Source organism: Shewanella sp. Koi 1, assembly GCF_052907445.1.
Genome location: NZ_JBREJM010000001.1, coordinates 4,377,619 through 4,492,961 on the forward strand (window position 1 = coordinate 4,377,619; position 115,343 = coordinate 4,492,961).

The 115,343-nt window shown below is 49.4% G+C and carries 90 protein-coding genes, 4 tRNA genes and 3 pseudogenes (2 of these 97 only partly in view); 61 read left to right on the plus strand and 36 right to left on the minus strand.

Going from position 1 to position 115,343, the window contains the following annotated elements; translation table 11 throughout:
- The 9 genes from ACUZ8J_RS19270 to ACUZ8J_RS19310 form a co-directional block, all read left to right on the plus strand.
- Positions 1 to 1,167: the 3' portion of a uroporphyrinogen-III C-methyltransferase gene (locus ACUZ8J_RS19270; protein ID WP_446694672.1), read on the plus strand. 75 nt of this gene lie to the left of the window's left edge; only the last 1,167 of its 1,242 coding nucleotides appear in the window; the start codon falls outside the window, past its left edge; it ends in the stop codon at positions 1,165 to 1,167.
- Complete coding sequence (locus tag ACUZ8J_RS19275; RefSeq protein ID WP_446694673.1) at positions 1,164 to 2,330, plus strand: heme biosynthesis HemY N-terminal domain-containing protein; 1,167 nt, start codon at positions 1,164 to 1,166, stop codon at positions 2,328 to 2,330. Before ACUZ8J_RS19270 ends, ACUZ8J_RS19275 begins: the two co-directional genes overlap by 4 nt.
- A 400-nt stretch (positions 2,331 to 2,730) precedes the next feature.
- Positions 2,731 to 15,699 (plus strand): Ig-like domain-containing protein, encoded by a 12,969-nt coding sequence (locus ACUZ8J_RS19280; protein ID WP_446694674.1) that lies wholly within the window; start codon positions 2,731 to 2,733, stop codon positions 15,697 to 15,699.
- Positions 15,700 to 15,791: 92 nt separating this feature from the next.
- Positions 15,792 to 17,969, plus strand: a complete 2,178-nt coding sequence (locus ACUZ8J_RS19285; RefSeq protein ID WP_047535309.1) for a type I secretion system permease/ATPase — start codon at positions 15,792 to 15,794, stop codon at positions 17,967 to 17,969.
- The gene (locus ACUZ8J_RS19290; RefSeq protein WP_037423406.1) at positions 17,966 to 19,348 is read left to right on the plus strand and encodes an HlyD family type I secretion periplasmic adaptor subunit; all 1,383 of its coding nucleotides are present in this window, start codon (positions 17,966 to 17,968) and stop codon (positions 19,346 to 19,348) included. The genes ACUZ8J_RS19285 and ACUZ8J_RS19290 overlap by 4 nt, the downstream gene beginning before the upstream one ends.
- 26 nt (positions 19,349 to 19,374) lie before the next feature.
- On the plus strand, positions 19,375 to 20,790 hold the full coding sequence (aggA, locus tag ACUZ8J_RS19295; RefSeq protein WP_446694675.1) for a type I protein secretion system protein AggA: 1,416 nt from the start codon (positions 19,375 to 19,377) through the stop codon (positions 20,788 to 20,790).
- Entirely contained in the window at positions 20,787 to 21,395 is a 609-nt protein-coding gene (locus ACUZ8J_RS19300) for an OmpA family protein (RefSeq protein ID WP_086904751.1), read from the plus strand. The genes aggA and ACUZ8J_RS19300 overlap by 4 nt, the downstream gene beginning before the upstream one ends.
- An 18-nt stretch (positions 21,396 to 21,413) precedes the next feature.
- Complete coding sequence (locus ACUZ8J_RS19305) at positions 21,414 to 22,121, plus strand: transglutaminase-like cysteine peptidase (protein WP_011621185.1); 708 nt, start codon at positions 21,414 to 21,416, stop codon at positions 22,119 to 22,121.
- 8 nt (positions 22,122 to 22,129) lie between these two features.
- Positions 22,130 to 24,049 (plus strand): bifunctional diguanylate cyclase/phosphodiesterase, encoded by a 1,920-nt coding sequence (locus ACUZ8J_RS19310; RefSeq protein WP_374919846.1) that lies wholly within the window; start codon positions 22,130 to 22,132, stop codon positions 24,047 to 24,049.
- Between the two features lie 189 nt (positions 24,050 to 24,238).
- On the opposite strand, the gene ACUZ8J_RS19315 is transcribed toward ACUZ8J_RS19310, so the two are convergent.
- The 4 genes from ACUZ8J_RS19315 to ACUZ8J_RS19330 all read right to left on the minus strand — a co-directional run bounded on the left by ACUZ8J_RS19315 (position 24,239) and on the right by ACUZ8J_RS19330 (position 24,665).
- Positions 24,239 to 24,315, minus strand: a tRNA-Pro gene (locus tag ACUZ8J_RS19315).
- A gap of 53 nt (positions 24,316 to 24,368) precedes the next feature.
- Positions 24,369 to 24,445, minus strand: a tRNA-Pro gene (locus ACUZ8J_RS19320).
- A gap of 15 nt (positions 24,446 to 24,460) precedes the next feature.
- Positions 24,461 to 24,536 (minus strand) — tRNA-His (locus tag ACUZ8J_RS19325).
- A gap of 52 nt (positions 24,537 to 24,588) precedes the next feature.
- Positions 24,589 to 24,665: transfer RNA gene (locus tag ACUZ8J_RS19330), tRNA-Arg, on the minus strand.
- 207 nt (positions 24,666 to 24,872) lie between these two features.
- Here ACUZ8J_RS19330 and ACUZ8J_RS19335 point away from each other — a divergent pair.
- Positions 24,873 to 27,503, plus strand: a complete 2,631-nt coding sequence (locus ACUZ8J_RS19335; RefSeq protein ID WP_282633559.1) for a sensor domain-containing diguanylate cyclase — start codon at positions 24,873 to 24,875, stop codon at positions 27,501 to 27,503.
- 20 nt (positions 27,504 to 27,523) lie between these two features.
- Here the strand turns inward: ACUZ8J_RS19335 and rep are convergent.
- Positions 27,524 to 29,538 (minus strand): annotated as a pseudogene (gene rep, locus ACUZ8J_RS19340) (DNA helicase Rep).
- Positions 29,539 to 29,753: 215 nt separating this feature from the next.
- Between rep and ubiK the strand changes: the two are divergent.
- The 3 genes from ubiK (at position 29,754) to ACUZ8J_RS19355 (ending at position 30,860) form a co-directional block, all read left to right on the plus strand.
- A complete protein-coding gene (gene ubiK / locus ACUZ8J_RS19345) occupies positions 29,754 to 30,008 on the plus strand; it encodes a ubiquinone biosynthesis accessory factor UbiK (RefSeq protein WP_011621181.1) in 255 nt (84 codons plus the stop codon).
- Between the two features lie 94 nt (positions 30,009 to 30,102).
- Positions 30,103 to 30,435: a hypothetical protein gene (locus ACUZ8J_RS19350; RefSeq protein ID WP_446694676.1), complete on the plus strand. Its 333-nt coding sequence runs from the start codon at positions 30,103 to 30,105 to the stop codon at positions 30,433 to 30,435.
- A gap of 59 nt (positions 30,436 to 30,494) precedes the next feature.
- Positions 30,495 to 30,860 carry a hypothetical protein gene (locus tag ACUZ8J_RS19355; protein ID WP_446694677.1) on the plus strand — a complete coding sequence of 122 codons (366 nt, stop codon included), beginning with the start codon at positions 30,495 to 30,497 and terminating at the stop codon, positions 30,858 to 30,860.
- Here ACUZ8J_RS19355 and ACUZ8J_RS19360 read toward each other — a convergent pair.
- Positions 30,857 to 32,023, minus strand: a complete 1,167-nt coding sequence (locus tag ACUZ8J_RS19360; RefSeq protein WP_446694678.1) for a winged helix-turn-helix domain-containing protein — start codon at positions 32,021 to 32,023, stop codon at positions 30,857 to 30,859. The genes ACUZ8J_RS19355 and ACUZ8J_RS19360 overlap by 4 nt on opposite strands.
- Positions 32,024 to 32,257: 234 nt before the next feature.
- Here ACUZ8J_RS19360 and ACUZ8J_RS19365 point away from each other — a divergent pair, with 234 nt between their 5' ends.
- From ACUZ8J_RS19365 to ACUZ8J_RS19375, 3 genes are all read left to right on the plus strand, one after another.
- The gene (locus tag ACUZ8J_RS19365; protein WP_446694679.1) at positions 32,258 to 32,785 is read left to right on the plus strand and encodes a hypothetical protein; all 528 of its coding nucleotides are present in this window, start codon (positions 32,258 to 32,260) and stop codon (positions 32,783 to 32,785) included.
- A 162-nt stretch (positions 32,786 to 32,947) separates the two neighbouring features.
- Positions 32,948 to 34,420 (plus strand): cell envelope integrity protein CreD, encoded by a 1,473-nt coding sequence (gene creD / locus ACUZ8J_RS19370; protein ID WP_446694680.1) that lies wholly within the window; start codon positions 32,948 to 32,950, stop codon positions 34,418 to 34,420.
- A 117-nt stretch (positions 34,421 to 34,537) separates the two neighbouring features.
- Positions 34,538 to 35,320, plus strand: coding sequence for a phosphatase PAP2 family protein (locus ACUZ8J_RS19375; RefSeq protein ID WP_446694681.1), 783 nt, complete (start codon positions 34,538 to 34,540; stop codon positions 35,318 to 35,320).
- 93 nt (positions 35,321 to 35,413) lie between these two features.
- On the opposite strand, the gene ACUZ8J_RS19380 is transcribed toward ACUZ8J_RS19375, so the two are convergent.
- Both ACUZ8J_RS19380 and ACUZ8J_RS19385 read right to left on the minus strand, forming a co-directional pair.
- Positions 35,414 to 35,935, minus strand: a complete 522-nt coding sequence (locus ACUZ8J_RS19380; RefSeq protein ID WP_446694682.1) for a hypothetical protein — start codon at positions 35,933 to 35,935, stop codon at positions 35,414 to 35,416.
- A gap of 406 nt (positions 35,936 to 36,341) precedes the next feature.
- Entirely contained in the window at positions 36,342 to 36,530 is a 189-nt protein-coding gene (locus ACUZ8J_RS19385; RefSeq protein ID WP_446694683.1) for a hypothetical protein, read from the minus strand.
- Positions 36,531 to 36,807: 277 nt separating this feature from the next.
- Here ACUZ8J_RS19385 and ACUZ8J_RS19390 point away from each other — a divergent pair, with 277 nt between their 5' ends.
- Complete coding sequence (locus tag ACUZ8J_RS19390) at positions 36,808 to 37,878, plus strand: RNA-directed DNA polymerase (protein WP_446694684.1); 1,071 nt, start codon at positions 36,808 to 36,810, stop codon at positions 37,876 to 37,878.
- 741 nt (positions 37,879 to 38,619) lie between these two features.
- Here the strand turns inward: ACUZ8J_RS19390 and ACUZ8J_RS19395 are convergent.
- The 7 genes from ACUZ8J_RS19395 to ilvC form a co-directional block, all read right to left on the minus strand.
- Positions 38,620 to 38,880, minus strand: a complete 261-nt coding sequence (locus ACUZ8J_RS19395; RefSeq protein ID WP_239000481.1) for a hypothetical protein — start codon at positions 38,878 to 38,880, stop codon at positions 38,620 to 38,622.
- 34 nt (positions 38,881 to 38,914) lie between these two features.
- Positions 38,915 to 40,048, minus strand: coding sequence for a pyridoxal-phosphate-dependent aminotransferase family protein (locus tag ACUZ8J_RS19400; protein WP_086903194.1), 1,134 nt, complete (start codon positions 40,046 to 40,048; stop codon positions 38,915 to 38,917).
- Between the two features lie 142 nt (positions 40,049 to 40,190).
- Positions 40,191 to 41,834: a threonine ammonia-lyase, biosynthetic gene (gene ilvA, locus ACUZ8J_RS19405; RefSeq protein ID WP_446694685.1), complete on the minus strand. Its 1,644-nt coding sequence runs from the start codon at positions 41,832 to 41,834 to the stop codon at positions 40,191 to 40,193.
- A gap of 1 nt (position 41,835) precedes the next feature.
- A complete protein-coding gene (gene ilvD, locus ACUZ8J_RS19410; protein WP_446694686.1) occupies positions 41,836 to 43,695 on the minus strand; it encodes a dihydroxy-acid dehydratase in 1,860 nt (619 codons plus the stop codon).
- 80 nt (positions 43,696 to 43,775) lie between these two features.
- Positions 43,776 to 44,036, minus strand: a complete 261-nt coding sequence (ilvM, locus tag ACUZ8J_RS19415) for an acetolactate synthase 2 small subunit (protein WP_011621169.1) — start codon at positions 44,034 to 44,036, stop codon at positions 43,776 to 43,778.
- On the minus strand, positions 44,033 to 45,706 hold the full coding sequence (ilvG, locus tag ACUZ8J_RS19420) for an acetolactate synthase 2 catalytic subunit (RefSeq protein ID WP_446694687.1): 1,674 nt from the start codon (positions 45,704 to 45,706) through the stop codon (positions 44,033 to 44,035). Before ilvG ends, ilvM begins: the two co-directional genes overlap by 4 nt.
- Before the next feature lie 590 nt (positions 45,707 to 46,296).
- On the minus strand, positions 46,297 to 47,775 hold the full coding sequence (gene ilvC, locus ACUZ8J_RS19425) for a ketol-acid reductoisomerase (protein ID WP_446694688.1): 1,479 nt from the start codon (positions 47,773 to 47,775) through the stop codon (positions 46,297 to 46,299).
- Between the two features lie 196 nt (positions 47,776 to 47,971).
- Between ilvC and ilvY the strand changes: the two genes are divergently transcribed.
- Positions 47,972 to 48,844, plus strand: coding sequence for an HTH-type transcriptional activator IlvY (gene ilvY / locus ACUZ8J_RS19430; protein WP_446694689.1), 873 nt, complete (start codon positions 47,972 to 47,974; stop codon positions 48,842 to 48,844).
- A 58-nt stretch (positions 48,845 to 48,902) separates the two neighbouring features.
- Here the strand turns inward: ilvY and ACUZ8J_RS19435 are convergent, their stop codons facing one another.
- On the minus strand, positions 48,903 to 50,219 hold the full coding sequence (locus ACUZ8J_RS19435) for a hemolysin family protein (RefSeq protein WP_446694690.1): 1,317 nt from the start codon (positions 50,217 to 50,219) through the stop codon (positions 48,903 to 48,905).
- A 171-nt stretch (positions 50,220 to 50,390) separates the two neighbouring features.
- Between ACUZ8J_RS19435 and ACUZ8J_RS19440 the strand changes: the two genes are divergently transcribed.
- Positions 50,391 to 51,230 (plus strand): substrate-binding periplasmic protein, encoded by an 840-nt coding sequence (locus ACUZ8J_RS19440; protein WP_446694691.1) that lies wholly within the window; start codon positions 50,391 to 50,393, stop codon positions 51,228 to 51,230.
- Here the strand turns inward: ACUZ8J_RS19440 and ACUZ8J_RS19445 are convergent.
- From ACUZ8J_RS19445 to ACUZ8J_RS19455, 3 genes are all read right to left on the minus strand, one after another.
- Positions 51,193 to 51,606, minus strand: a complete 414-nt coding sequence (locus ACUZ8J_RS19445; protein WP_011621163.1) for a YkgJ family cysteine cluster protein — start codon at positions 51,604 to 51,606, stop codon at positions 51,193 to 51,195. The two genes, ACUZ8J_RS19440 and ACUZ8J_RS19445, sit on opposite strands and share 38 nt — an antisense overlap.
- Positions 51,607 to 51,691: 85 nt before the next feature.
- Entirely contained in the window at positions 51,692 to 53,515 is a 1,824-nt protein-coding gene (locus ACUZ8J_RS19450; RefSeq protein WP_446694692.1) for a GGDEF domain-containing protein, read from the minus strand.
- Between the two features lie 10 nt (positions 53,516 to 53,525).
- On the minus strand, positions 53,526 to 54,551 hold the full coding sequence (locus tag ACUZ8J_RS19455; RefSeq protein WP_089068665.1) for an ABC transporter substrate-binding protein: 1,026 nt from the start codon (positions 54,549 to 54,551) through the stop codon (positions 53,526 to 53,528).
- Between the two features lie 392 nt (positions 54,552 to 54,943).
- Between ACUZ8J_RS19455 and recG the strand changes: the two genes are divergently transcribed.
- From recG to ACUZ8J_RS19575, 24 genes and pseudogenes are all read left to right on the plus strand, one after another.
- On the plus strand, positions 54,944 to 57,019 hold the full coding sequence (gene recG, locus ACUZ8J_RS19460; RefSeq protein WP_446694963.1) for an ATP-dependent DNA helicase RecG: 2,076 nt from the start codon (positions 54,944 to 54,946) through the stop codon (positions 57,017 to 57,019).
- A gap of 178 nt (positions 57,020 to 57,197) precedes the next feature.
- Entirely contained in the window at positions 57,198 to 58,094 is an 897-nt protein-coding gene (locus ACUZ8J_RS19465; RefSeq protein ID WP_279774953.1) for a DUF3014 domain-containing protein, read from the plus strand.
- Positions 58,095 to 58,454: 360 nt separating this feature from the next.
- Positions 58,455 to 59,192, plus strand: coding sequence for a beta-ketoacyl synthase chain length factor (locus ACUZ8J_RS19470; RefSeq protein WP_446694693.1), 738 nt, complete (start codon positions 58,455 to 58,457; stop codon positions 59,190 to 59,192).
- Entirely contained in the window at positions 59,185 to 60,033 is an 849-nt protein-coding gene (locus tag ACUZ8J_RS19475; RefSeq protein WP_011715575.1) for a lysophospholipid acyltransferase family protein, read from the plus strand. Before ACUZ8J_RS19470 ends, ACUZ8J_RS19475 begins: the two co-directional genes overlap by 8 nt.
- Positions 60,020 to 60,274 carry a phosphopantetheine-binding protein gene (locus ACUZ8J_RS19480; protein ID WP_011621156.1) on the plus strand — a complete coding sequence of 85 codons (255 nt, stop codon included), beginning with the start codon at positions 60,020 to 60,022 and terminating at the stop codon, positions 60,272 to 60,274. Before ACUZ8J_RS19475 ends, ACUZ8J_RS19480 begins: the two co-directional genes overlap by 14 nt.
- A gap of 9 nt (positions 60,275 to 60,283) precedes the next feature.
- Complete coding sequence (locus ACUZ8J_RS19485; protein ID WP_011621155.1) at positions 60,284 to 60,532, plus strand: acyl carrier protein; 249 nt, start codon at positions 60,284 to 60,286, stop codon at positions 60,530 to 60,532.
- Positions 60,532 to 61,080, plus strand: coding sequence for a COG4648 family protein (locus ACUZ8J_RS19490; RefSeq protein ID WP_011627439.1), 549 nt, complete (start codon positions 60,532 to 60,534; stop codon positions 61,078 to 61,080). The genes ACUZ8J_RS19485 and ACUZ8J_RS19490 overlap by 1 nt, the downstream gene beginning before the upstream one ends.
- A complete protein-coding gene (locus ACUZ8J_RS19495) occupies positions 61,077 to 62,441 on the plus strand; it encodes an AMP-binding protein (protein ID WP_011621153.1) in 1,365 nt (454 codons plus the stop codon). The genes ACUZ8J_RS19490 and ACUZ8J_RS19495 overlap by 4 nt, the downstream gene beginning before the upstream one ends.
- Positions 62,434 to 62,808: an ApeI family dehydratase gene (locus ACUZ8J_RS19500; protein WP_446694694.1), complete on the plus strand. Its 375-nt coding sequence runs from the start codon at positions 62,434 to 62,436 to the stop codon at positions 62,806 to 62,808. The genes ACUZ8J_RS19495 and ACUZ8J_RS19500 overlap by 8 nt, the downstream gene beginning before the upstream one ends.
- Positions 62,809 to 62,828: 20 nt before the next feature.
- On the plus strand, positions 62,829 to 64,637 hold the full coding sequence (locus ACUZ8J_RS19505; RefSeq protein ID WP_446694964.1) for a glycosyltransferase family 2 protein: 1,809 nt from the start codon (positions 62,829 to 62,831) through the stop codon (positions 64,635 to 64,637).
- Positions 64,634 to 66,199, plus strand: a complete 1,566-nt coding sequence (locus ACUZ8J_RS19510) for an HAL/PAL/TAL family ammonia-lyase (protein WP_446694695.1) — start codon at positions 64,634 to 64,636, stop codon at positions 66,197 to 66,199. Before ACUZ8J_RS19505 ends, ACUZ8J_RS19510 begins: the two co-directional genes overlap by 4 nt.
- On the plus strand, positions 66,196 to 66,630 hold the full coding sequence (locus tag ACUZ8J_RS19515) for an acyl-CoA thioesterase (protein ID WP_011621149.1): 435 nt from the start codon (positions 66,196 to 66,198) through the stop codon (positions 66,628 to 66,630). The genes ACUZ8J_RS19510 and ACUZ8J_RS19515 overlap by 4 nt, the downstream gene beginning before the upstream one ends.
- Complete coding sequence (locus tag ACUZ8J_RS19520; protein WP_446694696.1) at positions 66,627 to 67,445, plus strand: outer membrane lipoprotein carrier protein LolA; 819 nt, start codon at positions 66,627 to 66,629, stop codon at positions 67,443 to 67,445. The genes ACUZ8J_RS19515 and ACUZ8J_RS19520 overlap by 4 nt, the downstream gene beginning before the upstream one ends.
- Positions 67,446 to 67,453: 8 nt before the next feature.
- Complete coding sequence (locus ACUZ8J_RS19525) at positions 67,454 to 69,976, plus strand: MMPL family transporter (RefSeq protein WP_446694697.1); 2,523 nt, start codon at positions 67,454 to 67,456, stop codon at positions 69,974 to 69,976.
- A complete protein-coding gene (locus ACUZ8J_RS19530) occupies positions 69,977 to 71,284 on the plus strand; it encodes an NAD(P)/FAD-dependent oxidoreductase (protein WP_446694698.1) in 1,308 nt (435 codons plus the stop codon). It begins immediately after the preceding gene.
- A 4-nt stretch (positions 71,285 to 71,288) separates the two neighbouring features.
- Positions 71,289 to 72,029 (plus strand): DUF3261 domain-containing protein, encoded by a 741-nt coding sequence (locus tag ACUZ8J_RS19535; protein ID WP_446694700.1) that lies wholly within the window; start codon positions 71,289 to 71,291, stop codon positions 72,027 to 72,029.
- A 96-nt stretch (positions 72,030 to 72,125) separates the two neighbouring features.
- Entirely contained in the window at positions 72,126 to 73,349 is a 1,224-nt protein-coding gene (locus ACUZ8J_RS19540; protein WP_446694701.1) for a beta-ketoacyl-[acyl-carrier-protein] synthase family protein, read from the plus strand.
- Between the two features lie 5 nt (positions 73,350 to 73,354).
- Positions 73,355 to 73,894 carry a hotdog family protein gene (locus ACUZ8J_RS19545; RefSeq protein ID WP_446694702.1) on the plus strand — a complete coding sequence of 180 codons (540 nt, stop codon included), beginning with the start codon at positions 73,355 to 73,357 and terminating at the stop codon, positions 73,892 to 73,894.
- Between the two features lie 125 nt (positions 73,895 to 74,019).
- Positions 74,020 to 74,745 carry a 3-ketoacyl-ACP reductase FabG2 gene (locus ACUZ8J_RS19550; protein ID WP_446694703.1) on the plus strand — a complete coding sequence of 242 codons (726 nt, stop codon included), beginning with the start codon at positions 74,020 to 74,022 and terminating at the stop codon, positions 74,743 to 74,745.
- The gene (locus tag ACUZ8J_RS19555; RefSeq protein WP_446694704.1) at positions 74,746 to 75,999 is read left to right on the plus strand and encodes a beta-ketoacyl-ACP synthase; all 1,254 of its coding nucleotides are present in this window, start codon (positions 74,746 to 74,748) and stop codon (positions 75,997 to 75,999) included. It abuts the gene before it with no gap.
- A 10-nt stretch (positions 76,000 to 76,009) separates the two neighbouring features.
- The gene (locus ACUZ8J_RS19560) at positions 76,010 to 76,753 is read left to right on the plus strand and encodes a hypothetical protein (protein ID WP_446694705.1); all 744 of its coding nucleotides are present in this window, start codon (positions 76,010 to 76,012) and stop codon (positions 76,751 to 76,753) included.
- A 324-nt stretch (positions 76,754 to 77,077) separates the two neighbouring features.
- The gene (locus ACUZ8J_RS19565; RefSeq protein ID WP_446694707.1) at positions 77,078 to 77,374 is read left to right on the plus strand and encodes a hypothetical protein; all 297 of its coding nucleotides are present in this window, start codon (positions 77,078 to 77,080) and stop codon (positions 77,372 to 77,374) included.
- Between the two features lie 91 nt (positions 77,375 to 77,465).
- Positions 77,466 to 78,672: pseudogene (locus ACUZ8J_RS19570) on the plus strand (IS4-like element ISVsa5 family transposase).
- Between the two features lie 562 nt (positions 78,673 to 79,234).
- Entirely contained in the window at positions 79,235 to 79,690 is a 456-nt protein-coding gene (locus ACUZ8J_RS19575) for a GNAT family N-acetyltransferase (RefSeq protein ID WP_446694708.1), read from the plus strand.
- A gap of 57 nt (positions 79,691 to 79,747) precedes the next feature.
- Here the strand turns inward: ACUZ8J_RS19575 and ACUZ8J_RS19580 are convergent, their stop codons facing one another.
- Complete coding sequence (locus tag ACUZ8J_RS19580) at positions 79,748 to 80,935, minus strand: benzoate/H(+) symporter BenE family transporter (RefSeq protein WP_446694965.1); 1,188 nt, start codon at positions 80,933 to 80,935, stop codon at positions 79,748 to 79,750.
- Positions 80,936 to 81,069: 134 nt separating this feature from the next.
- Between ACUZ8J_RS19580 and ACUZ8J_RS19585 the strand changes: the two genes are divergently transcribed.
- The 3 genes from ACUZ8J_RS19585 to ACUZ8J_RS19595 all read left to right on the plus strand — a co-directional run bounded on the left by ACUZ8J_RS19585 (position 81,070) and on the right by ACUZ8J_RS19595 (position 82,269).
- Positions 81,070 to 81,645, plus strand: a complete 576-nt coding sequence (locus ACUZ8J_RS19585) for a helix-turn-helix domain-containing protein (protein ID WP_446694709.1) — start codon at positions 81,070 to 81,072, stop codon at positions 81,643 to 81,645.
- 94 nt (positions 81,646 to 81,739) lie between these two features.
- Entirely contained in the window at positions 81,740 to 82,063 is a 324-nt protein-coding gene (locus tag ACUZ8J_RS19590; RefSeq protein WP_208661162.1) for a rhodanese-like domain-containing protein, read from the plus strand.
- Positions 82,064 to 82,104: 41 nt separating this feature from the next.
- Positions 82,105 to 82,269 carry a hypothetical protein gene (locus ACUZ8J_RS19595; protein WP_446694710.1) on the plus strand — a complete coding sequence of 55 codons (165 nt, stop codon included), beginning with the start codon at positions 82,105 to 82,107 and terminating at the stop codon, positions 82,267 to 82,269.
- A 61-nt stretch (positions 82,270 to 82,330) separates the two neighbouring features.
- Here ACUZ8J_RS19595 and azoR read toward each other — a convergent pair whose 3' ends face one another.
- The 6 genes from azoR to ACUZ8J_RS19625 form a co-directional block, all read right to left on the minus strand.
- A complete protein-coding gene (gene azoR / locus ACUZ8J_RS19600) occupies positions 82,331 to 82,927 on the minus strand; it encodes an FMN-dependent NADH-azoreductase (RefSeq protein ID WP_109287123.1) in 597 nt (198 codons plus the stop codon).
- Positions 82,928 to 83,060: 133 nt separating this feature from the next.
- Positions 83,061 to 83,498, minus strand: a complete 438-nt coding sequence (locus ACUZ8J_RS19605; protein WP_039978581.1) for a thioesterase domain-containing protein — start codon at positions 83,496 to 83,498, stop codon at positions 83,061 to 83,063.
- Positions 83,499 to 83,537: 39 nt separating this feature from the next.
- Positions 83,538 to 83,975 carry a D-aminoacyl-tRNA deacylase gene (dtd, locus tag ACUZ8J_RS19610; protein ID WP_023268221.1) on the minus strand — a complete coding sequence of 146 codons (438 nt, stop codon included), beginning with the start codon at positions 83,973 to 83,975 and terminating at the stop codon, positions 83,538 to 83,540.
- Positions 83,976 to 83,990: 15 nt separating this feature from the next.
- Positions 83,991 to 84,593 carry a hypothetical protein gene (locus tag ACUZ8J_RS19615; protein ID WP_023268220.1) on the minus strand — a complete coding sequence of 201 codons (603 nt, stop codon included), beginning with the start codon at positions 84,591 to 84,593 and terminating at the stop codon, positions 83,991 to 83,993.
- Positions 84,590 to 85,546: an alpha/beta fold hydrolase gene (locus tag ACUZ8J_RS19620; RefSeq protein ID WP_446694711.1), complete on the minus strand. Its 957-nt coding sequence runs from the start codon at positions 85,544 to 85,546 to the stop codon at positions 84,590 to 84,592. Before ACUZ8J_RS19620 ends, ACUZ8J_RS19615 begins: the two co-directional genes overlap by 4 nt.
- A gap of 62 nt (positions 85,547 to 85,608) precedes the next feature.
- Entirely contained in the window at positions 85,609 to 86,622 is a 1,014-nt protein-coding gene (locus ACUZ8J_RS19625) for a virulence factor BrkB family protein (RefSeq protein WP_446694712.1), read from the minus strand.
- An 81-nt stretch (positions 86,623 to 86,703) separates the two neighbouring features.
- Here ACUZ8J_RS19625 and ACUZ8J_RS19630 point away from each other — a divergent pair, with 81 nt between their 5' ends.
- From ACUZ8J_RS19630 to ACUZ8J_RS19645, 4 genes are all read left to right on the plus strand, one after another.
- On the plus strand, positions 86,704 to 86,925 hold the full coding sequence (locus ACUZ8J_RS19630; protein WP_446694713.1) for a hypothetical protein: 222 nt from the start codon (positions 86,704 to 86,706) through the stop codon (positions 86,923 to 86,925).
- Positions 86,926 to 86,954: 29 nt separating this feature from the next.
- The gene (locus ACUZ8J_RS19635; RefSeq protein ID WP_011627465.1) at positions 86,955 to 87,608 is read left to right on the plus strand and encodes a DUF2959 domain-containing protein; all 654 of its coding nucleotides are present in this window, start codon (positions 86,955 to 86,957) and stop codon (positions 87,606 to 87,608) included.
- Positions 87,609 to 87,852: 244 nt separating this feature from the next.
- On the plus strand, positions 87,853 to 89,586 hold the full coding sequence (locus ACUZ8J_RS19640; RefSeq protein ID WP_446694714.1) for a sensor domain-containing diguanylate cyclase: 1,734 nt from the start codon (positions 87,853 to 87,855) through the stop codon (positions 89,584 to 89,586).
- Between the two features lie 208 nt (positions 89,587 to 89,794).
- Positions 89,795 to 91,009: a 4Fe-4S binding protein gene (locus ACUZ8J_RS19645; protein ID WP_446694715.1), complete on the plus strand. Its 1,215-nt coding sequence runs from the start codon at positions 89,795 to 89,797 to the stop codon at positions 91,007 to 91,009.
- Between the two features lie 85 nt (positions 91,010 to 91,094).
- Here ACUZ8J_RS19645 and katG read toward each other — a convergent pair whose 3' ends face one another.
- The 4 genes from katG to ACUZ8J_RS19665 form a co-directional block, all read right to left on the minus strand.
- Entirely contained in the window at positions 91,095 to 93,281 is a 2,187-nt protein-coding gene (gene katG, locus ACUZ8J_RS19650) for a catalase/peroxidase HPI (protein ID WP_446694716.1), read from the minus strand.
- 350 nt (positions 93,282 to 93,631) lie between these two features.
- The gene (locus ACUZ8J_RS19655; protein ID WP_446694717.1) at positions 93,632 to 94,693 is read right to left on the minus strand and encodes a zinc-binding dehydrogenase; all 1,062 of its coding nucleotides are present in this window, start codon (positions 94,691 to 94,693) and stop codon (positions 93,632 to 93,634) included.
- Between the two features lie 9 nt (positions 94,694 to 94,702).
- A complete protein-coding gene (locus tag ACUZ8J_RS19660) occupies positions 94,703 to 95,209 on the minus strand; it encodes a 2,4'-dihydroxyacetophenone dioxygenase family protein (RefSeq protein WP_342202768.1) in 507 nt (168 codons plus the stop codon).
- Positions 95,210 to 95,256: 47 nt separating this feature from the next.
- The gene (locus ACUZ8J_RS19665; protein ID WP_446694966.1) at positions 95,257 to 95,970 is read right to left on the minus strand and encodes an SDR family NAD(P)-dependent oxidoreductase; all 714 of its coding nucleotides are present in this window, start codon (positions 95,968 to 95,970) and stop codon (positions 95,257 to 95,259) included.
- 176 nt (positions 95,971 to 96,146) lie between these two features.
- On the opposite strand from ACUZ8J_RS19665, the gene ACUZ8J_RS19670 reads away from it, so the two are divergent.
- Positions 96,147 to 97,154, plus strand: a complete 1,008-nt coding sequence (locus tag ACUZ8J_RS19670) for a helix-turn-helix domain-containing protein (protein ID WP_446694718.1) — start codon at positions 96,147 to 96,149, stop codon at positions 97,152 to 97,154.
- Positions 97,155 to 97,244: 90 nt separating this feature from the next.
- Here the strand turns inward: ACUZ8J_RS19670 and typA are convergent.
- Positions 97,245 to 99,055 (minus strand): annotated as a pseudogene (typA, locus tag ACUZ8J_RS19675) (translational GTPase TypA).
- Positions 99,056 to 100,041: 986 nt separating this feature from the next.
- Here typA and glnA point away from each other — a divergent pair.
- Both glnA and ACUZ8J_RS19685 read left to right on the plus strand, forming a co-directional pair.
- A complete protein-coding gene (glnA, locus tag ACUZ8J_RS19680) occupies positions 100,042 to 101,451 on the plus strand; it encodes a glutamate--ammonia ligase (RefSeq protein ID WP_011715534.1) in 1,410 nt (469 codons plus the stop codon).
- Positions 101,452 to 101,856: 405 nt separating this feature from the next.
- The gene (locus ACUZ8J_RS19685) at positions 101,857 to 104,094 is read left to right on the plus strand and encodes a TonB-dependent receptor (protein WP_446694719.1); all 2,238 of its coding nucleotides are present in this window, start codon (positions 101,857 to 101,859) and stop codon (positions 104,092 to 104,094) included.
- 129 nt (positions 104,095 to 104,223) lie between these two features.
- On the opposite strand, the gene ACUZ8J_RS19690 is transcribed toward ACUZ8J_RS19685, so the two are convergent.
- Complete coding sequence (locus ACUZ8J_RS19690) at positions 104,224 to 104,403, minus strand: hypothetical protein (RefSeq protein WP_446694720.1); 180 nt, start codon at positions 104,401 to 104,403, stop codon at positions 104,224 to 104,226.
- Between the two features lie 404 nt (positions 104,404 to 104,807).
- Between ACUZ8J_RS19690 and ACUZ8J_RS19695 the strand changes: the two genes are divergently transcribed.
- Together ACUZ8J_RS19695 and ACUZ8J_RS19700 are read left to right on the plus strand one after the other, a co-directional pair.
- Positions 104,808 to 106,010 carry a dicarboxylate/amino acid:cation symporter gene (locus ACUZ8J_RS19695; RefSeq protein WP_446694721.1) on the plus strand — a complete coding sequence of 401 codons (1,203 nt, stop codon included), beginning with the start codon at positions 104,808 to 104,810 and terminating at the stop codon, positions 106,008 to 106,010.
- Between the two features lie 250 nt (positions 106,011 to 106,260).
- Positions 106,261 to 106,518: a YceK/YidQ family lipoprotein gene (locus ACUZ8J_RS19700; protein ID WP_227499224.1), complete on the plus strand. Its 258-nt coding sequence runs from the start codon at positions 106,261 to 106,263 to the stop codon at positions 106,516 to 106,518.
- Positions 106,519 to 106,590: 72 nt separating this feature from the next.
- On the opposite strand, the gene ACUZ8J_RS19705 is transcribed toward ACUZ8J_RS19700, so the two are convergent.
- Together ACUZ8J_RS19705 and ACUZ8J_RS19710 are read right to left on the minus strand one after the other, a co-directional pair.
- The gene (locus tag ACUZ8J_RS19705) at positions 106,591 to 107,715 is read right to left on the minus strand and encodes an aminotransferase class V-fold PLP-dependent enzyme (protein ID WP_446694722.1); all 1,125 of its coding nucleotides are present in this window, start codon (positions 107,713 to 107,715) and stop codon (positions 106,591 to 106,593) included.
- Positions 107,716 to 107,719: 4 nt separating this feature from the next.
- The gene (locus ACUZ8J_RS19710; RefSeq protein WP_446694723.1) at positions 107,720 to 108,898 is read right to left on the minus strand and encodes a PrnB family protein; all 1,179 of its coding nucleotides are present in this window, start codon (positions 108,896 to 108,898) and stop codon (positions 107,720 to 107,722) included.
- Between the two features lie 283 nt (positions 108,899 to 109,181).
- Here ACUZ8J_RS19710 and ACUZ8J_RS19715 point away from each other — a divergent pair, with 283 nt between their 5' ends.
- Positions 109,182 to 110,525, plus strand: coding sequence for an anaerobic C4-dicarboxylate transporter (locus tag ACUZ8J_RS19715; protein ID WP_011621099.1), 1,344 nt, complete (start codon positions 109,182 to 109,184; stop codon positions 110,523 to 110,525).
- 78 nt (positions 110,526 to 110,603) lie between these two features.
- Here the strand turns inward: ACUZ8J_RS19715 and ACUZ8J_RS19720 are convergent, their stop codons facing one another.
- Positions 110,604 to 111,215, minus strand: a complete 612-nt coding sequence (locus ACUZ8J_RS19720) for a TetR/AcrR family transcriptional regulator (RefSeq protein ID WP_446694725.1) — start codon at positions 111,213 to 111,215, stop codon at positions 110,604 to 110,606.
- Between the two features lie 153 nt (positions 111,216 to 111,368).
- On the opposite strand from ACUZ8J_RS19720, the gene ACUZ8J_RS19725 reads away from it, so the two are divergent.
- The 4 genes from ACUZ8J_RS19725 to ACUZ8J_RS19740 all read left to right on the plus strand — a co-directional run bounded on the left by ACUZ8J_RS19725 (position 111,369) and on the right by ACUZ8J_RS19740 (position 114,471).
- Positions 111,369 to 112,439, plus strand: a complete 1,071-nt coding sequence (locus tag ACUZ8J_RS19725; RefSeq protein WP_446694726.1) for an MBL fold metallo-hydrolase — start codon at positions 111,369 to 111,371, stop codon at positions 112,437 to 112,439.
- Between the two features lie 189 nt (positions 112,440 to 112,628).
- A complete protein-coding gene (locus ACUZ8J_RS19730; RefSeq protein ID WP_446694727.1) occupies positions 112,629 to 113,342 on the plus strand; it encodes a CHAP domain-containing protein in 714 nt (237 codons plus the stop codon).
- 16 nt (positions 113,343 to 113,358) lie between these two features.
- Positions 113,359 to 113,937, plus strand: coding sequence for a hypothetical protein (locus ACUZ8J_RS19735; protein ID WP_446694728.1), 579 nt, complete (start codon positions 113,359 to 113,361; stop codon positions 113,935 to 113,937).
- 21 nt (positions 113,938 to 113,958) lie between these two features.
- Complete coding sequence (locus tag ACUZ8J_RS19740) at positions 113,959 to 114,471, plus strand: M23 family metallopeptidase (protein WP_109287103.1); 513 nt, start codon at positions 113,959 to 113,961, stop codon at positions 114,469 to 114,471.
- A gap of 12 nt (positions 114,472 to 114,483) precedes the next feature.
- Here ACUZ8J_RS19740 and ACUZ8J_RS19745 read toward each other — a convergent pair whose 3' ends face one another.
- Entirely contained in the window at positions 114,484 to 114,675 is a 192-nt protein-coding gene (locus ACUZ8J_RS19745; RefSeq protein WP_011627483.1) for a DUF2986 domain-containing protein, read from the minus strand.
- 304 nt (positions 114,676 to 114,979) lie between these two features.
- Between ACUZ8J_RS19745 and ACUZ8J_RS19750 the strand changes: the two genes are divergently transcribed.
- Positions 114,980 to 115,343, plus strand: partial view of a TonB-dependent receptor gene (locus ACUZ8J_RS19750; RefSeq protein ID WP_248968471.1) — the start only. The gene runs 1,808 nt beyond the window's last position; only the first 364 of its 2,172 coding nucleotides appear in the window; the start codon lies at positions 114,980 to 114,982; its stop codon lies beyond the right edge, outside the window.

Below are 115,343 nucleotides of genomic sequence, written 5' to 3' on the forward strand. Positions count from 1 at the left end.
GATGACGCTGCAGCAAAGACCGAAGCGACTGAACCGCAAGTCAATCAGCTCGAAGATAAAGCCGTCAAACCTGCCGACACTAAGCCGCAAGCCAGCAAACCCGAATCGACCCAAGCAACTCGCCAAGTGGTGCAAGTGAATCGCAGCTCATGGGCCATTCGTTTCGGTGTGCTGTTAGCATTAGGTTTAACTGCATGTACCCTCGGTGGTGGCTACTTGCTGTATCAACAAATGCAGCAACAGCTTCAAGCGCAAATCCAAGTGCAAACCAACAAAAATCAGGCCTTGCAGGATCAATTACAACAAGCCTTACTCGCCCCGAATCAGCGCATTGCGCAGCTTGAGCAACAACAACTGTCAAATACCAAAACCTTCCAAGAGCTCGCCAAACTCGCCACAGACCAAAGCCAGTTGCAGGACAGATTAAATAAGCTGGCCCAACGTAGCCCAACCCACTGGATGGCCTCGGAAGCCGAATACTTAGTGAATATGGCGGGGCGTAAGCTTTGGCTCGAAAAAGATCCACGCACGGCAGCTGACTTACTAAAGTCAGCCGACGAAACCATTGCCGCAATGAATAACCCTGCTTTACTGCCAATCCGTAAGGCGCTGGCCAAGGATATTGCCGCGACCACCAATATTAAGAGTGCAGATATTGAAGGCAGCGTATTAGCTCTCGATACCTTAATCGACCAACTCGACAAGTTGCCCCTCAGCCGTGCGGATGCTGACGCAAGCGCCCCTGAAGATACTACTATTTCTGGCGATCTGAATGATTGGCAAAGTAACCTAAGTAAAACCTGGAAGGCGTTAACCCAAGATTTTGTTACCATTCGCCACAGAACCGCCGATGCGCCTGCCCTGCTCGCGCCGGAGCAACAATGGTATTTAGTCGAGAATATTCGCCATAAGCTGCTGCAATCCCAACTGGCACTCTATCGCTATGATAGAGCGGCTTATCATCAATCACTGATGATGGCGCGCCAGTGGATCCAAACCTATTTTGATGTTCAAGCCCACCCAACCAGTGAAGCCATTGCCGAGATAGACAAACTGGCGACATTAGAGCTTGACCCTATTACGCTGAAATCCTTTGCCGCTAAACCACTGTTATTACAGTTAACCAGCTATGGTGAACTCACCTCTTCAGAGGAACCACAGCTATGATTAAGGCATTGATATTTCTTGGGATCATATTAATAGGCCTGTGTATCAGCCCTTGGATTGTCGGCAATACTGGCTATGTGTATATTGCCGCTGGCGATTATCAGCTTGAGACCAGTTTAGTCTTTGGGATCATCATGTTAATCGTATTCTATGCCCTGTTCCAAGTGTTGGAATGGCTAGTGATCACTGTGATTAATTTGCTGCTTCGCAGCCGTTTTATCCCGCAGCATTGGCGTCGCCGCTCCGCCAAGAAACACACCCTAATCGGCGCACTCGCCATTGCCGAAGAGGATTGGCCAGCGGCTGAACGCGCCATGATTAAAGGGGCTGACAACGGTGAACTGCCAGCATTGAATTTGTTAGCCGCCGCACGTGCTGCTCAACATCAAAATAAAATCGCCGAGCGAGATCAATATCTTGCCCGCGCAGAAGCCCAACCTATGACGGCCAATGCGGTAGCGACTACTCGTACACGTTACTTGCTCAAGCAAGGGGAACTCGCCTTAGCCAGAGCGGAACTTGATAAGTTAGCCCCAACCAGCAAGAGTAAAGCACCTGTGCTAAAACTCGCCCTAGAGTTATACCGGGCGCAACAAGACTGGGAGGCGCTTAAGCTGTTGCTCCCAATACTGAAGAAACGGCAGATCTTAGAGGATGCCAAGCTAAATGCACTAAGCGTTGAAACCCATTGCGCCCTGTTAAAAGCAGCGAGTCTTAAAGGGGAAGATGCCCTAGAGCAATGCTGGCAATGGCTTTCACGTGATGAACGTAATCAGTCTGAGTTTTTAGCGATTTACGCCATGGGCTTATGCCGCTTTAATCGTAAAGACCAAGCGCTTAAATTACTCTCGAAAAAGCTGCGTAGTTCGCCTGAGTCGGCACTGTTAGAAGTGATACCACAAATAGTCACCGCCCATGACGAAGAGATCCGCAAGCAATTACTCAAGCATGAAATCACCCATGAGAATAATGCTGATTACCAAAAGTGCTTAGCGCTGTTGTATCAACAAACCCGCGATATGAAAGAAGCTAAAACCTGCTGGCAGAATGTTTGTCGTCTCGCCCCAAGCCAAGCGTCTTGGTTATCGCTTGCCCGTATTCAAGAACAACTCGGCGAACAAGGTAACGCAAATCAAAGCTATCGCCAGGCGGTTAACCTGTAATTTGCTATAGCCGCAGCTCCTCTATCGGAGTTGCGGCCCCTCAAAACTAACCAATCACTTCCTTTTTAGCTCGCCTAAACGCCGTTTTAGCAGAATTCATAAAATTTTAATCTCTATACACAGACCAATTTGTTATAAATATGTTTCTATATATAAAACAAAGGTACTAGATGCAGCGTCTATTCTGCTTTAAGATACCACATCTAGTTAAGGCAGATTTAAACGCCAATTTTTCGCACCACTCTCCGTAAAACCCAGTCATAGCAAGTTATCGCGTCGCGTCAAAAAATTGACTTCCCATTAGTACCAAGCTAAAATTTCATCACTTGTATCACTATCCAACACATTTGTTGGATTTGTGCATCTTTGGATTAACACAATCAGGTGTTGGGAGCTTATTATGGGATCGATCATTACAACAAAGAAAGGTTTGCTCAAACTGGTCAAAGGGCAGATCGAAGTCGAGGTTAATGGTTCAAATCAACCCGCTAAGGATGGCGAGCAACTCCCCAAAGGTGCTGTGCTTCATATCGGTGAAAATGCGACCTACGAAATCACCTTTGATGATGGTACTAAGTTATCCAATGAGGTTGAGCCTAGCATTGCTGCCACCCCCAACGCCGGCGGCCAAGCAACCCAAGACGAAATCCAAGCATTACAAGATCTGATTGCATCGGGTGAGGACCCAACCCAAAACTTACCAGAAACCGCCGCTGGTAATGCGCCAGCTGGCCGTGACGGTAACTCAGGCTATGTCACCTTAGCCCGTGATGGCACAGAAGCCTTGGCGACATCTGGTTATTCAACCTCTGGACAAACGCTCACCGCAGCCACAACAGCCGCACCAGAGCAAACCCTAGCAACCGACTCTCCTTCGGTATTAGTTAACGACAGTATTACGGTCGATGAGGATACTGTTGCTTCTGGCAATGTGCTCGATAACGACAGCGATGCCGACAATGTGTTAAGTGTGGTTGGATTTAATATCAACGGAACCGACTTTGCGGCGGGCACAGTTGTTACGCTCGAAGGTGGCAGCTTTATACTCAATGCCGATGGTTCTTACAGCTTTACCCCGAATGAAAACTGGAACGGCCAAGTTCCTGTTATTACCTACACTACCGATACAGGTTCGACTGCAACCTTAACCATTAATGTCACCCCAGTTGATGACCCATCGGTATTAGCCAACGACACAAATACCGTCGCTGAAGATACCGTCGCCACAGGCAATGTGCTCGACAACGACACCGATGTCGATTCCAGCTTAAGTGTGGTGAGCTTTACAGTATCGGGCAGCACCTTTGCTGCAGGCACAACCGTCGCTCTCGAAGGCGGCAGCTTACTACTCAATGCCGATGGCTCTTACAGCTTTACCCCAAATGAAAACTGGAACGGCCAAGTTCCAGTAATTACCTACACCACCAATACTGGCTCAACTGCAACCTTAACCATTAATGTCACCCCAGTTGATGACCCATCGGTATTAGCCAACGACACCAATACCGTCGATGAAGATACCGTCGCCACAGGCAATGTGCTCGACAACGACACCGATGTCGATTCCAGCTTAAGTGTGGTGAGCTTTACAGTATCGGGCAGCACCTTTGCTGCAGGCACAACTGTCGCTCTCGAAGGCGGCAGCTTAGTACTCAATGCCGATGGCTCTTACAGCTTTACCCCAAATGAAAACTGGAACGGCCAAGTTCCAGTGATTACCTACACCACTAATACCGGCTCAACTGCAACTTTAACCATTAATGTCACCCCAGTTGATGATCCATCGGTATTAGCCAACGACACTAATACTGTTGCTGAAGATACCGTCGCCACAGGCAATGTGCTCGACAACGACACCGATGTCGATTCCAGCTTAAGTGTGGTGAGCTTTACAGTATCGGGCAGCACTTTTGCTGCAGGCACAACTGTCGCTCTCGAAGGTGGCAGCTTAGTACTCAATGCCGATGGCTCTTACAGCTTTACCCCTAATGCAGATTGGAACGGCCAAGTTCCAGTAATTACCTACACCACCAATACTGGCTCAACTGCAACCTTAACCATTAATGTCACTCCTGTGGCCGATGGTGCACCAAGCGTTACCATTACCACTGATACAAACGATGATGGTTTTATCAGTAATGCAGAGCTCGGCGGGGCAACAGACGTCAGTGTGACCATTGGCTTAGACGGCACAGGTGCGAATGCAGGCGATACCCTGACAGTGAATGGTGTTGACTATGTGTTGACACAAGAAGATATCAATAATGGTTATGTAAACTTAACACTTCCTGCGCCAGCTGAAGGTGAAACTATCACTGTAGTTGCAACCATTACCGATCCAGCGGGTAATACTTCGCCTGAAGGCAGTGATTCCGCGCTACTCGACACGACGGCCCCCACTATTACCGTCAGCGCGCCTGATGATACCCGAGATACCACGCCAACCATCACAGGTACAACAGATGCCGCCCCTGGTAGCGTCATCACTATTGTTGTTACTGACAGCAATGGTGTGCAGCAAACTCTTACCACCACGGTGAATCCTGACGGTACATATGCTGTTGATGTCATTAATCCAATTCCTCATGGTGGTTATACTGCAACCGCAACAGTGACAGATCCAGCTGGCAATACGGGCAATGCCACTGATAATGGTAATGTCGATATCAAGATCGATGAGGACGGCGACGGTAACACCGTGGCCATCACCGCCATCACTCAAGACACCGGCAGTTCCAGCAGTGACTTTATCACCAACGACAACACTCTGATTTTCAAAGGTACCGTCGATTTAGGTGACAACAGCACCTTAGCCGTCACCATCAATGGTGTGGTTTACACCACCGCCAACGGCTTAGTGATTGATGCGCAAGGTAACTGGAGTGTCGACCTGACCGGTACTGTGCTGCCTGACGGCACTTACCCTGTCAGCGCCACCGTCACCGACGTGGCCGGCAATAGCAAAACTGTTACCCAAGATGTGGTGATTGACACCAAGATTGACCAAGACGGCGACGGTAACACCGTGGCCATCACCGCCATCACTCAAGACACCGGCAGTTCCAGCAGTGACTTTATCACCAACGACAACACTCTGATTTTCAAAGGTACCGTCGATTTAGGTGACAACAGCACCTTAGCCGTCACCATTAATGGTGTGGTTTACACCACCGCCAACGGCTTAGTGATTGATGCGCAAGGTAACTGGAGTGTCGACCTGACCGGTACTGTGCTGCCTGACGGCACTTACCCTGTCAGCGCCACCGTCACCGACGTGGCCGGCAACAGCAAAACTGTTACCCAAGATGTGGTGATTGACACCAAGATTGACCAAGACGGCGACGGTAACACCGTGGCCATCACCGCCATCACTCAAGACACCGGCAGTTCCAGCAGTGACTTTATCACCAACGACAACACTCTGATTTTCAAAGGTACCGTCGATTTAGGTGACAACAGCACCTTAGCCGTCACCATCAATGGTGTGGTTTACACCACCGCCAACGGCTTAGTGATTGATGCGCAAGGTAACTGGAGTGTCGACCTGACCGGTACTGTGCTGCCTGACGGCACTTACCCTGTCAGCGCCACCGTCACCGACGTGGCCGGCAACAGCAAAACTGTTACCCAAGATGTGGTGATTGACACCAAGATTGACCAAGACGGCGACGGTAACACCGTGGCCATCACCGCCATCACTCAAGACACCGGCAGTTCCAGCAGTGACTTTATCACCAACGACAACACTCTGATTTTCAAAGGTACCGTCGATTTAGGTGACAACAGCACCTTAGCCGTCACCATCAATGGTGTGGTTTACACCACCGCCAACGGCTTAGTGATTGATGCGCAAGGTAACTGGAGTGTCGACCTGACCGGTACTGTGCTGCCTGACGGCACTTACCCTGTCAGCGCCACCGTCACCGACGTGGCCGGCAACAGCAAAACTGTTACCCAAGATGTGGTGATTGACACCAAGATTGACCAAGACGGCGACGGTAACACCGTGGCCATCACCGCCATCACTCAAGACACCGGCAGTTCCAGCAGTGACTTTATCACCAACGACAACACTCTGATTTTCAAAGGTACCGTCGATTTAGGTGACAACAGCACCTTAGCCGTCACCATCAATGGTGTGGTTTACACCACCGCCAACGGCTTAGTGATTGATGCGCAAGGTAACTGGAGTGTCGACCTGACCGGTACTGTGCTGCCTGACGGCACTTACCCTGTCAGCGCCACCGTCACCGACGTGGCCGGCAACAGCAAAACTGTTACCCAAGATGTGGTGATTGACACCAAGATTGACCAAGACGGCGACGGTAACACCGTGGCCATCACCGCCATCACTCAAGACACCGGCAGTTCCAGCAGTGACTTTATCACCAACGACAACACTCTGATTTTCAAAGGTACCGTCGATTTAGGTGACAACAGCACCTTAGCCGTCACCATCAATGGTGTGGTTTACACCACCGCCAACGGCTTAGTGATTGATGCGCAAGGTAACTGGAGTGTCGACCTGACCGGTACTGTGCTGCCTGACGGCACTTACCCTGTCAGCGCCACCGTCACCGACGTGGCCGGCAACAGCAAAACTGTTACCCAAGATGTGGTGATTGACACTAAGATTGACCAAGACGGCGACGGTAACACCGTGGCCATCACCGCCATCACTCAAGACACCGGCAGTTCCAGCAGTGACTTTATCACCAACGACAACACTCTGATTTTCAAAGGTACCGTCGATTTAGGTGACAACAGCACCTTAGCCGTCACCATCAATGGTGTGGTTTACACCACCGCCAACGGCTTAGTGATTGATGCGCAAGGTAACTGGAGTGTCGACCTGACCGGTACTGTGCTGCCTGACGGCACTTACCCTGTCAGCGCCACCGTCACCGACGTGGCCGGCAACAGCAAAACTGTTACCCAAGATGTGGTGATTGACACCAAGATTGACCAAGACGGCGACGGTAACACCGTGGCCATCACCGCCATCACTCAAGACACCGGCAGTTCCAGCAGTGACTTTATCACCAACGACAACACTCTGATTTTCAAAGGTACCGTCGATTTAGGTGACAACAGCACCTTAGCCGTCACCATCAATGGTGTGGTTTACACCACCGCCAACGGCTTAGTGATTGATGCGCAAGGTAACTGGAGTGTCGACCTGACCGGTACTGTGCTGCCTGACGGCACTTACCCTGTCAGCGCCACCGTCACCGACGTGGCCGGCAATAGCAAAACTGTTACCCAAGATGTGGTGATTGACACCAAGATTGACCAAGACGGCGACGGTAACACCGTGGCCATCACCGCCATCACTCAAGACACCGGCAGTTCCAGCAGTGACTTTATCACCAACGACAACACTCTGATTTTCAAAGGTACCGTCGATTTAGGTGACAACAGCACCTTAGCCGTCACCATTAATGGTGTGGTTTACACCACCGCCAACGGCTTAGTGATTGATGCGCAAGGTAACTGGAGTGTCGACCTGACCGGTACTGTGCTGCCTGACGGCACTTACCCTGTCAGCGCCACCGTCACCGACGTGGCCGGCAACAGCAAAACTGTTACCCAAGATGTGGTGATTGACACCAAGATTGACCAAGACGGCGACGGTAACACCGTGGCCATCACCGCCATCACTCAAGACACCGGCAGTTCCAGCAGTGACTTTATCACCAACGACAACACTCTGATTTTCAAAGGTACCGTCGATTTAGGTGACAACAGCACCTTAGCCGTCACCATCAATGGTGTGGTTTACACCACCGCCAACGGCTTAGTGATTGATGCGCAAGGTAACTGGAGTGTCGACCTGACCGGTACTGTGCTGCCTGACGGCACTTACCCTGTCAGCGCCACCGTCACCGACGTGGCCGGCAATAGCAAAACTGTTACCCAAGATGTGGTGATTGACACCAAGATTGACCAAGACGGCGACGGTAACACCGTGGCCATCACCGCCATCACTCAAGACACCGGCAGTTCCAGCAGTGACTTTATCACCAACGACAACACTCTGATTTTCAAAGGTACCGTCGATTTAGGTGACAACAGCACCTTAGCCGTCACCATTAATGGTGTGGTTTACACCACCGCCAACGGCTTAGTGATTGATGCGCAAGGTAACTGGAGTGTCGACCTGACCGGTACTGTGCTGCCTGACGGCACTTACCCTGTCAGCGCCACCGTCACCGACGTGGCCGGCAACAGCAAAACTGTTACCCAAGATGTGGTGATTGACACCAAGATTGACCAAGACGGCGACGGTAACACCGTGGCCATCACCGCCATCACTCAAGACACCGGCAGTTCCAGCAGTGACTTTATCACCAACGACAACACTCTGATTTTCAAAGGTACCGTCGATTTAGGTGACAACAGCACCTTAGCCGTCACCATCAATGGTGTGGTTTACACCACCGCCAACGGCTTAGTGATTGATGCGCAAGGTAACTGGAGTGTCGACCTGACCGGTACTGTGCTGCCTGACGGCACTTACCCTGTCAGCGCCACCGTCACCGACGTGGCCGGCAACAGCAAAACTGTTACCCAAGATGTGGTGATTGACACCAAGATTGACCAAGACGGCGACGGTAACACCGTGGCCATCACCGCCATCACTCAAGACACCGGCAGTTCCAGCAGTGACTTTATCACCAACGACAACACTCTGATTTTCAAAGGTACCGTCGATTTAGGTGACAACAGCACCTTAGCCGTCACCATCAATGGTGTGGTTTACACCACCGCCAACGGCTTAGTGATTGATGCGCAAGGTAACTGGAGTGTCGACCTGACCGGTACTGTGCTGCCTGACGGCACTTACCCTGTCAGCGCCACCGTCACCGACGTGGCCGGCAACAGCAAAACTGTTACCCAAGATGTGGTGATTGACACCAAGATTGACCAAGACGGCGACGGTAACACCGTGGCCATCACCGCCATCACTCAAGACACCGGCAGTTCCAGCAGTGACTTTATCACCAACGACAACACTCTGATTTTCAAAGGTACCGTCGATTTAGGTGACAACAGCACCTTAGCCGTCACCATCAATGGTGTGGTTTACACCACCGCCAACGGCTTAGTGATTGATGCGCAAGGTAACTGGAGTGTCGACCTGACCGGTACTGTGCTGCCTGACGGCACTTACCCTGTCAGCGCCACCGTCACCGACGTGGCCGGCAACAGCAAAACTGTTACCCAAGATGTGGTGATTGACACCAAGATTGACCAAGACGGCGACGGTAACACCGTGGCCATCACCGCCATCACTCAAGACACCGGCAGTTCCAGCAGTGACTTTATCACCAACGACAACACTCTGATTTTCAAAGGTACCGTCGATTTAGGTGACAACAGCACCTTAGCCGTCACCATCAATGGTGTGGTTTACACCACCGCCAACGGCTTAGTGATTGATGCGCAAGGTAACTGGAGTGTCGACCTGACCGGTACTGTGCTGCCTGACGGCACTTACCCTGTCAGCGCCACCGTCACCGACGTGGCCGGCAACAGCAAAACTGTTACCCAAGATGTGGTGATTGACACTAAGATTGACCAAGACGGCGACGGTAACACCGTGGCCATCACCGCCATCACTCAAGACACCGGCAGTTCCAGCAGTGACTTTATCACCAACGACAACACTCTGATTTTCAAAGGTACCGTCGATTTAGGTGACAACAGCACCTTAGCCGTCACCATCAATGGTGTGGTTTACACCACCGCCAACGGCTTAGTGATTGATGCGCAAGGTAACTGGAGTGTCGACCTGACCGGTACTGTGCTGCCTGACGGCACTTACCCTGTCAGCGCCACCGTCACCGACGTGGCCGGCAACAGCAAAACTGTTACCCAAGATGTGGTGATTGACACCAAGATTGACCAAGACGGCGACGGTAACACCGTGGCCATCACCGCCATCACTCAAGACACCGGCAGTTCCAGCAGTGACTTTATCACCAACGACAACACTCTGATTTTCAAAGGTACCGTCGATTTAGGTGACAACAGCACCTTAGCCGTCACCATCAATGGTGTGGTTTACACCACCGCCAACGGCTTAGTGATTGATGCGCAAGGTAACTGGAGTGTCGACCTGACCGGTACTGTGCTGCCTGACGGCACTTACCCTGTCAGCGCCACCGTCACCGACGTGGCCGGCAATAGCAAAACTGTTACCCAAGATGTGGTGATTGACACCAAGATTGACCAAGACGGCGACGGTAACACCGTGGCCATCACCGCCATCACTCAAGACACCGGCAGTTCCAGCAGTGACTTTATCACCAACGACAACACTCTGATTTTCAAAGGTACCGTCGATTTAGGTGACAACAGCACCTTAGCCGTCACCATTAATGGTGTGGTTTACACCACCGCCAACGGCTTAGTGATTGATGCGCAAGGTAACTGGAGTGTCGACCTGACCGGTACTGTGCTGCCTGACGGCACTTACCCTGTCAGCGCCACCGTCACCGACGTGGCCGGCAACAGCAAAACTGTTACCCAAGATGTGGTGATTGACACCAAGATTGACCAAGACGGCGACGGTAACACCGTGGCCATCACCGCCATCACTCAAGACACCGGCAGTTCCAGCAGTGACTTTATCACCAACGACAACACTCTGATTTTCAAAGGTACCGTCGATTTAGGTGACAACAGCACCTTAGCCGTCACCATCAATGGTGTGGTTTACACCACCGCCAACGGCTTAGTGATTGATGCGCAAGGTAACTGGAGTGTCGACCTGACCGGTACTGTGCTGCCTGACGGCACTTACCCTGTCAGCGCCACCGTCACCGACGTGGCCGGCAACAGCAAAACTGTTACCCAAGATGTGGTGATTGACACCAAGATTGACCAAGACGGCGACGGTAACACCGTGGCCATCACCGCCATCACTCAAGACACCGGCAGTTCCAGCAGTGACTTTATCACCAACGACAACACTCTGATTTTCAAAGGTACCGTCGATTTAGGTGACAACAGCACCTTAGCCGTCACCATCAATGGTGTGGTTTACACCACCGCCAACGGCTTAGTGATTGATGCGCAAGGTAACTGGAGTGTCGACCTGACCGGTACTGTGCTGCCTGACGGCACTTACCCTGTCAGCGCCACCGTCACCGACGTGGCCGGCAACAGCAAAACTGTTACCCAAGATGTGGTGATTGATACTCAATCTGCCGCTGCACCGACAGTTACTATTGATGAAGACTTAAATAACGATGGCTTCATTAATCCTACTGAATTAACAGGACCGGTAAATATCACCGTTACTGTGGGGCTTGGCACCTCGATCGGTGATCTATTAATAGTTACAGATCAAGCGGGTAACACCCTATTTTATGGGCTAGTCACTCAAGAAATTTTAAATAATGGCTTACAACTCGGAATCATCGCTCCAGCCATCGGTACTAATCTAGTAATCACGGCTGTTGTTACAGATCAAGCAGGAAATAGCACTTCTGGGCAAGATCAGGCCAGACTGACAGATTCAGCAGATGACAGCAAAACTGTCGTTGAGGACACCGTCGCCAGCGGCAACGTGTTAACTAACGATGAAGCGGGCAATACCAGCGTGGTCAGCTTCACCGTCGCCGGCAGCAGTGTGGTGCATAACGCCGGCAGCAGCGTCGTGCTGACAGGCGGCACCTTAGTGCTCAATAGCAACGGTAGCTACAGCTTTACACCTAATGCCAACTGGAACGGTGCAGTTCCAGTCATTACGTACACCACCAACACCGGTGCCATAGCGACCCTGACCATCACGGTCACACCAGACAACACCGATGCGGCCAATGACAGCAAAACTGTCGTTGAGGACACCGTCGCCAGCGGCAACGTGTTAACCAACGATGAAGCGGGCAATACCAGCGTGGTCAGCTTCACCGTCGCCGGCAGCAGTGTGGTGCATAACGCCGGCAGCAGCGTCGTGCTGACAGGCGGCACCTTAGTGCTCAATAGCAACGGTAGCTACAGCTTTACACCTAATGCCAACTGGAACGGTGCAGTTCCAGTCATTACGTACACCACCAACACCGGTGCCATAGCGACCCTGACCATCACGGTCACACCAGACAACACCGATGCGGCCAATGACAGCAAAACTGTTGTTGAGGACACCGTCGCCAGCGGCAACGTGTTAACCAACGATGAAGCGGGCAATACCAGCGTGGTCAGCTTCACCGTCGCAGGCAGCAGTGTGGTGCATAACGCCGGCAGCAGCGTCGTGCTGACAGGCGGCACCTTAGTGCTCAATAGCAACGGTAGCTACAGCTTTACACCTAATGCCAACTGGAACGGTGCAGTTCCAGTCATTACGTACACCACCAACACCGGTGCCATAGCGACCCTGACCATCACGGTCACACCAGACAACACCGATGCGGCCAATGACAGCAAAACTGTCGTTGAGGACACCGTCGCCAGCGGCAACGTGTTAACCAACGATGAAGCGGGCAATACCAGCGTGGTCAGCTTCACCGTCGCCGGCAGCAGTGTGGTGCATAACGCCGGCAGCAGCGTCGTGCTGACAGGCGGCACCTTAGTGCTCAATAGCAACGGTAGCTACAGCTTTACACCTAATGCCAACTGGAACGGTGCAGTTCCAGTCATTACGTACACCACCAACACCGGTGCCATAGCGACCCTGACCATCACGGTCACACCAGACAACACCGATGCGGCCAATGACAGCAAAACTGTCGTTGAGGACACCGTCGCCAGCGGCAACGTGTTAACCAACGATGAAGCGGGCAATACCAGCGTGGTCAGCTTCACCGTCGCCGGCAGCAGTGTGGTGCATAACGCCGGCAGCAGCGTCGTGCTGACAGGCGGCACCTTAGTGCTCAATAGCAACGGTAGCTACAGCTTTACACCTAATGCCAACTGGAACGGTGCAGTTCCAGTCATTACGTACACCACCAACACTGGTGCCATAGCGACCCTGACTATCACGGTCACCCCCGCAGATGATCCAGTGACGATCATTAATACGGTTGGACCATTAAATGTTTATGAGTCGGCTTTAGCAAATGGCACCGGTAATCCGAGTACAGGACAAACATCTGCTCAAGGCAGCATGAGTATTACGGCTAATGATGGGTTAAATAGAATAGAAGTTACAAACTCTGTTGGCATAACCTCAACTTTAACATTAGCAACACTACTAAGTGCATCATTAACATCCCCAATTGTTATTGCTGGTGCTAATGGAACGCTTTACATTACTGGTTATAGCAATGGTCAGTTGCAATACACCTATACTCTTACCCATGCTCAAACTCATTCTACGCAAGGAAGTGATACGCTTAATGATAATTTCCAAGTTAAGGCTATCGACACCGATGGCGATTTTGCGACAACGACAATAACAACGACCGTCCATGATGATGTTGCTACTGCGCATAATGATACTGACCAACTAGAAGTAGTTTTAGACTCCTTTAACTTCTCCGGTATTGTGGCAAATTGGACAACTATCAACGGCGGCTCAGATGTCAGGAAGTTTGATGGTCCTGACAATGATAGCGGCAAAGATCAAGTCCGCTGGGGTGATCCTGCGAGCTATAATGGAAGTCAATCGGGATATGGTTTTGCTGACAATGATGCCGCTCTAAATGGCTCATTATCACTAAACCAAGATATAGTACTTGGTACTTTCACTCACTATAACTACCCGATTGATTCAGGCACATCTATCACATCTGCAACAATGCAAATCACTTTTAATGTGACTGATGCCTATGGTGTTACAACACCTGTAACTTTAACACTCAACTTTAGCCATAATGAAACGCCGAACGATGGTCCAGATCCTAGGGATATAGTGACTGTAGGGCAAACAAGTGTAACCTTTAATTACGAAGGTCAAGTTTACACAATGCAAGTCATTGGTTTTAAAGATAGTAATGGCAATATAGTTACTTCGATTTATACCAATGAAAATGATGCAACTAGCTATCAACTAGTGGTTCGTATGGTGGCGGGTAATGGATATACGTTGCCGCATACCGATGGCAATGTACTAACCAATGATACAACTGGTGCAGATACTGCTGTTACAGTCATTGGAGTTGCTAATGGTGACCATACAAATACGGGCGTATCGGGCCATGTAGGTACAACTATTAATGGTCTTTACGGCACATTGATACTTTATGCTGATGGAACCTATCACTATCAATTGACTGCGAGTGCAGATCTAATTCCAGCCTCTGGTGCAACAGAAACCTTTACCTACACTATGCAAGATGGTGATGGAGATAGATCAAGTGCAACACTAAAAATTAATGTGAGCCCCGTAAATGCTGATGGCGTCAACCTTGTCGATGCCAATGCGTTTACAACTCAAGGTTCTAGTTTGAATGATACTATCGTTGTGACAAATGGTGAAAACTCATCCAGTCACAATCGTCTAAATGTTACTTTTGGTGGTGGTTTAAGTGGCATCATTACAAACAGCAGTGAACAAAAAATTGTTTCTTCTGGAGCTAACAAAAAGAGCTATAGCACTACTGATGCTCAAATTGTAAGTGGAGGTGATGGTAACGACCATATCGAAACAGGTAGGGGCGATGACGTTATATACGCTGGCAAAACTGGTGCAATTGGTTATGGAACTGATGATCAACTCGAGTTATCAGTGAATGCTCTATCAACTCACCATATAATGACAGGCACATTAAGCGGTACAAATAGCATCGTTGATAACGATGGCTTGTTATTAGCCAATGATGTTGCATCTCAAAGAGCTGATGTTGTGAACGGTGGCAGCGGTGATGACCGAATTTATGGTCAATCCGGCTCTGACATTCTCTATGGTCATACAGGAAATGATTATATTGACGGCGGCAGCCATAACGATGCGCTTCGCGGCGGTGAAGGCAATGATACCTTAATTGGTGGCCTTGGTGATGATGTACTACGTGGCGATAATGGCGCAGACACCTTCGTATGGCGCTATGCTGATGCCGACAAAGGTACTGACCATATTATGGACTTTAAGGTCGGTGAAGATAAGCTCGATCTAAGCGACTTACTCCAAGGTGAAACGGCGAATACGTTAGAAAGCTATCTAAGCTTTAGCTTAAACAATGGTTCAACCGTGATCGATATCGATGCAAACAAGGATGGCACGTTCGATCAACATATTGTGCTTGATGGGGTTAACCTCTATAGCCAATTTGGTGCAACGGATAATGCGGGTATTATTAATGGATTGCTCGGAAGCAATGGTAATGGCCCACTCATTATTGATACAGCGCCACCAGTAACACCTGATGCACCTCAAGGAGTGACACCACTGACCGATCCACACAACAATATCATTCCTTAATAAAAAATCAGTTCGGATGGCCTATAGAAATATAGGCCATCATGACCGATACTTCTGATAAGTAAATAAAAAATCAAAGGATAGATAATTAGGTGCCTGTTACAGCGTCTGAAAAAGTTGAGCAGTGGACGATATCCGCATCACAGCGGGTAATTGTTGACCCACTGCTAGATTGTTTAGTGCTTCTGACTGAACATTTTGGTAATCCATGCTCAAGTGAATCACTTGCGGCAGGCTTGCCTTTGTCTGGAGCGGTATTAACACCCGACCTGCTTCCTCAAGCAGCATCTCGTGCAGGGTTAGCAGCAAAATTATCTCGTAAGGGTTTAAATGAGATCTCGCCGATACTGCTACCCTGTATTTTATTATTAAAAGACAAGAAAGCCTGTATTCTGCGGGAATTGGACCTCGAATCAGATAGAGCAATCATCCAACTGCCAGAAACGGGCGGTGAAGAAAAACTCACCATTGAGTCACTTGAAACTTTGTATGTCGGCTATTTGTTCTTAGTCAAACAAGAATATCGTGGCGACATGGGGTTTGATGTCTATTTGCACGATAATAAAACCCACTGGTTAGTTCAAACCTTAAAAGACTCCGCGCCCATTTATCGAGATGCGTTAATCGCCTCGGTGTTGGTCAACATATTTGCCTTAGTTTCTCCCCTGTTTATTATGAATGTGTACGACAAAGTCGTACCTAATTTAGCTTTTGACTCCCTTTGGGTATTAGCGATTGGCGCATCAATTGCCTATTTATTTGACCTTGTTATGCGGCAACTTAGAAGCTACCTAATTGATGTGGCAGGGAAAAAAGTTGATATCATTGTCTCGTCGAAGCTATTTGCCAAAGCAATTGGTATTCCATTGGAAAAACGTTCCCCAAGCATTGGTGGTATGGCAAAACAACTGGGAGAATTTGACAATATTCGGGAAATTTTAACTTCAGCAACGATAACAACACTTGTCGATCTTCCTTTCGCACTCTTTTTCCTTATCGTGATTTATATTGTTGCAGGTGATTTAGCCGTGATCCCTGTCGTGGGAGGCTTGATCATTATCGGCTTTACACTTTATACCCAACCTAAATTAAAAGCGGCGATTGAAGAAGGTAATAAGTTTTCCAGCTTAAAACATGGGCATTTGATAGAAAGTCTTTCGGCGTTAGAGTCAATAAAAGCCAACGGCGCAGAAGGTATTGTCCAAAAAAGTTGGCAACAAATGATCGGCCATAGCGCTAACTGGCAATTAAGATCCAAAAAACTGTCTAACTCAGTCTCAAATTTCGCTAACTTTATTGTGCAATTTTCCGTTGTATGTGTGGTGATTTTAGGCGTTTATCGTGTGTCTGATAACGCTATTTCTATGGGGGGGATTATCGCTGCGGTGATGTTATCGAGTAGAGCAATAGCGCCAATGGCACAACTTGCAGGACTGATGACGCGCGCAAACCACACAGCCAGTGCACTACGTCAACTCAATGAGCTCATGGTGCAGGAAGATGAGTTTGAAAATAAAGGCCACTTGGTGAGTAAGCAGCGTTTAATCGGGAAAATTAATGCTGACCATGTTGGATTTAGTTATCCCGGCTCAGAAAAGCCAGTGCTTCACCCGCTCTCATTAACCATCAACCCAGGTGAAAGGGTTGCAATTATCGGTCGTAATGGCTCAGGTAAAAGTACCTTAGCCAAACTTCTCGTTGGACTGTTCCAACCCACAACCGGTAGCCTACGTTACGATGGGGTCGATTCGGCGCAAATTCATCCTAGCGATCTGCGCCGTAACTTTGGTTACTTACCGCAGGACGTCACCCTCTTCCACGGCACCATAAGAGATAACATTCTCTTTGGTACTCGCCAAGTGACAGAGCATCAACTTATCCGTGCAGTACAGCTTTCAGGTGTCAGTCAGTTCACCCATTTGGAGGCTGAAGGCCTAGATCAACAAGTCGGCGAAGGTGGTATGTCTCTTAGTCGTGGACAAAGACAAACCGTTGCCCTAGCTCGGGCGACTCTCAACGATCCGCCAGTATTGCTAATGGATGAGCCTACAGCCAGTTTAGATGCGAGAGCAGAACAACAGTTTATTCGCTCAATGCAAAATGTCAGCAAGGATCGAACCTTGCTATTAATCACTCATAAAATGCATTTATTACAATTAGTTGACCGTATTATTGTGCTTGAAAGGGGACATGTTGTTGCCGATGGTCCTAAAGCTGAAGTGTTAGAAAAACTCAATTTTGGCCTTGTAAATGGAGGCTCCAGACAATGAGTAAAAATCTAACGGCAAATGATTTAGACATGGTTGATGATGTTTACGGTGCCATGATGACCGATGCCCCAAGTGGACATAGGCTCATCATATGGGCATTAGCTGCCATGGTTGTGTGTTTTCTACTTTGGGCAGGTTTTGCCAAACTGGATAAGGTGACAACGGGTTCTGGGAAAGTTATCCCTTCTTCTCAAGTTCAAGTCATTCAAAGTCTTGACGGCGGTATCATGCAAGAACTCTTTGTGAGAGAGGGAGACATTGTCACTAAAGGGCAACCCCTTGTTAGGATTGATGATACCCGCTTTCGCTCCGATTTTGCCCAGCAAGAGCAAGAGGTCTTTGGCTTAAAAACCAATGCCATCCGAATGCGCGCAGAATTAGATAGCATTCTTATCTCTGATATGACTTCTGACTGGCGTGAACAAGTTAAAATTACCAAAAAAGCTTTAGTATTTCCCGATAGTATTCATGAGGCAGAACCCGCCCTAGTGAAAAGACAACAGGAAGAATATAACGGTCGCTTAGATAATCTGAGCAACCAACTGGAGATTCTGGTTCGTCAGATACAACAAAGGCAACAAGAAATCGATGACCTTGCCTCAAAAACGACGACCTTAACAACCAGTATGCAGTTGATTTCTAGGGAGTTAGAGCTTACGAGGCCTCTGGCTAAAAAAGGGATTGTGCCCGAAGTTGAATTACTTAAACTCGAACGCGCAGTGAACGATGCCCAAGGGGAATTAAACTCATTGAGACTGCTTAGACCGAAACTGAAAGCAGCATTAGATGAAGCAATATTAAAGCGCCGTGAAGCGGTATTTGTTTACGCTGCAGATCTTCGTGCACAACTTAACGAAACACAAACCCGTTTATCCAGAATGAACGAAGCACAGGTGGGAGCCCAAGATAAGGTTAGCAAAGCGATTATAACTTCCCCTGTAAACGGCACCATTAAGACTGTGCATATCAACACCTTAGGAGGCGTGGTTCAACCCGGAGTTGATATAGTTGAAATCGTGCCATCTGAAGATCAGTTACTGATAGAAACCAAGATCTTACCTAAGGATATTGCGTTTTTACATACAGGCTTACCTGCAGTAGTTAAGGTGACTGCCTATGACTTTACCCGTTACGGTGGTCTTAAAGGTACAGTAGAGCATATTAGTGCCGATACATCACAGGACGAAGAAGGAAATAGCTTCTACCTTATAAAGGTAAGAACCGAAGAATCGAGTTTGATAAAAGATGATGGCACAGAGATGCCAATTATACCGGGGATGTTAACTAGCGTTGACGTTATCACCGGACAAAGATCCATTCTTGAGTACATTTTAAATCCAATTTTAAGGGCTAAGGACACAGCGCTCAGAGAGCGTTAAGCCTGTTATAAACCGGGAGGTTTGCAATGAAGACTTTAGTAAGACGACAATTTCAATGTTCAAAAATAGCGGTTCTGCTGTCAGCTATCTTGCTTCCACTATCGGCTCAAAGCCAAACGCTTGAGCAAGCGGTTGCGCACACGCTCGATACCAACCCAGATCTACGAGTGGCGTTTAACCGATTCAAAGCAAGAGAAGAGCAAGTAAATCAGGCAATTGCTGGCTATATGCCAACAGTCGATCTCACTGGTGGCTATGGCTACGAGCAGACGGATAGCGTATCAACCCGTCGACGTCCAAACGTGGGTGATGTTGATAGCGATGGGGTTGCTGAACTCAACCGTGGTGAGTTTGGTGTGAGCTTAAAGCAAATGCTATTTGATGGCTTTTATACCAGCAGTGAAGTTGATCGTTATAGCTTTGAAGCCAGCGCAGACCAGTGGGCGCTTCTTGCCGCAGCAGAAGACATGGCACTTGATGTCAGTAAGGTCTACCTCAACTATCTGCGCACCGATGAAGTGCTCAAATTGGCTGAGAAAAACCTCAACAGCCACAAAGATATTTATGAGCAAATCAAACAACGTACCGATTCAGGTTTAGGCTCGACTGCGGATCTCTCGCAAATCACTGGCCGTCTTGCCCGTGCCAATGCGAACGTCATTTCTGCACGTAATAATCTACTCGATGCCAAAGCACAATTTATTCGTGTGATCGCGGCTGATCCTGTTGATTTGATCCAACCCGTACCGGATGCAGATTTACTGCCGAAAGATCTTAACTCGGGCCTTACCGACGCGCAGGAAAACCACCCGATTTTAAAATCCGCCGCCAATGATATTCGTGCCGCCGAGAACGAACGTTCGTCGGTGCAAGCAAGTTATTATCCACAAGTCTCGTTAGAGTTAAATGGTAACTGGAACAACGATGTGGGCGGTGAAGACGGCGTTAGCGCGTTAGCCAGCCAAAACGTTGGCGGTTACAACAACGATCTGGTTGCTATGGTGAGAGTGAGATACAACCTGTTCGCTGGCGGTAAAGATCTCGCCCGCGAAAAAGAAACAGCCTACAAGTTAGGTGAGGCCAAAGAAATCCGTCAACGCGCGCAGCGTGAAGTGGTTGAAGGCGTGAACTTAGCGTGGAACGCCTATGAAATGCTGGCCCCACAGAAACAATATATCCGCGACCATGTGATGGCTGCAAAAGATACCCAATCTGCCTACGCCCAACAGTTTAACTTGGGTCAACGCAGTTTACTCGACTTACTCGATACCGAAAACGAGCTGTTTGAGGCACGTAAAGATTACTTACAAGCCGAATACGATGAAATCATTGCTAAATATCGCGTACTCAACTCTACTGGACGTTTGCTTGACTCCTTAAAAGTCACTCGCCCAGAAGCATGGCGTGGTGAACGCAACTACGAGGGAGGAGCTAACCAATGAAAACCCTAATCCTATTTATGAGCGTGGCACTTTTAGCTGGTTGTTCCATGCGGGATACCGTTAATATTGAAGAAATGACCACGACTCAGGCCTATGATCTGTCCGACAAGGATGGTGATGGCGTGATTGAAGCACGTGAGCGTTGCAACGACACCGCCAAAGGCGCAGGTACGGATAATTATGGTTGCGGTCAAGTAAAAGCGATTAATGAGCGTAAGGAAATCAATGTATTATTTCCAAACGACTCAGCTTATATTGCACCTGAGTACTATCCACAGATTGAAGAAATTGCGATGTTTTTACGTCAATATCCCACGACTAAAGTGACCATCGAAGGTCACACTAGCCGCACGGGGACAGATGAAAGAAACGCCGTACTTTCTCAAGAACGTGCTGATGCCGTAACAGCTGTGCTAGCAGACCGCTTCAGTATCGACAGAGCTCGACTCACAGCCATTGGCTACGGCTCTAGCCGCCCATTGGTACTCGAGCATACGCCTGATGCTGAAACCCGTAACCGCCGCGTAGTCGCGGAAGTGACTGGTGATGATACGACGACAGATATGAAATGGACGATTTACTCTGTCGATGAACCCACTAAATAAAGGCTAACAGAATAGGCTATGAACGGCAGGCTAAGGGATTACAATTCGTTTTTGCGGGCCTGTCGCTTAAGCCTAATCGCGTCTGCGCTTGCGGTCGGCTGTTTATATGCCAGCCCGACCCAAAAGCTGGATGAAGCCAAAATTACCTCAACGCTGGAGAAGCGTTATGGTGAGCGCGCGGGCATGCGTGCAAGAGCTTGGTTTAAAGTGGTGGCAGAAGCCAGCACGCTCGACGAAAAAGATAAACTATTAAAAGTGAACAACTTTTTTAACTTATTCCGCTTCGTCGATGACATCAAGTTATGGGGAGAATCAAACTACTGGGCGACTCCAATGGAGTTTATTGGCGTAAATGGTGGCGACTGTGAGGACTTTTCCATTGCCAAATATTTCACGCTACTCCAATTAGGCGTGCCCGAAGATAAGATGCGGATCACTATGGTTAAGGCCACGAGCGTGAATCAGTATCATATGGTGTTGGCTTACTATGACACCCCTTCGTCAGTCCCTTTAGTTCTCGATAACCTCGACCATGTCATTAAACCTGCGACTCAGCGTAAAGATCTCATCCCTGTTTACAGCTTTAACGGTAAACAGTTATGGCTAAATAAAGAACAGGGACGAGGTGTGTTAGCAGGCTCGTCGACACGACTCGAAAAATGGAATGACCTTAACCATAGGTTAGGGGTTGACCGACTCAGGCAGCCCAAATTAAAACTGGAGTAGCACCAAAGATGACACTGTTTAGACAGATATATTCGCTGCTTTTTAGCCTGTTCTTGCTGGTTGTTGCAAGCCTTGGCTATGTGCAATTTACTGAGACACAAAGCTTTTTGACCAAGCAAATGGAATCGGATCTAAACAATACCAGTACCTCGCTTGGACTCATGCTTACTCCAGCACTGCAAGCAGGCGATACCGCCGCAGCCGAAACCTTAGTCAATGTGATTTTTGAGGGCGGCTATTACAAGAACATTAAGCTGACCTGGATGGTTGATGGCAAACAACAAGAATGGAACAACCCACTCAAAATTGAAGACGTGCCTCAATGGTTCATCAATCTCAATCTATTTAAAACCATCAAAAAAGAAAGCACTATCACCTCAGGATGGTTACAGCTCGCTCAGCTAGAAATTACCGCGCACCCAGGTTTTGGTTACCATGAATTGTGGCGAATTATGTCTAATACCATTATCGCCTTCTCATTACTCTTTTTAGTCGCCATTTTTACCGCGAGATTGGGCTTAACTTGGATCTTAAAACCACTGCATGCCTTATCTGATCATGCCAAAAAGATTGCCGCCCGCCAGTTTGGCCCCGATATGCCGCTGCCTAAAACCACTGAACTCAAGGACTTGGTTACCGCATTCAACAGCATGTCAGCCCAGCTCAAGCAATTGTTCCAATCACTCGATGAAGAAGTCGGCTCTTTACGCAAAAAGAACCTCACCGATCCCGCCTCTGGGCTGCCTAATCGCCAATATGTGGTCAGTCGCCTCAATGGTTGGCTAAGCGAACCGAGCAGTGGTGCCCTATTCTTAGCTAAGCTCGACTGGCTCGAAGAAGTACACAGCAAATATGGCTATCAAGTTCGGGATGAAACCATTCGCCTATTAGCCGAAAAACTGGTTCAGCAACTCAATGAGATCACCCCATCCGTGGTGGCGCGTATTGCCGCGTTTGAATTTGCTTTCCTCGTTACCGATGTCGAGCACGATCAAATCAGTAAGTACCTGCAAACCCTGATCCGCACCATCAACCAAGAAATCTCTAAAGCAGGCTGTAAGCCCAATGAGAACTTTGCCATCGGTGTCGCTGAACGCATCGGTCAGATGAAGGTGTCAGATATTCTGGCGCAGGCGGATAACGCGCTGCAAAAAGCCCTGAAGGAACATAAATCCTTCCATTGGTTCGAAACAACAGAGCAACAGCTGTTTACCCGTGAACAGTGGCGCGACAACTTAAGCCATGCCATCAGCAATAAGAAGTTTAAGTTCCGTTGGCAGCCTATCCAGTTTTGTAATGGTGATGGTGTCGCCCAGCGAGAGCTTTACTGTCAACTTGAGTTGGGTGATAAGGTGGCCCACGCTGGCCAGTTTATGCCCTATATTGAACTGCTATCTCTCGGCTCTCTGCTCGATAAGTGCCTGATTGAGACAGTGTATGAGCAAAAACTACTTGAGCGTAACTATGAGCCACTGGCAATCAACCTGACACATCAAAGTATTAGCGATACCCAGTTCCATGACTGGCTCAATCACTTCCTGCGCAGCATGCCACAGGTCGAGCGCATCTGCTTTGAAATCCCCGAAGCAGGCGTTTACAGCGATTTAGAGTCCTGTGTGCTGTTATGCAATATTATTCGTGATAATGGCGCTAAATTTGGTATCGACCACTTTGGTCGCCAATTTGGCTCAATGTCGTACCTTCAAGAGCTCAGACCAAGTTACGTCAAGCTCGACCAATCCTTCTCCTACTATGACGAGGCCTCACATAATAGCGAGCTCTGCCGCGCCATTATCAATGTCGCCAAAGGATTGGATATTCAGGTGATAGTGACAGGTATCCAAGAAAAAGCGCAGTTAGAACGCTTTGATGAGCTTAAAACTGACGCCTATCAAGGCTTTATCGTTCCGCCAGAGAATATCGACTAAGTCGAATATCTTTGTATTAAGGCTCCTACGGGAGCCTTAATTATTTGAGCGGGGAGAATCACTTGGGGCATCACAAACTATGAAGTGCAATAACGACTGCTCGCAAGGCTTAAACAGAGGTATACAGCAGAGAGACAGATACAAAAAAGCCCCAGTGATTCCTAAGGAATTCTGAGGCTTCAATGTAATTGGTCGGTGATAGAGGATTCGAACCTCTGACCCTCTGGTCCCAAACCAGATGCGCTACCGGACTGCGCTAATCACCGTAACTGTTAACTATTTGCCTGAAAAATCAAGCGCGCTAGTTATGCGAAGAATGTGGTCGGTGATAGAGGATTCGAACCTCTGACCCTCTGGTCCCAAACCAGATGCGCTACCGGACTGCGCTAATCACCGAGATGTTAAATGAAATGGGGTGACTGATGGGGCTCGAACCCACGACAACCGGAATCACAATCCGGGACTCTACCAACTGAGCTACAATCACCACTGAATTTCACTTTACTGCTAACCTCAAGCTCACAACTCATTCGGAGAGATGGTGCGCCCAAAAGGATTCGAACCTTCGGCCTCACCCTCCGGAGGGGTGCGCTCTATCCAGCTGAGCTATGGGCGCTCGCCTTGGTTAGCGCCGCATATAGTATGGACAAATAGTCTTTGAGTCTATAGCTGTTTTGCACTTTTTTTACTGACTGCTCAAGTTTTGATACATTAGCATGCTTTTTCAGCGAAAACACAGTTAAAATATGACTTGGATGTTACGGTATTTCGTGCTAATTATAACGTTTGGCAACAATTAACGCAGAACTGATTAGTGAGTATCATGTTTAGGGATGAAGATGAAACTACCCAACCTCGAGCTTCTGAGCTTGAACGCTTAAAAAAAAGACTTAATCGCCTTAAATATTTGGCGCATAAGTACAAGCGGGCGGAAGTCGTTCAAAATGCGTTACTCGAATTATCCCATATTGCCACTCAGGTTCCTTCCCTCGAAGAATTCTATTTAGGGGTTCACCACCACCTAAAAAAGCTTATTTCTGCCGATAATTTTTTTATCGCTACTCTCGATATCAATACCAACACCATTTCGGTTCCCTTCTTTGCCGATGAAAAAGATGCCCATCCTGCCCAGCTTTATCCCGAGCAATCCCTATCAACGCTGTTGCAACAAGGATTAACAGGTTACGTTTTTCGCACAGGAAAAACCCTACTATGCGATGAATCCAAGGTTGAAGAGTTGGTCGAAGCAGAGGAAATCGTCAATTTAGGTTCTCCTTGTCACCTTTGGCTTGGAGTGCCCATCAAGCATGAAGGCATAGTCACTGCCGTACTGGTAGTACAAACCTATGATACTAATGTCAGTTACGGCGATATCGAAGTCGAGTTAATGACCTTTATTTGCCACCACATTGCCGGCGTGATGGAAAGGCTTAAACATCAAGAACAACTAGAACAAGCCATTCAGCAACGTACCAAGGAGCTCAGCCAAGCCTACGATAAACTCAAGCAAGAAGTGTACGAGCGACGTAGAGCTGAGCGGCTGCAAAAATCATTATTTGAAATCGCCGAGCTGGCGAGTTCTGGCTCTGATAACCCTGATTTCTATGCTCAGTTGCATAATGTTATCCGCCATCTTATTCCAGCCAATAACTGTTATATCGCCCTGCTCAATGAAGCGGGTACCCACTTAACCTTCCCATTTTATGTTTCCCAATTAGGCAACCAACACCCAGGAACTAGGCCACTACAAGATGGGCTGACGGAGTATGTGCTTAAACACAAGCGCCCATTGCTCTTGGATCAAAATGACATTAATGGCTTGATTGCCTCGAAAGAGATTTATGCTAAGGCGCCAGCCTTAAATCACACTCAGACAATGCATCAATGGATTGGTATACCTCTGTTTATCCATGATGAAGTCCGCGGCGCGCTGACGATTTATAGTTTTAGCATGACCCAAAACTACCAAACTAAAGATTTGGAGTTATTGACCTTTGTCTCGCAGCATATTGGGGCTGCCATTGAGAAAAAGCTTGCTGCGGAATCATTACGCCGTAGCTACGAAGATCTGGAAGAAAAAGTCGCGGCGAGGACCACTGCCCTCGCCGAGCTGAATAAGGATCTTGAAAAAGAAATCCGCCAGCGCCGCAATATGGAAGCCAAACTTGTCCATGATGCTAAGCACGATGCGCTCACAGGATTACCAAATCGTGCGATGTTTATGGAACGCCTCAATCAGGCTATCAAACATGTTCGCCGCCATAGCCTAGAACAGTTTGCCCTGCTGTTTATCGACCTCGACCGCTTTAAGCAGATTAACGATACTATGGGGCATTTGGAGGGCGATAGATTCTTAATTGAAACCGCCACTCGCTTACGCGGCTGCATCCGTAGCAACGATACCTTGGCGAGACTCGGTGGCGATGAGTTTGTTATCCTGCTCGATACCATCAATGGCATCAACGATGCCCGTGATGTGGCCGAACGGGTCATTCAAAAAATCTCACAATCCTACAAATTAGGTGCTGTTGAATTCCATTCAGGAGCCAGTATTGGGATCACCATTAGCGGTAATAAGCTGGATACTAGTGAGTCCATGCTACGTAATGCCGACACCGCAATGTACCAAGCCAAGGCGAATGGCAAAGGTTGTTATGTCATTTTTGACGATAGCGCGTCACAGCAAAAAATCCAGGATATTGCCTTCGAGAATGATTTTAAACAGGCGCTGCAAGCAGAGGAGTTACAACTCAATCTTCTCCCAATTGTTGATTTACAGACTCTACAACCCCATGCTTTTGAGTGTCGATTAATTTGGGAGCATCCCGTATGGGGAAGTATTCCGCACGAAGTTTTAAGCCAATTAGCTGAGCAAGCTAACCTCATGGTTGAGTTGGATAAGTATGCAATTAACTTACTGAATAAGCATTATCACCAGCTCGTTGTGAGCCATGGAGATAACCTTGATTTACACCTTATGCTTTCCAGTCAACATCTTAAACACAAGCATGTACTTCGTGGTCTTAAAAATGCGCTCAAACAAACTCAGCTTCCTCTCCCGCAGCTATGGTTATTTTTTAATGAAAAAGCCTTAGTTCAAGAAACAGAGAACCACATAAGCGGCTTTGAATTATTAAATAAGCAGGGGGTTAACTTAGGGATTAGCCACTACGGAAGCGGCCACAGTGCGTTAAACAGTTTGTTATTCCTCCCTGTAAAAGGCTTAAAGCTTGATGCGAATATCACGAAACAACTGCAAGATGAACAACACATAAAGCTGATGTCTGCCTATCAGAAGGCGGCCTCAACCTTAAACTTACAAACCTTTGTCGACGGACTTCAGCACCCTGAGCAAATCAATATATTCAATGCACTAGGTTATCGCTTCGGCCAGGGTAGTGCCATAGCCCACCCTTTTACCTTAGTGGAAACCCTGCATCAGGTTTGCGCCTAAAACTGCAATTACATGATTAATTAAGACTTCTTAAACATATCTCTTAAATTCGAGATATGGCTGCGCCCGGTCTGCATTCGCTCTTGCTCTGTTTGCTGTGGCTTACGGTTTTCCCAAATAAGGTCATCCTGCGGTAACTCATGCAGAAAGCGGCTCGGCTCGCAGCGCATAGTTTCACCAAACTGGCGACGCTCACGACAGAGGGTGAACCATAGCTCACGTTGTGCCCGCGTTATCCCCACATAGGCAAGACGACGTTCTTCATCAACATTATCTTCATCTATGCTGGTTTGATGCGGCAGAATGCGCTCCTCAACCCCCACCATAAACACGAAGGGGAATTCCAGCCCTTTAGAGGCATGCAGCGTCATTAATTGCACCTGATCGCCGCCTTCATCTTCGCTGTTACGCTCCATCATATCTCTAAGCGTTAGGCGGTTAACCACTTCCGGCAAGGTCATAGGTTCATCTAATTCATCCCCAGAGAGCATTTCCGTCACCCAGCGATACAGCTCGGAAATATTTTTCATCCGCATTTCGGCAGCCTTAGCACTGGTACTGGTCTCGTATAAATAGTCTTCGTAATTAATCTTACGGATCAATTGTTTTACGGCTTCAACCGGTTCGCCCCGCTCGGCATGCTCGCCCGTATCGACAATAAAGCGGCCAAATTGATACAAGGCCGACATGGCATTAGGTGGTAAATGATGATTCAGCTCAGGGTCAAAAATCGCCTCGAACATGGAGATATGTTTCTCGTTGGCAAAGTTACCCAAACGCTCCAAGGTGGATGGACCAATACCCCGTTTAGGCAAGTTAACCACCCGTAAAAAGGCGTTATCATCGTCGGGATTTACCACCAGTTTAAGGTAGCCCATGATGTCTTTAATCTCGGCTCTGGCAAAAAACGAAGTGCCGCCGCTTAGCTTGTAAGGGATACGGTTCGTCATCAACGCCCGCTCAAGTAGGCGAGACTGGTGGTTACCGCGATACAGAATTGCGTAATCACCAAATTGGGTACGGCCGACAAATTTGTGGCGAATGATTTCGGCGACCACGCGCTCGGCTTCTTGTTCCTCATTGGCAGCAAACAGCACCCGCATCGGCTCGCCGTAGGCTAATTCACTAAATAGCGACTTATCGTACACATGGGGATTGTTGGCGATAAGAATGTTCGCCGCCCGCAAAATGCGTTGGCTAGAACGATAATTTTGCTCAAGTTTAATCAACTTAAGCTTTGGGAAGTCTTTGCCCAACAGCACTAAGTTCTGCGGCTTAGCACCACGCCACGAATAGATGGACTGGTCATCGTCCCCCACCACGGTAAAACGCGCGCGCTCGCCCACCAGTAGCTTGACCATTTCAATTGGGAAGTGTTGGTATCCTGATATTCGTCCACCAGCAGGTATTGGATCTTGGTTTGCCAGCGCGTACGCACTTCTTCATGATGGCGTAACAATAGGGTTGGCAGCAGAATTAAGTCATCAAAATCCAAAGCGTTATAAGCTTTCATATGCTGGGCATAGCGTTGATATAACAGGGCGAACAACTGCTGCTGTTCATCCTTTGCCAGCTTGCGCGCTTGGTCGGGAATAATCAGCCCACCCTTCCAGTTGGAAATTGCCCCCGCAAGAGCTTTGAGTAAATCTTTATCTTCCTGTAATTCTTTTTGAGTCAGCTCTTTAAGGAGCGCAAGCGTATCTTGGTCATCGAATAACGAGAACCCAGGCTTTAAACCCAGCACTTTATGCTCACGTTTTACAATCTCAAGACCTAAGGTATGGAAGGTCGAAATCCATAAACCTCTAGCCTCTTTACGCCCCATAGACTGTGCGACCCGCTCCTTCATCTCGCGCGCCGCTTTGTTGGTAAACGTCACTGCGGCGATATTGCGGGCATTGTAACCACACTTTTGCACTAGATAGGCAATCTTGTTGATAATTACCCGCGTTTTGCCACTGCCCGCGCCCGCTAATACTAAGCAAGGCCCAGAAACATAATGAACGGCATCATTTTGGGCAGGATTGAGTTTCATCGTCGCGCAATATCCAAACAAGTCTTCAGAAGGGGGATGGGATCATATCAGAAGCTAAGGTTTTAAGGCCAACAAATCCCCTTGCAATCGTTATCACACCGCCGTGACAAAGCGCGCAATCGTGGCGATGAGCACGGCCCAATCCGCGGCTTTACTTTTGAAAGCTAACGTACTGAGTTACAATTCATCCATTCAGCAAAGAGGCGGACAAGATTATGATCAATCCAAAGAAAATCGAAGAAATGGCGAAGCAACTGAGCGATAGTTTGCCCAGCGGTCTTAAGCAATTTGCCGGTGAATTTGAAGAGCGCAGCAAGCAAGTGCTGCAAAATCAATTGCTCAAGTTAGATCTGGTTTCCCGTGAAGAATTTGAAGTACAGCAGCATGTACTACTGAAAACCCGCGAGAAGTTAGAAGCTCTGCAGGCGCAAGTTAACGAGCTTGAGAAAAAGCTGAACGCCGCGGACTAACGTATAATGCATGTTTGAAAGAGCACAGTTAGCGATAGCGCAGCTGTGCTTTTTTGTTTTTAACACTTCAAGCATTGAGTCACTTAGGGAAATCATGCAACAACTCGCCAGCTATATCCGCGCCATTCAAGGCTATCCAAGCCCGGTTTCTGTGATAAGCCATAGCCAAGAGCAGCACAGTTATCAGGACGATAATGCTGAAATTTGCGAATCCTTAACCCTGTATCACTTCGACAATGGGGTTGTGGTCAGCCTATTAAGCGAGCAAGATACCCAGACAGATGAGTCAGACACGGTTTGTGCCGATTATTGGCTGAGTTATCGCGTCGTGACGGCCGATATGGCGATTTCGCCGCAGCAAAAGTCCTTTAGTAATCTCTGCCAACAAGGCTTTTGGCTTAAAATGCAGCAAGGGCTTACCGAGTGAGAATAATTGTGGGCGCCAAGACTTAAGCGCTCGAGTTCGAATCGTCAGGGAAGAAGACAATGGATACCGCAAGCACCACTTTCTATCAGGACTATCTGCTTTGGGGATTGTTACTCCTTGGCGGCCTGCCACTGCTCAGTTATCCCTTTGTGGTCCTCGCCAGCCTGATGGGGCTTGCCAGCCGTACCACGATTAAAGTGCACTGGTTTTACCGACTGATGAATAAAAGCTTTTTGTGGGGAACCCTAGCTTATCCCTTAGTGTACATTCCCTGCTATTGGCTCGCGCGCGGGGAAAACAGTTCATTATCCTTAGGTTATGCCGCCCTGCCACTGATCTTTTTGGCATTGCTGTACCTGTGCTTTCGCTGGATGGATGTACCAACCAAAGACAAGCCTTCAGATAACAACAAAGCTCCCGATTAGGTCTTCTGCTGCCGTGCGTATTTTTGTTTAAATGCCTTATGGTTAGCCTTCACCAGTTTCCAACGGCTACAGCCATTAAAGCGCGCATACTCAGTGACTGCCGCCTCAAATGCCGCACAGAAGTCATCATCCATGCCGCTAAATCCCTCTTCTAAGGTCAGCTGTTGTAATAGCAGTAAACCGCTTTGCCGCTCGGCTTTCACATCAACACGGCCAACAAAGCGGTCACGCCACAAAATTGCGAGGGAGTAATAGCCATATTGGCGTTTTTCGGCGGGCACATAGACTTCAATTTGATAATCAAAATCAAACCATTGCTTTAATCGTTGCCGCTGAATTAATAGATTATCGAAGGGATTGAGTAGCCAGACTCGGTTGGGCATCGCAGCGGTTATGTGCAGCTCGGGGCGATAAAAATACCATTGCCCTTCGGCCTTAAAGCTTGCCAACTCACCCTGAGACTGCATAGCGGCTAATTGCTCAGACACGTGCGCTTTTATACCTTTGCGCAGATAAGCGATTTGTGCCGCTGAACCAAAGGCATGGGCATCGAGATAACGCTCAATCAAGTGGCGAGCAAATTCGCTCTCGCTCGGTGCTTTGGTATTGATATGACTAGGCAACACACGTTCCGTCAAATCATAGCACTTTTGAAATTTCTCCCGCCTCACCACCATTAGCTCGCCGCGCATAAACAACTGCTCTAGCGCCTTTTTGGCGGGTTTCCAGTCCCACCAGGCGCCGTTTTTACCTTCGGTATGTTCAAAGTCACTAGCCTTGAGTGGCCCTTCGGCGCGAATGCGGGCGCACACTTCCTGCATCACCTTATCGTCTGGCTCGAACCAATGTTTGCCGCCATTTTGTAGCAGCTGTTTACGCTGCAAACTAAAACGGTAGTCGGCGATGGGTAAATAGGCCGCCGCATGGGACCAGTATTCAAAAATCTCCCCCTGTGCCAGCGCAGTATCTAGCATCTGCGGTTGATACTGCGGCATCCGGCTATGCAACACATGGTGATGTGCCCGCTCGACCACATTGATAGAGTCAATTTGCACATAACCAAGGCGGCTAATCAGCTCGCTCACCGACGAGTGAGGTTGCAGTAAACCTTGCTGCTGCATATTCAGCTGTAACCACTCGCGGGGTGAAAAAGGGCTCGACATGCACTCTCCAAAGGTACTAAAAGCGAATAGCTATCTCAAATGGATCCCCTTATCGGCTAAATATCAAAGGGATAGCTGTCTCACTTTTGTCGTATATTTCGCAAACTTGGCGCCAATTTGCCAGCTTGCCGACAACTTCGGTTAACATAAGGCATTTCCTGGCTAAGGGCTATCGCTTTACCTCGAGGCGAGCGATGCACTCTCCAAGGTTAGCCCCTCATTAAGGATTGATGAATGAATATCTATTACCGCGAAGCCAAACTCTGCGGCCGCAAAACTGGCAATGGCACTAAGCTGCCATTTTTGATGAATATGCTGTACTCACTCGCTGAAAAGAATGGCGATTTACAACCTTTTGCCATAGAGGATATTAAGGCAGTCCTGTTTAACCAGCATCAATCGATTGGCTGCTCCATCAAAGCACCTTTGCCCATAGTCTCTTGGCGTAACGAAGCCATTTGGTACGAGCTATTCAAAGGTGAAGCGCCTGTATATCTACCCCAATGCATTACTTTTACCAATGGTGCCATCGACTATGCGATTGTTGTGGTTGGCGATGAGTATGAGCTACGTATTTGGCCTGACGCCAATAATCGTGAGCGTGAAAAACACCAATGGTTTTCACACCACGCAGCCGTGTATTCGGAAGAAACCGACATCTTTAAGGAATGTCTTGAAACCTTACTCAAACATATCCGTAAGGAAGATGACTTTGAGGCAAAACACCCCAAGTTTGGCAAAAAGCCCCGAGCCGCGACCTAGGATTTAGCTCGAATCTGGGCGATTGCCATAATTTTGCCACTATTGATCAGCAACTTGCCCGCAACTTCCGTGGGCAAATCTGCTTTAATACCCGCCGTAATATCGAGTTAGCCCAACAGTATGCAATGGCGACTCGCGCGTATTTCATAGGGAATGAAATCCATGTTTAACATTATTTTCTGGGTGCTCACGTTACTGAGTTTGGCGCTGTTTGGCGGCGCTATCTATTTAGTGGCGCGCGCACTCCTTAAAAAACTCAATCGTGATCAAGGAACCGATATGTCAGCACAGGAACAGCCTGCCACAGCAAAGGGAGCGGCATTGAAAAACACCACGCTATTAAAAGCCTTAACTATTGGCATACTGTCGATTGTGGCCTTGCTACCGCTTGGGATCATCATGGACATGACGTCCGATCGCGAAGCCCTGTACCACAGTGTGGTCGATGAAATCGGCCGCTCATGGGGCGAGCAACAAACTCTCTCAGGCCCAGCGCTGGTGATCCCCTACAGCTATTTTGTGATGCAGGAAGAAGTCAGTAACGACGGTAAAACTCGCCACGAAGTGAAACGCACCTATCAGGACGAGCTGGTGATCCTGCCGAAAAAACTCAGCCTCGATTTAGATTTAAAACATGATTTTCGCACCCGCGGCATTTACCAATCTCTGGTATATAACGCAGCACTTAATGGGCAGGCTGAATTTCGCTTAAACCGTTACGATATTCCTAACCTTATTGCCTTCGATAATCAAAATGCCCGCTTAGTCTTTGGGGTGTCATCGAATCAAGCAATTGATAAAGTAGAAAAAATTGAGGTGACAGGCGAATCAGTCTTACTCTCTGGCTCACTGATGTCGGGCACAGGCCTGACGACTGGCGGTCTAGAGAAAGGTTTTAACCAAGGGATCCAAGTCGGCGAAGCGAGTGATTTTAGCGTGAACTTTGCCATGACGCTGCGCGGCTCACAGTCGATTAGCGCCCTGCCATTAGGCGAACAAACCCTGCTGAATATCCATGCCGACTGGCCACACCCGAGTTTTAAAGGCTTACTCCCGGCAGAGCGCGAAATCACTGCTAATGGATTTACTGCCAGCTGGAATATCAGTCACTTAACCCGTAACTATCCGCAAGAATTTATTAAGAGTAACCAGTCGACACTCACAGAAGTCGTGGCCAATGCCATGCTGTTTGAACCTGTGACCCATTACGGCAAGATTGAGCGCTCAGTCAAATACGGCCTGCTGTTTATCGTACTGACTTTTATCATGTTATTTATCTTCGAGCTGGGTCAAAAGACCAGCCTGAGCACAGTGCAATACATGCTGGTTGGCAGCGCCATGGCCCTGTTCTACCTGCTGTTATTATCACTCTCGGAGCACCTTGCCTTCCTGCAAGCCTATTTGATCGCCGCCTGTATTCCAGTGTTGTCGGTATCCGCCTATGTGGGCAGTGCCACCGCCAGCATTAAGCGTGGCGCGATTGTCGGCACTATGCTGGTGAGCTTGTATGCGGTGCTGTACTCAATACTGCAACTAGAAGATTACGCCCTACTGATGGGCACTGGATTGTTACTGGTAGTGTTACTGATTTTGATGTTCGTGACCCGCCATCAACCCAAGAATACGGTGCAATAGCACCTACCGCTCCACCCTTGAAGACCCCCGACAGCGCACTTTTTGCTGTCGGGATTTTTTTATTGGCAAGCCCAAACGTGGCATGTAGCCTATGTGGTTTACTCGGAGGCGAATATTTTGACTCATCCAGCCTATCTTCTACGTCGTTTAGCCCTTGTCTGGTTACTGTTGGCAACCATTCCAAGCTTACTGTTACTCACTCAAAATCAATTATTTCCGCTGATCGACCTGCAATCGCCCTTAGCCAAAGCCTTATATTGGCTCACCACCACAGGCACGGCGCCCTATGGAGTGGCGACCGTGTTAGTGGTACTGGCACTCGCCTATCGCTATATGCCAAAAGCGCTGTTTATTAGCCTGTTTTTAGCCATTAGCCTCAGCCAAGTCATCAGCCTGAGCACCAGTCATACCCTTAAAGCCTTTTTTAAAGAGCCAAGACCGAACCTAGTGTATCTGTCCGACCAAGGCCTCCCAGAGGAAGCACAACTCAATCCACACACTTTTTATCAATTAGCCAAACCTGAGCGTTCACAGGCCATCGCCGAGGCACTAACCGAGCTACATACCATGGAGCCCGAGGTCAAACTCGCCCCTAACATTCACCAACATTGGGAGGATGAAATCGGTTATTCCTTCCCCTCGGGTCACACGATTTTCGCAGTCACCTTAGTGCTCACCGCCAGCTATTACTTGCTACTCGCGGGTTTGCCGCTATTTGCCAACGCGTTATTTACTTGGGGATTATTGATGGGCCTCAGCCGCATGTTACTCGGCATGCACTGGCCGCAGGATGTGCTCTTCTCCACCGTACTCGCCGCCATCATTAGCAGCTTAAGTATATTTTTAGTGGAAAAGTTCAGGCCAAGAAGTAAAGAGCAGCCCGACGGTTCAAAAACATAAAACTAGCTCAAGGGCTAATTCAGTGCGACAGGCGGCATCTGCAACTTATGTAGATGCCGTTTTTGTTAGGATGAACCTTAGCGACCAATCACTTCAGCTATGCGTAAATGCCACAACATCCGTTAACAGCAATATGACCAAGACAGCTGATATAAAAAGCGCCATCACACCAATAATCAAATGACTGTATCTTGCGAGGAACTTGTGTTCGATAGCGGCTTCAGGGTGTTGGATAGGCACAGATAAGCTCACCTTATCGCCTATCTTCGGCCCAAAGAGGTTGTAGGCATGCTCGTTGTAATTCATCAGCGCGCCACAGGTATAGCGCTGCCCTCGCCAAAAATATTCAATCACCGGATTAATAAACACTTGCCGCTCCCTAAAGTGCTCAGGCTCGTCGCTATATCGATGATTCTCTTGCAGCGAAACAACTATCCCTTCAACCAGCTCATAAGCTAACAGTTGCTCTTGCCTAAATCTTAATATCCCACCAATCCCAATCAGCCCAAGCACCAAAGAAAACCAAGAGATTAACAACAGCCCGCCAATATCCTCGAAGACAAATGCGCCAATAATCACAGCAGGAATGGATAGGATAAAAACGAGAAACAACATTAATTTGTGCATTTAACACCAGAAAAAATTGAGCGAGAAACCATTAAGATTGAATTCTATTTCCCTGTTAATAACTTATAAAGGGCTTATCAAGGAACACATATATTCTGCCATTACTCCCCCAATAAACGATTAAGCACTGTCATTCCAGTGACACGCAGCAAGCACATCCCTGTGTGCTCGACGGTGATATATATCTGCTGCACACGGAAGTGCGAATGCCGCGATCACATGGTCAATTATGCTCCCGACATCATAGCGACATTTCCCATATCCTTATGGGTCAGATGTGAAAGAGCGGCCATGCCGCCACGCCAGTGGTCACTTACATGCCAGTGCTTAATCTTGGCAATCCTTACCGTAATCTGCCCCCTTCATACAAGCGTACACGCTGTAAATTTAACAACTAGTGGTTCGTTAATTCGCCTAAAATCATCCGTGCCCAAGGTATCGGGGCAGCAGTAAAAATATGCCGCAATACTGCGTATAGCTCAGCTGTAGGCATAATGGTTGCAGGCCGCTTGTATTGAAAGGTTAAGTTGGTAAGATGTTGTTCATAAAGTAAATCAAAGCTTTGTTGTTCGTGAATATCCATGATGAGACTCCTAGGTTTGCGACCGAAGCAGGTCGCGTCTAGCAAGTATTTAGGATGAGGGGCAAAAGGATGGTTTTATCTTGCTCCTTCCGCAAAGCGGCTTCGTTCAACAAACGCCTCAAGAGGGACTGTCAACGCGTAGCGTTTCCAGTCCCAATGAGCCTCGGGGGGGGGGTAGTTTAGTAGTTGTGCGTTACCAGCCCTTTAGGTGGGCGTTAGCAATCACAGAGTTTATGTCGGCAGCTACAAAAGATTAGAATTTAAAAGGGCTTAAAAATTGAAATTGATCACATCCATGACGGCTATAGAGGCTCAGGCTTTTTTACTCAAGCACAAGAGTTACTGTAATTTCCCATTACCTCCGTATTTTGATTTCACCACTCTCCTATCAGAAGTAAAGAACCATCTTGCAAGTAAGCAGAATGGTTTGAGTGACATTGGTTTAAAAGATGCTTCAGACTATGACGATGTGAACTATGTGTTACAGACTAACAAAGATGGTCATTATTCATGGAGACCATTTCAACTTATTCATCCTGCATTATATGTCCACCTAGTTTCTAAGATAACTGAAGAAGACAATTGGCAGCTAATTCAAGAAAGATTTGAGTTTTTTCAAGCTAATGAGAAAATATTAAATGCAGGAATTCCAAGAGAGGCTGGCGAGGATAGTGCTTCAGATACTGCGGAAGCTGTCAAAGGATGGTGGAATGATGTTGAACAACAATCGTTAATAAAAGCTCTTGAGTTCAAATACCTTTTCACTACTGACATTTCGAATTTTTACCCATCAATCTATACCCACTCGGTTTCTTGGGCTGTTCACACGAAACCAATTGCGAAAGAGCAACGAAATAGAAACCGAATGAGCTTAATTGGTGTCGCAATTGATAAAACTCTTCAGCACATGCAAAACGGCCAAACAAATGGCATACCTCAAGGCTCTGTTTTGATGGACTTTATTGCTGAATTGATCTTAGGTTATGCAGACTCTGAATTAACGTCAAAGTTAAACACCCTTGGTGTTGAGGATTACTATATTATTCGTTACCGAGACGACTACCGCGTATTTACAAACTCAAAAGAAGACAGCGAGACGATAGCAAGACAGATTACTCTAACTCTTCAAGAATTAGGGTTACAATTAAACGCATCTAAAACGAGCATTAGTGAAGATGTCATAATTAGTTCCATCAAAGAGGATAAAAGGGCTGCACTATCTACTTTTGGTAAGAGTCAGTGGGAAGCAACTATCCAAAAGTCATTGTTAAAGCTAGTTATGTTTTCTCGTAAGTACCCTAATTCAGGGCAAATTGATAAGCAGTTAGCTAGGCTAAGTAAAAGTTAGAGAGTAAAAATCAGCTTAAGGAAGATCCTAAGCCAATTATTAGTATCATTTCTGACATAATGCTAACTAACCCAAGATCATTTCCATCATGTGCATTAGTTTTAAGCAACACTCTAAAGTTTATCGAAGATGACGAAGAAAAGATTGAACTGTTAACTAAGATAAAAAATAAGTTTAGGTCTGTACTTGGAACGGGGGTATTAGACATATGGTTACAGCGTATATCTTACCCAATTCAACCTGATTTACAATTCAATGAGGCTCTATGCAACATTGTAGCGAATGTTCCTAATATCAATTTATGGGAGTCTTCGTGGATTAGCGAAGAAGCATTTAAGACAGGGGCTTTAGCTACACCAATAGTTAATAGAAACACTCTGAATAGTTGTGAACCTATCATAAGTGAAGACGAGGTTGTCCTTTTCCCTTACGATTTTGACTTTGATGATGAGTTGGAAGAAATCGAGCTATAGATTGCTAACCTAAATTATCGGAATGCTCTAATTGTAAATAACAGACTATCAGGTATAGCAAAGCCTTAACTGGATTAAGCACTGTCATGGAAGTGGCCGTTGGCGGCATGGAGGCCGCCGTCGAGCCTATAGGGACATATTCACGGCGTGTCACTGAAATGACTGTGCTTAATCAATATTCCCAGCACTAAAGAACGGTACTGTCTTTATAAAAAATCCCCGCATTAGGGGGATTTATAAACTATCAAAGACGACTAAAACTCACCGATTAAACACACTTCTCATCCGATTTATCATCGGAAGAAAGCGCTCGGCTAATACTGCCGAAGATCGCGGTTAAAATCCCAATGCCCACATCCATCTGCCGGGCATTGCTATCATCACCGCTGGCCTCGCGTTGACTCTGATTGCCTGCTGTACCTCGCACAAAATCACAACTGGTATTGCTCATATTGGAGGAGGCGCAACCACTTAAGATCAGAATCAAACCGCCAATCAATAAACGTGAACTCACTGAGCGCAAACTCACACTGCGTAACATCCTTATACGCGAAACTGACATATTAGTTCAGCACCTCTTCTAGGGCGCGCAAACAGAGCGCGACATTCTCACGACGGGCACCAAAGCCCATTAAACCGATGCGCCAAGCTTTACCCGCTAGAGCACCAAGACCGGCACCGATTTCAAGGTTGTAATCCTTGAGTAGACGCGCACGCACGGCGGCATCATCAACGCCTTCAGGGATATAAATGGCATTTAGCTGCGGCAAGCGCGAAGCTTCAGCAACCACAAATTTCAGGCCGAGTTTTTCAAGACCGGCGCGCAGCACTAAATGCATGTCTTGATGACGCTTCCACGCATTTTCTAAACCTTCTTCGGCCAATAAACGCAGCGATTCGTGCAGGGCATAAAGTGCATTAACGGGCGCGGTATGGTGATAACTGCGCTTGCCACCGGCGCTCGTCCAATAGGCCATGACCAAACTTTGATCGAGGAACCAGCTCTGCACTGGCGTCTTACGGTTTTTAAGCTTTTCCACCGCATTGGGCGAGAAAGACACAGGCGATAAGCCCGGCACGCAGGAGAGACATTTCTGACTGCCTGAATAAATAGCATCGATTCCCCATTCATCGACTCTTAATTCCACGCCGCCGAGGGAAGTGACCGCATCAACAATCGATAAACAGCCGTATTGTTTTGCCAGCGCGCACAGGGTTTTAGCATCACTCAATGCACCTGTTGAGGTTTCGGCATGCACAAAGGCGAGGAATTTAGCATCGGGGTTGGCCTTAAGCGCCGCTTCAACGGCAGCAGGATCGACTGGCGTGCCCCACTCGTTATCCACCAGCACCGCAATCGCACCGACGCGCTCGACGTTTTGGCGCATACGCTCACCAAACACACCATTGCGGCACACAATCACCTTTTCGCCGGGTTCGACTAAGTTTACAAAACAGGTTTCCATGCCCGCACTGCCGGGGGCCGACACTGCCATCGTCATTTCATTTTTGGTCTGAAACGCATATTGGATCAGGCTCTTAAGCTCATCCATCATACCGACAAATAATGGATCTAGGTGACCAACGGTCGGCCTTGCCTGTGCGGCTAATACTTCAGGATAAACATCTGATGGACCTGGCCCCATCAAAATGCGGCGAGGCGGATTAAAGGCAGAAAAATGCGGTGCAGGTAACATCATGTCTCCTTAATGCGTAGGGTCGAGGTCTGATTATTGTGTGACTAGAGCATTCACTCTTAACTTGTTAAACCAAACTACCACAAAAAGGGGCGCCTGTGCGCCCCTCCTTTAGCCTAAGTTGTAACCTAAAGCTAAGTGATTACAAAGGCAGGTTCTTTTTTCCTTTTCCGGCATTCAAAAACAGCTGATAAGCAGGGCTTTGCGTCTCTTCTTGATAGACAAATCCCAGCTCAGTTAAAAACTGCTGAAACGGCAAGGCATCGCCCTCGGGCACTTCAAACCCCGCCAGCACTCGGCCAAAGGCCGCGCCGTGATTACGGTAATGGAATAAACTGATATTCCACTTGCTCTGCAGGGTAGTTAAAAACTTCAGCAGCGCACCGGGATGTTCGGGAAACTCGAAGCTAAATAGGCGCTCCTCTAACGGCTCTGGCGGATGACCACCGACCATATAACGCACATGCAATTTCGCGGTTTCGTCACCGGATAAGTCCTGCACCTCGAAGCCATTATCTTCTAAGGTATTGATGATCTGCTCTAATTCACCATGGCCTTTGGTCAGGCGAATACCCGCAAACACCACCGCCATATCGCGACTGCTAAAGCGATAGTTAAATTCGGTCATCACCCGCTTTTCGAGCAACTCACAAAAACGCAGGAAGCTGCCGGGACGCTCGGGCACTTTAACCGCCAACACAGCTTCTTTTTGCTCACCCAGCTCGCAGCGCTCCGACACATAACGCAGGCTGTGGAAGTTCACATTCGCGCCACTTAAAATCGCCGCGACTTTTTCACCCTTACCACTCTCGCCTGCGGCATTGGTACTGACATATTTTTTAAGCCCAGCTAAAGATAAGGCGCCAGCAGGTTCGGCAATGGCGCGGGTATCCTCAAAAATATCTTTTACAGCAGCGCAGATTTCGTCGGACGTTACCGTCACCACTTCATCCACAAACCACTTAGCTAAGCGAAATGGCTCAGTGCCGATACGTTTAACCGCGACCCCATCGGCAAACAAGCCGACTTGCGCAAGTGTGACAGGCTCGCCCGCCTCCATCGCCGCTTTTAAGCAGGCCGCATCTTCAGGCTCCACTCCAACAATTTTGACCTGTGGCATCACCGCCTTGTAATAGGCGGCAATCCCGGCAATTAATCCGCCGCCGCCCACGGGTACAAATACCACTTCAAGGTCGCGCTGCTGTTGCAGCATTTCTTGGGCGATAGTGCCTTGGCCGGCGATAACGGCTTCGTCATCGAAGGGGGCGATATACACCCGCCCTTCCTGCTGTGCCATCTCCATCGCAAAGCCATTGGCCTGATCGAAGGCTTGACCGTGCAACACCACGTTACCGCCCAAACGACGCACCGCATCGACTTTAATATCAGGCGTAGTTTCGGGCATAACAATCACTGCATCCACACCACGACTGGCCGCCGACATGGCCACGCCTTGGGCATGGTTGCCCGCCGAGGCGCACACCACGCCGCGTTGACATTCGGCTTGGCTTAACTGGGCGATACGGTTATAGGCGCCGCGCAGCTTGAAGGAATGCACAGGCTGCATATCCTCACGCTTTAAAAATACTTGGCAGCCCAAACGCGCAGAGAGTTTATTCAAGCTCGAGAGTGGCGTCACTTTCGCAACGTCATAAACCGACGACAGCAGGATTTTTTGCAGGTAGCTTTGCGCAAGCTGACTCTTTTCTAAGGCAGAAGTGCCCGGCTTCGACTGAGAGGCCTGCGCCTCAGCCTGCTCCGTTTGCGACGATGCGAGAGATAACATATCAGTCCTCCAACTTACTGCGATCGCGCACCGCGCCCTTGTCGGCACTGGTGGCAAGCATGGCGTAGGCTTTAAGTGCCATCGACACATAACGCTGACGCGAAAGTGGTTTCCACGCCATTGGTCCACGGGCGAGCATGGTTTCACGGCGCGCCGCTAACTCGGCATCACTCACCGCAAGCTTGATACTGCGCTTAGGAATATCGATTTCAATGCGATCGCCGTTTTCAATCAAGGCAATCGTGCCGCCCGCCGCCGCCTCAGGCGACACATGGCCGATGGATAAACCGGAAGTTCCACCAGAGAAACGTCCGTCGGTGATCAGCGCGCAGGCCTTGCCTAAGCCGCGGGATTTTAAGTAACTGGTGGGGTACAACATTTCTTGCATGCCTGGGCCGCCTTTTGGCCCTTCGTAACGAATCACCACCACATCACCCGCCACTACTTCGCCACCTAAAATGCCAGCGACTGCATCATCTTGGCTTTCGTACACCCGAGCACTGCCGATAAAGGTCAGGTTAGACTCATCCACACCGGCAGTTTTAACGATACAGCCATTGTCGGCCAGATTGCCCGATAACACGGCCAGACCGCCCTCTTGGCTGAAGGCAAACTCGCGGCTACGGATACAACCTTCTCGCCTGTCATCGTCCAGCGATGGCCAGCGGCAGTCTTGGCTAAAGGCTTTAGTGGTGGGAATGCCCGCAGGTCCCGCCATAAAGAATTGTTTTACTTTGTCATCTTGGGTTTGCATGACATCGTACTTGGCGAGCACCGACTTGAGATTGCCCCCCGCATCGGCGGCAACGTGTGGCACATCGGTATGCAGCAATCCGGCGCGGTCTAGCTCGCCTAAGATGCCCATCACACCACCGGCGCGGTGCACATCTTCCATATGGTAATTAGCGGTCGACGGCGCCACCTTACATAGGTGCGGCACTTGGCGCGACATACGGTCGATATCGTCCATAGTGAATGCCACGTCCGCCTCCTGCGCCGCAGCCAATAAGTGCAACACAGTATTAGACGAACCGCCCATGGCGATATCCAGCGCCATGGCGTTCTCAAAGGCTTTAAAGCTGGCGATATTGCGTGGCAGTGCCGAGGCATCATCTTGTTCGTAGTAACGTTTGGTCAGCGCCATTACGCGGCGGCCCGCTTCTAAAAACAGTTCGCGGCGATCGGCATGGGTCGCGAGCATGGAGCCGTTGCCCGGCAGCGACAGTCCTAAAGCTTCGGTTAAACAGTTCATCGAGTTAGCGGTAAACATGCCCGAACAGGAACCACATGTTGGGCAAGCACTGCGTTCGATTTTAGCGCTATCTTCGTCGCTCACACTCGAGTCTGCCGCCGCCACCATGGCATCGACTAAATCGAGTTTGATAAGCTTGTCCGACAGTTTGGTTTTACCCGCCTCCATCGGCCCGCCCGACACAAACACCACGGGAATATTGAGGCGCAGCGCCGCCATCAACATGCCGGGGGTGATTTTGTCGCAGTTAGAGATACAAACCAGCGCATCGGCGCAGTGGGCATTGACCATATACTCGACGCTATCGGCGATAAGCTCCCGCGAAGGCAGACTGTAGAGCATGCCATCGTGGCCCATGGCGATACCATCATCGACGGCGATGGTGTTGAATTCCTTGGCGATACCGCCCGCTTCTTCGATGGCGCCCGCCACCAGAGAACCCATATCCTTTAAATGCACATGGCCGGGAACAAACTGAGTAAAGGAGTTGGCAATTGCAATAATCGGCTTACCAAAATCATTGTCTTTCACCCCTGTGGCGCGCCATAGCGCACGGGCACCCGCCATATTGCGGCCTTCGGTACTGGTTGCTGAACGTAACTTTGGCATTGACTCTATCCCTTATCTCAAATCGAAAATCGTGCCCTTAGGGCATTGCTGCAGTGCTAATTCCCGCAGCCACTGGATGCTTATGCGTGTACTTTTTGCTGTTGCAAGTTTAGCGGTAACAAGACCTTGCATTGAGTGACATCAATCAATTTATTCAGTTGATTGCTGAGCAGCTCGATGGCGCGCTCGCTGTCCACTTCCATATCCAGCGACAGACTCGCATCGTCGTTCATCCGCATTTGCATTTGGGTGACCGTAAAACCACGGTGACGAGTCACACGTAGTACACGTTCTATCACTTCTGGGCGTTGTTGAACCGTTAATTCTAGGGAGTGGATCATGTTTGTTTCTCCATTTCGTCCATCATATCGCTGTTTGATGCGCCGGGGGGCACCAGTGGCCAAACGTTAAAAGCATCGTCGATTGCTACGTGTAACAAATAGGGGCCCTTAGCCGCTAACATTTCGGTTAAGGCCTCTTCCACTTCGTCGGAAGAGAAAATCGTGCGGCCAGGAATATCGAAGGCCGAAGCGAGTTGCACAAAATCGGGGTTGTCTGACAGATCGGTTTCGCTGTAGCGCTCTTCGAAGAATAGCTGTTGCCACTGCTTCACCATCCCCAGTTTTTGGTTGTCGATTAGTAGGATCTTCACCGGTAATTTGCGGCGCTTGATGGTGGTCAGCTCCTGCACGTTCATCATAAAAGAGCCATCACCAGACACTGTGACCACAGTTGCATCGGGGCGGGCGACTTGGGCGCCGATAGCGGCGGGTAAACCAAAGCCCATAGTGCCTAACCCTGCGCTGGATAAATGATCTTCAGGGCGACGGAACCACATATGTTGGGCGACCCACATTTGATGTTGGCCCACATCGCAGCACACTACGCTGTCTTCGGGCAGTTTGTTAGCAAGCCGGCGCAGCATGGCAGGAGCGTAGATTAAGCTGCCGGGATGTTGATAATCCCATTGATGTTTACGGGCAAGATGTTCAACTTCTGCTTGCCAAGGCGTGATGTTCAGTGCCATAGCTAAAGCAGGGAAAATCTGGCGTAAATCACCGGCGATGGCCACATCGGGCTGGCGCAATTTGCCCAGCTCGGCGGCGTCGATATCTAAATGAATGACTTTGGCCTTGTTGGCAAAAGTCGCTAAACGGCCTGTGACCCTGTCATCGAAGCGCGCACCGGCAACCACTAATAAATCACAATTCTGCACCGCTAGGTTGGCCGCCTTACCGCCGTGCATACCTAACATGCCTAAATAACCTGGAGTGCCATGGGCAATACTGCCTAAGCCTTTTAACGTCGCGACCGATGGCATACCCGTGGCTTTGATAAAATCCCGCAACTGATCGACCGCCCCCGCCATCCCCACACCGCCGCCCACGTACAGCATAGGTTGCTTTGCTGCTGCTAACAGGTCGCGTGCCGCCTCAATCTCACTGGCGCTCGCCTGTGGTTCATTGGTCACCGCCAGCAAGGGAGTGCGATATTCCAGTTGTGCGATTTGGATATCTTTAGGGATATCCACCAGCACTGGGCCGGGTCGACCCGATGCCGCGATTTCGAAGGCTTGATACAGGGTCGGGATCAGATCGTTTACATCCGTCACCATAAAACTGTGCTTAGTGCAGCTTAAGGACATGCCCAATACATCGATTTCTTGAAACGCATCGGTGCCAATAACTGCGGTAGAGACCTGACCCGTGATAGCGACAACAGGCACAGAATCCAATAACGCATCGGCAAGCGAAGTGATTAAGTTGGTCGCACCCGGGCCAGAGGTGGCAAAGCACACGCCGGTTTTACCACTGGCTCTGGCGTAACCTACGGCGGCAAAGGCGGCGCCTTGTTCGTGGCGGCTTAAGAGATGTTCGACAGGGCTTCCATAGAGGGCATCGTAGATTGGCATAATGGCACCACCTGGGTAACCAAATACTGTGGTAACACCATGTGCTGCCAACACTTTTATGACTGCGTCTGCGCCTCTAATCATCTGCCCTGGTTCCATATTCTCTCTCGCTACCTTGATCCTAAATTGCCGAAAATCGACTCGTAATTTGTGCTATTTCGAAACCTCATTTCCAAAACCTAGGGCCTGAAAACGAAGAACCCCCCGGTCCTTTCGGAGCGGGGGGTTCTTTCGAAACTTTTAACCTTTTAGGTCTACCAGTTTGCCATGCGCCGCCCCCGCTGTGATTTAATAATCACTACGGTAATAATCACGAGAATGAGCTTGGCAGCTTGGTTAAACATCAATATGGGTCCCTAATCGGTGTTCTGTATGTGTATCGCTGAAATTCTTATCGCTCCTCACTTTTAAGCCTGAGCGATGCTTGCTTTGGGAACCTTACCCCGCCGCGAGCTATTAGCTTTACCATAAAGCGACAGCCAAACACAATAAAAAATTATCTAATGTCAAAAAAATTCAGCTTCCCTGCCGAGACAATGCAAAACAACAAAGTGAAACGTTAACAAACGCGCGTTAGTGAACCTTATCGCCAACTAACCCATGTCGGTTTTGCCCGCTCGACAACCTACGAAGCAGGAATAAATTTGTCACGCCGAGCCCCACATCCTTAGGGGCCCAGCCTTTATCAATTAAGCTCCAACAATACTTTTCATATCAGTCATATAACCACGAAGTTCCGCACCGATATACTCAACTGAGGTGTGGCGAATCGCATCATTGATGGCGATTAACTGCAGGTTATCGACGTTGTTAGAACTGTCCTTCAGACCCGCACCTAAATACTCTGGCGACATGGCATTTACATAGTCACGCAGCATTGGCACTGCAGCATGGTTGAACAGATAACAACCGTATTCTGCGGTATCCGAGATCACCACGTTCATCTCGTACAGACGTTTACGGGCGATGGTGTTAGCGATCAGCGGCGTTTCGTGCAGTGATTCGTAATAGGCTGACTCTTCAACAATACCCGCCGACACCATAGTATCGAAGGCTAATTCGACACCGGCTTTGATCATCGCAACTAGGAAAATCCCCTTGTCGAAATAGGTTTGCTCGTCGATATACTCGCTCGAAACTGGGGCATTTTCGAAGCCCGTTTCTGCGGTTTCGGCGCGCCAACGCAGCAGATTAGCATCGTCATTGGCCCAGTCTTGCATCATAGTGCGGGAGAACTCGCCGCTGATGATGTCATCCATATGTTTTTCGAATAAGGGTTGCAGAATTTCTTTTAAATCTTCTGCAATTTCAAACGCTTTAATCTTGGCTGGATTAGACAGTCTATCCATCATGTTGGTGATACCGCCGTGCTTAAGCGCCTCGGTCACGGTTTCCCAACCTTGTTGGATTAACTTAGCGGCATAGCCAGGTTCAACACCATCGGCCACCATCTTGTCGTAACCTAAGATAGCGCCCGTCTGCAACATACCGCATAGAATGGTTTGCTCGCCCATCAGATCCGATTTTACTTCGGCGATAAAGGAAGATTGCAATACGCCAGCGCGGTCACCACCAGTGGCACTCGCATAGGCTTTGGCAATCTCTAAACCATCGCCATTAGGATCGTTTTCTGGGTGCACGGCAATCAGTGTTGGAACACCAAAACCACGCTTGTATTCTTCACGCACTTCAGTGCCAGGGCATTTAGGCGCCACCATCACCACTGTGATATCGGGGCGGATCTGCATGCCTTCTTCAACGATGTTAAAACCGTGGGAATAAGACAGCGTTGCACCCTGCTTCATCAGCGGCATCACAGCGCTAACCACATTGGAGTGCTGCTTATCGGGCGTTAAGTTCAGTACCAAATCCGCCGTTGGGATCAGCTCTTCAAAGGTGCCCACTTTAAAACCGTTGTCTGTGGCTTTTTGCCATGAGGCACGTTTTTGAGCAATGGCTTCTGGGCGCAGGGCGTAGGCAATATTCAGCCCCGAGTCACGCATGTTCAGACCTTGGTTAAGACCCTGAGCACCACAACCTAAAATAACAATATTCCAATCTTTGATGTAATTGCAGCCATCGCTGAATTCAGAACGGTCCATGAAACGACATTGGCCAAGCTGTGCTAATTGTTGACGTAAATTCAGAGAGTTAAAATAGTTAGCCATCTGAGATACCACCTTTCAGTCGGGAATTTGGGACTCAACCAATATCAACTTTTTGTTAATAACTGGTTGTGATTGAAATCACTATAACCTATGGCTATCGTTGCTTAAAATGATATATTCGAAACCTCACATTGCGTTTTATGCAATGTCATTTTCGGTTACAACAGCCTTGATAAGCGGCCAATAGGACGAGGTTATGGACATACGCACCCTCAAATTGTACCTGCACTTATGTGACAGTTTGCACTTCGCCAAGACGGCGGAGCAGATGCACGTCAGTCCCTCGACCTTAAGTCGCGCCTTGCAGCGGCTCGAAGAAGAAGTGAACGCCAAGTTATTCGAACGGGATAATCGCAGCGTGACCTTAACCCATGCGGGGCGCGAGTTTAAATTGTTCGCCGAGCAGACCCTGCACCATTGGCGCAACCTGCGACACAGTATCGATCTTAAACAGGATGTACTGCGCGGCACCTTAAATCTCTATTGCTCAGTAACTGCCGCCTACAGCCATTTACCGCAATTGCTGGAACGTTTTCGGCAGGAGCATCCCTTTGTTGAGATAGCCCTGACCACAGGGGATGCCGCCAATGCACTGGCCGAAGTGCAACAAAATCGCGCCGACATTGCCATTGCCGCGCTGCCGGATCCCTTTCCTGTCACCTTGCATTTCGCCAAGATTGACGATGTGCCTTTGTCCTTAATCGCGCCAACCATGCGCTGCTCGGTGCAGCAACAGATAAGCCAAGCCCCCATCGACTGGTCGCGGGTGCCTTTTATCATTCCCGACCACGGACCGGGAAGACGCCGAGCCGATCATTGGTTCAAACAGATGGGAATCAGCCCCAATATTTATGCGCAGGTGTCGGGGCAGGAAGCGATTGCGTCCATGGTGGCGCTCGGATGTGGCGTGAGTATCACTCCAGAGGTAGTGATCAATAACAGCCCAGTGCGGGATAGGATCCAGCTATTAGCCTCCCCCGTGAGCATTGCCCCCTTCGAGCTGGGTTGTTGTTGCAAGGTCAAACGCTTGGACGATCCGATAGTGAATGCGTTTTTAGAAGCGATCTAAATTTTAGTTGCGATATAAAAAACGGGACTGAGTCCCGTTTTTTATGATGTTGATAAGATTAGGTATCTGGCGACATTAACTTATCGTTGCCATCGATACGAGTTACCAGCAGTTGATCGACCTTGTAGGCGTCGATATCCACCACTTCAAACTTGTAACCGGCATAGTTTACAAAGTCGGTACGCTTAGGAATTTTACGCAGCATGTACATCATAAAACCGGCGATGGTTTCATAATTTTGACTGTGAGGGAACTCTTCAATATCGAAGGCGCGCATTACGTCGGTAATCGGCGTGACCCCATCGACTAACCAAGAATTACCATCACGGGCGATAATCTGCTCTTCGCTCTCGTGTAACGACCAAGCCCCCATCACTGCCCGTTGCAGATCGTTGGTGGTGACAATCCCGACAACCAGGGCATATTCGTTCATCACCACCGCGAAATCGGCGCGGCTGTTTTTGAAGTATTCCATCGCCTCAGACAAGCTCAAGGTATCGGGAATAATCAGCGAGGTATGCACAAGACTGTTGTCCTTTAAGGTGATGTTCTCGCCGTTGATCACACGGATCAGCAGCTCCTTCGCATCTACAAAACCTTTGACCATATCCAATTGGCCGTCGCAGACTAAAAACTTAGTGTGAGGATCTTCGGCAATCTTCCGCTTGATATCCTCCTCGCTGTCCTGCAGCAGGAAATACACTAAGCTCTCGCGGGCCGTCATGGCAGAAGTGACTGAAACGGTTTGCATTTCAAACACGTTCTCCATCATCTGTTGTTCTCCCTTATCGAGCACCCCAGCTTCTGCCCCCGCATTCATGACCGCGTAAATATCATCGGAAGTAATTTCATCATTTCGGGCCGTGGGGATTTGCAGCAACTTGAAGATACCGCTAGCCATGCCATTGAAAAACCACACCAATGGACGCAGGATCGCGATACAGAAACTCATAGGGCCAACGACAGCCAAGGCAACTTGCTCAGGCATCGCCATCGCAATACGCTTAGGCATTAAATCGGCCACCAAAATAAAGGCACTGGTAACGAGTAAAAACGACATCAAAAAGCTCACCTGACCCAACCAAGGATCGGCTAACCAAGGTGAAAGGAATTGATAAAAATACGGACGAAATGCAGATTCACCCACAATACCGCCCATGATGGCGACGGCATTCAGGCCAATTTGCACCACAGTAAAAAAGCTGCCGGGATACGACTGTAAATGCAGCACCTTTTCAGCTCTGGCATCGCCTTCATCGGCTAACTGACGTAAACGGATTTTCCGTGATGCGGCCAAAGCAATTTCTGACATGGAAAAGAAACAACTCGCGGCAATTAAGCACAATATAATCATCACGTTATCTAAGAGACTCATGTAACACCTTTTGTTTCACACTAGACTTACTTGCACCAACCCGCGCAGTGATTTTCGCGGATCAGTTGAATTTTGCCCAATAAAGCGGCTCTAGCCTGTGGCAATAAAGAACCCTGCTGCCGCTAAGCCCTTTGCTACACTTTAAAAAAATCGCCACTGCGCTTAAAAAGTATGATGCGTTTATTATATCCGCTAATCGCCTTGTTATGCGTGATTCTGCTCTCGCCTGCTGCCTATGGCGCCGACGAGCTTTCCCCATTAAGGTTACGCTTTTGTGTCGAAGAGACTGAATATCCACCGTTTAATTATTTTATTCGGCAAGATGGCATTAAGACTTCCACGCTTAGCGGCTACGATATCGACCTGCTAGAACGCACCTTTAAACCCATTGGAATTGATTATGAAGTGCAGGCTTTGCCTTGGTTACGCTGTTTAAAGGACGTTCAAAATGGCAGCATAGATGCCGCAATGAGCGCATCGCTCAACCGACAAAGGGCGACTGATTATATCCCATCTATTGCTTATTATTACCTCACCCCCAGTTATTTTTATTTGAAAGCCGAACTAGACCCGCAATTTCATATAAATGATATCAATCAGTTGGCTGATTTTGGCACGGTTTGCGGCATTAAAGGCTTCAATTACGATAACTTTGGCTGGCGCAAAGAAACGCCCATCAGCGAAATCAATTCTCTGCAACATCTCCCAGAAATGTTGTTGAAACACAGATGTAAATTCTTCATCGCCCGTAAGGAGATTTTAGCTGGTAGCCTCGCTTTAACTCAGTCGGGCGAACTGCCTAAAACGCTCACCTCTAAGGTATCCCCCAACACCCAGCAGGAGCCTTTTTATATGCTGATCTCAAAACGTTCAGCCAATAAAGACTTGATTGCGCACGAGTTTAATCGGCAGGTACAAGCGATGCGGGACAGCCATCAACTCGAAGCCCTGTACCAATTTCATATCCAAAAGCTTACTCACGGGGACGATAAGGGCAGTGATTCGCTTTAGGGCCGATTTGCGGATGATTGCGGCAAGTTTCGGGACGTTGATGATAAATGGTGCAACGACGGGTTTTGCTGTCGAGGTACAGGCAATCATCGTTCGCCATGCGGGCCAAGGTAAAAATGGCGGTTTTGTGGTTGAAGTTGTCGATGATGCGCGCTTTTTGCAGACGTTTGGCGATGGCCTTGAGATCGCCCTCGGCTTCAAACTCGTCCACTAAGGCCATGCGCACTAAGTCGCTCACAGTGACTTCTACGGGCAAGGTGCAGCAGGTTGCATGGCAGCTATCACACAAGCCTTTGCGATATTTTTGCCAAGTGGACAAATCATCGATATTGAAAATCGACACCGCACTTGCCGTATTTTTGCCCCGTTTTGACACGCCAGAACCTAGAGTTAGAAATTAAAGGACGGCAATTATAGCAGGCCAAAAGCAGAAATAAATCGGCGCCGCGCTCCTATTACAGTCACTTATGGTTCGAATCAATCACCACGGTATTGCGCCCCTGATCTTTAGCGCGATACAGACAAATATCGGTTCGGCGCAGCACCTCCGACAACGTTAAGCCATCCTGGCTTTCCTTAGGAAAATACACCCCACCAATACTCAGGGTGATCTTGCCCTTTGGGGAGCTTTTATGGGGGATCTCCAAGGCGGCCACTTGGTAGCAGAGCTGGTTGGCTATCGCCTCCAATTGGATGGGTGAAATCTGTTGCAGAACAATCGCGAATTCCTCACCACCAATACGGGCAAGTAAACTCTCCTGCGGCAAAATACCACACTGAGTTAACGCCTGCGCCACTCGCTTAAGCGCCGCATCGCCCTCGAGGTGGCCGTAGGTATCGTTGTAACTCTTGAAGTAATCGACATCCAACATGAGCAGGCCGAAGGAAGTGTCTTGCTGGAGCAAGGTTTCTAGGGTTTGAGTGAAGGGGCGGCGGTTGCTTAATCCGGTTAATTCATCGGTGTCGGCCATCACCCGCAGCTGAGCATTCACCGACACTAAAGCCTGTTGCAGGCTGAGCATCTGTCGCTCTTTTTCCTCACGTAGTAATAATTCGTTCAGTGCCGCGGCAAATTGCGTCAGCATTACCTTCTTTTGCACGCTCCAGTTTAATGGACGACTGACCATAGAAAGCGAGAGCAATCCCAAGAGTTGATTACTATTTTTAATCGCATAGGCGGCAATGGAACAGATGCCGACCGAGCACAAGGCTTGATATTCCTTTGGTGATTCATCCGCCAGTTCAGCAACCGACTCAATGACTAAGGTCGACTCTGAGGTAAATTTTTGTGCCAGCACAGCCACACTGTCGATGGAAATATCTTGGATCTTGCCCGCCTGCGACTCGCAGCTCCAAAAACTCCGATAACGGGCGTGCTGCTGGGTAAATTCAATAATGCTCACCCGTTCAACATCAAATAGGCAACCAATGCGGCCACAGACTTCGGCTAAGGACTCATCTAATCGGGTGGTGTCTGTCGTTAAAAATTGCAACGACATCTCGGCTAGCAACTGGTTTGCCTTGGATTGCCAATTAAGTTCTTGAGTCCGCTCATCGACCAGCTTCGCCAACTGGTTTTGCTGTTGTTGCAGCGCCCGTTGCTGGCGTTTATTGATGGCCAAATCGTTGCGGATCCGTTGATACATGGCCTGTAGCGACTGGGCGACATGACCAATCTCATCGGAGCTTTGCATCACACTCATGGGCACATTGAGCTTAGGCAGGGACTGTAGATTAATTTGATTGGCAAACCGCTCCAGCGCCGAGAGGCGATTGGTGACTAACAGGCGCACCAAAGAGAGGATCAAGTAAATCATCAACAGCGTTTTCAGCCCGTTGCCTAATACTATGATGATCAATTGCTGCCACAACTCGTAATAGAGCGTGTCCGTATCTAAACCGACCGTTAGCATGCCAATCTGCTGATCTTGATAGTTAATGGGATAGCGAAACAGAGTTTGCCGACTACTATCTAAATGAATCGACTTACCCAGTTGCATAGCAACGCCGTCGATACTCTCTAGATTAACGCTCGCCACCATGGGCATCATCCCAAGGCCCGATAGCAAATCCGATAACAGACTATGGTCAACATCCCACAGCGACTTAGCCACACTGGGTAAGATGGATTCGGAGTATTCACGAATATCCGCCGTGGTTTTATCTATGCTCTCTTGATAGTTCCATATCAACTGTACCAACATAGTCAGGACAGCAAAAAACGAACTCACCCCAATAATTGTGAGCGTCATTCTGTGACTGATGGAATGATTACGATGCTTCATGGATACCTATTTATGATTGTGGCAACTTATCCAAAATCTGTGTCTTAAAAATCCCCGCCCAATCCCTAGCGACTAACAGCCGATAAAACTCCGAATCTGGATTAAGGACACTAAAAAGTTGTATATCCGCATAGGGATAATATTGCGAAGTTGCTTGATAACGCTTCAGCTGTACTAATCCCAAAGCGCCCGCTAAAAAGTGCCCGCCGCCCAATGTAGTGACTTGCTGTGATTGGCGAAGCTGTAAAATCTCTGCGGAGGTATTCACTGAACTCACCAACACATCACGCCCGGGCTGAAGTCCTTTTTCCCGCAAGGCTTTTAGTACTCCAATAGCCATATTATCGCTGGCCGTCCAAATCAGATTTAAATCGGGATAGCGGGAAAGCAAAGTTAAGGTTTGCCCATAGGCAATATCTTGGCTCCACTGGCCATAGACGGTTTGAGTCACAGTGGCATTGTGCTGCATAAAAAAGTAGTCATTGGCGCCTTGGGTGCGCAGCACTGAGGCAGGCGTCGACTTATCGCCCGAAATTAATAAAACCTTCGCGTTTTCATCCTTTAAACCACTTAATAGGGTTTTGGCCGTTTCGGCACCAATCGCGTAATTATCGGGAATAATGGCTGGTAATAAATAGGTTTGCCAATGTGGATCCGCTAATAAGGTTTCTCGCTCGGCCACTGAAATATCATTCAATATCAGCTGCACATATATGGGATAGTGGTAGAGCAACTGCAACATTTTTATTGCTGACTGCTTCTCATTTACCAAAATAATATGGCTAGGGATGGATGAGGTAGAGCTTAATAATACCTCTAATTGGTTAATCATTTTAAAATGATTACGGTCTGAATGGGTTATTTGTAAATTAATATCGAGTTGAGTGGCAGCCACTTGCATTAATTTATCGACATCACCCCAAAAGCTATCCGTTGCGGCGCCGGGGTTAAAAAAAGCCACTTCTAATTTGGCCCATGCAGGCGATGTGGAACACAGCAGGCCTATAAATAAACAACTCAAATACCATAGACGCAAAAGCGAGTTCTCCTCGACGGTGTTTCCCCAAATGTGTTCCGTCACTGGAGGTCACTTTATTATTTCGATTCACAACCTTGTTACCGCATAATTACCAAAGCATGTCGCTGGTAACCAATTATTTGATTAAACCACAAAATAATAAAAAGTGAACTTGGTAACTAAGAATATTTATTTTTGCCTAAGTTCAGCGCAACCAATTATAGGATATTCATTTTAATTTTAATAAGATAACTTAAATGTTAACGGCTAAGTTCATTCTTTTGGTGTAACGCCTCCCCGCCAGTTAACCCATCGCCATTTATCCTTTGGCCAGCGCCAAGCCTAAGATTGCCTTACGCTTATACTCTGTTAGTATATGTATAAATTCACAGTGATTGAGCGCTAACGACTTGCAGCAATTGGATCTTGTTCCGATCACCGACCTCAAAGGCGTCGCCAAAAGGGTGGCGGAAAAACTCGCCAAGCTCGGCATCACAACAGTACAAGATCTGCTGTTTCACTTACCCCTGCGCTACGAAGACCGCACTCAAATTTATCCTATTGCCGCCTTAATGCCGGGAAATTACGGCACCATTGAAGCCGAAATCCAGTCGACGCAAATCATTCAAGGCCGCAAACGCATGCTGGTGTGCAATGTACGGGATAATACCGGCAGCATGAGCCTGCGCTTTTTTAACTTTTCGATGGCGCAACGCAATGCGATGCAAAATGGGTTAATGATCCGCGCCTACGGTGAAATTCGCCGTGGTAATCATCAAGCAGAAATCGTCCATCCCGAGTACAAAATTGTGTATCCCGGAGAAGACATTCACTTAAGCGATACCCTTACGCCGATTTATCCCACGACGGAAGGACTCAAGCAGGCGAGTTGGATCAAGCTCACCGAGCAAGCCCTCGAATTATTAGAAGACGGCGGTTTGACCGAGTTATTACCCGCCAATTTGCAGCCCAACAGCATGAGCTTAAAACAAGCGCTGCAAACCCTGCATCGCCCCCACGCTGGAATATCACAATTTGACTTAGAGCTCGGCCAGCATCCGGCGCAGCAACGGCTAGTGCAGGAAGAACTGCTCGCCCATAACCTCAGCATGCTCCGACTCAGGCAGCGCAGCAATCTCGACGCCGCCGTGACCATGCACGCCAGCGGCCAGCTATTGAATCCCTTTCTCGCCTCATTGCCCTTTAAACCGACGGGCGCCCAGCAGCGGGTCGTCGCCGAGATAGGTAAAGATTTAGAGCAACCGCACCCCATGATGCGCTTAGTTCAAGGTGATGTGGGTTCGGGTAAAACCTTAGTCGCCGCCCTCGCCGCGCTGCAGGCCATCGAAAATGGTTACCAAGTGGCGATGATGGCGCCTACCGAATTACTCGCCGAGCAGCATGCAGCAAACTTTGCAGCCTGGTTTGAGCCTCTGGGATTAAAAGTCGGATGGCTGGCGGGCAAACTTAAAGGCAAGGCGCGGGCGCAATCCTTAGCCGATATTGAATCGGGCGCGGCGCAAATGGTGATAGGTACCCACGCCATCTTCCAGCAACAGGTAACCTTTAACAAACTGGCCTTGATCATCATTGACGAGCAGCACAGGTTCGGGGTTCACCAACGGATGGGACTCAGGGAAAAAGGCATTAACCAAGGCTTTCATCCACACCAGTTAATTATGACGGCAACGCCGATCCCACGAACCTTAGCCATGACGGCCTACGCCGATTTGGACACCTCGATTATCGATGAGTTGCCGCCCGGCCGCACGCCCGTGACCACAGTCGCCATTCCCGATTCGCGTCGCAATGAAGTGCTTGAGCGCGTCCGCAACAGCGTAGTCACTGATAAACGCCAAGCCTATTGGGTCTGTACTCTGATTGAAGAATCCGAAGTTCTCGAGTGCCAAGCGGCGGAAGATACCGCCGAAGAGCTGCGCCAAGCGCTGCCGGAACTGAGCATAGGTTTAGTTCACGGCCGAATGAAAAGTGCTGAAAAGCAAAAAATTATGGCCGACTTCAAGGCGGGAAGCATACATCTCTTGGTGGCAACCACAGTGATTGAAGTCGGTGTCGACGTCCCCAACTCCAGCTTGATGATTATCGAAAACCCTGAGCGACTGGGCCTTGCACAGTTGCACCAGCTGCGGGGCCGCGTAGGGCGCGGTGCCGTGGCGAGCCATTGTGTGTTACTCTACAAGGCGCCATTGAGCCAAACCGCGAGCCAGCGGTTAAATGTGCTCAGGCAAAGTAATGATGGTTTTGTGATTGCACAGAAAGACTTAGAGATCCGTGGGCCGGGCGAAGTACTGGGCACTAAGCAAACGGGACTGGCCGAGCTGAAAATCGCCGACCTTGTCCGCGATCAGGCGCTTATTCCACATATCCAAAAACTGGCGAGCCATGTGATGTCACAGGCACCAGAATCGGTCGATGCCATTATTCATCGTTGGCTTGGACACAGGCAACAATACGTTCAGGCCTAAACCTTAAGCTAACCCCTTCAAGGTAAAATAAATTCAGCCTGTTCAGCTCACCGCTATGGACAAGCGCGTGGAAACTTGCACAATGAACCTGCCACCGACAACTCGTTGGCACTTGCACTTTAAATGTTAGCTGCATGTATTCACCCCGTTACCTTGACACTTAAGCGAAGGATGTAAAATGCAAGTTAATCAAGATGATAGAATTACACCTCAAGAAACCTCTTCAAGCAGTAATCGCTTTGCTTTGATTGCGATTGTGCTCGTCGTGCTGCTCTCTGCAGGAGGTTATTATTACTACACGAAAGATGACTCACCCAAGCTCATCCCCAATGCGCCGATAGTGCTGCCTGAGCCACCTTCATCTGAACCTATGACGCTCGAGACAGGCACTGAGCCTGAAACTGCGCCGGTGGAAAATGAAGCACCAGCAGTGACCACGCCGGAAACCGAAACCGTCGTCACGCCAACCGAGCCTGCGATTCCTGAAGAAGTCGTCCCTAGCCTGCCTGAGAGCGATGCCTTTGTGCATCAAAAAGCGCTAGCGATCATCAATAACAACGTGGTCGGTTCCTCTTTAGTGAACCAAGATTTGGCCCGTCAGTTTGTGGTGTTTGTGGACAACTTGGCCCAAGGCGATCTCGCCCGCAAAGTCAGCCCAGTCAAAGGCCCAGAAAAGCTGTTCACTGTGTCTGAAATCACTAGCAAAGTGTATTTAAATCCAGAGAGTTACCACAGATACGATGCCTACGCGACTGTACTTGCCAGCATGGATGAAGCAAGCTTAATGCACACTTACAAACAGCTCACACCGCTGTTTGATGAGGCCTTTGCCGAGTTAGGTTACAGCAATGCCAAGTTCAATGACCGAATGCTGCAAGCCATTAAGATCATGCTTGCCGCGCCTATTATCGAAGAGCCTATCGAGCTGAGCTCAATCAGCGTGAACTACCGCTTTGTAGATCCTAATTTAGAGGCCTTACCGAGCGCGCAAAAACTGATGATCCGCATGGGGCCTGAAAACACCCGTAAAGTCAAAGCGGCGCTGCGTAAATTGGAAAACCAACTCGCCCAGTAATGCCCAAAGCTTGTCTAAAAAGGCGCCTAGTGCGCCTTTTTTGTATCTTAAAAATACTACCTATCGACTTGTTCAACTCAGGTTCAGTCCAAGGTTTTATCCTCTATCCTCCCAATAACTCAGCTGCAACGAATGTTACTCTTGGGTGATAAATTCGAACTTGATTGCATTTTGTTAACCATCACAATGCAAATGGCTTCATTAAAACTAAGGACTTAGTGTAGAATAAGCCACTCAATATACGGGGGGAATTGTGCTCGTCAATCCAGCGAGAAAATAGCGATAAGCCAATCAATTCATTAAAATTTTCGCTTAGTTAGGGATAACTAAGACAGCTTTAAATAGTGTCGAGGCAAAGTAGTGCAACTCAGATTCAGCATCCTTTCTTGGGGCGCATGGGCGCCAAAGTATCCACAGCGTGATGACTGGCAAACTTGGTGCAAGCACTCGGCTGACACAAGCAAAGAAAATGACCTCGAGGGGATTTCCCCAGCCCTTTCCCAAGTCCCCGCCATGCAGCGCAGACGTTTTAGCCGTTTAACCAAGATGATGCTGGATGTCAGCTTCCAATGTGAGGCCGCGTCTAACTGTCGCTCGATATTTGCTTCTCGCCACGGCGAGCTTCACCGCACTATTGGCCTGCTCGAAGATATTATTGAAAAACAACCGCTTTCCCCCTTAGGTTTTAGTCAGTCGGTGCATAACACTGGCAGTGGTATTTTTGGCATTTTAGCCAATAACACCGCCCCTTCGACCTCGATTGCCGCGGGCACAGAAACCCTTTCCCAAGCCATGGTAGAAGCGTTCGCCCAGCTGCACCAATCGCCCGAGCCACTGTTGTTGGTGTTTGGCGACGATCCCGTCCCACCAGTCTATGATGAATTTACTCAAGAGTTTGAGTTGCCCTTAGCCCTAGGATTGACCCTAGCGCCTGCAGATGAGAGTGCAACCGTCACCCTCACCCTAAGCCAACTGACAGCAGAGCAGCAACAAAACGCCACGCCGCTATCCTATGGCATGTTGATTCATGCGCTGGCAACCTCACAGGATATTGACGGCTGCTTGTCACACTGGCACTGGAGCCTAACGCATGCCTAATCCAGTGCCACACAATGCCGAATTTAATGTCGCTTATACGCTGCCTGAAAAACGCCGCGCGGGAATCAACTATATTCCCCGTTGGCTCGGCGGCGTCAGTTGCTACATCGCCTTTGGTCTCGGTGGACTGTTAAGCTCGTTAACCATCTTGCCTCTGCTGCGTTTTTGGCCGGGCACGCCCGAGGCGCGGATTATCCGCGTGCAAAAAGCCGTGCACACTATGTTTAAAGGCTTTGTGGCCATGTTGACTTGGGCGGGAGTTATCCGAGTCAGCACCCATAATGCCGAGCTGCTGCAAAATGCCAAGGGCGTGATAGTGATTGCCAATCACCCGAGCCTAGTCGATGTGGTGGTATTAATCAGCTTGATGCCCAATGCGGGCTGTATCGTTAAACAGGGCCTATGGCGCAACCCCTTCTTACGTGGCGTCGTCTCCTGCGCGGGATACATTCCCAATCGCGGTGCCGAACTCATGCTCGAAGATTGCCGAGAAGTCCTTGCCCGCGGCACGAACCTGATTATCTTTCCCGAAGGCACGCGCACCGTATTTGGTGCAAGCATTAACGAATTTGCCCGCGGTGCTGCCAATATCGCCATTCGCACCCAAGCCGATATTTTACCTGTGGTTTTGCGCACTAATGTGCGTGGTTTGACAAAGGAACAACCTTGGTATGAGATCCCAAGGCAAACCATGGGAATGGCCGTCGAAATCGGCAACACAATTTCTCACCAAGGCTACCAAGCCCCTTTGGGTGAGCATGCGAAAATGGCTCGGCAATTAACCCGAGACCTTGAACAATATTATCAACAACAACTCGAAAATAATTATGACTTTACATAACGAAATTAAACAGTTGATCATCGACTGCCTCGACTTAGAAGACGTCAGTATTGATGATATCGACACAGATGCACCGCTATTTGGTGAGGGACTCGGACTCGACTCGATCGACGCGCTCGAGCTTGGTTTAGCCATCAAGAAAAAATTTGATGTGAAAATCGAAGCGAACTCGGATAGCACTAAGGCGCATTTTTACAGCGTCGCCAGCCTAGCTAACTTCATCGAATCACAACGTCCATAGGAGAGGAAGATGCAAAACCGCGAACAAATCCTCGCTATGTTGACCACGATTTTGGTGGATGAGTTTGAAATCGATGCTGATGCGATTACGCCAGAGGCGAATCTCTATCAAGAGTTAGATCTGGATAGCATCGATGCCGTCGACTTAGTGATAAAGCTGCAGCAGCTCACGGGCAAGAAAATTCAGCCCGACGAGTTTAAATCTGTGCGCACAGTCAACGATGTCGTTAACGCCATTGAAGGCCTAGTTAAAGACTAATGCGTGTCCTGCTACAAGTACTAACCGCACTCGCGCTGATTGCTTATCCAGTCGCCGTGTATTTAGGACTGAATTATCTGCCAGCAGGCACCATAGCCCTAGTGCTATGCCTCTTGTTGGTAGTGCGTTTAATGCTGCAAAAGCAAAAGGTTAAAACCTTAGTTTTGCCTTTGCTTGTTGGGATTGCGCTCACAGCGGGCAGTTTTGTCGCCAAACGCAGCGACTGGCTCTTGTATTACCCCGTGGTGATAAATCTCACCATGTTAGCCCTGTTTAGCTACTCGCTATACCAAGGCCCGAGCATGATTGAACGGCTCGCACGGCTCAAAGAGCCCGACTTGCCGGATGAAGCCATAGGTTATCTTAAAAAAGTCACCCTGCTTTGGTGTGGCTTATTTATCCTAAACGGCACAGTGGCGGCCTATACCGCCGCGTTTACCAGCCTAGCAACTTGGACCTTGTATAACGGTTTGATTGCATACGTACTCATGGGACTGCTCCTCGGTGGGGAATGGTTATATCGCAGCTTTTGGTTGAAGAAGACATGACACAACTACTCAAAAACTGGTTAACCCAAGGGCCATTCGCCCAACAACTGATCAGCTTTAATCACCATGACATAGTCACAGGTGCCCTGTTTACCAATCAGGTTGCGCATTTTTACGAGCAGCTGCGCCAAGCGCCTGAACAAAAATGGTTACTGGCGAGTGATACCAGCGATCTGTTTGCAGTAGGTCTGTGTGCAGCACTGTTGGCGGGCAAGGAAATTATTCTGCCGCCCAACACCCAAACCGGCACCTTGAGTGAACTGACCCATCAGTTTGAAGGCATATTGTCGGACAAACCGCTGTGCGAGAGTCACGCCTTTATCCTGCTGAATAAAGAGCTGAGCCTGCCCACCAAACCTTGGCCAGAGAGCGACAGCTTCGGTGAACTAGTGCTCTTTACCTCGGGCAGCAGTGGTGAGCCCAAGGCGATTCGCAAGAGCCTAAGGCAGCTCGATGCCGAAGTGACTGTGCTCGAGCACACCTTCGCCGAGCATTTGCCCCATTGCAGTGTGGTCTCGACCGTTTCCCATCAACATATCTACGGCTTGTTGTTTAAAATCCTCTGGCCCTTAGCCGCCAGTCGCCCTTTTTTAAGCGAGCAGATCGAATACCCAGAGACCTTAAGCTACTACACCGCATTGTTGCCGAATCTGTGCCTCATCAGTAGCCCTGCGCAATTATCCCGTTTGCCTAAGGCGCTAGAACACGAACGCCAACTGCGATCACCTAGCTTAGTCTTCAGCTCCGGCGGGCCGTTAAGTTTCACCGCCGCCCAAGGGGTTGCCCAGTGCTATGGCCATTTACCCATAGAGATATTCGGCAGCACCGAAACCGGCGGTATCGCCTATCGTCGCCAACAGGAGGCCGACGAACCTTGGCAAGTGTTTGAACAAATTACCATAGACCAAGACGCTGACGATGGCGCCCTGCTGCTTAAGTCGCCCTACTTGGCCGACGATCAGTGGTTACGTTGTGAAGATAAAATCGAGCCGACGGCCAATGGCCAATTCAGGCTCAAGGGAAGACTCGACCGCATCGTTAAGATTGAAGAAAAACGTCTTTCACTGGCACAAATGGAGACCTTGCTCTGTAGCCATGCCTATGTCGAGCAGGCCGCCTTGGTCGTATTACCCCAGTTTAAATCCCAGTTAGGGGCGGTGATCACCCTGTCGCCATTAGGCAGAAGTGTGCACCAAGAGCAGGGAAAACTGAGTATCAACAACGCGTTAAAAGCGCATCTACTGACTCAGTTCGAGCGCGTGACTTTACCGCGCCGCTGGCGTTACCCCGAAACCTTACCGTTAAACACTCAGGGCAAGCGCGTCGTCGCCCAGCTAGTTGAGTTATTTGACCATGATTAAGTCGAGTTTACCGCCGATCCTCGCATCAGAGATCGGCCCAGAAAGTATTGAACTGCGCCTCTTTGTCGCCGCCGATCTCGAATATTTTAACGGCCATTTTCCCGAGCAAGCCGTGCTCCCCGGCGTGACCCAACTCGATTGGGCCGTGCGCTTAGGTTGCGAGCATTTTGGTTACAACGCTGCGGTCGCTAATTTAGAAGTGTTAAAGTTTCAACAGCTTATTCTGCCAGGGCAGGAAGTCACCTTAGTCATTAGCCATAATGCCGCCAAAGAGAAGTTAACCTTTGCCTACAGCGATGGCGACCACCGCTATGCCTCCGGGCGTATCAGCTTTGCTAGTCAGCAAGATGATGGAGCATCCCTGTGAGCGACGGTATGAGCGACACATTGTTAGTCCCGCCGAGTGATTTAATGGGCACGGCGCCAATCAAGCTGGCGCTGGTGATCCCCAATTACAATCATAGCGCCGCGATCGCCCAGACCTTAGCCGAGCTCGCCGCCCTCAATCTGCCCTGCTATTTGATTGACGATGGCAGCAACGATGAGACCCGTTATCTGCTGCAATCCTTGGCGGAGCAACACGATTGGGTGACCCTGCTGCAACACCCCTACAACCGCGGTAAGGGTGCGGCGGTGATGACAGGGCTTCGCCGCGCCTATCGCGATGGCTTTACCCATGTGTTACAGGTCGATGCCGATGGCCAGCATAATTTGAGCGATATTCCCGCCATGCTCGCCAAGGCGCAGGCCAAGCCGGATGCGCTGATCTCGGGCAAGCCCGAGTACGACGAGTCCGTCCCCAAGGGGCGACTCTATGGCCGTTACCTCACCCACTTTTGGGTATGGGTCGAAACCTTAAGCTTTGATATTCAAGATTCGATGTGCGGATTTAGGGTGTATCCCTTAGCCGCCACCGAGCGTCTATTAAGCCAGCACGCCCTCACGGAGCGGATGGATTTTGATATCGAAATCCTCGTCAAACTCTACTGGCAAGGGGTGGAAATTCTGTTTCACCCCACTAAAGTCATTTATCCCGAAAACGGTGTCAGTCACTTCCAAGGCGTGGCCGATAATGTGCGCATCACTAAGCTGCACACCCGGTTATTTTTCGGCATGTTAAAACGCCTGCCACAACTGCTGCGCCGTAAACAGAAGGCTCAATCACCCCAGAACGATAAATCTTCAACCCATTGGTCGGGGATGAAAGAGCGCGGCAGTTATTGGGGCATAAAACTGTTGGTCGAAAGCTACCGTTTCGGCGGCCATTGGTTGTGCCGCGCCATTATGTATCCGGTGATTTGCTATTTCTTCCTGACGGGCAAAGTCAGCCGCGAGGCCTCGTTGGATTTTCTGTGCCGCGTGCAACGCCTCGAGCCGCAACATCCCCAATTGAATCAGCCCGTTGGCTGGCGCGATAGCCTGAACCACTTTCTCGCCTTTGGTAATGCGGCGCTCGATAGAATCGATGCCTGGTGCGACCGCATTCAATTAAGCCAAGTGGATTTTCCCGACCGCCAAGTGCTGGCCGATCAGCTAGAAAGCGGTAAAGGCGCGGTGTTATTGGTTTCTCACTTGGGCAATCTCGAACTGTGCCGCGCGATTTCAATCCACCAGCGTAAGGTCAAAGTGAATGTCATGGTGTTAACTAGCCATGCCGAAAACTTTAATAATGTACTCAAGCAATTAAACCCCGATAGCACGCTGAATTTGATCCAAGTAACCGAGCTAAACCCCGCCACCTCTATGCTGCTGCAGCAAAAGATTGAAGACGGTGAGTTAGTGGTGATTGCTGGCGATAGAACCTCATCCCACTCCCAAGGACGCGTGGTATACGCGCCATTTATGGGTGAAGAGGCAGCCTTCCCGCAGGGGCCATTTATTCTGGCCGGTCTCTTGGATTGCCCTGTGTACTTGATGTTCTGCCTGCGCGAACAAGGGCGATATCGCGTGCATTTAGAGCACTTTAGCAACAGTCTCAAAGGGCCACGAGCAGGGCGAATGGAAAGACTACAACAGGCGGTGCATAACTACAGCGAGCGCCTCGAACACTACGCAAGGCGTGAGCCTTTGCAGTGGTTTAACTTTTTTGATTTTTGGCGGGACGATAGCAAGGTTAAGCGCGCAACATCCGCCACACAAACAACAGCAGCACTCCCGGAGCAGGAGCGCACTACAGACAGGACAGAGCATTTATGAGCCACGCAGTTACTCACACGACAACCGCTGAGTCGCCAATCGAATTTGGCCGTCAGTTACTCACATTAGAGCAAGTCGTCGCCGTTGCTAAGGGTGCTAAAGTCAAACTCTGTGATGATGCCGATTACCAAGCATATATCCAAAAGGGCGCCCGCTTTATCGATAGCCTGCTGCACGAAGAAGGTGTGGTCTACGGCGTCACCACCGGCTATGGCGACTCTTGCACAGTGAATGTGAGTCTCGACTTAGTCCATGAGTTGCCACTGCACTTATCCCGCTTCCATGGCTGTGGCCTAGGCGAAGTCTTGAGCGTGATGCAGGCGCGCGCCGTGATGGCTTGCCGTTTAAACTCCCTCGCGATTGGTAAATCCGGCGTGACCTACGAGCTATTAAAGCGCATCGAAACCTTGCTTAATCTCAATATAGTGCCAGTGATCCCAGAGGAAGGTTCGGTCGGCGCCAGCGGTGACTTAACGCCATTGTCTTATCTCGCCGCCGTGCTAGTTGGCGAGCGCGAAGTGATTTATAACAACGAGCGCAGAGCCACCCAAGAGGTTTACCGCGAGCTGAACATCACGCCCCATGTGCTGCGCCCCAAGGAAGGCTTAGCCCTGATGAATGGCACGGCGGTGATGACGGCATTAGCCTGTTTAGCCTTTGATCGTGCACAATATTTAGCGCGTTTAGCCAGCCGCATTACCGCCATGGCGTCGTTAACCCTCAAAGGTAACTCCAACCATTTCGACGATATTCTGTTTGCCGCCAAACCCCATCCGGGACAAAACCAAATCGCGGCTTGGATCAGGGAAGATTTGAACCACCATGTTCACCCCCGCAATTCAGATCGTCTGCAGGACAGATATTCCATCCGCTGCGCGCCGCACATCATTGGCGTATTGCAGGATGCGCTGCCCTTTATGCGCCAATTTATCGAAACCGAAGTTAACAGCGCCAATGATAACCCCATAGTCGATGGTGAAGGCGAACATATTCTCCACGGCGGCCATTTCTACGGCGGACACATTGCCTTTACGATGGATTCCTTGAAAAACACTATCGCCAACATCGCCGATCTCATCGACCGCCAAATGGCATTAGTGATGGACCCTAAGTTTAACAACGGTTTACCCGCTAACCTTTCGGGTTCAACTGGGCCACGCCGCGCCATCAACCATGGCTTTAAGGCGGTGCAAATCGGCGTTTCGGCTTGGACGGCAGAGGCGCTCAAGCACACTATGCCCGCGAGCGTTTTCTCTCGCTCAACCGAATGCCATAACCAGGACAAAGTCAGCATGGGCACTATCGCCGCCCGTGACTGTATGCGCGTATTACAGCTGACAGAACAAGTCGCCGCCGCAGCCCTACTCGCCATGACTCAAGGCATTGGTCTGCGTATCAAACAGAATGAGTTAGACGAAGCTTCGCTGACCCCTTCGCTGGCGACCACGCTCGCCCAAGTGCGCGCCGATTTTGAGCCATTAGTCGAAGACAGACCGCTCGAAGCCGTGCTGCGCCAAACCGTTGCGAAAATCCAAGCCGGCGAATGGGAAGTGTGCCGATGAAAGCCTTGCTCAGCATAGAAATGGACATGCAGATCCCCTTCCACGATGTGGATTCGATGGGGATCACTTGGCATGGTAATTACCTGCGTTATTTCGAGATTGCCCGCTGCAAATTACTCGACGAGTTAGGCTACAACTATCGCCAAATGCAGGCCTCGAACTATGCATGGCCGATTATTGATTTGCAGATCAAATACGTTAAGGCCAGCACCTTCGAGCAAAACATTACCGTGCGAGCCGAGTTGGTCGAGTGGGAAAATCGCCTAAAAATCAATTATCAAATCCGTGATACGGCAACGGGTGAGCGTATTACCAAGGGCTATACCATTCAGGCGGCGGTGGATATGACGAGCCAAGAAATGTGCTTTGTGACGCCAGAGATATTCCGCAGCAAAATAGCCCCGCTGCTTGCAAAGGCGGATAGCGAATGATTACCCTCCTCGCACGAACTAAGTGGTGGCTAGGGTTCTGCCAAAGCCTACTAATAATCTGCACACTGCTGTTTGGCTCGGTACAGGCGCAGAGCCTCACCGATTCGAACCTCACAAGTTCGAGCCAATATCAAACGCTATTTGCCCAAGGCGCAGATAACGCTGCATTGCTCGCCCTCAGCCAAAAACTTAACCTTGGCGAGACGGTGCGCGGCCACTTTGTGCAATCACGCCAGCTTAAAGTACTGAAAAAGCCCCTCGTGAGCCAAGGCCAGTTTGTGTTCGACAAGGCACAAGGGCTGATCTGGCATCAACTTAGCCCCTTTGAGTCCTTGCTGATTTTAAAAGATAAGCAACTGATCCAAAAAGATAGCCAAGGGCGAGTGCAAATCAGCCAAGCCGATGCTTCGGCAAGCGCGGCGGCCATGGGAGATTTGTTACCGAGTCTAGTGAATGCCATGCTGGGCGGCGATATTTCGGGCTTAAGTGCAAACTTCGAACTGCACTTTTTAGCCCAAGAAGCCTTAGCGCAAGACAAGTCGTCACAAGAAAGCTCAAGTTCAGGCGGCGCAAACTGGCAGTTGGGATTAACCCCAAAAGATCCGCTGATGAAGAAGGCCATCGCCCACATGGTGCTCGAAGGCAGCGATACTCTACATGCCTTAGTGCTACTCAGCGCCAAGCCGAGTGTGAGTCCGCAGGATATCACCCGTATCGATTTTAGCGAGCTGCGCCAAGGTCCACTGAGTGAGGCTGAGTTAGCCCAATATGCCATCAGCCAGACGAGTTCTAAAGACGCGGGTTCAAGGGAGTAGGCAGAATCATGGCGCCCAAGATTGCCACGCGTATTGGCCATAGCCTGATGCAAACCTCGACTAAATGGCGCTTCGCTATTTGGTTGTGTTTGATGCTGGCGGCAAGCCTGTGGACGCTGCAACTGTGGCAAAATGGGGCAAAGGTTCAAAGCGATATTCTCGCCATGTTGCCCCATCTGCAGCAGGATGCACTCACGGCGCGCGCCCTCGAACAAGTGGAATCGACACTCGCCGATCAAGTGTATCTCGCCCTGATTGCCGAGGATGAATCTCAGGCGATTGCGGCGGCAACACTCCTGATGGAGCAGCTTAAGACTCAACATACCGCTTTTACCGATATTCGTAGCGCCGATCTGCAGATGGGTGAAGCCCTAGGGCAATTTTATTTCCCCTATCGCTTTAAACTGCTCACGCCTGAACAAACCCAAGCATTAAGCCATGATGGCCTCGAGCACTTAATCGCCTCGGCCACTCAGCAGCTCTACAACGCCTTTAGTTATGCCAATAGCCAACTCTTGACCCAAGATCCTTTGCTGTTGTTTCCCGACAATTTGCTCGCCCTTGCGCCTAGTTCGAAGCTGGGCGCTAGCCAAGGGATTTTACTTGCCCATCCCAACCAAGGTGTTGATACCCAAAAAGGTGTTGATAACAGTGAAGGCGTGGCCGCCATTGTGATGGCAAAAGGCACCGAAAGCGCCTTTAACCCTAATGCACAGTTACGCCAGCAAGCGGCACTCACTCAAGCGCTGAATGCCGTCAGCACCCAATATGCCAGCGTTAAAGTGTTACAGGCGGGCGCGCTGTTCCATGCCATAGAGGCTACCAATACCGCGAAGAGTGAAATCTCTGTCCTCGGCCTCGCCTCTTTGCTCGGCGTAGTGTTATTGGTTTGGCTGGCGTTTCGCTCCGTGATGCCACTCTTGCTGGCGATGGTAACCATTGGCAGCGGCCTGCTGCTGGCGGTGACCTTTACCTTAAGCGTGTTCGGAGAACTGCATTTACTCACTCTCGTCTTTGGCACTAGCCTGATTGGGATTGCCATCGACTACAGTTTCCATTTTTACTGCGAGCGGTTAAGCGATAATGAGCGTAGCGCGCAGGCGACCGTGGCCTATATCTTCCCCACAGTGTCACTGGCCTTTATCACCAGCGCCTTGGCCTATGTTGGTATCGGTTTAGCGCCGTTTCCCGGCATGCAGCAGGTGGCAATTTTCTGCGCCTCGGGCTTACTCGGCGCCTACCTGACGTTAGTGCTCGCCTATCCATTATTGGCGGGCAGCAAGTTGCCTTCGGGAGAACGTCCGTTAACTCTGGCACAGGCTTATCTTGCAAAACTCACTGGATTCTCCAATAAACTGGTCTCGCCATGGGGATTGAGTCTGTTTGCCTTAGTGCTCGTGGCAGTTTGCCTGCTGGGGATCAGCAAGCTTAACGTCGACGATGATATTCGCCATTTACAGCAAAGCCCTGCGAGCGTGACGGAGCCTGAAGACAAGCTCAGAAAATTACTCAGTGGCGGCACGGATAATCAGTTTTTATTGGTGCGCGCCTCCAGCGAAGAAGCCTTACTGCAACGACTCGAAGCCCTAAGTCCGCAGCTCGATGCCGCCATTAAAGAGCAAGAGCTGGGCAACTATGTCAGCCTCAGCCGTTATCTGCCAAGCAAGCAAAAGCAGGATGCAGCGTATCAATTACAGGGCAAGATTTACCAATCGCAATTAACCACAGTGCTAAACAACATTGGCCTCGATGACAACCTAGCACCTGACCTTTCTGCCGCCTATCTTGCCGCTAAGGATAGCTATATCACCCCGGCGGATTTTTTCGAGCTGGGCCTAGGCAAACAGTTAGCCCCACTCTGGCTTGCACCACAGGGATTAGCGCCGCTTGAGCACTCAACAGAACCAACGACCAGCCCCGATAATGCCAACCAAGGGAACGATAGCCACGGCGCCATAGTGCTGCTTGGTGGTATTGAAGATATTGCAGCCCTCAAGGCACGCTTTGCTAACGATGCGCAGGTGCAGCTTATTGATAAAGTCGCGGATATCTCTACGGTGATGGGCTACTATCGCCTGCTTACCCTCAAGTTATTAGGGCTGGCGCTCGTTATCGCCCTCTTACTATTTAGCCTGAGCTTTGGCGTTAAAAGAGCCGCATTAGTGGTCGCCGTACCCGCGCTGGCCGCCTTACTCACCTTGGCCATTTTAGGCTTAGTCGGCTCGCCCTTAAGCTTGTTTCATGCGCTGGCGCTGATTTTAGTCTTCGGGATTGGGATAGATTACAGTTTGTTCTTTGCCTCCGCCCAGCAACATGGCAAGGCTGTGATGATGGCGGTGTTTATGTCCGCCTGCTCGACCCTATTGGCCTTTGGCTTACTCGCCTTTAGCCAAACCCAAGCTATTCATTATTTTGGATTAACCCTGTCCCTCGGCATAGGGTTTACCTTTGTACTTTCGCCATTGATTTTGACCACCAGTCAGGTTTTAACCACCAACAAGGTCTCGATACCTACAAGGAATGTTATTTAAATGTCCACATCTACCGCTGCAAGCTCCGCACAGTCCCACTCCCTTTCCGTCGATGTGGCCATTATTGGCGCAGGCCCCTCGGGCTCGATTGCCGCTAGCCTATTGCATAAGCAAGGCAAACGGGTATTAGTGCTAGAAAAACAACACTTTCCACGCTTTTCTATCGGCGAGAGCCTGCTGCCCTGCTGCATGCAATTTATTGAAGAAGCGGGCATGTTAGAGGCGCTGAATGCGGCGGGATTCCAATATAAAAATGGCGCCGCCTTCCGTCGCGATGGGGTGTATACCACCTTCGACTTTACCGACAAATTTACCCCAGGGCCGGGAACAACCTTTCAAGTACAACGGGGAAACTTCGATAAATTACTCGCAGATACTGCGGCAAGTTTTGGGGTGGAGATCCGTTACGGTGAAACCGTTGAGGCAATAGAGTTAACTGCCGCACCTCGTTTAACTGTGCGTAACGAGCAGGGAGAACTTTACCAAGTCGAGGCCAAATATGTGCTCGATGCCAGCGGTTTTGGCCGCGTATTACCACGACTGCTCGACCTCGAAACGCCTTCTTCACTGCCGACCCGCAGCGCCATCTTCACCCATGTGGAAGATAACATCAGCGATCCCAACTTCGACCGGAATAAGATTTTAATTAGCGTGCACCCGCAGCATCAGGATATTTGGTACTGGTTGATTCCCTTCAGCAACGGTCGCTGCTCGCTCGGCGTAGTGGCAGAGCCGCAATTACTCGCGCGCCTCGAAGGCGATTTAGAGCAGCAGCTACTGACCATAGTCAAAGAAGAACCCGGCCTGAAAGCATTGCTGGCCAATGCCAAGGTCGCCCAGCCCTGTGCAACACTCAAGGGTTACTCTGCCAACGTATCGCGTCTCGCCACCGACAAGTTTGCCCTGCTGGGCAACGCGGGCGAGTTTCTCGATCCGGTATTCTCATCGGGGGTGACTATCGCCATGCAATCGGCATCGATGGCGGCAAAATGCGTGCTTAAACAGCTAAATGGCGACACGGTAGATTGGCCTACCGAGTACTCAGCACCGTTAATGCAAGGGGTGAACACCTTCCGCACCTATGTGCAGGCTTGGTACGATGGCCGCTTCCAGGATGTGATTTTTTATGAAAATCCGAATCCTAAAATCAAGCAAATGATTTGCTCGATTTTGGCAGGCTATGCTTGGGATGTGCAAAATCCCTTTGTAAAAGATTCCGAGCGACGCCTGAATATGGTGGTCGAGCTATGTCGGCAGGAAGCCGAACTCAGCGCCGAGCCAGCTATTAGCGAATTAGCCGAGGTGTAATTCGATGCGCTTAAGCCTTAACGCCAAAGGTCGCCACAAAGCCATTGCGACGTTTTGCTTGCTCCTGATCAGCCTAGGCTTGATGGGATGCAGCGAGCTGCTCTATCGGCAAACCTGTGTCGGTTTGGCGAAAGATATGCGTTACTGCTTAGCGCCACTCCCCCACGATTTTGGCCCGGCGATCGAGAAACCGCTCACTAAGCCTCAGGCAAATGCGCCCCAAAGCCAGATTCAAAGCCAGAGTCAGCAAAACGACAGCAAAGCTGGGGTATCCTCACCCCAGTCCTTTAGTCAGAAGGTGAGCATTAAGGTAGGCGATAACACCCACGAGCTACTCACCCAGCTCGAACTCGAAGGGGAACGGATGACGCTGGTCGGGCTCGCGCCCCTTGGACAGGCATTGTTTACCTTGGTTTACGATGGGAATACACTCAGCAGTGAACAGAGTCTGTTGTTAGGGGATGAGTTTAAGGCCGAATACCTGATGGCGATGATGCAACTCATCTATTGGCCGGAGCAGAGTATTAAAAGCCATTTAGAGGGCGGCGAGTTAGTGACAGGACTGTGTGACGCAATTCCCTGTCGCCAGTTTTATAGCCAAGACACGCTGATCAGTCGCAGTGATAATCAGACTCAAGTGATACAAATTCGTTATCAGCAACAGAGCGATGATGCACTCTGGCAGGCACACATTAATTTGACCATGCCACAGGCAAAATTTGAGTTAGAGATACAACCCATTTAATCGTCTTTTGACCATGCCATAGGCACCCGTTAACAGCCAATCGATATGAGCTTTTAGCATTGCTCGCATCAAAGGCCATAGGTATAGCAAGCAGCAATGAACAACAGAGTCGCCATTACACAGATTGGATTGTGTACCCCGTTAGGGCAAACGCCCGAACAGGTGTTAGCCCGCTTGATTGCAGGCGATACCAGTGCCATGCAAACCAGTGACACCCTGCTATTTGGGGAGTCGACACTGGTCGCGCCCGTCACTGAGCCGTTACCGACGATACCTGCCGCACTGGCGCAATTCGATTGTCGCAATAATCAATTACTCCTTGCTGCCGCACTGCAAATTCGCGACGCCGTAGAGCAAGCTAAAAGTGACTTTGGCACCGACCGCATCGGCGTAGTCTTAGGCACCAGCACCTCGGGGATTTCGAAGGGCGAAGCCGCCTTGGCCTATCGCAATCAACACGGCCACTTCCCCGCCGATTACCATTACTTCCAACAGGAACTCGGCAGCACCAGCGATTTTTTACGCCAGTTATTTGCACTCCAAGGCCCCTGCTACACCATTTCGACCGCCTGCTCATCCAGCGCTAAGGTGTTTGCCAGCGCCAAACGCCTACTCGAGGCCAAGCTGTGCGATATGGTGATCGTTGGCGGTATCGACAGCCTGTGCCAACTGACAGTCAACGGGTTTCACGCCTTAGAGTCGGTTTCCAAGGGGCATTGCAATCCCTTCAGCGCCAATCGTGATGGCATCAATATCGGTGAAGGCGCCGCGCTGTTTACCCTGACCCTAGCGGAAAACGAAACACTCGGCTCAACGCAAGCGAATGTATTGCTTGCAGGCATAGGCGAGTCGAGCGATGCGCACCATATGTCGGCGCCGCACCCCGAAGGTGCGGGGGCAATTGCCGCCATGCAGGCCGCGCTTGATGATGCACACATTTCGGCGCAACAGATTGATTATATAAACTTACATGGCACAGCAACGCCTAAAAATGATGCGATGGAAAGCCGCGCCGTACTCTCGGTATTTGGCGAAGCGCCGCCACCCGCAAGCTCAACTAAACCTCTGGTTGGCCATACCTTAGGGGCCGCGGGCGCGATTGAAGCCGCATTTTGTTATTTATTGCTCTCACCCCATAATCACCATCTTGCCCTGCCTCCCCACAGATTTGATGGGCAGCCAGATCCACAGGATCCCAGCATAGCCTTAGTCGCGCCCAAGCAATGCGCCGAGCATGGCAAGCTTAACTATGTGATGAGCAACTCCTTCGCCTTTGGTGGCAGCAATGCCAGCCTGATTTTTTGCCGTAAAGGGGCTTAAGTTTTATGTCCAGTTCTACTGACACTGCAATGGCACCCGCCGAGCCGATGTGGCTGCAACAATTAGCCGAGCAGAATATTGCCGATTTTATTCCGCACCGCGCGCCGATGATCTTGATTGATAAGATTATTCACTATCAGCAGGATGCACTCGAAACTGAAGTGCAGATCAGCCCTCAGAGTGCTTATTTTGACGAGCAACGTCAGGCTGTCCCCAATTATGTGGGCATAGAATACATGGCGCAGAGCATCGCTGCCCTCGCCGGTGTAGAGGCCAAACTGCGCCACGATAAAATCCGAGTGGGTTTTTTATTGGGATCGCGTAAATTAGCCTTACACACAGCGCAGTACGAGCTGAACCGTCGCTACCGCACTCAGGTCAAACGCCTCTATCAGGAAGAGTCGGGACTGGCAGTATTCGATTGTCAGATTTATCTGTTGCCCGAGGCGGGAGCGGAGCAAGCACCACAACTCGTGGCCGAGGCCAATGTGAACGTGTTCCAACCCCAGGACACCCAAGCGTATATCGCCTCCAGTCAGGCTTAATACCTGAATTGGCGCTCACAAGCGCCAAGCTTTAAACCGACGCAACGTCAGTCGCACTACAAAAGGATTTAGCCCTTTGATGCATAAACAACTCATCATCAAGCATCACGGGTGGAGAAATAAAGATGAATAACAGAGTATTAGTCACAGGTTCGAGCCGCGGTATTGGCAAAGCCATCGCCCTGAAACTGGCCGCGGGGGGCTACGATATCGCGCTGCATTATCACAGCAATCAGGCCGCAGCCGATGCCAGCGCCGCAGAACTTAGCGCCCTTGGGGTGAACGTCAGCCTATTGAAGTTTGATGTTGCCGACCGAGCCGCGGTAAAAGCCGCCATTGAGGCCGATATCGAGGCCAATGGCGCCTACTATGGCGTGATACTCAATGCGGGCATCAATCGCGACAATGCCTTTCCAGCGATGAGCGAAACCGAATGGGATAGCGTAATCCACACTAACCTCGATGGTTTTTACAATGTCATTCACCCCTGCGTTATGCCTATGGTACAAGCGCGCAAGGGCGGACGAATTATCACCTTGGCTTCCGTTTCAGGTATCGCGGGTAACCGTGGTCAGGTCAATTACAGCGCCTCCAAAGCTGGGCTGATTGGTGCCACTAAGGCGCTGTCCTTAGAGCTAGCCAAACGTAAGATCACCGTCAACTGCATTGCACCAGGTTTAATCGAAACCGATATGGTGGCGGATATTCCTAAGGATATGGTCGAGCAGTTAGTGCCGATGCGCCGCATGGGTAAACCCAATGAAATCGCCGCCTTAGCCGCCTTTTTAATGTCGGACGATGCCGCCTATATCACGCGCCAAGTGATTTCGGTGAATGGAGGCATGATCTAAATGACGCAGCACAATCCCCTAGGCAGACGAGTCGTCGTTACTGGTATCGGTGGCATCAGTGCCCTAGGCCATGACTGGCCGAGTATCGCAAGCAGCCTTAAGGCACAAAAAAACTGTGTCGTGACGATGGCGGAATGGGATAAATACGACGGACTAAACACTCGCCTCGCCGCACCTGTGACTGACTTTGAAGTGCCGAGCCACTATTCACGCAAAAAGATCCGCTCCATGGGGCGCGTCTCGATTATGGCGACTCGCGCCAGCGAGCTTGCACTGATGGATGCAGGACTCTTGGACGACCCTATCGTCACCTCGGGGGAAATGGGGATTGCCTATGGTTCTTCCACCGGCAGTACCGATCCGCTGATCGCCTTTGGCGATATGCTCAAACATGGCGATATGTCAGGCGTCACCGCCACCAGCTATATCCGCATGATGGCCCACACTACAGCGGTAAACGTGGGGGTATTCTTTGGCCTTAAGGGACGCATTCACACCACCAGCAGCGCCTGTACTTCGGGCAGCCAAGGCATAGGCTACGCCTATGAGGCCATTAAATACGGGCAACAGACCTTAATGCTCGCGGGTGGCGGTGAAGAACTCTGCGCCACCGAGGCCGTGGTATTTGATACGCTGTTTGCCACCAGCACGAAAAACACGACGCCAGAATTATCGCCACGCCCTTTTGATACCCAGCGTGATGGCTTAGTGATTGGCGAAGGCGCTTGTACGCTGGTGCTTGAAGAGTTAGAACACGCCATAGCGCGCGGCGCGAAAATTTACGCCGAGATCGTCGGTTTTGGCACTAATTCCGATGGTCAGCATGTCACTCAGCCCAATAGCGATACCATGGAAATCGCCATTCGTTTAGCCCTTAAGGATGCGGCGCTCACGCCAGATGCCATTGGTTATGTGAATGCCCACGGCACTGCGACCGATCGCGGTGACGTTGCCGAAACCCATGCGACCCATGCCGTATTCGGTGCGGATATGCCGATTTCATCCCTGAAAAGCTACACAGGCCATACCTTAGGTGCCTGCGGCGCGTTAGAGGCATGGGTCAGTATCGAAATGATGAATGCGGGCTGGTTTGCCCCTACGCTTAATCTCGACAATATCGATCCAGAATGTGCCACGCTCGATTACATTCGCGGCGAGCCACGTACGCTCGACACCGACTATGTGATGAGCAATAACTTCGCCTTTGGCGGCATCAACACCTCACTGATTTTTAAACGCTGGAAAACGACATAAGGACATATCAATGAAACCATTAGTTGCAAGCATTTTACTCGGCATTAGCTTACTGGGCTCTCCTGTGTGGGCGCAGGAATATACGGTTGAAACCTATCAAGAAATTTTTAAAGGCGACAATCAATTTAAGCAAAAACAAGCCATCGAAACCCTGACGATTGCCGGATTATCCGATCCCGCCATTTACGATGTGTTAGAGGCCAAATTGATCGAATCGCTGCCCCTCGCCACCGAGAAAAATGCCATCGACTACAGCGCTTGGTTAGTCAAAGGCTTAGCCTACTCGGGTAACGATAAGTACAGCGAAACTATCAACAGCATAGTGCGTGGCAACTTTCATAAAAAACTGAAAAAGTACGCGACTCAAGCGCTTGAGAACCTAGATAAATACAAAAAATGGAACGCCATTTTAGCGGACAAGAGCCAATATGTGGCCGAACAAAGCCCTAAAAACAATGCCTATGCCAATGCGTTAAAGAGCGACGATTTAGAGCTAATGCGCCTTGCCGCTAAACGCATGATGGACGATCAAAACTATGATGATTTTCTGTTAGAGCGTCTGAGCGTTGAGTTGAAAAATCCACGCCTAATGAGCAACGATAAGTTAGCCATCGATACCTACGCCAATATGGCCAAGGCCCTCGCCGCATCGGGCAATACGCAATACCGCGAAGTCATTGAAAATATTGCCAACAACAACCCAAACAAAAAGCTTAAAAGCTACGCCGAGAGCTATCTGAAGAAGTACTACTAATCATCTTTGGATGAGTAAAAGCGTTAACAACAAGCCGAGAATCATCTCGGCTTTTTGATCTCATTTGTAGGCAAGTCATGGGACGGACAGTCGTCTCGCCAATTCCCATAATTTACCTTTCAAGCCTTAACCTAATCTGCTTGCCATATGACTAACACGTATAAAAATGTTCTGAAATCATGCTAGTGAACCCGTTCTCCCCATAATGATTCTTTGCACCGAATAAATTATATTTAAATCAGTTGGTTGAAAGTTTTTCTGCTAAATCATAGGATGTGAGCTTATGTGCACTATGCAAATGTCATATACACTCGGTCGAACGCTGTGAAATTTAATAACCCCCTAAAAACCTTAATTTTTGTGGCATTTACACTAAACCTTGGCTGGATGTATTACGTCGAATATTTAAAAGAACAACCTGAAAAAAGCTTAGAAGAAAGGATGCGAGTGTATTTTACTGACGATGACGAAAAGATAAAAATGACATGGTTCAGAACTAGCGCATCAGGAATATCCTTGGCACTAGAAATACAAGGAATGGATCAACCCAATGTTGATATAGAAAAGATAAAGTCTAATTCCAAATCTATTATTAATAGTAAAGTCCTGATGAATCCCTAATGATTTTTATCAAAATCATTAAGTTAAGGTAGATACACATCTTGTCATATGATCAAATGGTTTCGCCAAAAATCAATAATCAGACAACAAAATGTGCGAACTCGATATTTTACACGACTCTCTTTACCAATTCTGCCCCGAATTACACTTAAAACGACTCAACAGCTTAACGTTGGCTTGCCACGCCTTACTTGACTGTAAAACTCTCACTCTTACCGAACTTGGCCGTAACCTGCCAACCAAAGCGAGAACAAAACATAACATCAAACGAATCGACCGATTGTTAGGTAATCGTCACCTCCACAAAGAGCGACTCGCTGTATACCGTTGGCATGCTAGCTTTATCTGTTCGGGCAATACGATGCCCATTGTACTTGTTGACTGGTCTGATATCCGTGAGCAAAAACGGCTTATGGTATTGCGAGCTTCAGTCGCACTACACGGTCGTTCTGTTACTCTTTATGAGAAAGCGTTCCCGCTTTCAGAGCAATGTTCAGAAAGCTCATGACCAATTTCTAGCCGACCTTGCGAGCATTCTACCGAGTAACACCACACCGCTCATTGTCAGTGATGCTGGCTTTAAAGTGCCATGGTATAAATCCGTTGAGAAGCTGGGTTGGTACTGGTTAAGTCGAGTAAGAGGAAAAGTACAATATGCAGACCTAGGAGCGGAAAACTGGAAACCTATCAGCAACTTACATGATATGTCATCTAGTCACTCAAAGACTTTAGGCTATAAGAGGCTGACTAAAAGCAATCCAATCTCATGCCAAATTCTATTGTATAAATCTCGCTCTAAAGGCCGAAAAAATCAGCGCTCGACACGGACTCATTGTCACCACCCGTCACCTAAAATCTACTCAGCGTCGGCAAAGGAGCCATGGATTCTAGCAACTAACTTACCTGTTGAAATTCGAACACCCAAACAACTTGTTAATATCTATTCGAAGCGAATGCAGATTGAAGAAACCTTCCGAGACTTGAAAAGTCCTGCCTACGGACTAGGCCTACGCCATAGCCGAACGAGCAGCTCAGAGCGTTTTGATATCATGCTGCTAATCGCCCTGATGCTTCAACTAACATGTTGGCTTGCGGGCGTTCATGCTCAGAAACAAGGTTGGGACAAGCACTTCCAGGCTAACACAGTCAGAAATCGAAACGTACTCTCAACAGTTCGCTTAGGCATGGAAGTTTTGCGGCATTCTGGCTACACAATAACAAGGGAAGACTCACTCGTGGCTGCAACCCTGCTTACTCAAAATCTATTCACACATGGTTACGTTTTGGGGAAATTATGAGGGGATCTCTCAGAGTAAAGTCTGTAATGAACCTCTGCTACGATCATACCTTGAAGCTGGAAATTGGATATCTATCGATATTCGTGATGGCTCTAAAACTAACGTAACAAACATTATGAATTTTCAATTTACCAATGAAAAATGCGTTTAAAAACCCAGAAAAATCATACGAATGCATAATTCTGGCTAAAAATTATTTTTACTAACGTATAAACCAAATATAAATCAGTTAGTTGAACATTATTTTACCAAATAGCCAGAGGAAAGATTATGTGCGCATGCACAATAAAAATTGTTACGTGTTTTCAGGTTCATCGAAGTAATCTGTATGGAAGAATTATCAGCCTCTGTAGTATTAGATAAGTTTAAAAGCGCGAAACCTAAAGATTATAAATTAGTGGCGCAATTCCAAGATTAGTATTTTGAATCGCCAACTCGTATCAAAACTCTTGGCCTACCCTTTGCTTAATCACCGCAGCGTTTTACCCCTAAAAACAACCAAACGCGATAACGCAATGATGGATAAGCGCCAACACAGGGAATTTTAATCTTGAGAGCAACAATGAAAATAATACTAGATGATCTAAAAGGGCCTGAAATTGCAGCACTTTTAACTGAGCACCTTGAAGATATGCGGGCAACCTCGCCACCAGAAAGTGTGCACGCACTAGACCTTGATGGCCTGCGCCAACCCAATATTCGCTTTTGGACACTGTGGGATGGCCGCAATCTGGCGGGCTGCGGTGCACTAAAATGGTTAGATGCCGAGCATGCGGAGATCAAATCGATGCGTACCGCCACCACCTACAAACAACAAGGGATCGCTTCTAAGGTATTGCAGCACTTGATCAATGATGCCAAAGCCGCAGGTGTGCAGCGCCTGAGCCTAGAGACAGGTTCGATGGCCTTTTTCCAGCCTGCCCGTAACCTGTATGCCAAATTTGGATTCGAGCTGTGCGGCCCCTTTGCCGATTACGTGCTCGACCCCAATAGCCTGTTTATGACCAAAAGGCTCTAGGCCTCTGCACACATCAATCCACTAAGGTAGCGAACCTCAGTCTAGACCTAGCCACAGCTAAGTTTTTGCCTGTTTAGTTGTGGTTAAGGCGCGATGCTTGTGCCAGTAATGCATTAAAAATCCGAGTAATAATCCCCAGAAGGCGCTGCCAATCCCCAATACACTCACACCCGATGCGGTGACAAGAAACGTAATCACCGCCACTTCTCGTTCGTCGTTATCCGCAAGCGCGGCGGTTAGACTGTTACCTATGGTGCCAAGCAGAGCTAATCCTGCAATCGCAAGCACCAACTCCTTCGGAAATGCGGCGAAGAGGCCAACTACAGTGGCGCCAAGTAAGCCAGTGATAAAGTAAAACACGCCGCCCCACACAGCCGCCCAGTAACGGGTCGCGGGATTTGGGTCAGCTTCTTTACCCATGCAAATCGCCGCTGTAATGGCGGATAAGTTAAAGGCAAAGCCGCCAAGGGGGGCAAACAATACCCCCATCAGACCCGTCACGGTAATTAATGGCGAGATAGGCGGACGATAACCATGGCCGTGGAGCGCTGCTACCCCAGGCATATTTTGTGAGGCCATAGTCACCACAAATAAGGGCAGCGCCACACCCACTACGCTGGTGACAGAAAACGCAGGCGCTATCCATACGGGAGCCGCGAATTGCAACTCAAGCTTATCGAGTTGCAGTAGCTCCAATTGATAACTCATCCCTATCCCCACGACGAGGGTGAGTAACATAATGTAGCGCGGCGCCCAGGGCTTAAGCACAACAAACACTAATAACATCAATAGGATTAAGCTCAGTTGAGTCTGCATTGCTTGAAACAGTCCTAAACCAAACTGCAGTAAAATCCCCGCTAACATGGCCGACGCGACTGACTGCGGCATGATACGAATAAGCTTATCCATCCAACCCGCCAAGCCGCATAGGGTGATCAACAAAGAGCTAATCAGGAAGGCGCCGACGGCTTCGTTGATACTTAATCCCGCAAGGCTAGTGACCATCAGCGCCGCCCCGGGGGTCGACCATGCCGTAAGCACCGGATTTTTATAGTAGAGAGACAGGCCAATACTGGTGAGCCCCATGCCAACACCTAAGGCCCACAGCCATGAACTCATCTGTGCCGATGTCGCGCCCACGGCATCCGCCGCCTGCAGGATAATCACCGCCGAACTGCTGTAGCCCACCAGCACAGCAATAAAGCCCGCCGATATTTTTGATAGTCCTAAAGCCTCGCGCCACATCATCCCTACTCCTATTCCTACCCTTGCCTTGATCATCGCACCATTAATTATTTGTGCGCTATAACGCACGAGATGGACAAGATAGCACCTGTGCGTTATAACGTACAAATAATTTTTTTAAGCGTCATAACCTCATGCAGACCATCAACAGCTATCTTGCCGCGACCCTAAAACAACTGCGCAGCCAAAAGGGTTGGAGTTTAGATAAAGCGGCACTCGAGACAGGCGTAAGCAAGGCCATGATAGGCCAGATTGAGCGCGGCGAATCTAGCCCCACCATTGCTACCCTGTGGAAAATCGCTAGCGGTTTTAATATCTCACTCTCAACTTTTCTGGAGCCGACACCCGAGAGCCAAGGCGCGGTCTTTCGTAACGCCGATGCATTACGCCAAAAACCTGCAACCGACGGCATGTTAGTGGCGTCGCTATTTCCCTTTGAACCACGCTTTGGTTTTGAAATGTTTGAACTCACCCTGTTGCCGCATTATGAGCGCCTCTCAGAGCCCCATGAGGCGGGTGTGACCGAGCATGTGATCGTACTGAGCGGCACAATGGAAGTGTTAGTCGATGGCCAGTGGCAACCATTACAGCAGGGGGAAGCCGTGCGCTTTGCCGCCGATAAACCCCATGGTTACCGTAACTTAAGCGATCAACCCGTGGTGTTTCATGATCTAATCCACTACCACAGAGCAGCGCCAGCCACCGAGTAACGCCGACAAGCCAAGCGCCAACAGATTGCGGCTTGCGCCCGCCAATCCATTAGAATAAACTTATTGAAAATTTTCTAATCATAGAGGCAAAGCTATGTTTCAATCTTTACTGGCTAAATTATCTGGTAGCAGCAACGGTGAAAAATGTTGGCAATTGATTGATCAAGGTGCGCGCGTTATCGATGTGCGCTCACCGGAGGAGTTTGCCTCGGGTCATTTGCCTCAGGCCATCAACGTGCCGCTGCCAACGCTCGACCAATGGTTACATCAGGTTGACAATAAACAGCATCCCTTTGTGCTTTACTGCGGCGCGGGTATCCGTGCCCAAAAGGGCTGCGATATTTTAAAAGCTAATGGTTTTGAATGTGTGGTGAACGGTGGTTCGCTAAAAGATTTAGTCTGTTGCCAGCCAAGCTAAAACCTAAGCCAAGCAGATCAACTATGCGTGAGGAGGTGCAGATGACAACAAAGTGCCCACGCCCAACTAGCGGCGAACAACTGCCTAAGCCCAAAGTGGTTCGCGAAACCCGCTACAGCGTGAGCCGTAACCGTGGCCAAGCAAGCACTAAGGTTCGCTATATCGAAACCAGCGCCATCTCCCTTGGCTGCAAACTGTGCGAATAATTGTGTTCTGCACAAACAAAAATGCCAGCATTTACGCTGGCATTTTTTATTATCTTTACGATTAAACCGCTAACTTATCGATACTGGCTTTAGCTTCGCTGATCCCTTTTTGGTTAGCTTCTGGGCCCATGTTCAGCGCTTCGCCATAAACCACTTCCACGTCGGTGATACCGATAAAACCGAGGAAAGTTTTTAAGAAAGGTACAATGTGATCCGTTGGACCATCTTTATGAGCACCACCACGGGTGGTGATCAACACGGCGCGTTTACCTTCCACTAAGCCTTTAGGACCGTTTTCGGTATAAGTGAAAGTCACACCTGCACGGGCCACAAAATCAATCCAGTTTTTCAGCTGAGTTGGAATGTTGAAGTTGTACATAGGCGCAGTGATCACGATAGTGTCGTTTGCTTTTAACTCTTCAACTAAGGCGTTAGACAGGTCGAGCATCTCTTGCTGACGTGCGGTTAACTCAGCGCCGCCACGTAGGCCAGAGGCAATTTCACCATCAACCATTGGCAACACATCTTTACCCGCTAAATCGCGAACTGTGATGGTCGCGCCTTGGTCTTCCCATTTACCGATCAGGTGGTCAACTAACAAGGCAGATTGTGAATAACCGCCAAGAATACTGGATTTTAACACTAGGACTTTAGACATAATCTGCTCCGAAAATTGAAATTCTTAAGAGTCTTTCAACTTGCTCTCGACTCTATGGACTTAGTTTATTAGCCCATAAAAAAGAAAAAAAGCGGATAAAATTTGAGATTAATTTCGATTTTTTAGAAAGGTTTTACATTTTAGGCACACTGACATACAAACCATCGAATTGTGCGCAGAGTTTGTCGTCACAAAAAAGTTGTACTTCGAGTTTGACTTTGGCTTTACGCCCCCGTTGCAGCGGGCTTAAATCCGTTTCAGGCCAACGCACTTTGACCTCGGGCGCACAGGTCACGGGCGCCATGTAGCGGATATGGGCATCGGCTAACACTATGTCGCCATCCACCCGTTGAAGCTGCTGTTGCAGCCACACCATGCCCCAGCCTGTGAGGGTCATAAGGGTATAAATACTGCCCGCAAACATAGTGTTGTGCAGGTTGATATTCGGCGCCAGTGGCGCACTCACGCGCAGCTCCCCTTCGACAAAGGAAACTGGCGCTATCTGCATAAACTCGCTGACGGGAATGGTGCTGTGCCAGGTCTGGCGCAATTGATTTAATAATTCATCCATGTGCATGTCCTTACTGCCGTTGGCACACTGTCCTGTAGGTTAAACCTGTAAATGGAAGGTCACAGGACCATCGTTGACCAGCTCAACCTTCATGTCGGCGCCAAATTGTCCCGTTTCTGTGGTCACGCCCTGCGCGCGGCAAAATGCGACAAAGTCTTCATACAGGCCAAGCGCTTGCTCAGGCGTACCCGCCCCCGAAAAGCTCGGGCGCAGACCACGACCTGTGTCGGCGGCCAAGGTAAATTGCGAAACCACTAAAAGCGAGCCACCCGCCTGAGTTAAGTTGAGGTTCATCTTGCCATTTTCATCGGAAAACACTCGATAACTCATCACCTTAGTGGCTAATTTTTCCATCTTTTCGCGGTTATCTTCCCGCTCAACCCCAAGTAAAACTAACAAGCCCTTATCGATTGCACCTATGGTTTGATTGTCCACCACCACGCTGGCGCGGCTCACTCTTTGAATTAACGCGATCACAACTTTTCCTTTAAATTAAGACTTAACGAGGGGCATCAAGGGGATAGGACGCAGATACTGTTCCACACCTTCGGGTAATGACTGGGCAATTTCCGCTAAACCGCCATCGGTCCACAGCATAAAGCGGCGAAGTTCCTCGATTTCGACCTTATCGGCAAAGGTCACAGTGCCTTGGATTTGGATCACTGCGCCCTGCTCACGCAGCACGAATTTAGCAAAATTGAGCTTGGCATTCAGCTCACCAATCACCGCGGGCAGTTCTGGATTAGCCTGCAACTGTGGATGCACCGCATAAAAACGATTCATCAGAATACGGTCAATCCCCGCTGCATTCATACTGGGTTCGAGCATAAAGTCATTATTGCCAAACTGCACCGCAACCTTATCCGCCCCGACTTTGGTGGCTAAATAGTTGGCATTGAGCAAGGCCTGATACAAGGTATCGGCGGCGGCCTCGTTGGTCATTCCCGCCAATTGCACCACTTTAGGTGCCACAGGAGCGCGCACCTCAGAGGACTCGACCACTGAAGATGAGGATTGAGACTCTGGGGTGGAAGATGAGGTGGCCGCGCAGGCAGTTAATCCCAAAATGGCGGCAATGATAACGGCTAATTTCATGCTAGCTCCTGTCGCTTTATCCAAGTCCACATGGCTTGGATCTCGAGTGTGACGGCAAGTGAGAGTATGTCACTATTCAGCGAATGCCCACCATCGACAATGGTATGAATTTGTATCCTAGGGTTGTCGATTTTTGCCAAAAATGCGGCTAATAAGCGTGCCGGACAGACGGCATCCTGCGTGCCTTGTAATAGCAGGGTACGCGCTGTGACTTGAGATGTCACCCGTTGTAATACACTGAACATATTGAAGTAATCGTTTTTTGCATAGTGCAGCTCGATTTGAGCTAAGGCCAATAGCTGTGACGCAAGCCGCTTCGGTAAGCCTGTTAGTACGCCCGCTAGGGTTAATTCCCATTGGATCCAACGGCGGGCAAATTCATGACGAGTTTGCTCATCTAGGGCGTTAAATCCTAGCTGATAGTGCGTAAATAAATCCGCCAATCCAATAGAAGGTGCAGCAAATTCACGGTATGCCTGTGGATATAACTGCGCTGCGCCCGAGGGGGCATAGAGCCATTCAATACCCGCCTTTGAGGGAATAAACACTGCCCACAGCACTTGGGCAATCACTCGATGGGGAAATAACCCACTGTAAATTAAGGCTAAGGTGGCGCCAAATGAGCCCCCCGCGAGGCACCAACGCTCTATGCCTAAGTGAATGCGAATCGCCTCAATATCGCTGATAAGTCCATTTAAATGATTATACTCCAACTCGCCAGCAGGCAGTGATTGCCCCGCACCACGTTGATCTAGCAGTAAAATCCAGTAGTGCTCGGGGTTAAATAAACTCAGTTCACTTGTACTAGCGCCTGCGCCAGGGCCGCCATGTAAATACAGCAGTGGGATCCCCTGCGGATTACCATATTGGGCAAGATGCAACTGCTGCCCATTGCCCATCATCAACCAATCACGGCGGATAAAAGGGGCAAGCTGATGGGCGTCAGTGATCATAGGTGGGACAAGGCTCGCTGAATGTCTTGGTGGATGACAACTTAGCTATGACTAGAACTTAGCTATGGCTTATCCAGTGTAGACGATTGCGGCGCGGTTGCAGTGAGTTCGCCTGTCGTCTCAAGCACTTGGCCTGATTGGGCGGATGTGGTTTCTGGCTGCGCGGCGGGTGTATCCTGCGCCGCTAAAGGCTGACCATCGAGGTTAGTTTCGTTGATATCGCAACTGGACTCATAGTCCAAATACTCGGGCATGGCCGCGGTAATTTCGGCACCCAGCAGCACTATCATCCAAGATAAATACACCCAAACGAACAGAATAGGAATGGTCGCCAGAGCGCCGTAAATGGCTTCATAACTTGGGAATTTAGTCACATACAGGGCAAAGCCTTTTTTCCCCAACTCGAACAGCAAGGCCGCCACTACCGCGCCTAATAGCGCATGCCAAAACTTCACCTTTTGATTCGGCACCACCATATAGAGCAGCAAAAACGCCGCCACCGAAAACAACATAGGCAAGCGCTCGATAAACAATGGCATCACCCCAGATAAGGCGTCGCCCTCAAACAGTTTTAATGACACTACGTAGGAAGTCGCCACTAGGCTCGCGCCCACCAGCACTGGGCCTAAAGTAATCACCATCCAATACATGGAAAAGGCCACCACCACAGAACGCTTTTCCTTAGTACGCCAAATATTATTCAACGATTTATCGATGGCGGAGATCAGCATAATCGCTACCACCACGAGAGCCGCGATCCCCACCGCCGTCCCCTTAGAGGCATTGCCAACAAATTCATTGATATAGACTTGTACCGTATCGCCAGCCGCCGGCAGAAAATTCTCGTACACGAAGGCTTCGATTTGGCCACGGATCCCCTTAAAAACAGGAAAAGCCGACAGCATAGACATAGTCACGGCCACCATAGGCACAAGGGATAACAGGGTGACATAGGCTAAGTGGCCGGCGCGAATATTGATTTGATCTTCCACTAAACGCTGGCGTAAATGCAGCAGGAAGCGCCAGATCCCGAGGAATAAGACTTGAATTTGTGCCAGTTCTATCTTCTTAGTCACGGGTTTCTCTTGATTCTGTTGGTATTGACTCGTTATCTTCGTACAATAAACACTTAATTTACAAGTCTAAGGAGTGAATTGATGTCACAACAAGGATCTGCGGGCAATGTTATCGCCGCTATCGCTAGTCTGTTCTTTCCCGGCCTAGGTCAACTGGTTCAGGGGCGAATTTTGGCTGCATTGCTGTTTTTCGTGGTCACTGTGGTTGGCTATGCCCTCTGGTGGTTAGTGGTCCCTGCTGTAAGAGGTGCTATCTTTCACCTCTGGAGCATTATCGATGCGGCGCGTTTTAAGGCCGACTAACTTCATTTGACTCAGTGACGGAATACCCAATGAAAAGATTGATCACCTCAAGCCTGATGGCGGCAACGCTATTGCTGACGGGCTGCCAGAGTGCCTATTACGGCGCCATGGAAAAAGTGGGCTACCACAAGCGCGACATCATGGTCGACAGAGTGAAGGCCGCAAAAGAATCCCAAGAGGATGCCCAAAAAGAGTTCAGTTCAGCACTCGAGGAGATGCAAGCCCTGCTCAACCACGATGGTGGCAACCTCGAAAAGGCCTACAACAAGGCCAAAGATGAATACGAGTCAGCCCAAACTGCCGCCGATGACGTAAGTAACCGCATCAATAAAGTCGAAGATGTCGCCGAGGCGCTATTCGATGAATGGCAAGCCGAAATCGGCGAGATCAGCAAAGCCAGCCTGCGCCGCAACAGTGAAACCAAGCTCAAGGAAACTCGCCGTTCCTACGAGCAACTGATGAAAACCATGCGCCGCGCTGAATCTAAAATGCCGCCCATTCTCACCGCCATGAAAGACAACATGCTGTATTTAAAGCATAACTTGAATGCTCAAGCGATTGGCGCGATTAAAGGGGAATTTGCGAGCCTACAGACAGATATCTCTGGGCTTATCAAAGAGATGAACAAGTCGATCAACGAGTCGACCAAGTTTATCGAGGCCCTCGAAAACTCGAAAGGTTAATGCTCGCCGTCATCTTGCCTTGTCAGCCCCAAAGGCTGGCAAGGTCGATACCCTCCTAAACCTTTCATTACGCCTGCTGCTGGCCGCTTGCTTTGCCACGACTTCCACTCTTATCCATCGCCATCTGATCCCGCTTTATTCAACCCGATAACATCCCCAAACCTCGCTGATTTTTTTCATTATCGGCACGCCACTGATACTTTATGGCATACTTGTTAGCTCAACGTTAATAAAGAGAATCAGTATGGGCCGTGGGACATGGATGCGTTTAATCACATTGGGGGCCTTGCTGCTCACTTGGGTGACATTCACGGCCAAAGCGCTGCCGACCCAGATTGAATGGCAGGATAATACGGCCAGCCTTACTCAGTTTCGTATGGGGTATTTTATCGATACCTCGGAGAACATGCCCTTTGCCGAAGTGATTCAACAGCCCTTTATCGACTCCCCCAATAGCGTATCCCTCGGCACGGCGGCCATCAAAACTTGGGCCAAAATCCCCTTAGTCAACACCAGCGATAGCCCGCAAACCCTGTATCTGCACCATCCTTACGCCTATCATAACCGCCAGGTTGGCCTGTACGAGATGGTCGATGGTCAAGAAACGCAGCAGCGAATACTCGACCTCGACGACCCCAGCACCTATGGCTGGCTCTATGGCGGTGCTGCGGTATTTGAGATTACTCTCGCGCCACTGCAACAGAAAACCTTATACGTCGAGAGCGTATCCTTTTCTCACCAATGGTTTTCTATCGATTTATACAACAAGGAACACTCACAACGGGCGCTGCTTGGCAGCTTTACCGATATTGCCGTTATGGTGGGCATGCTACTGGCGCTGATTATCTACAACCTATTGTTATTTATGTATTCCCGCCAGCGAGACAACCTGTTTTACGCCTGCTACTTAATCTCGGGCGGGATCTGGATTGCACTCTCCTACGGGCTGGTCGCCGAAGTATTCGAGTTTTATGGCTCGGCGAGCCTCTATTGGCACCTCACCCTGATGACTATGCCCATCTTTTTGATTTTATTTATGATGGATATTTTCGAGACCCGGCAACATTATCGGTTTGAGCATTACGCCCTCGTGTTTGTGCTCGCCCTGTTAGTGGCCGAGTTTTGTTATGGTGTCGTCAACATCACTGGCGCGTTGCATTATTCCAGCAGCTTAGCCGCCTTGATGATGTTTACCACCCTCTCGGTCACGATTTCGCTGGTGATAAAACGGCATCCCATCGCTAAATATTTTCTTCTCGGCCACAGCCTGTTCGTCGGCTTTAGTGGTCTCGCGGTGATGTTTTACAAAGGGCGCGCCGAGTTTAATTATTTATCCAGTCACGGTGTTGGCGTGGGCATTATGCTCGAGGCGCTAGTGCTTGCCCTCATCATCGCCTATCGCATTCGTTTGCTCGAAGAAATCAAAGCCTCGCAGGAAGAGCTTAAGCATCAAGCGGCGACAGATTCGCTCACCCAGCTATTTAATCGAGGCCATTTCCACAAGGAAGCGCAGCTGGTCTACATGCAGGCCAGCATTGCCAAACAGCCGATGGCGGTGATTATCTGTGATATCGACCTCTTCAAACGGGTCAACGACCAATACGGTCACCTAATGGGCGATCAGGTCATTATCGAAATTGCCACCACCCTCAAACAGCATGCGCGTAAGTGCGATCTTGTGGCGCGTTATGGTGGTGAAGAATTTATTATGTTGCTGCATGACGTGTCCCTCACCGAAGCACACCAATGTGCCGAGCGGATCCGCATCGCCGTCGCCGCGTTAAACTTTATGGCAGAGACGCAAGAAGTGTTTACTGTCACCCTCAGTCTTGGGGTGGCGGCCGTTGATTTTACCCATCCCCTAGAGCACACAATCAAACGGGCGGACGATGCTCTGTATCGCGCCAAACATCAGGGCCGTAACAATGTGCAATCCTGCAAAATCAATCTGTTGGAGATGCAAGAAGGTATTAACTGACCCTGTGCAGCTAGAGCTAACAAGATCACCTACTCTACAAAGCTCACTCGGTCTATAGGGTAAACCAGCGGCTTTGTGAGCTATCGCTCGCTTTTATCACGGCATGCTGTAAATATCGGATCTGCCGCACAATTTCGCTTTTAGCTCAAAAACTTATCCCGTCAGTTCGACTCAGACTGAATACGTGTATTCTATTTGCAGTATTAACATGACTTTTATTGAATCTCTCACCCTGATGTTGGCCCTGATGTATATCGCGTCTCTAAGCTATTGGAGCGGTAAAAAATGGGGGGCGGTGGCCACCTTACTCCTGAGTGTTGGCGCCGTGGCGATTAGCCTCTACTGGCCTTTGGCGCTCGCCCTAGCCATTGCCTTGCCGCTGTGCCTGATTGCCAACAAGTTTGCCCCTGAGGAATTAAAGGGCGAGATAAAAATCAACACCCTGCGTGAAGGCTGCCAACATCTGCTCGCGCTCTCACTATTTATCGTCGCCATCCAATACTGCATCAATGCTATCCAGCTTAAACAAGGTATAGTGCCTTGGTTGATGCGCCCAGATGTCGTCGATGCCTTCTTACCTATCGCGGGTGGCATTGAGCTAAAAGCCATAGTGACGCTCAACCTGTGGGACCAAACCCATCCCGCCGCAGCCGTCATGCTCGCCGCCGTGCTACTCACGGGCTTACTCTGTAAACGCGCCTTTTGTGGCTGGGCCTGCCCATTAGGGCTTGCCGGCGAATATCTCTACGCCTTACGCAAGCACTTTATCAAGGCCGAACTGGCGCCGCCCGCATGGTTAGACTGGCCACTGCGGATGCTGAAATACTTATTGCTGCTGGGGCTGTTTTACATCGTTATCGGTATGCCTAGTGAATCGATTCCCTATTATCTGCAAGGCAATTACCACAAAATTGCCGACCTTAAGATGGCACTGTTTTTTGTCACACCAGGGCTTATTACCTTAGCCTGCTTTGCACTTATCCTCGTCCTCGCCGCATGGCGTCGCCAAGGTTTTTGCCGCTACTTGTGTCCCTATGGTGCCATGCTCGGACTGTTAAGTTTTGCCAGCCCACTCAAAATCCGCCGCGATACTCAGCATTGCCTGATCGAAGCCAAGGGTATGAAGTGCGACAAATGCACCCGCGCCTGCCCAGCCAACATCATAGTGCATACCAAAACCACGGTTCGCAGCGACGAATGCCAAGCCTGTATGCGCTGTGTGGCGGCCTGCCCTAAATCGGCGGCACTCGGTTTTGGCCTTAAATCGGGTCACAGAGTTAGCCATAAAGGATTGTTAGTCTTGTTATTATTGGCGCTCTTCCTCCTGCCACTCGGCGCTTATTTAGCCGGGTTCTGGCATAGCCAAACACCGGACGCTATCCGCATGGAACTTATCCAAGTGATTGACCGAGTGGGCCATTAACTCTCTGATTTGTTAATAAGAGACATAAAAAAGGTGCAGTCTAAGCTGCACCTTTTATGGTCACGATAAGCTTGAGTGCCAGTGACTAAGCCAGATCGAATCTGTCAGCATTCATTACCTTAGTCCAAGCCGCCACAAAGTCATGCACAAACTTCTCTTTGGCATCATCCTGCGCATAGACCTCGGCATAGGCACGCAAAATCGAGTTAGAACCAAACACCAGATCGACGCGGGTAGCGGTCCACTTCACAGCGCCAGTTTTGCGCTCGACTATCTGATAAAGATTGCTGCCCGCAGGCTTCCAGTTGTAGGCCATGTCGGTGAGATTCACAAAGAAATCATTGGTTAACACACCCACTTTGTCGGTAAACACGCCATGATGCGTGCCGCCATAGTTAGTGCCTAACACCCGCATTCCGCCAACCAGTACTGTCATCTCATGGGCAGTTAACCCCATCAATTGAGTACGATCGAGCATCATCTCCTCGGGCTGAACCACATAATCCTTTTTCTGCCAGTTACGATACGCATCGTGCAAGGGCTCAAGCACGGCAAAGGATTCCACATCGGTCATTTCCTGCGTCGCATCGCCACGGCCGGGAATAAAGGGCACAGTCACTTTCACTCCCGCCTCGTGGGCGGCCTTTTCAATCGCAGCAGCGCCGCCCAGCACGATTAAGTCGGCGATGCTGACTTTTTTACTCAGGCTTGCCTGCAATTCGGTCAATACATTAAGCACTTTTTGCAGCCGCTCGGGTTCGTTAGCCTGCCAATCCTTTTGCGGTGCTAAGCGGATCCTTGCGCCATTGGCGCCACCGCGGAAATCAGAGCCACGGAAGGTGCGCGCGCTGTCCCACGCGGTTGCGACCAATTCGGATACGCTGAGCCCCGAGGCTAATAATTTCGCCTTCAACTCGACAATCTCACTGGCATCTAAACGATAATCAACGGTTGGGATGGGGTCTTGCCAAATCAGCTCTTCACTCGGCACTTCTGGCCCCAAGTAGCGGCTCTTAGGGCCCAGATCGCGATGGGTTAACTTAAACCAAGCGCGGGCAAATACCTCGGAAAAATAGGCGGGGTCTTGATAAAACTTCTCGGAGATTTTGCGATACTCGGGGTCCATCTTCATCGCCATATCCGCATCCGTCATGATGGGATTAAACTTGCGATTGGGATCGCCCACAGAGACGACTTTATCTTCCTCTTTGATATTAATCGGTTCCCACTGCGAGGCGCCCGCAGGGCTTTTTTTCAATTCCCAATCGTAAGTTAACAGTAGGTGAAAATAACCGTTATCCCATTGAGTGGGATGAGTCGTCCAAGCGCCTTCTAGGCCACTGGTCACGGCATTTGCGCCAATGCCTGGGCCTTTTTTGTTGAGCCAGCCTAAACCTTGAGCCTCAAGATCTTCGCCCTCAGGCTCGGGGCCAAGATCCTGCGCCTTGCCATTACCATGGCACTTACCCACAGTGTGGCCACCCGCGGTTAAGGCCACTGTTTCTTCATCATTCATCGCCATTCGTGCAAAGGTGACACGCACATCTTGGGCGGTACGTAGGGGGTCGGGTTTACCATCAACCCCTTCTGGATTCACATAGATCAGTCCCATCATCACGGCGGCCAAGGGGTTTTCAAGGTCACGCTCGCCCGAATAACGGCTGTTGGGATTTTCCGTCGGCGCTAACCATTGTTTTTCAGAGCCCCAATAAATGTCCTTCTCTGGGTGCCAAATATCCTCTCGACCACCGGCAAAACCATAGGTTTTTAGGCCCATAGACTCGTAGGCCACATTGCCCGCGAGGATCATCAAATCCGCCCATGAGAGTTTATTGCCGTATTTTTTCTTAATCGGCCAGAGTAAACGGCGCGCCTTGTCTAAGTTGGCGTTATCGGGCCAGCTATTGAGTGGAGCAAAGCGTTGATTGCCCGTTCCCGCGCCGCCACGGCCATCGGCAACTCTATAGGTCCCGGCCGAGTGCCATGCCATACGGATCATCAGGCCACCATAGTGTCCCCAGTCGGCGGGCCACCAATCTTGGCTATCGGTCATTAAGGCATTGAGGTCGCGCTTCACCGAGGCGAGATCTAAGCTGTTGAAGGCTTCGCGATAGTTAAACTTAGGATCCATAGGATCCGTCTTCTTATCGTGCTGGTGCAAAATATCGAGGTTAAGTGCCTTAGGCCACCAATCCATATTGTTGCTGGCGACCGCTGAATTTGCCCCATGCATCACGGGGCATTTACCTTGGGAGCTTTGAGTCTTGTCCATTGAATATTCCTTTACTTAGCTTGCACTAACGGGAGTAGCGCGCCCTAAAACTCTTGCTAGACACACTACGGTCGAAACGAGAGCCTTCACAGTTTGCCAAGGCTTATTGGCAATCTTGTGACAGCAGAAAATACAAATTTGGTAACAAAGACAATGCCATCACTAGGGATTGGCCTAACAATTAACCCTAGGCTACATTCGCTAAAACACAATCGAAATAGGCTAAAAGTCGCTATTTTGTGAGCCCATGCAGGATTAAAAATTAGCCAATTGAGGATATCAAAAACGCTAACAATGAACAAAAAAGCCGCACATTAATGTACGGCTTTATTTGATTAAGTGTCGAGCGATTAGCTGAGCGTCTCTAGCTCGCCATTTCGCCAAGGCTCTATCACAACTTTAATGTGTGGATTCGGTTGCATTAATTGCTTGAATGCCCCCGATACCCCATCCATACCCACTTTACCCGTGAGCAGCTTACGCCAAGGAATAGTGCCCTGGGCTAGTTCCGCTAAACAGGTGGCAAATTCCGCCGGCTGATAATAGTAGGAGAAGCGCATATCCAATTCTTTGACCGTGGCATAGGCGTAATTGATATTAGCATTGGCAGTGTGAATGCCTGTCACCACTATCGTCGCCTTGGCGGGTGCACGCTGCACAAAGCCTTCGATAAGCCTATGGATCCCGACACATTCGAATATCACCAATCGCTTACCCGCCGCAAGCTCGGCGGCGAAGGCGACTTCGTCCTGCTCACTGGGGTTCACCGTATGAGTCGCCCCAAATTCACGGGCTAATTGCAATTTATCGCCCTGCAAATCCGCCGCCACTATCTTCGTCACGCCTTGTAAGTGCAGCGCGGAGATCGCCGCCAGACCAATAGGACCGCAGCCCACAACCAGCGCCACATCCTCGGCCTGCATATCGCCCCGATTCACCGCATGCAATCCCACGGCTAAGGGTTCAGTCAGTGCCACGGCCTCCGGCGGCAAATGTTCAGGCACAGGCATCAATAGGGCTTCATCGAGAATGAAATATTCAGAATAGGCCCCATTCACCCCAGGAGTGACTCCCACTCCCGCACCATTTTGGCTCATCAGAATGGGAACAGACGTCACCCGAGTGCCAAGCGCTAAGGCTTGATGAGTCTGTGGACCAAACTCGACAATTTCGGCACAAAACTCATGGCCGAGCATCACGGCGGCATGATTATCAACACCTTCGGGCATTACCCCAAGCTTACGATAAAAATCAAACACTTCGCTGTAGTGACGAGTGATATGAATGTCCGAACCACAGATCCCACAGGCGAGGCTACGCACTAACACTTGGCCCGCCTGTGGTTTAGGTAGCTCGACCCGTTGCAGGCTGACGTCGCCATCCTGCATCACAATGGCATTCATCATGCTCATAGCGGGCTCCTATTCTGCATCGCTCATGCGGGCTAAGGCTCCGGGTTTGATATAACGCGGCTTAATTCCCTGCGCTTTTGCAGCCGCCAAGAGCGCCTGCTCAATCCAGCCTGCATCCATAATAAACATGAAGTTACCATCGGCATCGAAGTTAACGTTCACCCCGGTAATCACCATCACCCCATCGGCGCCTTCAGAATCCGCTGGGCAATGGAAAGTGTGGATAGAACCGCCTGGCTCATACAAGTAACTACCCGCGGTTTGCGGTTGATCTGGATATTCTAGGTAGTTCCAGCGACCCGCTAAGGTATAGAAATGCACCACACCCGTGTGGAAATGCTTAGGTAAGGTAGTTCCCGGCTTAAACTTAGCGCGGATCACCCAAACCCCGTTTTCAGGGTCTAAAAATAACGGGTACACATCGACACCCGGTAAGGCATCTTTGATGATCTGTTCTTCGTTGGTGTTGAGGGTTAATAAAAAGTCTTGATGATTAATCACTTCTGGTAGAGCCATGTTTGCATTCCTCATTGTTGTTATTGTGTTGTTGGGTCGAGCTACCACTACCCCAGCAGTGGATATTTAAAGTTTTCAAAGCCGTCGGAGGCGTTCACTGTGCAGCCATTGATGCAGTTGGCCTCGTCACTGACGAGAAATGCCACCACATCGGCAATTTCATTCGGTTGGGTAAATTCTTGGCGCATTTGTTCTTTACGAATGTGTTCCCACAGCCCGAGCGCTTCGTATTGGCGCAGCATAGGCGTATCGACACGGCCCGGTGCCACGGCGCAGACCCGCACACCAAGCGGCGCATACTCTAGCGCGGCGCATTTGGTCATCATGTCGACGGCCGCTTTACTGACGTTGTAGGTAAAGGTCATTTCTGAGGCGAGCTGCGCGTAAACTGACGAGGTATTTAAAATCACGCCCCGAGTGCCTTGGGCTTGGAATTGACGGCCACCGGCGAGGATGCCGTGGTACACGCCCTTTTGGTTCACATTGGTGACAGGTTCAAAATCATTAATAGGATCATGCTGTAACAGCGGTTTAGCCAAACCGATGCCGGCGTTATTGATCAGAATATCGAGCTGGCCAAACTGCTTGGCCGCCTGCTTGACCATGGCCTCAACTTGGCTGTAATCAGTCACATCGACACTAAAAGTGACGAGCTTGTCGCTGGGGACATCGTTAAACACCTTGAGCGCATCGACGGACAAATCGGCGGCGACAACCCTAGCCCCTTCGGCAAGCAGTTTACGAATAATGGCCTGCCCTATGCCCCCGTCACCACGGCGGTTTTATGTAATAAACGCATAGCTGTCCTCTGTTTGTATTTATACATTTAATTATTAAGACGATGTTAATTTAGACGCTTAATTACTCAGCATCTTGACTTTTTACGAGCCAAATTTGATATTTTACGAGTCTTATAACAAAGTGAACTAAGCGTCCCATGTACCTAGTCCGAAGTGGTGCCGTCGCTCAATTTGAGCAATTAGTCCTAGAATTGGGGCAAAACCCCATCGAAATGATCCAGCAAGCGGGGCTGCGACAGGCGCAGTTTCGCGATCCCAATACCTATATCGCCTATCCACGCTTAGCCGAATTATTAGAAATTGCCGCACAGCGCTGCCAGCAGCCCTTGTTTGGCTTAATGTTGGCACAGCGACAAACCTTGCATGTACTTGGGGATCTGCCGATGTTGGTGTCGCACACGGCCACAGTGGCCGATGCCCTTGCCCGAGTGAATGACTATCTGTATTTACACGCCTCAGGGGTGTCATTGCAGCTACAGCCACAGACTGACATTGTGCGACTGGCGCTGTCGATCAATGTCCACAGCCCTAGCGGCATAGAACAACTGATGCAAATGAGCGTGGCGCAGCTGGCAATGTTTGTCTCGAGCCTGCTCAATATGAATATCAGCAACATTCCTCTGTATTTGTGCCAGAACAAACCTAGCGGTTCTGAGCTACAGCGCTTTATCCAGCCAGTGCGTTTTCGCGAAGCCTTTGATGGCGTGGTGCTCAAAACCTCACAACTCTTGGGGCGTAACTATCACGATGAAGAGGCACTTAACCGCCACCTCCAGTCACACCTACAATATTTACAGAGCCGCTACCCCGACAACCTTGCCGACCAAGCACGGGACTTAATCCATCGGTTGCTCCCCACGGGAGAGTGTTGTATCGAACGGGTATCGACGGCGCTGGGTTTACACGAACGCACCCTACAAACGAGGCTGAAAGAGACGGGGCAAAGCTATCGACAATTGCTACAGGATGTCAGGCAAAACATCGCCCAGCAGCAACTCAGTTATGGCACGCAAACCATCACCGAACTCGCACTGCAACTTGGGTATGCCGAAGTCGCCGTGTTTAGTCGCCACTTTAAAACTTGGACAGGATTTTCCCCAAAACAATGGCAACAGCAGTATCGTAAGGGACAAATTGAGGATTGAAGGTTGATAAAAAAAGCCCCGCTAAGTTGCCTTAGCGGGGCCTTATTCATTCACTGTGCAGTCACTTTATCGGCGACCACACAACCACCATTAGCCGCGGCTAGCGCGCTTACGGTCGTTTTCAGTTAAGTGTTTCTTACGAACACGGATGCTCTTAGGTGTTACTTCAACTAATTCGTCATCATCGATAAACTCAAGCGCTTGCTCAAGAGTTAAGGTGATTGGCGTAGTCAGTACTTGAGCTTCGTCAGTACCAGAAGCACGCATGTTAGTCAGCTGCTTACCTTTCAGACAGTTAACTGTCAGGTCGTTAGAACGTGAGTGGATACCCACTACTTGACCTTCGTAAACTTCGGCAGCGTGACCGATAAACAGACGACCGCGGTCCTGCAGACCGAACAGTGCGAATGTCAGCGCCTTACCAGTCGCGTTAGAGATCAATACGCCGTTAGCGCGTTGACCGATATCGCCACCTTTGTGCGGACCGTAGTGATCGAATGAGTGGTAAATCAGACCAGTACCAGAAGTTGCAGTTAAGAACTCAGTTTGGAAACCGATTAAGCCACGGCTTGGGATGATAAAGTCAACGCGCACGCGGCCTTTACCGTCAAGCTGCATGTCTTTCATCTCAGCTTTACGTACACCCAGCTTCTCGATAACTGTACCTTGATGTTCTTCTTCAACGTCAACGGTCAGGGTCTCGTATGGCTCACACAGTTCACCATCGATGGTTTTTAAGATAACTTCTGGGCGAGAAACTGCTAACTCGTAACCTTCACGACGCATGTTTTCGATCAGGATAGATAAGTGTAATTCACCACGGCCAGATACCGCGAAACGGTCTGGGCTGTCAGTTTCTTCAACACGCAGTGCCACGTTGTGCACTAATTCCTGTTGCAGACGCTCAAGAATGTTACGTGAAGTCACGTACTTACCTTCTTTACCTGCAAAAGGTGAAGTGTTGACTTGGAAAGTCATAGTCAGTGTTGGTTCGTCAACTGACAGTGGTGGCAGCGCTTCAACATTACCTGCAGCACACACAGTGTCAGAAATTTTCAGCTCGCCTAAACCGGTAATAGCCACGATGTCGCCAGCGTTTGCTACGTCAACTTCGGTACGCTCTAAGCCCATGTAACCTAATACTTGGCCCATTTTACCGTTACGAGTCTTACCATCAGCGCCGATCACGGTCACTTGTTGGTTAGTCTTGATGTACCACGCTTGATGCGGCCAACACCGATAACACCCACGTATGAGTTGTAATCGAGCTGAGAAATTTGCATCTGGAATGGACCTTCAGCGTCAGCTGCAGGTGAAGATACTTTTTCAACGATAGTTTGGAACAGTGGCGTCATATCTGTGCCAACTTCATCCGGATCTAACGTTGCGAAGCCGTTTAACGCAGAAGCGTAAACAACAGGGAAATCTAATTGCTCGTCAGTCGCACCTAAGTTGTCGAACAGGTCGAATACTTGGTCGATAACCCAATCAGGGCGAGCACCAGGACGGTCAATCTTGTTGATAACAACGATTGGCTTTAAGCCTTGGGCGAACGCTTTCTTGGTTACGAAGCGAGTCTGTGGCATTGGACCGTCAACGGCGTCAACCAGCAGTAATACTGAGTCCACCATAGACAATACGCGCTCAACCTCACCACCGAAGTCGGCGTGGCCTGGGGTGTCTACGATGTTAATGCGGTAGTCGTTCCACTTGATGGCAGTATTCTTTGCCAGAATCGTGATCCCACGTTCCTTTTCAAGATCGTTGGAGTCCATCACCCGCTCAGTAGCTTCTCCCCGGGTTGCAAGGGTTCCTGATTGCGACAGCAGCTTGTCAACCAGGGTCGTTTTGCCATGGTCAACGTGCGCAATAATGGCGATGTTACGTAAATTCTCTAGCACGGATAAACCTCTTACCATCAAACAAAAATAGGGATATTTCAATATTCGTTATAGCAATCTACGTTGAGTCGCCATAAAAAAGCGTGACATTCTACTCCAGAGCGGCCTCGCCGCACAGGATTATTTTTGAACACTTATAAAACAATTTTTTGAGCACTGTGCTCAAAAGGTACTCTCTTGCCCGAGTCAAATAGCCTAAATGCACCGTTAATGCGCAGGCGATTCACCAGTTTATCTTGTCATCAACCAAGCTAAGCAGCTGAATTCACTATTTTTCACTCAGTGCAGCTTTTGCTGCTCGGCTCAAAGCCGCCATAAGTATAGTCAATCCACGCAATCCAGCCGTGACGCGCCAGAGTGAGCCATAAAAATAAGCGCAGTAGGTACCAGTTAGCGGTTTCTGCGGATGCCTTTGGCCTCAGTTTCAACAAACTCTATTCCACATTGCGAACAACGACTTTAATAACCTGATAATTAAGCATTATTCAATATAACCAGCTATAACCGCCCCGCGAAAAACAGCTTAGGTTGCCACGGTTTTGTGACATTATTGCGGACGATTGAAATAGTGAGCTTGCACGGTTATCTCGCCTCACTAATGTGCTAAATTCGTTGTGCTTTGTTTGGTTTCGAATCTTGTCAAAAGCCAGAATTGAGATATCAATCCGGCTTGCCTCTGAGCTTAATGGGCCGACGAGTTCGGGATAAGTGGGCGTTGCGAGATTGCACTCAAGTTGCTTGCACTAAAATGGTGTTGTGACGGTGCGCACCAAAATGGATTAATGCACCAAAATGCCACATGCAAACGCACCAACATAGTGCAACGCGAAGTGAATTGTTGTGCACTAAAATATATAGCCTTTGATTATCAACACCTTAAATTGTTGGCATAGATATCGCTATATAGCTTGTAAGTTTGGCTCAAGCGCGACTTGAGTTAAAAGATTATAGAAGGGACATCCCTTTACCCTACCGGAGACTTGAGAATGTCAGTTGAATCAGTTTTAAAGCAACTTGAAGAATTAGAAGTTAAGTTTGTTGATTTACGTTTTACCGACACCAAAGGTAAAGAGCAGCACGTATCTATCCCTGCTCATCAGGTAGACGCTGATTTCTTCGAAGACGGCAAAATGTTTGACGGTTCGTCAATCGCTGGCTGGAAAGGCATTAACGAATCAGACATGGTGCTGATGCCAGACCCAACCACGTTTGTATTAGACCCATTCACCGAAGAAACCACTGCCCTGATCCGCTGTGACATTCTCGAGCCAGGCACTATGACTGGTTATGACCGCGACCCACGTTCTATCGCGAAAAAAGCGGAAGAATACTTACGCTCTACCGGTATCGCTGACACTGTATTAGTTGGACCAGAACCAGAATTCTTCCTGTTCGACGACGTACGTTTCGGTACTGACATGTCTGGTTGTTTCGTGAAAATCGACGCTAAAGAAGCGGCATGGAACTCTGGCACTAGCTACGAAGGTGGCAACACTGGTCACCGTCCATTCGTGAAAGGCGGTTACTTCCCAGTAGCTCCTGTTGACTCATCACAAGACTTACGTAGCGCTATGTGTTTAGTGCTCGAAGAAATGGGTCAAGTCGTTGAAGCTCACCACCACGAAGTAGCGACTGCGGGTCAAAACGAAATCGCAACTCGCTTCAACACTCTGACTAAGAAAGCGGACGAAATCCAAATTCTGAAGTACGTAGTACACAACATGGCTCACGCCTACGGTAAGACTGCGACTTTCATGCCTAAGCCAATCGTTGGCGACAACGGTAGCGGTATGCACGTTCACCAATCTCTGTCTAAAGACGGTGTGAACCTGTTCGCAGGCGACAAATACGCTGGTTTAAGTGAAACTGCACTGTACTACATCGGTGGTATCATCAAGCACGCTCGCGCGCTGAACGCTTTCACTAACCCAAGCACTAACTCTTACAAGCGTTTAGTACCACACTTCGAAGCGCCAGTGATGTTAGCTTACTCAGCACGTAACCGCAGCGCTTCAATCCGTATTCCAGTGGTACCAAGCCCTAAAGGCCGTCGTATCGAAACTCGCTTCCCAGATCCACATGCAAACCCATACTTAGGTTTCGCAGCACTGCTGATGGCGGGTATCGATGGTATCCAAAACAAGATCCATCCAGGCGAAGCGATGGATAAAGACTTGTACGATCTGCCAGCTGAAGAAGCGGCTGAAATCCCACAAGTAGCGACTTCATTAGAAAACGCGCTTGAAAACCTGCAAGCTGACCACGAGTTCTTAACTCGCGGCGGTGTATTCAGCGAAGATTTCATCCAATCTTACATTGCACTGAAATCTGCAGAAGCTGAGCGTGTAAGCCGTACAACTCACCCATTAGAGTTCGAGATGTACTACAGCCTGTAATGGCTAACGGCATCAATTAGCTGCACAAAATCTAACAGCCCCGACAGTCTTCTGTCGGGGCTTTTTTGTCTCTATCGCACAGTGACTCCCAAGTATTCCCCAGCCTATTCAACACCTCTACACACATACACTCTGACCTCTCGTTGTTTTCTGTCCATTTGTTGTCGCCTCGTGATTTTGGGTGCATAAAAAAGTAAAGGCTTTGTAAATTCAATTAAGAACGATTCTCGATTACAACTATAATAATGCGTCTTTTTTGGAGCCAAACACGGAATACTCTCCATTCATATTCAGTTAGCGCATTGAATTCAAACCATTAAAAACGCTTTCTGGGTCGCAAGGAAAGGCACCACAGTGCAGTCCTTTTGGCTTCTCATGTACCTATTGTTTTTGATGGAGAATACTATGCCTAAGTCTATGGGGCCGATAAGCCTAGTCGCCGCCGCAGTTATCTGCCAACTGGGGCTTGTTAATGTGGCAACAGCCGCAGAAACCGATATGGAGCGCATGGTGGTCTCCGCCACCCGCTCACCGACCCAAATCAGCGATCTCTCCAGCACTGTGTGGATCATTGATGAAGCCAGCATTCGCGAGCAAACCGATAGCGGCAAAGGTATTAAGGAAATGCTCGCCGCCTTAGTGCCGTCGATGGACGTGTCCAGCCAAGGGCGCACCAACTTTGGCCAAAATATTCGCGGTCGCGCCATGGTGGTCCTAATCGATGGCGTGTCGATGAACACCTCCCGCAGTATCAGCCGCCAGCTCGACAGTATCGATCCATTCAATATTGCCCGCATCGAAGTACTCGCTGGCGCGTCGGCTATCTATGGCGGTGGCGCACTGGGCGGTGCCATTAATATTGTCACTAAAAAAGCGGCTGACAGCAGTGATACCTTCGAAGCCGAAGCGGGATTCAAGTCCGGCTTTAATAGCAGTGATGATTTAGATTACCACACCGCGCTGGCGGTGACCGGGGGCAGCGATTCGCTTAAAGGGCGCTTTAGTGCCGCTTGGCAGGAAAACGGCCAATGGTTTGATGGCAGTAGCAACCCTGTGATGCTGGACATTACCCAAACCGGAATGCAGTACACCCAAGGTTATGATTTAATGGCGAATATGGATTGGCAGCTTGCCAATGACGCCAACCTCAGCGCCATGGCGCAATACTATCGCAACGGTTCAGACGATGAACATGGTCTGTATATGGGTGAGAACTTCTCAGGCGTCACTGGCGATGCCTCAGTGCTCGAAACCCGTAAGGGATTAGACGCTGACCGCAGCCCCGCCACCGAGCGCACTTTGCTGAATCTGTCCTACTCCCAGAATGAGTTTCTTGGTCAAAGCCTGTATTTACAAGGCTTTTATCGCAAAGAGAATCTGGATTTCCACCCGTTCCCCTATGTCAATGAAACCAGCGGCGTCTACAACTTCTCTGCATCGGCCCAAAACACCAGCATCTATGGTTTGAAGGCAGTCGTGGAATCCAAGCCCGTCGATAGCCTCACTCTCACTTGGGGACTGGATTGGGATAAAGAAAGTTTTGATTCGAGCCAAATGAGCTTCGACCTCGATGCCGCCAACCAACACGGCGGCTTAGTGATGCGCGAGCTGTTCACTACCGGCCGTTATGTCGACTTTTCGGTCGAATCCATTGCTGCATTTGTCCAAAGCAGTTGGGAGATGAGTAGCTTTTTGGTGTTAAACGCAGGCTATCGTTATCAACACATGGAAAACAGCGTTGATGATTTTATCGGTTATAACCAACAGGTGGCGATCGCCTCTGGCAAGGCCAAGGGAGCCGATGCCATTAAAGGCGGCAGCACCGACTATAACATAGGGTTAGTCAATCTCGGCTTGGTGGCTAAATTAAGCCAAGACCAACAACTCTGGCTTGCCTATTCCCAAGGCTTTGAACTGCCAGACCTATCGAAATACTATGGCCGCGGCACCTACAAGGCCGATGCCGACGGTTACTTACAGCTGCAAAACAGCATCAATATCAATGATACGCGCCTTGATGGGATCAAGACCGACTCCATGGAGCTGGGATGGCGTTATCTTGCAGACCGTTGGCAGGCGCAAGCCAGCGTCTATTATGCCGTGTCTGACAAGGTCATTGAGGTCAACAGCAAAGATCTGACCATCAATGTCAAAGACCAAGATAAGCGCAGCTATGGCCTAGAGGCACAACTGAACTTTGATATCAGCTCAGACTGGCAAGTCGGCACCAACCTGCATCTGGTGCGCAGTGAAGTGAAGGATGAGAATAATTGGGTCGATGAAACCGTCACTTATGCTTCGCCCTCTAAGGTCACTGCCTTTATTGGCTGGCGCGGCGACACACAGAAGATCCGTTTACAGGCTGAGCACAGTTTTAGCGCCGAATCTGACTATCGCTTCAAAACCAACGATGGCCTAGCGAGTGAGCTTGATAGCTACACGACGCTGGATTTACTGGGCTCTATCGATTTACCGGTCGGCACCTTGAGCTACGGCATCGAAAACCTGCTCGATAAAGACTACAGCACCCTGTGGGGCCAAAGAGCGGTGTACTTCTACAGTCCGACCTACGGTCCTGAGTCTATGTTCGACTACCATGGCCGCGGTCGCACCTTTGCCCTCAATTATCAACTGAGTTGGTGATCACAGGCTAAAAGGCATTAATCGCTTGTGTTCAGCCTTCCCTTAAGGCGGGTTAAGCAAGCGTTACAAACAAAAAAACGGTCCCCAAGTGGACCGTTTTTTATGCATATGCATACAGGAGCAAGCTGATTATTTGCAACGACCAAGGCGCGAACCCGTAGTTGTGACTTTGTTGCAATCTTTTTTGGTGACTTTCTTCTCGGCGCTGCTTGCTACCGTCGAATCGGTATCAGTATCACTGACCGAGGCGCAGCCACTCAAACCTAATACGGCAACGGGTAACAGTATCGCAATCCATTTTTTTAGCATTTGATTCATCCTGATTAACTAGTAATTTTGGCCTTGGGTGTTTGCATAAAACCCAGACTGCGTAAGCTAATCAATAAACGAACGTGGCACAACGCTACAAACGAGCCTAACTAGGTAAATACTCCTTTCTACTGACGTGCTCTCGCCGTGCGGCTAATACACCTAAACAGAAGCCACCGCGTTAGTAAGAGTCACATCACCCGAAATCAGATGAAGAAGAAACTCAAGCACGCTTGTTACCCGTTACTCCAAACCCAAAAAGAGTTTATTTCCAATCCCTTCTTGCACTTATGTGAATGACTCGCTAGCTTGAGCATGTCCATGCTGCATGATTGACCTCTTTCATTTGGGCGCTCCTAATGACTCACCAACACAATGATAAAAATAACAATAGGCGCTTAGCTATGTGGCAAAAACTCAAACCCTATCAAGACTCTATTGTGCTGCTCAGCGCATTATTACTTGGCGGCATTATCGGCATCTATTGGCCATCCTTGGCGCTCAAGCTCAAGCCTCTAGGGCAAATCTTTTTAAATCTGTTGTTTATGATTATCGTGCCCTTAGTGGCGATCAGCGTGACCTCTTCGATAGCCCGCATGACGGACTTAAAAAAGCTTGGGGCGATTTTAGTGTCAATTATGGGTGTCTCGATTCTGATGGCGATTATTCCCGCCGTCGGCATCACCTTACTGGCACTGATGTTTGATCCTGCACAAGGCGTGACCCTCGATCTTAATCAAACCGTTAGCGACACCTCGGGGAAGATGGATTTTGTGGCGCTGCTGACCACCAATGACTTTTCTGGATTACTCTCCAAATCCAATATCTTGGCGCTTATCATCATGTCGGTGATTGCCGGAATCGCTATAGGTCAATCGGGTGAAGATGGCCGTAAAGTCTCGGCACTGCTCGACAGTTTTAATACCGTCATCATGAAGATAGTCGCCATTATTATGCTTGCCGCCCCCGTCGGCCTTGGCGCTTACTTTGCCTCCACCATGGCGAGTCAAGATCCGCAGCTTGTGGTGACCTTTGCCCGCGCCGTGGGATTATTTTTAGTAGCCTGTTTTATCTACCTCACCGTCGGCTCCACCTTTTATGCCTGGCTTGGCGGCGGCATGCACGGGATTAGACAATTTTGGCGCCACGCCCTCGAACCCGCAGTGACCGCATTAGGCACGACTTCCTCCCTCGCGACTCTGCCCGTTACCTTAAGGGCGGCGCTGAAGATGGGGATAAAACCCGAAATCGCCGATATCAGCCTACCGCTGCTGGTGAATTTGAATAAGGGTGGCGCATCCATTATCACCGCACTGAAGATTGTGTTTATCTACTCTCTGCTCGGGTTAGATTTTACGGTCGATGTGTTTATGGTGACCATACTCATCTCCGTCCTGTCCGCCTTCATCATTGGTGGCGTGCCTGGCGGCGCCTTCCTCGGGGAGATTTTTATCGTCACCACCTTAGGATTACCGATGGAAACCATCCCCATTCTAGTGGTGATAGGCGCCATTACCGACGCACCTTCCACCGTGATAAACGTCGTCCACGATCTAAATGCCAGCCAAATTGTTGAACGCCTCAATCGCAAAAGGCTTGAGCCATAGGGCTGCAATTGCCGAATAATTGACAACGAAACTCATCTGATTAGAATGCCAAACCATTGAAACAGAGCACATTTGTGCCGAGTAAAATCCGCTATGCTACCGCAGTACCAAAAAGCTGAGTCGAGCAAACGAGTCAGCCATATGGAAGCGATGCGTTTTTTCAAACATAAACAATGGAGTGGTTATGCGTTGGTTGGCTTGGTTAGTTGTATGCGGGTATCTCAGCGGATGCGCAGCGGTAACGTCGAGAATGGGAGCAGATTCAACCTGGGGTCACTCTTTTTCGAGTGTGCAAACGGCTGTCGATAATGGCGAGGAGTGTGTGGTGATATCCGCGATATCCGCTCCGCCTCTACTGCTGTTTACAGTCCCACTGACACTGGTGGATATGGGCGGCTCACTGGTAGTCGATGCAGTGATGCTACCCGTCGATTTGGCTATCACCCCAAGCAATCCTGAACTTCGCACCCCACGGTCTATGTTCTGCCGCTATAACTACAGTATTTAAGCATAGGGGTGCAACTAGGTCGCCTTAGCGCACCCCATTCATAGCCGTTCCGAGCAAGCCCTGTTCAATCCGTTAACGATGGGCTTTTATCACCTCCAGCAACTTCGCGATATCGGCCTCATCGTTATAGATATGCGGCGATACGCGTATTCCTAAACTGCGGGCATCGACACTGATATTCGCCTCCGCCAACGCCGCCATGATGGGTGCTTGGCGCTCGCCAAATTGCAGGATCAAGGTGCCACTGCGCTTATCGACTTCCCGTGGCGAGACCAACTCACATTCCAATATCTGGACGACTGTATCCATCAACCGCAAGTTATGTTCACGCATCGCCTGTGAGCCAATATTGGCAAAATATTCAATGCTGTGAGCGGCAATCGCATAGGGCGCGATAGAAGGCGTACCGCCCCAAAACCGTAGCGCAGTTGGGTGATAGCGGAAATCATGGATATCAAACTCGAAGGGATTCTCATGACTAAACCAACCCACATCCTGCGGCTGACACTGGGGCAAAATAGCCGGATTGACCCACAGATACGCAGCCCCTGGGCCTGAGCATAACCATTTCACACTCGAACCAATCATAAAGTCCGGCTGTAGCTTGGTTAAATCCAGCGGCAAAATCCCAGCCGATTGCGCCACATCCACGAGACTCAAGCAGCCACGCTCACGGGCAAGGGGAATGATCTGCGCCAATGGCGCCTGCTGACCAGTATTAGAATAGGCATGGCTGACAAAGACTAAATCGACATCGGCACAAATATGCGCGTCCCACACATTGGGGTCGGTGACATCTAAGCCCTTGGGAATAAAGCGCAGTTCACAGCTTGCGGGTAATGCCTTTTTCAGGGCAAACCCCATGCTGGGAAAATCAATCTCGCTCATCAGCACCACGGCGCCGCCATCCCGCGTTAATCTATCGAGGGACATCACAATTTTGGTCAAAGCGCTCGATAGGTTTACCTGCGGGCAAAAATCCTGTGGCTGACCATTGAATAGGCTCGCCAGCGCCGCGGTAAAGTTATCGATGACGCCCAACCATTGGCCCCAAGGCTCGCGGCCAGACTCCTGCCAAGGCGCAAAAAATGCCTGCTTAAACGCCTGCTCGGTCGATTTGAGTGGACGCCCCACGGAATGGTTGAGCAGATAACCAGGGCCAGCGAGGTAAAAGTCTTGTTTTACATTTAGCAGCATGACCTTACCTTAAACTGTCTTTGAGTTTTTTCAGATCGTGATAACGGGTACGAATATCGTGTCGCAACACCGCCGCGCGTCTATCCCTTAAGCGCTCGAGGGAGCCAAGCAGTACGTGCAATGGTGGACCGCTGGCGGTGACCTTGGCTAAATGTTGCTGCTCCATATTTACCGAAGGCTCGGCAATGTATTTAGTCACCAACTCATTGTGGTGTTGAATGGCGGTTTCGCCATGTAATTCACAGACTTCGATAAACAGTTTGAGGTTTTCCTGATACCAATCCTGTTGCACGCTGGCCTTTGATTGTAAAAAGTCATCCATCAAATTCGGACGGCGCATACACTCCCGCAGGATTTGTTGATCCTCTGGCATCATGTATAAAAACTTATCCACCAGCATTTGCGAATAGGCCGATTCGTTGGCAAAGCAGAGACCTAGGGTTAAATCGATAACGTTAATTCCGGCAAAGTCGCCAGCATTGGCGCCGCGATACACCACAGAGCCAACCCGATAGGGTTTGTAATAGGGGCGCACGCAATAGAAGAAACGGTCGGTATCTAAACGTTTGAATAACTGCTGGTTTGACTCAATCACGTCCTGCAATGCCTGCTTGGCCACCCGCAGTAAATCGTGGCTAATAGGATGAGAGATCCCCAAGGGCTGAATTTTTAATAAGGCATCGCTGGCGCGCTTATAAGCCAAGATGCCCTTAGTGTTGTAATCCACAAACAGCTTTTCGTCGGGCAGATCGGTAAAGCGTTTGTAGATACCATTGTGGGCACGGTTATGGGTGGTCAAATGAGCAGTAGCAAAGCGTGGCGTCACACCGATGGAGGCGCCGATATGCATAGCGAGCGCCGAAGCCTCGACCAGTGGTGAAGTGGTTTCCCGCGTCGGCTCGGTAATCTCATGGCGACGACAGGCGGCCATATACAGGCCGACATTCCCTAGTAGATCGAAGGCACTGTCGAAGCCTTCATCGGTATTGCCTTCATCAAGCAGCGCCTTAATCAGCTCACGCCCTTCACTTTCTAATGTTTGCTTAAGCTCGGTGCCGATATCTTGCACATTGGCGCGGTCTGTCTGCTGGTAATAAAGCTGTTCGAGCTGAGAGTTGAGTTCCACAAAGCGACTGCGGATCCACTCATCGAAAGCTTCGGTGTTATAGGTGGCAGGTTTCACTTGGACATCCTTGAAAATTGTTATGGTTATTTTTACCGGAGCAAGTACTGATAGACGCGTTTTTACTTGGCTACAGGCGTCTTTAGCGTATCCGAGTTAACAAGAATGCAACTTCTACTCGCGCGTTTCTAGCGCTAGCTCAAATTTATGAAAAATCCAATGCCACTTTTTATTTACACCTTGCGCCAGCGCAAGTTCTCAAATCCATTCCCCTCGCACAATAGCGCCAAATAAAGCTAGTCCTAATGCAAATCGCGCGGCAGGTTCCGCAGGGGTGAATCAAATGATTTTAATGGAATTTATTGTCGTACTCGGCTGTTTACTGCTCGGTACTCGCTATGGTGGTATGGGACTAGGGCTGATAAGTGGTATCGGCTTATTTTTACTGACGTTTGTGTTTGGTCTCGCCCCCGGACAACCACCCGTACAGGTGATGCTCACCATTCTTGCGGTGATAGGCTGTGCCTCGGTGTTACAAACCGCAGGTGGTTTAAATGTGATGATGCAGTTTGCCGAGCGTTTACTGCGCCGCCATCCACAATACATCACCATTCTGGCACCGCTCACCACCTGGACCTTAACCTTTTTATGCGGAACTGGCCATGTGGTTTACACCATGTTCCCGATCATCTCCGATATCGCCCTGAAGAAAAACATTCGTCCAGAACGCCCCATGGCGGTGGCCTCAGTCGCCTCGCAAATGGCGATCTGCGCCTCTCCGGTATCGGTCGCCGTGGTTTCTATGGTATCGATTTTGGCGGCGCAGCATGGCGTCGGCCATGCCTACAGCATGCTAGAAATTTTAATGGTGTCTGTACCAGCTTCCCTTTGCGGCGTGTTAGTGGCGGCCCTCTGGAGCCTGCGTCGTGGTAAAGATTTAGATAAGGACGAAGAGTTTCAGGCGCGAATTAAAGATCCCGAACAAAGGGCGTTTATCTACGACAAGAGCGAGACTCTGCTGGATCAAACCTTTCCTAAGGAAGCCTATTGGGCGACGGGGATTTTCTTTACCGCTATCGCCGCCGTGGTGTTACTCGGCTCCTTTAGCGAACTGCGCCCAGTGTTTGAGGTGAAGGGCAAACTGGCGCCGCTATCGATGAACTTAGTGATCCAGATGATGATGTTGATCGCTGGCGCTTTTATCTTAATGAGCTGCAAAGTCAAACCCACAGAAATTGCTAACGGCCCAGTATTTAAGGCCGGCATGGTAGCGATTTTCTCAGTATTTGGCGTGGCTTGGATGAGTGATACTTACTTTATCAGCCATATGGATGTACTGAAGGAAAACCTCTCCCATGTGGTGCAAAACCAACCTTGGACCTATGCCTTAGTACTGTTTTTAATCTCAAAACTGGTCAATAGCCAAGCGGCGGCACTCACGGCTATCGCCCCCATGGGCTTAGCCTTAGGCGTCGATCCTAAGTTGTTGATTGCCTTTTTACCCGCGAGCTATGGCTACTTTGTACTCCCCACATATCCAAGCGATTTGGCCTGTATCGGCTTCGACCGAACAGGTACCACAAAAATTGGTAAGTTCATCATTAACCACAGCTTTATTATTCCAGGATTGATAGGCGTGGGCACAGCATCGACCGTCGGTTATCTGCTGGCAACCACCTTACTGTAAGCACGATTTGAAGCGATAAAACACATAAGGCCGATAACGTGAAAGCGTTATCGGCCTTATTGTTGAAACAAGTGAAAGCTAAGCGCGATACATGGCGAGAAACATACGGATGTTGGCATCAATGATCTCTTGCCTTTGCTCGTCATGATTCTTCATATGGAACAATTTCGGCCAAAAGGCGAAGGCCTTAAACATGCCCCAAAACTGGGTTGCTGCCAGCGGAATATTATCGATTTTTAATGCCTTATGAGCCACGGCTCCGGCAAGCCACGCCTCTAATCCACCTTCTTGCTTAGCTAATCGTTCCATGGCCTCGGTCGCTTGAACCGGTGAACGAATAAACTCGGCCATCACTACCCTTGCCACTCGTAGGAAATCCGGTTGCTGATACAGCTCCCAGCAGCGGCGCGCAATGTGCTGCAATTGTGATTCGAGGCTCTGCTCAGGATTAAATGCTAAGGTGGCCGCTTCTTTAGTGCGCGCCCATAAGTCGCTAGTTGTCGCCTCGAATAACACTTCTTTGCTGGGGAAATGGTTGTAAACAGTGCGCTTGGAGACATTGGCACGCTGGGCAATTCTATCCATGCTGGCGCCGGCAAAACCATTGACCATAAATTCTTCCTGTGACGCGTCGAGGATCGCCAAACGCTTCAGTTGGGAATGTGTCAGTTTTACTGCTTTTTCTGCCATTGTGGTATGCCATCAAAATATTTGCCGATATTTTACACTATTGAGTTTACTTTTGCACAGCCATGAGTAAACTACACTGTGTAGTTTACTTTTATCAAGTTTACGATGCGACTCAAAATCACCTTGGCCATACTGTTACTCGGGAGTGTTATTATGACCTTAGATCCCAACACCATTCAAACTGCCCCAACTCAGGATCAACGCTTTCGTAATGAAGCGCCAAACGCTCACAGTGGTGAAGGTAATTTACCTGCTATTTTATGGCGTTATGTCACTGAACGCATTCCCGATAAGAGTCCGAGCCAAGCGCTACCTATTCAGCCCATGCAACTGTCCGCCACCGCGGGGACAACGCCTATGCTGTATAAAATCAGCCACTCGACTGTGATGTTACAGCTAAACGGCCAGTATTGGTTAACCGATCCTGTGTTTTCAAAGCGCGCCTCACCCAGCCAGTGGTTTGGTCCAAAACGTTTTCACGCTCTGCCCATTGAGCTCGAAAATATTCCGCCGCTCGCTGGGATTATCTTGTCCCACGATCATTATGATCACTTAGACAAGCAAAGCGTAGTGGCGCTCGCTTCGCGCACTCAGAAGTTTATTGTGCCACTGGGTGTCGATAAACATTTGATTGCTTGGGGGATACCGAAGGAAAAAATTATCGCCCTCAACTGGTGGCAAGCAACCGAACATCAAGGTGTGCGCTTTACCGCCACGCCCGCACAACATTTTTCGGGCCGAGGACTGAGAGACAGAAATCAAACCCTGTGGGCCTCTTGGGCTATTCAATCCCCTCAATTAAATATCTTTTTCAGTGGCGACTCAGGCTATTTTGATGGCTTTAAAAAGATTGGCGATAAACTTGGCCCCTTCGACCTCACCTTAGTCGAAACCGGTGCCTACGATGAGATGTGGGCCGATATCCATATGCAACCTGAGCAATCGCTGCGGGCGCATTTAGATCTTCAAGGTCAATACCTTATCCCAATCCACAACAGCAGTTTCGACTTAGCGCTGCACAGTTGGTACGAACCCTTAGAGCGAATTGCCGCGGCGGCGAAAGCCTATGCCGTCCCCCTGCTGACCCCTGAGTTTGGTCAGGGGATTAACCTCAATGATCTAGCCCACAGCCCAGCGCTCAATCAAGGGTGGTGGAAGTCATACTTACCCAAAGACAGACCCGAGTTTGAAGTAGTTCCAGTCAAACTCGCCTCCAATAAATAGTCACAGAGTAATTTCCTTAGCGGCGCTTAATCAGTGCGCCGCTAAGGTTCCTCCCCACCCCAAGTACAACGAAAGCATTAAGCTCCCGGCTAACAGTCAGTACGCCTAGACGTTTTTAGCGACATCAGCATACAATCCGATCTTGTATCCTGCTGAATCAATTTATCTTTTGAGAATGTCGTACTAAAGATGGTGAAAGGTTTTCGTTTATTGATACTCGCAGCGAGCCTAGTCTGCGGCCTTGGTTATCTCGGCTACCACGGGCTGACTCGTTATAACTTAAATACGGACTACCAAGTGGGTGATGTGCTCGACTCACTCAATGGCGTCGAGATTTATTATAACGGCGGCGTCAACACTAACGAGGGGCGCAACCTCTCCCTCGACGGCTATAACCTAGGTATCAAATACCAATGCGTAGAGTTCGTTAAACGTTACTTTTACCTGCGTTATCAACACAAAATGCCCGACAGTTTCGGTCACGCCAAAGACTTCTTCAACGACCTGTTGCCCGATGCGAGCTGGAATGAAAAACGCGCCCTACGGCAATATACTAATGGCAGCCAAAGCAAACCTATGGCCGATGATTTACTGGTATTCGCGCCATGGATGTTTAATCCCTACGGCCATGTCGCGATTGTCGCCAGCGTCACAGAGACCAGTATCGAAATTGCCCAGCAGAACCCCGGTCCTTTTGCGCCCTCACGGGAGATTTTCCCCTTAGTGCAACGTGAAGGTCTGTGGTATATCGATGCCCCTCGCACCAAGGGTTGGCTACGCTGGGAAGCTCCTGCGACCATGATTATCGCGGGAGAGGTTGAGGAGAGCGTTGGGGAGAGTGTTGAAGGAGGTACTGAGGGAAATACCCAAGCAAACCAACAAGCGACTCCACTTAAACGCTAAGATTAGGATGACAAAAATGGGACTACTCGACTGGCTAAAACGACACCTCGGCCCTAAGGCGAATATAGACTCACAGGCAGCGGATCTCCAAGCGATTTTTAATGAGCCCTTACCTCACCTGCTTTTGCCCAGCTATCAAGTTTATCCCACCGTCACCCCCGCGATGCAGTCCGATCTCGCCGCCTATCAAATACATTGCTTGTTGAGTAACCAAGATATACAACGACTCAATGCCCTGCTCACCGAGATGGCATTCGCGCCTGTTGTTGAAAAGGATGCAGCATCGAGTAAGCTGTTGCACCATGCCCAAGGGCAAAGCCATGTTTTTCTACATCAATATGCTGATTTTGCAGGGTTCTGCGTGCTACTCATCAGCAATGATATCGCACTGCTGCAACGGCTAATCGGCTTTAAGGCTGCGCCACCAGCGCCATGGGAAAGCTTTCCCGATGTCGATCCTGATACACTCGGGAGTCTGCAGGGCAATATTGAGTTTTGGTGCGATACGTTTTGGCGGCCCTACTGGTTATCACTCAGTGAGGCCGAGCGCAGTCAATACCCCGCGAATTGGCATGAATTCAGTGAGTTCCACTAGCAGCGTTAAACGGAGGTCAAAATGAAGCTCAAATTTATCACGCTCGCCATGCTGCTTTTTATTCTTGCAGGGTGCCTAGTGCCAGAACAGCCCGTCATCCCAGTCAAAGGCGCCAGCAATAAGGATTGGAATAGCCAAACCTTTTGGTATGAACCCTGGGGCAGCTCAGGCACCCACAAAGGCATTGATATATTTGCCGCGGCCAATACGCCCGTAATCGCACCAACGCCGTTGTTACTTCTGTATAAAGGGGAGTTTTTTAAGGGTGGCAAGGTGGTGGTAGGACTTGGTCCCAAATGGCAAATCCACTATTTTGCCCACCTCGATAGCCTTAACGCATCGACAGGGTTATTTGCGGGACGCGAGGATGTGCTCGGTACTGTCGGCACAACGGGGAACGCCCAAGGCAAACCGCCCCATTTGCACTATTCCATTTTGAGCATGTTACCCAGACCTTGGTTAATCGACACTTCAACCCAAGGATATAAAAAGGCGTTTTACTTAAATCCAATCGACTATTTAGACCCTAAGTAAAAGGTTGGTCGGTTAAGCATTCCCGTTGGCAACGACTTCAGCGGGTTGTTCAACGGGTTGAGTCACCTCGGTTTCTGCCGCGATAGCCTGCGCCGCTCGCTCGGCTTTAGAAACGTATTTAGGCTTATTGCTGCTATGCAACTTGGCATTGGCTTTTTTCGCCTTCTGTTTAAGCGTTTGGTTAATCTTCTTTTTACGGTTCATATCGGCACCAAGGCGAGAAAAAGGCCGCCATTATATTCTTCCTTCGACTCGGCAACAAATCGGCGGTTCAGCCTACGTGCAAACCCTCAATCTAAATGCACCTATATTGATAACCGAGTCACAAGTTCAAGAAAGTGCCACTTTTTCCACGCATTTTATTTACAACTCGACTAGACAAGCCCAATTCACTTCCTTAAAATCAGCCGCAATAAAAATCGTTATCATTTGCAATGTTGTTTAACGGAATAGTCTGATGCCAAGGATATCGGTGTAGCAAATTCACTCGCCCTTAGCAGGAAGTTATATGACGTTCAAAACCTCGTTTGTTGCCCTCGCCGTATTTGCCGCCCTCACCCAATCCGCAGTGGCTCAAGAAGCCCCAGATACGGGAACGAATAAGAATAAAGACATCGAAAAAATCACTGTCACTGCGAGCCGCATGGATAAATCGCCAAGCTCCATTCCCAATACAGTGACCATTATCGACCGCGTGCAACTCGAAGAGCAGTTCCGCACCACTAAAGATTTGTCGACGATTATCGGTAACTTAGCACCTAGCTTTTCACCCAGCCGCCAGAAGATGAGCAACACGGGCGAAACCCTGCGTGGCCGCCCACCCTTAATCATGATCGATGGCGTCCCCCAATCCAACCCGCTGCGTAGTGGTG

What these genes read in the sequence shown, in the direction of transcription:
- ACUZ8J_RS19335 (WP_282633559.1), top strand. Translation starts at nt 24,873, where the DNA reads ATGTTTAGGGATGAAGATGAAACTACCCAACCTCGAGCTTCTGAGCTT.
- ACUZ8J_RS19585 (WP_446694709.1), top strand. Translation starts at nt 81,070, where the DNA reads ATGCAGACCATCAACAGCTATCTTGCCGCGACCCTAAAACAACTGCGC.
- ACUZ8J_RS19690 (WP_446694720.1), bottom strand. Translation starts at nt 104,403, where the DNA reads ATGCTAAAAAAATGGATTGCGATACTGTTACCCGTTGCCGTATTAGGT.
- ACUZ8J_RS19605 (WP_039978581.1), bottom strand. Translation starts at nt 83,498, where the DNA reads ATGGATGAATTATTAAATCAATTGCGCCAGACCTGGCACAGCACCATT.
- ACUZ8J_RS19365 (WP_446694679.1), top strand. Translation starts at nt 32,258, where the DNA reads ATGAATATCTATTACCGCGAAGCCAAACTCTGCGGCCGCAAAACTGGC.
- ilvA (WP_446694685.1), bottom strand. Translation starts at nt 41,834, where the DNA reads ATGTTATCTCTCGCATCGTCGCAAACGGAGCAGGCTGAGGCGCAGGCC.
- aggA (WP_446694675.1), top strand. Translation starts at nt 19,375, where the DNA reads ATGAAGACTTTAGTAAGACGACAATTTCAATGTTCAAAAATAGCGGTT.
- ilvM (WP_011621169.1), bottom strand. Translation starts at nt 44,036, where the DNA reads ATGATCCACTCCCTAGAATTAACGGTTCAACAACGCCCAGAAGTGATA.
- ACUZ8J_RS19525 (WP_446694697.1), top strand. Translation starts at nt 67,454, where the DNA reads ATGGCGCCCAAGATTGCCACGCGTATTGGCCATAGCCTGATGCAAACC.
- ACUZ8J_RS19700 (WP_227499224.1), top strand. Translation starts at nt 106,261, where the DNA reads ATGGGAGCAGATTCAACCTGGGGTCACTCTTTTTCGAGTGTGCAAACG.
- ACUZ8J_RS19280 (WP_446694674.1), top strand. Translation starts at nt 2,731, where the DNA reads ATGGGATCGATCATTACAACAAAGAAAGGTTTGCTCAAACTGGTCAAA.
- ACUZ8J_RS19465 (WP_279774953.1), top strand. Translation starts at nt 57,198, where the DNA reads ATGCAAGTTAATCAAGATGATAGAATTACACCTCAAGAAACCTCTTCA.
- ACUZ8J_RS19310 (WP_374919846.1), top strand. Translation starts at nt 22,130, where the DNA reads ATGACACTGTTTAGACAGATATATTCGCTGCTTTTTAGCCTGTTCTTG.
- ACUZ8J_RS19440 (WP_446694691.1), top strand. Translation starts at nt 50,391, where the DNA reads ATGATGCGTTTATTATATCCGCTAATCGCCTTGTTATGCGTGATTCTG.
- ACUZ8J_RS19385 (WP_446694683.1), bottom strand. Translation starts at nt 36,530, where the DNA reads ATGGATATTCACGAACAACAAAGCTTTGATTTACTTTATGAACAACAT.
- ACUZ8J_RS19495 (WP_011621153.1), top strand. Translation starts at nt 61,077, where the DNA reads ATGACACAACTACTCAAAAACTGGTTAACCCAAGGGCCATTCGCCCAA.
- ACUZ8J_RS19725 (WP_446694726.1), top strand. Translation starts at nt 111,369, where the DNA reads ATGACCTTAGATCCCAACACCATTCAAACTGCCCCAACTCAGGATCAA.
- ilvC (WP_446694688.1), bottom strand. Translation starts at nt 47,775, where the DNA reads ATGGCTAACTATTTTAACTCTCTGAATTTACGTCAACAATTAGCACAG.
- ACUZ8J_RS19640 (WP_446694714.1), top strand. Translation starts at nt 87,853, where the DNA reads ATGGGCCGTGGGACATGGATGCGTTTAATCACATTGGGGGCCTTGCTG.
- ACUZ8J_RS19745 (WP_011627483.1), bottom strand. Translation starts at nt 114,675, where the DNA reads ATGAACCGTAAAAAGAAGATTAACCAAACGCTTAAACAGAAGGCGAAA.
- ACUZ8J_RS19695 (WP_446694721.1), top strand. Translation starts at nt 104,808, where the DNA reads ATGTGGCAAAAACTCAAACCCTATCAAGACTCTATTGTGCTGCTCAGC.
- ilvY (WP_446694689.1), top strand. Translation starts at nt 47,972, where the DNA reads ATGGACATACGCACCCTCAAATTGTACCTGCACTTATGTGACAGTTTG.
- ACUZ8J_RS19535 (WP_446694700.1), top strand. Translation starts at nt 71,289, where the DNA reads ATGCGCTTAAGCCTTAACGCCAAAGGTCGCCACAAAGCCATTGCGACG.
- ACUZ8J_RS19590 (WP_208661162.1), top strand. Translation starts at nt 81,740, where the DNA reads ATGTTTCAATCTTTACTGGCTAAATTATCTGGTAGCAGCAACGGTGAA.
- ACUZ8J_RS19475 (WP_011715575.1), top strand. Translation starts at nt 59,185, where the DNA reads ATGCCTAATCCAGTGCCACACAATGCCGAATTTAATGTCGCTTATACG.
- ACUZ8J_RS19735 (WP_446694728.1), top strand. Translation starts at nt 113,359, where the DNA reads ATGGGACTACTCGACTGGCTAAAACGACACCTCGGCCCTAAGGCGAAT.
- ACUZ8J_RS19715 (WP_011621099.1), top strand. Translation starts at nt 109,182, where the DNA reads ATGATTTTAATGGAATTTATTGTCGTACTCGGCTGTTTACTGCTCGGT.
- ACUZ8J_RS19560 (WP_446694705.1), top strand. Translation starts at nt 76,010, where the DNA reads ATGAAACCATTAGTTGCAAGCATTTTACTCGGCATTAGCTTACTGGGC.
- ACUZ8J_RS19485 (WP_011621155.1), top strand. Translation starts at nt 60,284, where the DNA reads ATGCAAAACCGCGAACAAATCCTCGCTATGTTGACCACGATTTTGGTG.
- ACUZ8J_RS19355 (WP_446694677.1), top strand. Translation starts at nt 30,495, where the DNA reads ATGGATACCGCAAGCACCACTTTCTATCAGGACTATCTGCTTTGGGGA.
- ACUZ8J_RS19720 (WP_446694725.1), bottom strand. Translation starts at nt 111,215, where the DNA reads ATGGCAGAAAAAGCAGTAAAACTGACACATTCCCAACTGAAGCGTTTG.
- ACUZ8J_RS19555 (WP_446694704.1), top strand. Translation starts at nt 74,746, where the DNA reads ATGACGCAGCACAATCCCCTAGGCAGACGAGTCGTCGTTACTGGTATC.
- ACUZ8J_RS19630 (WP_446694713.1), top strand. Translation starts at nt 86,704, where the DNA reads ATGTCACAACAAGGATCTGCGGGCAATGTTATCGCCGCTATCGCTAGT.
- ACUZ8J_RS19435 (WP_446694690.1), bottom strand. Translation starts at nt 50,219, where the DNA reads ATGAGTCTCTTAGATAACGTGATGATTATATTGTGCTTAATTGCCGCG.
- ACUZ8J_RS19620 (WP_446694711.1), bottom strand. Translation starts at nt 85,546, where the DNA reads ATGATCACTGACGCCCATCAGCTTGCCCCTTTTATCCGCCGTGATTGG.
- ACUZ8J_RS19305 (WP_011621185.1), top strand. Translation starts at nt 21,414, where the DNA reads ATGAACGGCAGGCTAAGGGATTACAATTCGTTTTTGCGGGCCTGTCGC.
- ACUZ8J_RS19480 (WP_011621156.1), top strand. Translation starts at nt 60,020, where the DNA reads ATGACTTTACATAACGAAATTAAACAGTTGATCATCGACTGCCTCGAC.
- ACUZ8J_RS19580 (WP_446694965.1), bottom strand. Translation starts at nt 80,935, where the DNA reads ATGTGGCGCGAGGCTTTAGGACTATCAAAAATATCGGCGGGCTTTATT.
- ACUZ8J_RS19575 (WP_446694708.1), top strand. Translation starts at nt 79,235, where the DNA reads ATGAAAATAATACTAGATGATCTAAAAGGGCCTGAAATTGCAGCACTT.
- ACUZ8J_RS19645 (WP_446694715.1), top strand. Translation starts at nt 89,795, where the DNA reads ATGACTTTTATTGAATCTCTCACCCTGATGTTGGCCCTGATGTATATC.
- ACUZ8J_RS19655 (WP_446694717.1), bottom strand. Translation starts at nt 94,693, where the DNA reads ATGAGCATGATGAATGCCATTGTGATGCAGGATGGCGACGTCAGCCTG.
- ACUZ8J_RS19520 (WP_446694696.1), top strand. Translation starts at nt 66,627, where the DNA reads ATGATTACCCTCCTCGCACGAACTAAGTGGTGGCTAGGGTTCTGCCAA.
- ACUZ8J_RS19660 (WP_342202768.1), bottom strand. Translation starts at nt 95,209, where the DNA reads ATGGCTCTACCAGAAGTGATTAATCATCAAGACTTTTTATTAACCCTC.
- ubiK (WP_011621181.1), top strand. Translation starts at nt 29,754, where the DNA reads ATGATCAATCCAAAGAAAATCGAAGAAATGGCGAAGCAACTGAGCGAT.
- ACUZ8J_RS19380 (WP_446694682.1), bottom strand. Translation starts at nt 35,935, where the DNA reads ATGTTGTTTCTCGTTTTTATCCTATCCATTCCTGCTGTGATTATTGGC.
- ACUZ8J_RS19705 (WP_446694722.1), bottom strand. Translation starts at nt 107,715, where the DNA reads ATGCTGCTAAATGTAAAACAAGACTTTTACCTCGCTGGCCCTGGTTAT.
- ACUZ8J_RS19545 (WP_446694702.1), top strand. Translation starts at nt 73,355, where the DNA reads ATGTCCAGTTCTACTGACACTGCAATGGCACCCGCCGAGCCGATGTGG.
- ACUZ8J_RS19510 (WP_446694695.1), top strand. Translation starts at nt 64,634, where the DNA reads ATGAGCCACGCAGTTACTCACACGACAACCGCTGAGTCGCCAATCGAA.
- ACUZ8J_RS19275 (WP_446694673.1), top strand. Translation starts at nt 1,164, where the DNA reads ATGATTAAGGCATTGATATTTCTTGGGATCATATTAATAGGCCTGTGT.
- ACUZ8J_RS19490 (WP_011627439.1), top strand. Translation starts at nt 60,532, where the DNA reads ATGCGTGTCCTGCTACAAGTACTAACCGCACTCGCGCTGATTGCTTAT.
- ACUZ8J_RS19360 (WP_446694678.1), bottom strand. Translation starts at nt 32,023, where the DNA reads ATGTCGAGCCCTTTTTCACCCCGCGAGTGGTTACAGCTGAATATGCAG.
- creD (WP_446694680.1), top strand. Translation starts at nt 32,948, where the DNA reads ATGTTTAACATTATTTTCTGGGTGCTCACGTTACTGAGTTTGGCGCTG.
- ACUZ8J_RS19530 (WP_446694698.1), top strand. Translation starts at nt 69,977, where the DNA reads ATGTCCACATCTACCGCTGCAAGCTCCGCACAGTCCCACTCCCTTTCC.
- ACUZ8J_RS19615 (WP_023268220.1), bottom strand. Translation starts at nt 84,593, where the DNA reads ATGAAATTAGCCGTTATCATTGCCGCCATTTTGGGATTAACTGCCTGC.
- ACUZ8J_RS19670 (WP_446694718.1), top strand. Translation starts at nt 96,147, where the DNA reads ATGTACCTAGTCCGAAGTGGTGCCGTCGCTCAATTTGAGCAATTAGTC.
- glnA (WP_011715534.1), top strand. Translation starts at nt 100,042, where the DNA reads ATGTCAGTTGAATCAGTTTTAAAGCAACTTGAAGAATTAGAAGTTAAG.
- ACUZ8J_RS19730 (WP_446694727.1), top strand. Translation starts at nt 112,629, where the DNA reads ATGGTGAAAGGTTTTCGTTTATTGATACTCGCAGCGAGCCTAGTCTGC.
- ilvD (WP_446694686.1), bottom strand. Translation starts at nt 43,695, where the DNA reads ATGCCAAAGTTACGTTCAGCAACCAGTACCGAAGGCCGCAATATGGCG.
- ACUZ8J_RS19300 (WP_086904751.1), top strand. Translation starts at nt 20,787, where the DNA reads ATGAAAACCCTAATCCTATTTATGAGCGTGGCACTTTTAGCTGGTTGT.
- ACUZ8J_RS19350 (WP_446694676.1), top strand. Translation starts at nt 30,103, where the DNA reads ATGCAACAACTCGCCAGCTATATCCGCGCCATTCAAGGCTATCCAAGC.
- ACUZ8J_RS19500 (WP_446694694.1), top strand. Translation starts at nt 62,434, where the DNA reads ATGATTAAGTCGAGTTTACCGCCGATCCTCGCATCAGAGATCGGCCCA.
- ACUZ8J_RS19515 (WP_011621149.1), top strand. Translation starts at nt 66,196, where the DNA reads ATGAAAGCCTTGCTCAGCATAGAAATGGACATGCAGATCCCCTTCCAC.
- ACUZ8J_RS19450 (WP_446694692.1), bottom strand. Translation starts at nt 53,515, where the DNA reads ATGAAGCATCGTAATCATTCCATCAGTCACAGAATGACGCTCACAATT.
- ACUZ8J_RS19685 (WP_446694719.1), top strand. Translation starts at nt 101,857, where the DNA reads ATGCCTAAGTCTATGGGGCCGATAAGCCTAGTCGCCGCCGCAGTTATC.
- ACUZ8J_RS19595 (WP_446694710.1), top strand. Translation starts at nt 82,105, where the DNA reads ATGACAACAAAGTGCCCACGCCCAACTAGCGGCGAACAACTGCCTAAG.
- ACUZ8J_RS19635 (WP_011627465.1), top strand. Translation starts at nt 86,955, where the DNA reads ATGAAAAGATTGATCACCTCAAGCCTGATGGCGGCAACGCTATTGCTG.
- ACUZ8J_RS19400 (WP_086903194.1), bottom strand. Translation starts at nt 40,048, where the DNA reads ATGTTACCTGCACCGCATTTTTCTGCCTTTAATCCGCCTCGCCGCATT.
- katG (WP_446694716.1), bottom strand. Translation starts at nt 93,281, where the DNA reads ATGGACAAGACTCAAAGCTCCCAAGGTAAATGCCCCGTGATGCATGGG.
- azoR (WP_109287123.1), bottom strand. Translation starts at nt 82,927, where the DNA reads ATGTCTAAAGTCCTAGTGTTAAAATCCAGTATTCTTGGCGGTTATTCA.
- ACUZ8J_RS19290 (WP_037423406.1), top strand. Translation starts at nt 17,966, where the DNA reads ATGAGTAAAAATCTAACGGCAAATGATTTAGACATGGTTGATGATGTT.
- ACUZ8J_RS19540 (WP_446694701.1), top strand. Translation starts at nt 72,126, where the DNA reads ATGAACAACAGAGTCGCCATTACACAGATTGGATTGTGTACCCCGTTA.
- ACUZ8J_RS19550 (WP_446694703.1), top strand. Translation starts at nt 74,020, where the DNA reads ATGAATAACAGAGTATTAGTCACAGGTTCGAGCCGCGGTATTGGCAAA.
- ACUZ8J_RS19740 (WP_109287103.1), top strand. Translation starts at nt 113,959, where the DNA reads ATGAAGCTCAAATTTATCACGCTCGCCATGCTGCTTTTTATTCTTGCA.
- ilvG (WP_446694687.1), bottom strand. Translation starts at nt 45,706, where the DNA reads ATGGAACCAGGGCAGATGATTAGAGGCGCAGACGCAGTCATAAAAGTG.